The organism is Lentibacillus juripiscarius, assembly GCF_042685205.1.
Classification (GTDB): Bacteria; Bacillota; Bacilli; order Bacillales; family Amphibacillaceae; genus Lentibacillus; species Lentibacillus juripiscarius.
The window spans coordinates 82,860-198,202 of the sequence record NZ_JBHUNA010000003.1 but is presented as its reverse complement, the minus strand read 5'-3'; the positions used below and the strand labels follow the sequence as shown (position 1 = coordinate 198,202).

The window sequence follows — 115,343 nt, the reverse complement described above, 5'->3', positions numbered from 1 at the left end:
TTATTTCTGGTATAAAAACCATATTGAAGCAGTTTATTGCATTGAAGGCGAAGGCACGATCGAAAAAGTCGAAACCGGCGATGTGTATGACATTAAACCGGGCACGATGTATCTTTTGGATGAACATGATAAACATGTCCTTCGTGCAAAATCGCAAATGCGTATGGTATGTGTTTTCAATCCGCCCCTTGTCGGAACCGAAACACATAATGAAGAAGGCTATTACCCGCTGTTGACAGAATAGAAGCAGCGCCCCCCGAATGATGACTTAGTCGTCATTCGGGTTTTTTGTGAGTTAAACAGCGGCAATGTCAAACTGCCCTGGCTCCATACCCGCGGCCAGTCCGATTTGCTTGCCGCAAGCGAATATGTCAAGATGAAATTAGAAATGCGTGTTCAAAAAGGAGGACTTGTTGAACAACCTCCAGAAATAAACTCCAGATAGGGGGACGAGAAAATGAAAGGCGTTATTGTAAAAGAACCAGGCGGACCGGACCAGTTGAAAATGACCGAACTGCCCAAACCGGAAGCAGGAAAGGACGATTTGCTGATCAAGGTGAACATGGCCGCCGTTAATCGTACAGATATCGTCAGCCGCGAAGGAAAGGCAGGCTATGCATCCAATCCCATTCTGGGGGTCGAGGTAGCTGGCACAGTTGTTGAAGCAAACGGCGCTCATTCTTTTCAAGTAGGTGATCGTGTGATGGGGCTTGTGAATGGAGGCGGTTATGCCGAATACGCCGTCATGCCCGCAAGCCGTGCGATGAAAATCCCTGAATCCCTGTCATTTTCGGAAGGAGCAGCCATCCCGGAAGTGTTCCTGACTGCCTATCAGACATTATTTTGGATTGGCAACCTAAAGGAAGACGATACTGTCCTGATTCATGCCGGTGCCAGTGGTGTAGGAACTGCTGCTATCCAGCTGGCCAAACAAACAACCGGAGCAAAAGTAATTGCTACCGCGGGAACAGAACGAAAGCTTCGATTTTGCGCTGAGCTTGGAGCTGACGTTACCATTAATTATAAAGAACAGCCGTTTGACAAAGCGGTACTGGAAGCAACGGACAACCAAGGAGCTGATCTGATTCTTGATTTCATCGGTGCTTCTTATTGGGACAAGAACCTTACAAGCATCAATACGGATGGCCGCTGGGTCCTGATTGGTATATTGGGTGGGAGCGAACTGGAATCCATTGACTTAATGACAATCATGTCCAAGCGCATCCAGCTGACAGGAACCCTGCTCACACCAAGGAGCGACGCTTATAAGGCTGAATTGAGCAAGGAATTTATCGAAAAAGTGACACCTTATTTCGAACAGGGCAGCGTACGCCCGGTACTGGACAGTACATTTCCGGCTGAACAAGCGGATGAAGCCCATATCCACATGGAAGAAAACCGGAACATCGGAAAAATTATTTTGAACATGGATTCAGATGACAGTTAAATCGGAAGAAAAAAATCGTGCCACCTTAAAATTTGGGGTGGCGCAGTTTTTTATTTGAATCACGAACAAACGTTTGACATCCTGTTCGGTTGTGGTATAATGCAAACAAACGTTCCGCTGGAGGGCTGGCTGTCATGGATAAATTGCTTTTTAAGGCATTGCAGACAAGAAAGAAACTTGAAATGATTTACCTTAAGGCCGATAATAGAACAAGCTACCGTGTTATTCGTGTGCTTGGCATTCATGAAGATCGGGTGAGGGCATACTGTTTCACACGGCAGGAGGTAAGAACGTTCAAAAAAGACAACATATTATCAATCGGACCAGTCCGGACAGGAAGAATGGGGGCATAAGGAATGCTTGCAAATAACCAGACAGCAGTAAATTGGACCAAGGAAATGCAGCAGGAACACGTTGAAAAACTAAAAGAAACTTTGTATGAATACGAGGAAAGAACAAAGTCATCGCAAAAATAATGGATGTGTGCCTGGACTGGCTGCCCAAATGGCTCTTCCAGGCCGATACATAGAAACACTTACGGTAAGACAGACTATCCGTGTGGAGGTGTTTCTAATGGGCAAAAGAAGAAAAAATGATACTGGCATTAGTGATGAACAAGCAGTTAGAAAAGACTTGTCCAGAGAATTTGATCATGAATTTGCAAACGAACCACTAACTGAAAACGAACGGCAAAACAATAAAAAAACGAAAAAACGGCAATAACAGCCATAAAGGGCTGGGACATAACGAAAATCTTCAGCATGAAAGCCGAATGATGACTGGAGTATTTTCCTATGATGTTGGGGTGAGTTTTAACCACCGCTGCAGAAAAATACTTCGCTTTCCGGGGGCGGCTGATGAGCCTCCTCGTGCTGGCGCACTGCGGGGTCTCATCTAGGCCTCTGCTCCCCCAGGAGTCTCCGTATTTTTCCTTCGCTAGTTTAGGTGGTGGAGTGGAAACCCATTATTTTAAAAAAGAAAAACCCGATATAGTTTGATCATCTACGGGAAAAATGTTGAATCATCGTTCGGATATTTCGTTGCTTAAATACTTTTGTCCCAGCCTCCTGAAAATATCATAAGGGTGATCACTTGATGAATGTCCGAATGGAAATAACGTATCAGACACCCAAAGGGACGGAAACAGCTTTTACCTCTGACGAAATGCGTGCTCCAAAAGCGTTATTAATAGCCGAGGATTTGCAAAAAACAGGCCGGGTCAGCGATATCCAATTTGTGGACAATCATGATAACAGCTGGAACATGAAAGAATTGTCCAGACAAATGGAGGAAATCCAGACAGAGCCACATAATATCACCGTCTACTTTGACGGCGGGTATGATCTGAAAACACGGACTTCCGGGTTGGGGTGTGCTATTTATTATGAACAGAATGAAAAAGCCTACCGTCTCCGGAAAAATGCACGTGTGGAGGAACTTGAATCCAATAATGAGGCCGAGTACGCTGCCTGTCATCTGGCATTGCAAGAGCTGGAGTATTTAGATGTCCATCATTTGCCGGTTACCATTACAGGTGATTCCCTCGTCGTCATCATGCAGTTGAAAGGGGAATGGCCATGCTATGAGCCTCAATTATCAAGGTGGGCTGATCGGATTGATAACCTGATTAGCCGTATGGGTATCGACCCGGAATTCAATCTCGTGTCCCGGAAAAAGAATAAAGAAGCAGATCACCTGGCTTCCCAGGCGCTGCAAGACATTGAGATTACAAGCACAACGGAACAATCCAACTAAAAGCCGGGGATACGGATATGAATGCACACCGCATTCCCGGCTGTCTCATATAAAGTCGTCTTGTGAATCAACAAAAGCGATCCGGTTATGCATGACGCGGCGAGCTTCTAACCACGCCGCTTTGGCTGTGCCATACAATATCCATGGAGAGGGAAGGTCAAATGGATGATTGGATGGCAGCGAGTCTGCTTCCTCTTTGGTTAAGTCCATCCAAATGTAGGTATCCCCATCAGTCTGCCGCGAGAATTCCCGGTAATCGTCTTCCACTGTTTCCCATAAACCATTTTGTTCTGTGATATCACTCCATGGATAAATGGCGTGCAAATAATGATGCTTTTTTTGGTCCGGCTTTGTGATCAGAAAACGGTTTTTTGCCTCATTTTCATAAAATGACCACTCTTTCAGATCCTGTTCCTGAAACAACGCCTCCGAAGCCGGAAAAGGGTAATAGCATTCATACGGAAATATCGCCCCCGGCTGTACATAATGCTTATGGACGAACTCCTTTTTGCGGCTCAGTTCTGTCACTCGTTTCCATGGGCGGGCCCCCGATTGGAGCATGGATGCATCCTTCGTAACAGCTGTATGCAGTGCCGTGTAAGGAGTCAGTCCGATTTTTTTCAGGATGCGTCGGGCCGGCAAATTGTGTTCCTCCGTGTTCGCACCTACCCACTCGATACCGTTTAGCTGAAAAGCTTCATGCATGATATATTCCAGCAATGCCGTCGAAAATCCATTACCATTGTAACGACGGTCACTTCTTAAGCGTCCAAGCATCGCATAACGCTCTTTATAAATGGAAAAACCGGCCATACTCACCATGCGGCCATTGTAAAATAAACCATACAGCCGGTTGTCTCCCGTCACAAGCCTGTCAAATACTCGTTTAACGTAATCCTCTTCCAAGCCAGTGTGCATCGCTTCCAAGAGAGGGTAGTCATATTTGTCAAGAATGCGAATGGTTTCTGTCATGTATATCGGACCCTTCCTTAAAAATTGTGCTTTTCAAGTTTTCTTAGTGTCTTCGTCTTCATTATAATGTTGCAATCTTACGAAGGGCAATCAAATGCACAGGTGTGGTACGCGAAAGTGCCCGTTATCGTTTGGTATCAACCTGTTTGAGCCAGAAATCAACCGGTATGCGGGAATATCAACCGATTGCTGGTAGAAATCAACCGTTGACTGGGAACAATCGACCGGAATGTGCCAGAATCAACCGTCGTCGGGCAAGTATCAACCGGAAAGAGCCGAATATCAACCGGAATGCGGGGAATATCAACCGATTGCTGGTAGAAATCAACCGTTGACCGGGAACAATCGACCGGAATGTGCCAGAATCAACCGTCGTCGGGCAAGTATCAACCGGAAAGAGCCGAATATCAACCGGAATGCACCGTATATCAACCAGATGCCGCCAAATATCAACCGGTAATAGCCAAATATCAACCGGTGCTTCAGATATCAACCGGTAAACGCCAAGTATCGACCGGAATGCAGCGAATATCAACCAGACACCAGCAACTATCAACCGGTCGAAGCCAAATATCAACCCGCCACCAAAAACATTATCCCGTTGCCCCCCTGACTCATCTGCCCGAACCTGAATAGCTTCAACCGATAGAGCACACTTTTTTGCAACTATATGCGATTATAGATATAAACCTAGCTACCTGTATAATCGATCGCTTCCAAATGAAAAGTGTTACACCACAGAAAATTTATGTAAAAATACCCGCTCTCAGCATGCACCAGTGAATCCCCCAACCGCTGGCACGCCTGGTATCCAGCGGTTGGCCACACAAGAATCAGGACGGATGCATAATAGATCGAACGACTTTTTATCTATTAATTTAGTCCACGCTAGCACGCAAAATATATTATAATAGAAATAGAAGGTAGTAACGGAAACTGGAAAGGAGAATTTTCCTATGAAACTATTTCATACGGCGGACTGGCATTTGGGTAAGCTCGTGCAGGGTGTGTACATGACAGAGGATCAGCGATATGTGCTGGAGCAGTTCATACGCGCTGTGGAAGAAGAGAAGCCGGATGCGGTAATCATTGCCGGGGATCTGTATGACCGGGCAGTGCCGCCGACGGAAGCGGTGCATTTGCTTGATGAGGTGCTGGACAGGATTGTGCTTGGTCTGAATACGCCTGTTCTGGCGGTGGCGGGGAACCATGACAGTCCGGGCCGCCTGAATTTTGGCAGCAGTATTATGAAGGAGAACGGCTTTCATATTGTTGGTAATTTACGCAAAGAGATGGAGCCTGTCGTACTTCACGACGAACACGGGCCGGTTCAGTTTCATCTTGTCCCGTACTGTGATCCGAGTGTCGTCCGCAATGAACTGGAAGATGAGACGATTCGGACGCACAATGATGCTGCGGAAAAAATTGCAGAAACCATTCACCAACAAATGGACCCGGACAGCCGTCATGTTTATGTCGGTCATGCGTTTGTTACGCCATTTGGCGAGGAAAAAGAGAATACGAGTGATTCGGAACGGCCGCTTTCAATTGGAGGAGCGGAGTACGTCGATGCCCAGCATTTTTCCCGGTTTCATTATACAGCACTCGGGCATTTGCACCGGGCGCATTATGTCAGCAATGAAACAGTTCGCTACTCCGGTTCGATTATGAAGTACTCCATATCAGAGGAAAATCATCACAAAGGCTTTCACATCGTGGAACTGGATGCCGATGGTAACGTGTCCATTGAGAAGCGTGGGCTGACACCGGCGCGAGATATCCGAACGGTTGAAGCGACAATGGAGGAATTGCTGATGCATCCGGTAAGCGAGGATTATGTGTTTGTCCGGCTCCTGGACGAGACCCCTGTGTTATCACCAATGGAGCGGATCCGCTCGGTTTATCCGAACGCCATGCATGTGGAACGGAAACATTTTGCCCCGTCCGCACGTGCCGATAGCACCGGATCCAACCAACGGACAGACCGCAGCAGCATGAGTGACCTCGACCTTTTTAAAGCGTTCTACAAAGAAGTGAAGGGAACCGATGCTACAGCAGAAACCGAGGCGATTTTCAAGGACGTGCTTGAAAATCTATTAAAAGGTAAGCCAGAGACACCCGCGGCCAGTAAGGAAAAGACATCCATAACCAACTGACTGTTTGCAGAAAGGGGAGAGTACCAATTGAAACCACGGAAACTGACAATGACTGCATTCGGGCCTTACAAACGGACGGAAACGATCGACTTTGCCGAGCTTGATACAAATAATCTGTTCGTCATTGCTGGCAATACAGGCGCGGGTAAAACGACTATTTTTGACGGGATATGTTTTGCCTTGTACGGGAGTGCCAGTGGGTCTGACCGGGAAGACCATCGGATGCTGCGCAGTGATTTTGCTGATGATGATACCCATACTTCCGTCGAATTGGAGTTTGAGCTGAAAGGGCGGACGTACCGAATTCTTCGCCAATTAGGCCATGTCAAACAAGGAAACAAAACGAAAACCGGCGAGCGGTACGAGTTTTACGAAAAAGTGGGCGGCAAAGAAATCCCATGTGTCGATCGGCAAATGGTTTCAGAGATTAATAAAAAGCTTGAAGCCATTCTTGGCCTCACGCAGGATCAGTTCAAGCAAATTGTCATGCTTCCCCAAGGAGAGTTCCGGAAACTATTAACCTCGGAAACGGAAAATAAAGAAGCAATTTTGCGGCGAATTTTTAAAACCGAGCCGTACAAGCATTTGAATGAACTGCTGAAACAGAAGAAAGACAACGTCCAGCAGCAGTTTATGCAGGAAAAACAAATGCACGATCATTACATTCAGGCAATCTCCAAGACACTTCCGGAGCGTGAAGAATCCCAGCTGTTCAAGGTTCTCTCCGAGGAGTACAATAATACGAACCAGGTAATAGCCGGACTTGATGAGGAGATTCAATTTTATGTCGATCAAATTGTGGTCGATCAGAAAAAATATGAAGAGGCCTATGCCGCGCATGGCAAAAAACAGACAGAGTACCATCAGGCCAAGGTGCTGAACGACCGTTTCCAGGAATTGGAGCAGAAAGAAAAACAGCTGCACGAACTGCAGGAACAAATCCCGGCGTATACGGAGAAAAAACGCCAACTGGAGGCAGCTGAGCGCGCAGCAGGCATCGAAGTCTATGAAAAGCAAGCTGCTGAATGGCGCCAGGAAGAACAGGATAAAGTCCGTGCCTATCATAATGCAGAAGCAGCAAGTAAAAAGAAGGAAACAAGTCTTGAGCATGCTCAGTCTGTCTATCAGCAGGAAGAACAAAACCAGCAAAAGCGGGAAGACACTAGCAGAAAACTTGACCGGCTGCGCGAATATCTCCCGACCGTGAAAGATATCGCAGAACGTGAGCGGCAACTGGAAAAACTAAAAAAGCAGACCACACAAGTGGCCGCCGATCTGGAAAAAAAGAAAAACACGTGGAAAGAAAAAAATAGTGAGGCAGATTCCCTGCAAAAACAGATTAATGATATGGATGAGGCCGTCAGCCAATTGTTCGAGAAGAAGGAAAAGCTGAACGGCATGCGTGAGCAGGTAAAGGTCCTGATGAAATATCTCGACCTCAAAGAAAAGCAGAGCCGCCTCAGCCAGGAGCTCCAGACAAAGGAACAGGCTTTTTACGACATGAAACGCACCTATGATGAAGCCGAACAGAGCTGGATGCAAAATCAGGCTGGTGTTTTGGCAACTCACTTGCATAATGGTGAGCCATGCCCGGTGTGCGGCAGTCAAGAACACCCGGCCAAAGCAGATCATAAAAGCAGTGAGGTAACGAAAGACCGTCTGGAGGCGCTGAAAAAAGAACTGGACGAAAAAGACCGGCATTATCGGGAAGCGGCAACGAATCAAAAATCCAATACATCCCAACTGGAGGAAGTGCAGGAAGAACTGAGGCAACACCAGATTCAAGCTGCGGATGCTGCATCCTTGAAGGAAGATTTATCCAAAAGAGGAAAACAGCTGAGTGATGAAGTGGAAGCACTGAAACAGCAACGGGAAAAACTGACCAAAGCGAAAGAAGCCCATGCGAAAGCAACCGAAGAAGGAAAACAACTGGAAGCGGATAAGGAAAAATTGGAAAAAGCCTATCATGAACAAAATGCAGCCTATGAAAAAGCAAAAGCTGTCTACGATGAACGGCTGCGCAATATCCCGGAAGAAATGCGCGTTCTAACTGAATTAGAGCGGCAAATCAAAGAAACGTCTGACTATAAAGAGAAGCTCGAAAAGGCCTGGGAAAACGCACAGCAAAAGTACCAACAGGCAAAAGACGAACAGACGAAGGCAACTGCCAACCTTGCTAACAGCAAAAAACAATTGGAAGATACACAGCAGAAACGGGAAAATGCAGAGACGTCGTTTAAGGAAGCGCTCGACCAGGCTCAATTTACGTCCGAGAAAACCTATCAGGAAGCCAAAATGGCCCCATCCGAACGGGAAAAACAGAAAGAACACATTCAGCAATTTAATGAAAAACGTGCAGCACTCGAACAAGCCGTCGCTGACCTAAAGAAACAGCTGAAAGACAGCACCAAAGCTGATTTAATCACTATAGAAACGGAGCTTAAGCAGCTGCAGGAAGCTTATGAAGCGGCACTAAAACAATTAAACTTGTCGAAAAACTACTATGAGGAAGCAACCGATTTGCGCATGAATATTCTGGAGGCGAGCGAGAAATTTGCTGCCAAGGAAAAAGAATTGGCGGCAATTGCTGATTTGCATAACGTACTTCGGGGACAGAACAACTCAAAAATTTCATTTGAACGTTATTTGCAGATTGAATATCTCGAGCGGATTATCGAAGCAGCCAACGGACGACTGAAAGAGTTGTCCAATGGTCAGTTTTACCTCATGCGCAGCGACCGACAGGAATCCCACGGCAAACAAAGCGGGCTGGCACTTGATGTCCATGACGCCTATACCGGCCAGACAAGGGATGTCAAAACACTGTCAGGCGGGGAGAAATTCAACGCGTCTCTTTGTCTTGCATTAGGCATGTCCGATGTCATCCAGAGCTTCCAGGGAAATATCGCAATCGAGACGATGTTTATCGATGAAGGATTCGGATCATTGGATGAGGAGTCACTGAACAAGTCGATAGAAACATTGATAGACTTGCAGCAGTCCGGCCGTATGATTGGTGTCATCTCCCACGTCCACGAACTAAAGACAATGTTCCCGGCCCGGCTTGACGTTATGAAGACAAAAGAAGGGTACAGCAGGACGGAATTTGTGGTGACATGACGGACCTATAATTGAGGTAATGAGAACGGAAAAGGAGCATTTTTAAGGGGAGAAATCATTTATGATATCCAACAAGAAGCCTGTCCTATTGTTTATGGTTGTTATTGTACTTATCCTGGGTCTGCTTGATATTAAATATCGCGGATTTTTCTTTCGAATGTTACCATGCTCAACGCAGAAGTATTTAGCGGCTGTTTTTAATCATAAAAAATGCTGCTCGTACGATTACTGCTGTTCAGAAAATTAATCGGGTCTACACTAAGAATGAATAAATTGTAAATAACAATACTAAGTCCAATCCTCACTGGACTCAGTATTGTTATTTTTGTTCTTTCGGGAACTTTTTTGATACAAAAACAAAACTGTGTTCCAGTTACAAACGTTTCAGACTTATACTCTTTCGCATTTTCTGCAACAAAAAAAACCGGTGCCTATTAAAGGAAAGACACCGGTTTTTAAACTTTACTATTTTAATGTTTTGGTCCTTTTCCTTTGCCGTTGTTGCCTTTTCCATTATTGCCTTTGAATTTTCCTTTGGCTTTTCCTTGTGGCCCCATTACAACTTCTTCCGTTTCGTTACCGACGCTGTCTGTTGCTGTGACGGTGACGACCTGGCTTGGGTGAATGCCGGTCAGTTCAAGTTCGTGTTTATCGCTCATGACGATTGGATCCTCTTTGTCAACTTGTACTTCCCACTTGGCAATACCATTTTCATCCGACACCGCAAGAGCTACTTCGCGCTGGCCGCGGTTAATGTCTTCGTCTAGTTCCGGTCCGGTCGTATCCACAGAGATTGGCAGTTTAATAGATTGCTCTTCTGCACCGTCAAAGTTAATGACAGCTCCAGCCTGCAAGAAATATTGGCCGTCAGGAGCTGGTTCACCATCAATCGTGCCATCCCATGTACGCGCTGGGTCAAGGGAGTATTCCGGCACTTGACCGCTGTCATAGTAGTTTTTCCGTACGTAGTTTTCTTCTGTTAATGTTTCCACAACATTTCCTTCCGTATCCAGCACATTAAAGTTTACGTTTTTGGCATTTCGCAGGAACGAAACAACCAAGAGGGCATCATCCAGTTCACCATCACCATTCGGCGAGATAATGGCGTCATCTTCAAAGAATCCGTAGCTTCCCCCGCCAAGGTCTGTCGCGATACCGGTCATGCCATAGTAAGATGACTCATCTGCTGCATCAAAAATAGGGGCATCATCCCATTCACCTTTGAATCCGGCATATGGTACCGTCAGAGTTGGATGAACATCGGCTGGATCGGTTAATGTCACAAATCCTTCCAGCCAGTACCCATTCGTGAAAATGGAGTTTAAATCTGCATCCCAATCACTGACATCAATGGTTACTTCAAATGACGTGCTTCCACTTGCAGGAACTTCTACCATATTATGATCTACGGTTGCGGCACCATCCAGCTCTTGCGCCGGGAATTGGTTTGGTGCTGTGACGAGAACACCTCCGCCATCAGCTGGTGAATCGGTCTGGGCGTTCGCCTCCACTTCATACGTAACAGCTTCGTCCGTAAAGTTTTCAGCCGTTAATTCAAAGCTGGCAGTATTCTCAGTGACTTCTTTCAATGCGACTTTTGCTTCACCGGTTTCAGATTCGGTTACGACAACTGGTGTTGACAATGCCGCATGGAGCTGCAGTATGCCGGCACCCTGACGACGAGGGGAGACAGGTGCGCCCTCAAAGTCGACGGTTTTGCCAGTGTTCATCATCAGCTGTTTGGCTAGATTAACACGATTGGCACCTTCATAGCCGAATTCCTGATCAACACGTTCCAGCACTAACGCACTGCCGCCCGAAATATGCGGTGCTGCCATCGATGTGCCACTTTTAATGCCGTGCTCACCATTGTTCAATGTGGAATAGATTTGACCGCCTGGTGCTGTGATTTCCGGTTTGAAATCAAGATTCGGTGTCAGCCCCCAGGATGTGAAATCACTCATTTTTCCTGACTCCGGATTAACAATGGAGGTTGTTTCCCCATGGAATGCAACAGTCGGGGCTTGTCCATTAGCAAGGCCTTCAGCAAGTAATTCCCCATCTGATTTGGACAAGAATAGCTGTGGAATTACCACTTCCGGTTCCGTTGCCATATTGACCATGCCATCTGTATTGTTATAAACGAATACACCAGATGCTCCGGCCTTTTGTGCATTCAGCGCTTTGGTTACAAAATCCAGTTCGCCGCGCTGTACCAGGGCATATTTACCTTCAATATCTTTTCCATCATAATCTTCTGCGTATCCAAGCCCAACATCCACTAACTCAAACGAACTTCCATCAGCCGGTGGGGCTGTCTCACTGGCTGACAGGAAACCAAACGTCCCGGTTTCGCCATTGATGTTGTACTCAAGCGCATCCACTTTCATTAAGCTGTTTTCAAACGATGCTACTTGCAGGGAGTCTTCGGCAACACCCGGTGATCCGGCAACGCCATAATCCGGATTAGAAGCATATGGATAAAAATACCCGTCACCAAACATAGCAGAGTTCCCCGCAGAAATGGACATGAACACACCATTATCGACAGCTCGTGTGACGGCCTGCTGTTCCGGTGATTCATCGTTTACAAAACCGGCAGGGGAACCCAGACTCATATTCAAGACATCGGCATCCAGTTTGATTGCATCATCAATCGCTTTTATGTAGATATCCCCATAGGTTGACTGGAAATCTGGATCATTACCGAACACTTTTAGGTTCAACAGCTGTGCTTCCGGGGCAATACCCTTGATTCCGTTGTTATCTTCATTACCATTTGCACCAACAGATCCGGCTACATGCGTTCCATGGGAAGATGCACCTGGAAAATCATCGGTATACGCATGGTTTTCATCCATATAGTTGTAGCCGTATGGAACTTTTTCCGTATAATAGCGGCCAGGAAGGTCTTCTTTTTCAATGGTTGCATTGACCTGTTTTTCTGTCAGTGCCACCTCGGTGTCATCTGCAAGCACCATGTCCTGATGCTGGTGGTCAATACCTGTGTCAATCACACCGACGACCATGCCTTCTCCTTTGAAACCATAGTCGCGCCAGGCCTGCTGTGCTTCAACCAGTTCTTTGCTGTTTACCATATCCGGTTCCGCAATCGGCCGTTTGTATTCATTTGCAATGGAAACTTCTTTAACGTTAGGGATTTTCTCAATGGTTTGGAAATCTTTATATTCCACTTCAACACTGAATCCATTCATCACAGCATTAAATTCCTGCAATGATTTCGCTTGAACATTTTTGTTTTTCATCGCGTTTTTGACCGCTTTTTTCTTTTCCTTTGCTTTATTCAAGTATTGTTTTTTCTCAGAAACACTTAAACTGCCAAATTTTTTGCCTTTTTTGGTTGCTTTTTCAATGGGCGCCTCACCATCAATTTCAACAATTGCTCTGACTTCTTCTTCTGGATCAATTGTTGGTTCCAGATCTTCAGCCTTCAGACTCTCCCGCTGTAAATCTTTTTTTGGCGCCAGATTGCCTGATGCAAAAGCCACTTGACTGAATGCCATTAAAAAGATGACAAGTAATACACCAATTCGTTTAAACATGTACTTCCCCCTCACTTGATTTGGTCAAACGCAACGCAGCTCATTCACCTCTTTCTAACAATTCTATTAAGACTCTATTACATCGTTTATGATAGATAATTCCAAAAATTAACACAAGGGTAAAAAGTTTTAGGTAAAAATACTCAATTGTACGAAGTGTTTGAGCTGATAGGGGAGGAACATGTACGTAACAGCTAACCTAATTCTTCTGCGAAAGCCTTTACAAAATACCCTAATTTAGGTATTATAAAAATATACAAAATTTTAAAATAATTATTAGTGTATTTAACATTCAACTGGAGAATAAATCACTTTCTTTTAGGCTCATTTTCACTGGAATAGTGATAGCAATTTTTCCATATGTATGAACAAAGGGGACAAGGGAGCTGGAATAGACAAATCCCGCTTTCAGTCAATAGATTATAAGGGGAATGAGGAGGAAGGCGAATGAGTAAAGATTCACTGGTATTGAGTGAGGAAAAATTAGCGACTTATCCACAACAGCCACATGGCGGAAAGTTAGTAAATCGTGTACTTACGGGAAAAGAACGTGAGGAAGCAATGGAAAAGGCCAAGCAGCTTCCAATGATTATGGTAGATTTGGAAGCTGTCATTACCCTTGAAATGATAGCCACTGGTGTGCTGTCGCCGAATGAAGGTTTCATGGTGGAAGAAGATTACAAGTCTGTACTGACAAATGGACGGCTGACAAACGGCGTTATTTGGCCGGTTCCATTGAGTTTTGCGCCGATAGGGGAGCGGAATGAGCAGGTCATTCAAACTTTATCCGTTGGGGATGAAGTCGCGCTTACGGATGAAACAAAAGAGCCGGTTGCTATTCTGAAATTGGATGATATTTTTCATTATGACCGGGACTTCCGTGCGTCTCATCTGTTTGGTACCACCGACCGAAGCCATCCTGGGGTAGATTCGATTTACCGGCGAATGGGGGATACAGCACTTGGTGGTCCGATTCAATTGCTGCGCCGGGTGCATTGGGGTCCGTTTGAAAACATTCGAATGGAACCGAAAGATACATGGGAACTATTTTATGAGGAAAAGAAGTTTAATTCTGTTGGTGGTTTCATAACAGGTGCGAACCCATTGCATCGCGGTCATGAATATATTCATAGAAACGCGCTGGAAGAGTTGGATGGATTATTTGTTCAGCCATTAGTCGAGATGGCCAAACGTGAATATACAAGACACGAGTTTCGGATGTTATCCTACCGCAGTGTGCTGGAAAATTATTATCCAAAAGAAAGAACATTACTTGCACCATTACGAGTTACATATATTTTTGCAGGCCCACGGGAAGCGGTTCTACATGCGATTATCATGAAAAACTACGGTTGTACCCATGCACTGATTGGCCGGGATCATGCGGGCATTGGTGATTTTTATGATAAATATGCAGCCCACACAATTTTTGATGAGTTTACATCGGACGAATTAGGTATCGATATACGGCTGTTCCATGAGGTATTCTATTGCACACGTTGCGATCACCCGGCAACCGATCAGACGTGTCCGCATGATGAGCGGTATCGGATTAATATTTCCGGAACAGGCATCAGGGAACTCTTGCGCTACGGCGTCCTGCCGCCAAAAGAAATTGTCCGGCCGGAATCTGCTCGGATTGCGATGCAAGGAATACAGCCAAAAGGTGTCGATGAAAATAATCAGGCTGTCGCACCAGTCGGCAAGACCATCAAGAGTATTTTCCCTTATTATTTAACCAGGTCCAGGTTAGGCGGGCCTAGGCGGCATAAACCTCTGGAAAAGGAAAACCTGACGATTGAGGACTTGGAGACAGCGATATTGGATGCCCGTTCCAATGCTGATCGTGTGTATAAGGAGATTTTCGAGGAGTTCAGCCATGTATCGGATACACTTCGGTCAACACAGCCTGATTGGATCGCTGATGCGCGCGACACGTTGCGCAGACAGCAAGAAATGGTCGTGGAGTCTCTAGAGGAAAAGGTGGATAAGGCTCCTGATCAAGCATCGGATGAATTTATGTACCAGGGCAAAGGGGAAGCAGAGAAGGAATTAGAAGTAGCGCAACGAATCTTCGAGGACATCCCATCCGCATTACGGGCGGAAGACCTGCAATACAGAACATGGAACCCGCTTCCGTACCAGCGTTACCGGGGAAGTGATGAAGAGTAATAGATGAAAAGGGGATAGCGAAATGCTATCTCTTTTTATTACTCCGGTTATCGCGGAAAAAATGGCGGGTCAAAAGCTGTTGACTGCCATTACCGGAATACTGGTTATATTTGGTGCCGGCGGGCTTTTGACTGGAAATGCAATTATGATCACCATAGCTGTTATATGTATCGGTGGTGCCTGTGGGTCGGCATTCAGTTTGTCGATGATGTTCTTTAGCTTGCGGTCGAATGACGGACGGGAGGCATCGAAAGTGTCTGGAATGGCCCAGTCGTTGGGCTATTTAATCGCAGCGATCGGACCGGTATTATTGGGTTTCATGCATGATATCACCGCCAATTGGCTCCTCCCGATTACCATGGTGGGAATGACCGGTATTATTTTGATTGTATCAGGAATGAAATCGGGATCAGACAGGAAGATCGCAACTGTTTAATCATTTGGCCGGATAAAAAAACTCCAGCTTAGCTGTCACTCCAACAGGGTGCATGTAAATTTTTCAATAATAAGGGTATTTTATTCCAGTTTTCGTTAAACCTAATGTATGACATCTATCATACGAGGAGTGACAGCTCTATGTTAAAACTGGAAACAGAAATTGAAGGAAAAAGAGCCTATTTCGGTGATGTGTACAAAACATTCCGATCGAATGGCTATACACTATGCGGAAATTGGGAATATGACCGGGCGAAGTTTGATATGGTGTTATGCCGGGAAGAGGGCGAAACGATCTATATCAGAATTCCGTTCAGTGTCGTCGACGGGGAGCTGGACAGTCCCAATGCCTATCTGGAATTCCGCACACCGTATGTCATCAAGCACGTGGTCAATACCGGCCTTGACTGGGATGAAAACTCCCTGCTGACAACTACTGGATTCAACCAATTCCAGGAGCCTGTTGATAAAGATGGAAATATTACTGACAAAAGCAGGTGGGAAGCAGCAGGCGAAGAAGAGGTGCAGGAAGTAGTGAACTCGCTGGAGCTGCAGGTGTCCTGAGAACACAAAGGCGATAGCCCCCACACAGAGAGGGATTATGTTTTCTCAAAAGTGGGGGATGAATCGCTTTTGAAAAGGAATGGCTTTGGCGTTTTCACAATTCCTGAATAATTCTAGCAGGATTTCCGCCTGCAACAACGTTATCCGGAACATCATCTGTCACAACAGCTCCAGAAGCAATAACTGCATTGTTGCCAATCGTAACCCCGGGATTGATGACAGCTCTTCCACCAATCCAAACATTATTGCCAATGGTAACTGGTTTTCCATATTCTAATCCGGAAATCCGGTCGGTGGGATTTAGTGGATGGGTTGCTGTATAAATATGTACACCGGGCCCCAGTAAACAAGCGTGACCAATTCTTACTTCGCAGACATCCAACATAACACAATCATAATTAGCGTAGAAATTCTCTCCAACATGAATGTTGTAACCATAATCACAGCGAAAAGCTGGCTCTACAGTCAGACTTTCTCCAGTTGAACCAAATAGCTCCTTTAACAATTCGATTCTTTTATCTTCATCTGTTTCAAGTGTTTGGTTATATAATCTAGTCAGTCTTTGTGCGGTCATTCTCTCTTGCACTAATTCCGGGTCGGCTGCATCATAAAGTTTGCCATTTACCATTTTCTCTTTTTCGGTTTGCATATCGAAACTCCCTGTCAGCACTGTATTTCAGTTATTATTCCTATACTTTTGGAAGGGTTATATTTATAATATACATCATTTGCTGGAAAGACAAAATAATTAAACGAAGTAGCTGTAGAGCTGAGAAAAGCAATTTATGTGGTTGTTCAAGAAGGACAGCAACAGAAACGTTCACTATAAAAGAACCATCCTAACCGAAACAAATCAAAAAAGGGGACCAGACTTTATGCTGATCCCCTTCATCTTACGCTTCTGTTGCAGTTTGCTGATCTTCGCTTAATTCTGCGTTGTTTCCTTCTGTCGAAAATCGAGGATACCCCGTTGCAATGGCGATTATGCCGGCTATCCCGAGCAGGACCGGGTAGATACAATATGGCATGATGGAAACGGGGGATATGGACGCAACCCCGGCAACCGCCAGCAATTGTGCGCCATATGGCAAAATCCCCTGGAAAGCACTTCCGAAAATATCCAGCACGCTTGCTGTTCGGCGCGGGTCGACACCGAATCGCTTGGAAATTTGTTTAGCTAGTGAGCCAACGCTGATAATTGCAATGGTGTTGTTAGCCGTTGATAGGTCAAAGACACTAACAAGGCCGGCAATGCCAGCTTCGGCGCCTTTTCTTGAGTGAATCCGGTTGCTAATGGCGTGCAGCAGGAAGTCAATCCCGCCATTCACGCGAATCAGTTCAACCAATCCGCCGAGTAAAATCGATAACAGAGCCAACTCCTGCATGCCAGCCATACCGTCGCCAAGCAAATTCAGGAATTCCATGACATCGAAACTGCTGTAAAAAAGCCCGACTCCTCCAGCGAAAATGATTCCGCCGATTAATACGTAAATCACATTAACCCCAGCGATGGCAAAAATGAGTACGGCAAGATAGGGCAATACTTTAACTAGATCGTACGGGTGATCCCCGCTAATCGACCCGCCGGCATTCCATGTCATGACACCAAAAATAACAGCGGTCACGATAGCTGCGGGAAGGGCAACAAAGATATTTACTTTAAACTTGTCGCCCATTTTGACGGCTTGTGTTTTTACGGCAGCGATGGTTGTATCCGAGATGATGGATAAATTATCACCGAACATCGCACCGCTGATGATGGACCCTAAAATCAATGCCGTGCCCATTCCTGTCTGATCGGCAAGACCGACACCAATCGGAGCGAGAGCAACAACTGTGCCGACAGAACTCCCCATGGAAATGGAAATGAAGCAACCGATAATAAACAAGCCGACAATCAGCAGGTTTTCGGGCACGAAAGTCAGGCTAAGGTTGACGGTTGATTCAACTGCACCAACGCCCTCTGCAACTGCGGAGAATGCACCGGCCAGCAGGTAAATAATAACCATGAGCATGATGTTGGGGTGCCCGGCCCCTTTGGTCAAGTGATCAAGTTTATCTTGAAAAGCCATTTTTCTGTTCATAAACAGTGCAACTAATACAGCGATAAAGACGGCAACCAGTATTGGTAGTTTATAAAAATCGCCATTGACCACACCGGAACCGATAAATAGAAATAGAAATATAATAAATGGTATTAATGCCGATGCGCGTCCTTTGTTCATTTCTGATGCATTCATTGCTGTTCCCCCATTCGTTGTTGGATTCTTGCGGGCTCAGGGTTTTGGGATAAAAATTCGGATGATATATTGTGAAAAAATTGTTCACTGGTTGTCCGTTTTATTTAGGCCAAAAAACAAAAAAGCCTCCCGTTTTGGAAGGCGTTTGTCCGGACACCTTATCTTTCAAAACGCTTGAAACTGCGATTTGCTGGAGTTGGCACCTTACAATTATGTTTGCAGGTTGCCGGGCTTCGCAGGGCCAGATCCCTCAGCCGCTCTGGATAAGTTATATGAAATTGAATGATAAATAGTATAATATAATTTTGTAGAAGTGTCAATGAGCGTGACTGGATGAATAGATCAAGGGGATAATTGTCCCTTTCCAAGGCGCGATAGGAGAATAACCACCACCTCCTGAGGGATATATATAGTAGTGCAGCAGGCGGGTTAATTTAATTTCTATGATTGATATTGGAACTGTTAGATTTGCAATTTCTAAAAAAATAGATTATCCTTCTATTAAATAAGTTATCAGGAGTGACGGAGAGAACTGGCTCGGCGATGTCACAGCAACCTGCAGATGTAAGGTGCTCCAACCAGCAAAGCAGACGCTTTGAATGATAAGTCGGTCCAAGACCCCTTTGTGCATTCAAGCATGAAGGGGTTTTTTGATGAAAAGGCTTCAGACTTATCAATTAAAACAGATAAGGAGAGACCGGACAATGAACCAATGTTACATCATTAAAGTACAGGAAGACGAATTGGGGATGAAAAGAGCCTTTAAGGAAGCTGCAAAAGCCAGGACGAGAGGGTATAAGCCATCATTTGATCTGCGACACATTAAAGACAGTAAAACAAAGGTGGAGCTGATGAGGAAAATTAGCAACATAGATTAAACGGGCAAGAATGAAATACAGCACTTGTATTGCTGCATCAGAAATAGCAGGCAGTCAGTTTCGAAAGATAAAGAGAACCGCTTGAACTTTGAAAAAGTCTTGCGGTTGCTTCTTTTTTGTAACGGGGAACCAAATCCACTTCTGAAGTAAGCTCTATCTATGCCCCTTAACTAGCCACAAACTTTTATGTAATTAATTCCCGTGCAGCATTGTGAGCGGCTTTTAAAAAAGGATTGTGCCTCTTTTGCCTTCTGGTTAATGGTGAAATGTCTATATTTATGTTTGGGTATTTGAGCGATGACTGTTCAAAGGTGAGGATTAATTCTTTCTGTACTTTTTTTAGACAAGTATTTTTGAATGTGGAGCTTTGAGTTAAGATATTATCAATGTAATCCAGGTCACTAAAAATCCGCACGCTTGAATAATTCCCTCTTACATTTTGACGGAATTTCTTTAGGGCACTAATGATTGCTATTATTTCAGCGAATACGGGAATGGAGCAATCTCTTGTTTTACTCACCAAATGATATTTCTTCGTTACAGTCCCATTGTAAACGTAGCAGAAACCAGCTGCCATCTTTTTCTGTTCATTCATTGATCCATCGCAGTAAATAGTTAGAACTTCCCGACTAAAATACTGATTATAAATCCAATCCTTATGCTCTTTTTCTATTATTTCTTTCGACTTTCCCCAAAAGTCAGGTAAGGCGGGTACAGGCTTATTAGTACCTTTTTGTTTCATAATCCTATCCCCTAAATAATTAATAGTTGGAATGGAAGGCAAATGGTAAGAAAACGAAAAACGGCGAGATGGAGCAGGGGGGGCGGGCATTATCACCGTTTATTTTTTTCGCCCCTTTTTCTCTTTGACCTGTCCAATCCACTCATCGATTTGGTCTTTGGTCCATCCGGCTTTGTCCCCAATCATTACGGTTGGTTCTGGCAGTAAATCCCTTCCTTTATAGACGGATAAATGCCGTGTGCTGTATTCCATTCCTTGTTCCTTTGCAAACTCAGCAAATTCTTTTAGTCCATAGTAATGCATCGGTTGTTTTGAAGTCATTTGGTCCACCTCGGTAATATCAACTATTTTTGTTTTTCTTCCAGCGTGTTTTGTACAAAAGCACAAATGTCGACAGGGTGATGAGCATGGAGGCAATGGAAATGACAATAGTTGCCGTGAACATTGAATCAACTCCTTGACAATTTGGTATGGCAAGGGTATGATAAGCATACAATAGTGGTGAGGCAAGGGGTTTAACCCCTTGACCTCGGTGGTTTAGAATCCTTCTCCGGTTGGCTCGGAGTCGGATTCTTTTCTTTTCGGCTGTAATGTTCCCGGTACGTTGTTACTAATGAAGTAACAAAACCAACGATTGCCGCAATGAGACCTATAACAGCCGTTAGAAGCCCAATCTCGTCCACTATTATCACCCCCTTTCTAAAAGAGGGCAGGGCAATTATCATACCCTTACTATAAAAATATACCAAGCCGTTGAATAAGTCAACCATTTAGTGTCAGAAAATTATGATTGGTGGAGAAAAGCCAATTTACCGGCCGACATCTAGGGTGATTATTTTCAAGAGCTAACAACAGATTGTCGGGGCAACAAGGTAGGATGCTATTTAAACTGTTCCACGTTATAACGCACTTTTAACGAAATTGTTCACTAACATGCCAAATGTAGCGGGGGAAGGGGGGGACTACATGATAGGAGTCTTTACACCTAAAACAGTGGCTTTGACAATTTCCAAGTCCTGAAATCGCTCTAATTCCTCTGGAGTCCCGCTTATCACCGCTCCATTAATACTAATGCCTTTATTCGGCGATTCCGTATAAGGGTATTTTGCGGAGACGCTAAACCCATAAGCATCTTCCCCGTGTTTTACTTTCCATTTATTATCATCCCATTTTTCTTCTAATCGTTGCAGTTTTTTTTCGGATGCGTTATCAAGCCACAGCCAAGTTATGTATCTTTGGAAAATCTATTATCCAGCTTTAACACGAAAAATCATATTGACTTGTACAAGAAGTTTGTGGAAACTGAATATAGATGACTTAGGGCGGTGGACTTGATGGAAATGGTTTTGACGTATCAATGGGAAATAGTTGTTGCGGTGGAAGTGTTGTCACTCGTGGCTCTGCTGCTGTTTGGTTTTGTCCGTTATTTTTGGAACAGGCGGCGGACGAGTTTATGGTTTCTGTTAGCATTTCTTGTGTTATTGGCATTTGAAGCAGCCCTGGCAATACTGATTTATCTGGAGACCGGTGAAATCTCAACATTTCAGATAGTGATTACGATTTTTGTCGTTTATGCATGTACGTTTGGGATCATTGATTTTATCAAACTGGACCGATGGATGCGCATGAAAATTGGCCGGTGGCGCGGTGTTGAACTGCTAACAGAGAAGGACCGTCGAATTATTGAAAGGAATAAAGATCCTAAGTTCGTAGCTAAAAAATACCGCTGGAGCTCCATGGTTCATTTAACCATATTTGGTGCTGTGCAGGCTGTTTTCCTGGTGTACAGCACAGACGGTTTTAATGAATTGGTAACGTATTTGACTGATTTATCATGGATTGAAGCTGGTTCTGCAGCGGAATCACCATATGCAAACGAGACGATGTATAGTATTTCAATGCTATGGGGGATTGTGTTTATCGCTGACTTTCTTTACTCCTGGTCATACACTGTATTTCCAGCAAAATCAGGAAGAGAATAAGCCTGTCAATTTATATTTTGTTTTTCATTCAGTTATTCTGTCTTTATTAAGCGAAGAAGGTAGGTTAGACGACAAATCATTTTCATGTAGTACGTCGAAATTCGCGAACAATTTAACAGAAGCCATAAGGCATACATGAATAAAAAACAGGCACGCATCAACATAAGATGTGTGCCTGTTTTCATTAGGACTTAGGCTATTTTGCTATTCCATTTTTGCACTTTATAATTATACACTTGACATTATATTCATACAATTTATAATAGAACGAAATGAAAAACCATAAGCCATTCAAGGGAGGCTGCAGTATATGACGGCACTTTTTCCAACTTATAAGCGGTTTGATTTGTCGGTGGAACGTGCATCTGGGACGGTTGTGGAAGACACAGAAGGGAAAACGTACTTAGATTTCGGGGCGGGGATTGGTGTTTGTAATCTCGGTCACCGTCACCCGGATGTGCAGCAGGCACTGGAGTACCAGCTGAATCATTATTGGCATGTATCGAACTTATACCATAATCCAATACAGGAAAAAGTGGCAGAGGCGCTTACACAGCATAGCTCGGGTGATCAAGTTTTTTTCTGCAATAGTGGTACGGAGGCGAATGAAGCGGCGATCAAGCTTGCCCGTAAAGCGACAGGCAAACATAACATCATTTCATTTGAGAAGTCGTTTCACGGACGGACATTCGGCTCTATGGCAGCAACCGGTCAGGAAAAAATCCATACCGGCTTTGGCCCGATGCCGGAGGGGTTCAGCTATGTCCCATTCAATAATATTGATGCGGTGAAACAAGCCATCGACCATGAGACTGCCGCTGTTATGCTGGAAGTGATCCAAGGGGAGGGCGGTCTTCATATAGCGGATCCCGAGTTTGTAAAAGAAGTGGAACGCGTATGCCGCGAGCATGGTGCATTGGTAATTATTGATGAGGTACAGACTGGCATCGGCCGGACGGGAAGGGCATTTGCTTATCAGCATTACGGGATTTCCCCGGATATTATCACGTCAGCAAAAGGGCTTGCCAATGGCGTGCCCGTGGGTGCCATGATCGCGAAACACTCCCTTCAGGATGCGTTCGGTCCTGGCAGCCACGCGGCAACATTTGGCGGAAACCCGCTGGCCATGGCAGCAGCGGAAGCCGTGTTACAGCATGTTTTCCAGGATGATTTTTTACAAGCTGTAATGGAAAAAGGTGCCTATTTGCTGGAGCAGCTGACTGCATGCATCGGAGAGCTTCCGGTTGTTTCATTCATTCGCGGCAAAGGGCTGATGATTGGTATAGAATGTAATCAGGATGTATCCAGTATGGTTGGATTGCTGATGGAAAAAGGTTTGCTCGTTTTAAGTGCCGGTGCGAACGTCATCCGGCTGCTGCCGCCGCTCACGGTAAGTTACAAAGAAATCGATACGGCCGTCCAACTAATGAAGGACGTTCTGTCTGCCGAAACGGTCTATCAATAATAGTGGACAAATGAAAATGGAATTGTGTAAAAGCTCCTGGTCTCATGAAGGCAGGGAGCTTTTTACAATATAAGAGTTGTGCATCGAGTAACACGAAGATGCAAAACTCGAGCGGCAGCACCCAAAACTCGAGCGAGCGCACCCGCAACTCGAGCGAGCGCACCCGCAACTCGAGCGAGCGCACCCCAAACTCGAGCGGCAGCACCCAAAACTCGAGCGGCAGCACCCAAAACTCGAGCGGCAGCACCCCAAACTCGAGCGGCAGCACCCAAAACTCGAGCGACAGCACCCAAAACTCGAGCGGCAGCACCCAAAACTCGAGCGGCAGCACCCCAAACTCGAGCGGCAGCACCCCCAACTCGAGCGGCAGCACCCCAACTCGAGCGGCAGCACCCCAACTCGAGCGGCAGCACCCCAACTCGAGCGGCAGCACCCCAAACTCGAGCGGCAGCACCGCAAACTCGAGCGGCAGCACCCCAAACTCGAGCGGCAGCACCCCAAACTCGAGCGGCAGCACCCCAAACTCGAGCGGCAGCACCCCAAACACGAGCGGCAGCACCCTCAACCCAAAAGGCAGTCCATGAATCCATACATGATTTGTCCACCCTCTGAATAGCCATAAAGAAAGAGCAACTAGCAGGGGGAGAATGTATGCTGCAATTCATTCTAGAGCTGTTCACCAGCGAACAAACAGCGAAAGACATTTTAGCGAACCCAACCACCGAACTGATTTTCATGATTCTGTTCACAATCTTTTTCCTCGCCGTTTTGGTTCATATCGGTTTATTTTCGAAACTAAAAAAATTAAGAAACTACATCACAGCGACGAACCGACTGGATATGGAGCCACTGAGCACCTTTCAAGCAGAATATGACCGGATTCGGCAGGAAGAACCGGTGAAGCCGGAAACGTTTGTCCAAGAGAAATTTTCCAGCTGGCGCGTTTTCAATGTGCCGGTTGTCAATCTGATTAAAATGGTGCAAATGACCGTTTCTGTCTTTATCTTGATTGGCGTGCTGGGGACGTTTATCGGTCTGACCATCTCCTTGGGAAGTATCAATGCGACAGGCAGTCAACTGGTCGAAAATATCGCTGCTGTCCTGTCGGGGATTGACGTGGCGTTTTATACCAGTATTGCCGGGATGGGGTTATCCCTTTTCATGACGGTTCTGGTTAAAGTGCTTAATACGGAATATATGCTGACGGATATCATGTTAAAAGTTGAATCCCATTTAGAAGGAAACGAACAGGACGGGATCAGCCGCCTGATTAACGTGTCGGAAACGATTAACCAATCCATTCAGCACCTGCAGCAAACGAATCAGCAGTCACTGACAGGGATTGAAAATGCCTTCGCCGGATTTCAGGAATATACAACTGGACTGCAGCAATCAGCAAAAGATCTGGCGGCATTTAACGTTGGACTTTCCAGCAACCTGGAGGAATTTCAGGAATTGTTCCACCATATGAAAGAAGTGACCGACGGGTTTGGGGAATCTACTAAAAAGCTGAACAACAACTTTGATTCCCTGTTTTCCTACTTTAAAAAGTTGGACAGTAAACATGAGCGGATGGCTAAAGCATTTGAAAACACGTACGAGCGCGTTAAAGAAGTGTCGGAAACGCAGATGGACACCTTGAACCGTTTTGAGGAGTCCGTTGGGGAGCTGAAATCCTTTACATCGTCCATCATGGAAGAACAGGAAGCCATGCACACGGCATTTGAAAAAGTGACACAGAAAAGCAATGACCTGGCAGAAAGAATGGAGGAACATAATCAGGAATTTAAGCACATATTCGGAAGTGACCTCAGCTCGAAACTGACCGGCATTATTACAAATCTCGGTGAGTTATCCAAAGACTTCGAAAAAATGGGAGGTTCCATCAGCCAATTGCCGCAAGCTCTTGAGGTGATCAATCAGACACAAGCGGAGTATAAGTATCTCTTGTCCGATCGGTTTGACGAGCTGAAGGAGTTTAACCGAACGTTCGGTAACCATCTGAAAGCCCACTCAGAGCAATCGAAGGCATCTGAACGGCAAATGCAGGAAACTGGCCAAACGTATGAGAAACTTAGCATGCAGAATAACCAGCTAATTAATGAAATAAACAATACCATATCCCAGATGAACCAATCATTCCAGCAGCGCGAAAACCAAGTCGAAGCAAGTGTCGACGTCTTGAAAAATACCCTATCCAACTATGTGGCCAATCTGGAAGGGTTACTGGGCGATAAGCTTGACAAGGTCGCTCGGAATATCAATGATTCGGTAGAAATGACGAATGATGGCATCAAGAAGGAATTCCAGGAAATACGGCGTCTGACAGAAGACATTCAGCAAAACAATTCCCGGTCAATCCAGCAACTGCTCCAGGACCTGAGCCATGAAATCCAAGGACTCAACCGGCAGCTTAATCGTGTGGGGCAGCAAGCAGAACCTAACGAGGGTAGGCTGAAAAAAGATGAATACTAAATATCAGCGGCTTTTCAAAAAGGAGCAGGACGACGGGCATTTCTGGCCATCTTTTACGGACCTTTTGACCATTATTCTATTATGTTTCATCTTAATTTTCATAGCGATGATGATCATTAAATCCCTCCAGATTGAAGAGATGAAAAAGACCATCGATCAGCTTATGGGAGTCCGATCCAAGCTTGTAAACGAGCTGCAGGCGGAATTCAGCGATTCAGCCATGGGTATTGAAGTCGATGAAGAGACAGGTGCGATTATCTTTAATACAGAAATTCTTTTTCCGTATAATGAGTCCGAATTAAAGCCGGAATCGTTTCAGTTCCTGGATGAATTCGTGCCTAAATATCTGGACATTTTGCTGAAGAGCGGCTACGAAGAATATATTGCCGAAATCATTATCGAAGGCCATACCGACCGCGACGGGAGCTATATGTATAACATGAAGCTCTCACAGGAACGGGCCTACAGTGTCGCCGAATACATTCTAAGCGACGACTTTCCATATAAAAATATCCAGCAGCACTTGAAGGATAAATTAACTGTCAACGGTAAGTCTTATACCGACTTCCGAACGGATGACGCCGGCAATTACAGTGCAGAAGATTCCAGAAGGGTGGAATTTAAATTTCGGCTGAAGGACGAGGAAATACTGGAGAAAACGAGGGAGATTTTAAAGGAGTAAGTATTCGGTAAGATGGATTATATTCGAGGATCAGGAATAATGGAATTACTTATCTGAGTTGGCATTTTAAGCTGGAAAGGGGGAGGATTAGCTATGGCAGACTGGCTTACAAGTTTGAAAACAAAAACACCCCAAGAGGGCTTCGAACTGGCCATCACACTTGCTAGGAAAGGAGTTGGATATACACAGCCATCCGAGAATATCAGAAAGAAATTAAGACCGAAATACGCAAGGAATCCGGATAGCTTAACAATGGCATCCCAAGTTATTGCAACTCACTTCCAGACAGTTGCAGCAGCTAATAATTATTGGAGGTAAGACAAGGAGACAAAAGGCTTGGCGAAGATTGCCAAGCCTTTCGCCACACAGTATTCTCAAGAGGCCTTTAAAAAACAGTGCGGTATCACTATCCCAGGACCAGAAACACTTGAGAACCGACCGTTCCTAAACTTCTAAACCTGCAATTCCAAAGCCCCCAGGTCCTGCATGAGTAGAAATCATAGCCCCTGCCTGCATCCATTTTACATGTTTGAATCCTTTTTCTTTTGCAATTTCATCCATCCGCTTCTTGATACTTTCATCAAGTCCGATCGAGTATTGAAAATAGAGTTGTTCTCGATCAATATCATATTGATTTAAATAATCCTGTAAAAGTTTTTCCGCAACTGCACTCATTTTCCCACGATATTTTTTTGTGGAAACAAGTTTTCCTTCAACTAATTCAATGCGTGGCTTTAATTTTAATAAAGCACCTCCGAGATAAGCCATATTGCTGACGCGTCCGCCTGCTTTTAGAAATTCTAAGCTGCCAGGAACAAATGCAAGCCTTGATTTAGGAACGATTGCTTCCATTTCTTCAATTAAACTACCAGGTTCAATCGAAGGATTTTTCTCTAACAAGTTGACAGCATACATAACAATAGCAGCTAATCCACCTGTGACGTTCAAAGCATCAATGAGATAAAGATCCTCAAAGTCCTCTGAGGCGAGTATCGCATTTTGGAAGGAGGAGGATGCCTTTGACGTATAGCCAATGTGAATAATAATACAATCGGGAAAATCCGCTCTTATCTTCGTGAAAAAATCGTGATACTCGTGGGCATTTGTCGATGTTGTAGAGGGGATTTTTTTGGTGCGATCATAATAGTCATAAATATCCTCTACGGGTAACGTCCCATCAAAATAATCCTGCCCATCCATAATGACATGCATTGGGACCACTTGAATGGCATGTTTTCGAGTCAAATCCCTTGGTAAATCCGCTCCACTCTCTGTCGATAAAATAATTCTTCTCATCATACATCCCCTTTGAAAAAGTGTTACCGTTCGTCTGAATTGTTCGTTCTATTTTAACCATACATTAAAGGAAAAAGCCATTCATACAGGGTGTACCACATCAGATATCCTGATTATTTTTCAAAAATCTACTGAAAACCCTTTGCATATTCCTTGCATCCGGGTATAATAAAGTCGTTTGGGACCTGTATCCAAACCGTGGTTCGAAACCATCCCACGATAAAAAACTAGGGAGGAATACGATTGAATATCAAAACACTTGCCGCCAATGCACTTGTGGCTGCAGCTTATGTCACTGTGTCATTGGTCGCCGCGCCGATTGCGTTCTCGAACATTCAGTTTCGAATTCCGGAAATTTTTAACCATCTCGTTGTCTTCAACAAGAAATATTTTTTCGGTATTGTACTGGGCGTCCTCTTGACCAATTTATTCTCCCCAACCGGGGTTTTTGACTTGACATTTGGGGTAGCCCACTCAGCACTATCGCTCGGAATCGTTATACTTCTAGCAAAATTTATTAAACATAAATTGACTCTGCTCATCATCAACACAATTGTATTTACGTTTAATATGTTTATTATAGCATTCGAGCTTTATCTGGCCGCCGACTTGCCATTTCTGCTCACATGGCTGACGACAGCTGCGGGTGAATTCGGCATCATGGCTCTCGGAATCCCAGTTATGTATGTACTGAACAAGAAACTGAATTTCAATCATATTATGGAAAAGAATGAATTAAGTTAATCCGCGTTAGGAGGGTGTTCCGAACCATATGGTTCGGAACACTTTTTATTGGCTGTTTTCTTCATGAGTGCTACCTTATATAAACATCAGTGTGAGTGGAAACTAGTCGTCGTCAATTGATATATTAGGATACTCCTCTTATATAATCCTCAGATATAGCACGATCTTGTTTAAGTATAGATGGCGCATCAAAAAATTTTTGCATTGGGAAAAACAAAAATAGCAGAAAATATAACACAGTTGGCTTTTTTTCATACACTATTTTTGGGGTGAAAAAATGCCATTCATTAAATACACAAGTAAAGACGTTGACCTAATGGCTAGGATGATGAGAGCGGAAGCCGTTGGTGAAGGAAGAATAGGAATGCTGTCTGTCGGAAATGTAATTGTTAATCGTGCGAAAGCGGATTGTTTAGATTTTACAGATGTAAGAACAGCACGGGAAGTTATTTATCAAGTGCAAGGAGGAAATTATTCGTTTGAAGCTGTTCAAAAAGGCAGTATGTTTTATCGACCGGCACGGGAAACTGAGCGTAGATTAGCAAGAAAGAATTTGAAATATTGGAGACGACATCCATCGAAATATTCGCTTTGGTATTTCAATCCATATGGTCCATGTCCTTCCACATGGTACGGTCAACCTTTTACCGGTCAATATAAAAATCATTGTTTTTATGAACCAGCAGCCGGAACATGTGCCAGTGTTTATTAAGTGAAGGATGCGGCTGCGGGGATTTTGGTCATACAAGCAACTATGATTGTTACATTAACCAAAAAATACCAATAAGGCGACTATTCGGAGCCTACACCAACTCCGGAAGTTTGAAACTAGAAAGCGAGCTCTTCCCAGTATAGGGAAGGCTCGCTTTTTCAACCCTTCTTGAACCATTATAACCAAACGAGTATACAGCTGTTCGTTTTCCAACCTTAAGCCAATTCATAAAGTGGTGCATGTTGTTCATGTTGACAGCAGATCTAACAGGGATAGGCCGACAGCAACTTATTTCAATTCTTTTGCTTCTTCATCATACAACGCAGTGCGTTTAATATTCACACCCACAAATGACTCAAGGATTGCCTGACCGCCGGCAATTGCCAGGACAAGGATTATATACTGGGCGATATCGGGAATCCACAAATATATCATACCGAGAAATATCGCGCTCCAGATTCCTGCACACCAATAACAGGTCAGAAGGTAGCCGATTTTGGATTTGGGTACCATCTTTGTTTCTTTTTGTGAGATCTTCTTTTTTGTTAAAAAGGGTTTGCGGATAAATTCGGTTATTTTATCGAAAACGATTAAGTGTGTCAGCCGGTAGCTGGCAAGTATAAGCATGATAAAAGCCATCCAGGTTAATTCCAATTCCATATGTAAGACAGATCCTTCCGATTTTTCACCTTAGCCTTACCGTAATAGAGAATCTTAATCAGGGACTCGATACGTTATAGGGAAGTCAGATCTCGACTAGGCCTCAGATGTGCGTGACTTTTAAGTTATAAAGTCGTAATAGGCAGAATGAATTTGACTCAATTTGGATAGTTCATGATTTCCTGCGTTTCACTATAGATTATTTTGGTGGGGGCGTTTATAATGAGAGTAACAACTTAAACGGTTCATTGAAACATATGAAGGGGAGGATGTTACGGTGACAAATGAACAATATGATCAAATTATGCAAGCTATAAAGGAATTGCATAATCAGATGCAGGACGGGTTTGCAAAAATTGACAAACGATTTGAAGAAGTAGATAAGCGATTTGACGCAATGGATGAAAAAGTAAACAAATTGCAGGACAGTATGGATCTGCTTGCTTAGAAAAACTTTGAAAACGAGAGTGAATTTCATAATTCAATATCTACCTTTAAAATACGAAAAATTAGGTTATTGCGTTTGATTTCCACTTCAGGCGGACGCTTTCCGCGGGCGGCTGATGAGCCTCCTCATGCTCGTCGTGTTGCAAGTGTGGTCGTGGATGCAGCACTCCTCGCAGGTCGAAGCTTACTCATGGAAGCTTTACTTTGGGCTAACGCCTTGCGGGGTCTCATGTAGGCCTCTTATCCCGCAGGAGTCGTCCGCCTTCCGTTCCAATCTTCTAAGGTAGAGTACGAATGATTAAGTGTATTTTCAGTTATAAGTTCGTATATTAAGCAAAAAAGTATTTACAGAATCAAAAAGGCAATCGGTCAGTATTGAACAATCTACCACTGCTTACTTGAGGGATTGTATCTGTAATAATTTTGGGTAACAGGCACTTTTTTATCCTCCTCCTGTCATACTATCGGAAGAAAAGTGGGACATCAATTTTAATAATACGTTAGGCAAGAAAAAGCTTATCACACTTAAGTGATAAGCTTTTTCCTATTAAAAAATCTGTTCTTTTTCTTGCTCCTCAATGCCTTTCATGTATTTAATCCGATTTTGCTTGGACGCAGCGCTCACTTGCTCATCGGCATGATAGGATGATCTTACCAGTGGACCGGATTCGCAATGGCTAAAGCCTTTCTCCAGCGCAATTTGCTTTAGTACTTCAAATTCATCCGGGTGGTAGTACCGTTCAATATTCAAGTGTTTTTTCGTCGGCTGCAGGTACTGGCCGATCGTCATGATATCCACATTGTGGGCACGCAAATCATCCATCGCTTCCATGATTTCATCTTTTGTTTCGCCCAATCCAACCATGATACTTGATTTTGTCGGTGTATTAGGAGCGATTTCTTTGACGCGTTCCAGCAGTTTCAGGGAACGATCGTATGTAGCAATCGCACGCACCCGTTTCGTCAGTCTGCGAACGGTTTCAATGTTATGATTAAATATATCCGGTTCACTGTTCATTAACGTATACAGGCTTTCATAGTCACCTTTCATATCGGATGGAAGAATCTCAATCGTGCATCCTGGATTTTTGCGGCGGATAGCCCGGACAGTTTCAGCAAAAACGGCTGCACCGCCATCATTCAAATCATCACGTGCAACAGCGGTTACGACCACATGTTTCAGACCCATAATTTCGACCGATTCAGCTACTCGTTCCGGCTCTCCCCAATCCAGTTCACTAGGCCGACCGGTTGCCACCGCACAAAATCGGCAGCCGCGTGTGCACACGTTGCCTAAAATCATAAATGTTGCTGTCTGACGCTCGCTCCAACACTCATGAATATTGGGGCAGCGGGCTTCCTCGCAAACCGTATTCAAACGTTTTTCCCGCATTAATTTTTTTAGGCCGGTATACGATTTATTCGTTTTCAGATCTGTTTTTAACCACTCAGGTTTACGGATATGCTGATAGTTTTTAGCCATGTTTCACGGACTCCTTTCGTAATCGATTATAGTTCCACTCATCGGAACGATATTTTGTTTCTGCTAAATGATAAACTTCTTCCCACTGTTGTCGTGACAGTTCGAAGGGGCGTAACGTTACCCCCAAACCCGATTCGAACCCTGCATAAAACGCATGCTTCATCATGTCGTACGTGTGCGTTTTGTTCGTTAATTGATCAATGGTGACGGCTTTTTCCTGAAAAGCTTCACGTTTCCTTTGCTTGATCGCCTCAGAAGGAAAGCGGAACAAATCATAAAGCATCCCGGTATCCATGTCCATGGGAATCGATCCATGCTGCAGCAGGACACCTTTATTTCTGGTCTGCGCATTTCCGGATAGCTTTTTACCGTCAGCCATCATTTCGTAAAAAGCTGCTTTTTCAAAACAGACAGCGGTGCGATCTCTTGCTGTATCTTTATCCGGCATCGCATAATCAACCGTAATACCTAAGTTCTTAAACCCTTCCACAAGTCCCTTTGACAAAACATAATAGGCCTCACGTACAGACGCAGGAATACCCGGTTGATCCTCGGAAACGACAATGCTGTATGTCAGTTCATTATCATGCAGTACTGCACTGCCGCCCGTTAAGCGGCGGACAAAATGGCAATTATATGATCGTACTGCATCAAAATCGATTGCTTTATCGCTCTTTTGGAATTGCCCAATAGAAAGCGTCGGTCTGGACCAGCCGTAAAAGCGCAATGTCGGCGGGATTTTCCCTTCACTATGCCAGTTTAATAGCGCTTCATCCAATGCCATGTTCACCGCTGCATCCTGATATCCACTATCCAGAAAATACCACTCCTTATGCAAATCCAGCACCTCCTCCCAGTCGCTAAACACTACATTGTGCCCATTTTTAGTGCCCATTTAAAAAAAAAGCTGCACTTGCATGAAGTGCAGCCCGCTGTAAGGTATACGGGTATCCCATATGCCTTACGTACAAGAGTCACTTACCCACGCTAGTATTACCTATCTCGGGCACAAAGGGTTTAAACGACCATCGTTATTCTCAGCCAAAAAGGCTCCCCTAGTGAAAAATAAATTTTACCAATTTAGTTTAACAGTTCTGAAGATTACTGTAAAGGAAAATTATTCCTTTACGGTATGCCATAAAAACCTATATTAGATACATGTTGGCTAAAAAATTTAAAAGGGTTTGCTCTGGCGGAAGTGCTACCGGCCTATGTCAGCGGGGATATAACCGTATTGAATGCTTGTGGCGATGGGGAAAAGGGGGGGTGAGTAATTTGCGTATGGTTATACAGATATTAGAAGAGTACTGAAAATAAATAAGCTATTTGAAACAGCCGCATTTTTCAATAGAAGAATTCGGCTGTTTTCTTGGAGAAGTCTGAATTGATTTATTTGAAGGGTTGCTGAACTTTTTCTAATCTGCTCAAATAGAAATCGGAAATAGCAATGGAAGCAGCACCAAGGGTACTTGAATATTTCTCCAGTACAGAAAATTTAATATCAGTATTTTCATAATGGTATTGAGACAATCTTTCACGAAATACATGATTAATCGGATTTGAAATCCAATTGCTAAATTGTGATATTCTGTTTCCTATAATAACCATTTCAGGATTAAACGTATTGATAACGTTTGTCAACCCAATTCCTATATATTCTCCTAATGTGTGCAGGATTTGTAAAACCTTTTGATTCCCCATTTTTGCTTCTGTTATGAGTTCTTCCAAAGTAATATTCTCATTGCCTTTTAAAACACTTTGTTTATTTGCATACTGTAAAAGAGCATTTTCCGATGCATATAGTTCCCAGCACCCCTGGTTGCCACAGGGACATTTTCGTCCGTTAGCTTCTATAGTAAAGTGTCCCATCTCTCCTGATATGCCGGACGTACCAGTGTAAAGATTGTTTTGGATAATAATTCCCGCCCCTATTCCAATACCTATACTGATGTATATTAAGTTTGAACTGTTTTTTCCGGCACCGTATAGGTGTTCACCATGTGCACCACAATTTGCTTCATTTTGAATCTTTACTGGAATGTGGAAATCATTTTGAATGTCTGCTTTTAAATCAATTTGCTTCCACTCAAGATTTGGAGCAAATAAGATCTTTTCATTATGATCTACATTACCAGGAACTCCTATACCTATGCCTATAACTCCATATGGACTATCCGGTGCCTTAGTAATTAATGAACCGATAATGAAAATTAAAGTATTTTTTACGTCAGTATATTTATTACTTGTTAATGATCTACTGACCTCCTCCATTATAGTTCCGTTTAAATCCGTTAATACACCTAAAACATAATTAACCCCCAAATCTATTCCTATTGAGTACCCCGCATGGTTATTAAAATAAAGCATAACAGGTCTTCTTCCACCACTGGATTGGCCTGATTCTATTTCATTTGCAAATGATTCTTCAATTAATTCTGAAACCATAGTAGAAACGGTTGCTTTATTCAATCCGGTGATTTTAGAGATCTGTGTGCGGGATAATGGACCTTTATCTTTAATGGAATTAAAAACAATTGATTTATTCATTCGTTTAACAAAACTTTGATCGCCAGTTTGTAGTTTTTTCATATACTCTCTTTTCTCCTCAACAAATTAAGTCTCTTAATTCTATCATAAAACTTGAGGAGAATTCACAGATAACCAAGATGACTTTGTTTAAGTACTAAATGAATTAATGGTTTTACTCTATTTATATAATTGGCGTTAAAAGATTTTACGGTGATTTTGAGTGAAAATATTAGAAAGAAGTTATAGGATTAGAAAAACTATTGACAACGTTTTCAATATAGGAGTAAACTTAGTTTAAAAGATAAACAAAGTTACTTTTAGTTAAATAAAACTGAGAGGAGAAAGAATATTGAGCTACTTTCCAAACATAAACAAAATAAATTTTGAAGGACCAACTTCAACTAATCCTTATGCATTCAAGTTTTACAACCCGGATGAGGTTGTTGGTGGAAAAAGAATGGAAGATTATTTGCGTTTTGCAGTAGCATATTGGCACACATTTACAGAAGACTTATCAGATCCTTTTGGTTCCGGGACCGCTGTACGTCCATGGGACAAATTTACGGGTATGGATCAAGCTAAAGCACGAGTAGAGGCTGCGTTTGAATTCTTTGAAAAACTTGGGGTTCCATATTTCTGTTTTCATGATGTTGATATTGCACCAGAAGGAAATACCTTAAGGGAAACAAATAAAAACTTAGATACGATAGTTTCCATGATTAAGGATTATATGAAGGACAGTAAAACAAAATTGCTTTGGAATACTGCTAACAATTTTACGCATCCGCGTTTTATTCACGGGGCTGCATCTTCTAACAATGCGGACGTATTCGCATATGCTGCTGCCAAAGTGAAAAAAGGACTTGAAATTGGTAAAGAATTAGGTGGAGAAAATTATGTGTTTTGGGGAGGACGTGAAGGTTACGAGACACTCCTTAACACAGACATGAAATTAGAATTGGATAATTTAGGGCGTTTCTTCCATATGGCAGTAGATTATGCAAAAGAAATTGGCTTCGATGGTCAATTTCTTATTGAGCCGAAGCCGAAAGAACCAACTACCCATCAGTATGATTTTGATGTTGCAAGCGGGTATGCATTTTTACAACATTATGATCTTCAAGATCATTTTAAATTCAATATTGAAGCGAATCACGCAACACTTGCAGGCCATACGTTTGAACATGAACTTCACTATGCACGTGCGAACAACGTGTTAGGTTCAGTTGATGCCAATCAGGGTCATCCCCACTTAGGCTGGGATACGGATGAATTTCCAACAGACTTATATTCTACAACTTTAGGTATGTATGAAATTATAAAAAATGGAGGACTTGGACGTGGCGGATTAAACTTTGATGCAAAAGTGAGAAGAGGTTCATTTGAGCCTGAAGATCTATTCCACGCCCACATAGCTGGTATGGATAGCTTTGCAGTAGGCTTAAAAGTCGCGCAGAAGTTACTGGATAATCAAGTACTAGAAAGCGTAATAGAAGATCGTTATCAAAGTTACACAGATGGAATTGGTTTAGATATTGTAGAAGGAAAAGCAGATTTTCACAAACTGGAAGATCATGTGCTTGACTTAACAGAAATAAACCATCAATCCGGCAAATTGGAAAGGCTGAAAGCGACGATTAATCAGTATATGTTAAATGCTTACGCTAATAATTAAGGAATTCACTTGCTGAGGGGGGTTAATGATGAAATATGTCATTGGGGTTGATTTAGGAACGAGTGCAGTGAAGGTTTTATTAGTGAATCAGCAGGGACAAGTAACTCAAGAAGTTTCTAAAGACTATCCCTTAATACAAGAAAAAACAGGGTATAGCGAGCAGGCTCCTCAAGATTGGGTTGACCAAACTGTCGCAGGTCTTTCTGAACTTATTCAACAATTCGAGGGGGATCCTGATGATATTGAAGGAATTAGTTTTTCCGGACAAATGCATGGACTTGTATTGTTAAATGAGAATCAGGAAGTACTTCGGAATGCCATTCTGTGGAATGACACACGTACAACAGCTGAGTGTCAACAAATTTACGATACAGTTGGAAAAGAAAGGTTGCTTCGCATCACGAAGAATCTTGCATTAGAAGGATTTACCTTACCAAAAATATTGTGGGTAAAGAATCATGAGCCTGAGATTTATAATAAAGCAAAGACATTTTTATTACCCAAGGATTATGTACGTTTGAAGCTTACTGGAAAATCAAACATGGAGTATTCAGACGCTGCAGGGACTCTATTGCTGGATGTAATGAAAAAAGAATGGAGTCAAAAAATTTGTGATTTATTAGATATAGATGATAGTTTATGTCCGCCGTTAGTAGCATCCCATGAAGCAGTAGGAACATTAACCCCGGAAATGGCAGAAAAAACAGGCTTATCCAGTTCCACACGCATGTTTGCGGGTGGAGCGGATAATGCTTGCGGTGCAATTGGATCAGGAATTTTAAAAGAAGGAGAAACATTAGTTAGTACTGGAACGTCTGGGGTAGTTCTAGCTTATGAAAATCGTGGTGATAAAAACTTTCAAGGTAAAGTACATTATTTTAACCATGGAGCACCAGATGCCTATTATACAATGGGGGTCACACTAGCTGCCGGCCATAGCCTTACATGGCTTAAAGACGTCTTTACGAAAGATAAGACGTTTGACCAATTGTTGGAAGATGTTGATACGGTTCCACCTGGCGCAAATGGTTTGTTATATACGCCATATATTGTTGGAGAACGAACACCACATTTCGATTCATCCATTCGAGGAAGTTTTATTGGAATGGATAGTTCTCATGAGATGAAACATTTTGTACGCGCAGTAATGGAAGGGATTACATTTTCTTTAAACGAGTCCGTACAGATATTTCGAGATCAAGGAAAGAGGATTGATACCGTCATTTCTATTGGTGGCGGATCCAAAAATGAAACATGGTTACAAATGCAAGCTGATATTTTTAACGCTAAAATCGTTAAATTGTCAAATGAACAAGGTCCAGGCATGGGTGCTGCGATGTTAGCTGCATATGGATGCGGCTGGTTTGAAACCCTTCGGGAATGTACGGAAGAATTTTTGCAAGAAGAAAAAACTTATGAACCGATTGAAGAAAATGTTAGACGGTATCAAACATTATTCGGATTATATAAAAGAATATACGACATGACTGCCTCGTTGTCTGCGGACTTAATGCATTTTAGGGAATAACTTTTTATACTTAATGAACAGGTTTTGCTTTCATTGCCTGTTCATTTATCCAACTGTTAATAATTTTTTATGAGATAAGAAAGCGCTTCAGTATAATCGACTCAAAATAAAAATTGAGGGGAGGACAGGATGAGGGCATAACAATGTTGTTTTAGCCCTTACACATCACATGAAAAAGAAAAATAATAATTCGTATGTGCTTTCAATTGCTTTAATTGCAGCTTTAGGTGGGTTGCTATTTGGTTATGATACAGCCGTAATATCCGGTGCAGAGCAATCAGTGGAAAATTATTTGATTGATAGTTTAGGATTAAGTTCACTAATACACGGATTGACGGTTTCAAGTGCATTAATTGGCTGTATTATTGGCGGGTTAATATCAGGGTATTTTTCCAATAATTTAGGAAGAAGAAATTCCTTATTGTTAGCTGCTACCTTATTTTTAGTTTCTGCTCTAGGATCGGCATATCCGGAGTTCCTGTTTTTTGAGTTTAATGAACCAACAATAGGATTATTGATTATGTTCAATTTTTATAGAATTATAGGGGGTATAGGAGTTGGTATCGCTTCTGCAACCTCTCCAACATATATCGGGGAGATTGCTCCTCAAGGAATTCGAGGCACATTAGTCTCATGGTATCAATTCGCTGTTATCTTTGGACAATTAGTCGTTTATTTTGTTAACTGGGGTATTGCAAGTGGACAACCAACAGCCTGGGTCAATGATATTGGTTGGAGATTTATGTTTGCTTCGGAGGCGATACCAGCATTATTATTCTTTGTATTATTATTTTATGTGCCTGAAACTCCAAGGTATCTGGCATCTAAAAACAAAGAAGATCAAGCTTTAAATATTCTATCAAAAATTAATGGTTCCAAAGAAAAGGCAAAAGAGGTTTTATCCGATATTCGAGAATCATTAGATTCAAAAGAATCTACCGGGAAATTATTTTCTTTTGGGAAAACCGTCATTATTGTAGGGATTCTGCTTTCAGTTTTCCAACAATTTGTTGGTATTAATGTTGCCTTATATTATGCACCACGTATTTTTGAAAGCATGGGTGCAGGGGAAAATGCCTCAATGCTTCAAACAGTTATAATGGGAGTCGTCAATGTAGGATTTACAATTGTAGCTATTCGAACAGTAGATAAATGGGGGCGAAAACCACTCTTAATGATCGGTTCTATCGGAATGGCTATTGGAATGTTTGGTGTCGCAGTACTAGCTCAAAATGAAGTCTTTGGATTATGGACATTGATTTTTATCATATTATATACGGCTTCCTTCATGATGTCATGGGGACCAATATGTTGGGTATTACTATCTGAAATATTCCCTAACAAGATCCGGGGACAAGCAATGGCCTTTGCAGTTGCAGCTCAATGGGCAGCAAACTTCTTTATCTCATCAACCTATCCTGCGATGATTGATGTTAGTGGAGGGTTAACGTATGGATTCTATGGTTTAATGAGTGTTATTTCTGCTATTTTCGTATGGAAGATGGTTCCGGAAACTAAGGGTAAATCATTAGAGCAATTAGAGAGTTTATGGGGGAAAGGAAAAAATAAACAAATGGAGCCGGTAAAGGTAAACAATGAATAAAAGGTAAAGCCTAATCATCAATAAATAGGAGGGAGGACCAGGGAAACCGTGTCCTTTCTCTTTTCTTTTAAAAACAAAATGGAGCTGACGATATGAATATCAAAGAAGAAAATTTAAATGATACTTGGACGGTTTATGTTCTAAAAAGTGACCAGGGGATGGAAGTGCATGTATTAAATTATGGTGGAGTCATAACAAAAATAATGACACCAGATCGGAATGGAAAGATTGAAAACGTTGTGTTAGGTTACCGAAATACTGATGATTATGTATCAAATCCTCATTTTTTAGGTGCTACGATTGGACGGGTGGCTGGACGAATAAAAAATGCTAGTTTGTCCATTGATGGAAAGTTGTACAAACTTGAAGCGAATGATGGACGAAATCACTTGCACAGTGGAACAAACGGGTTTCATCATGTCATTTGGGACGCAGAACCATTTGAATTAGATGATAGTGTTGGAGTGAAGCTTCGTTATTTTAGTCAAGATGGGGAAAACGGTTATCCAGGGAATGTGAAGGTAGCCGTTACCTACACTTTAACAAATGACAATGAACTAGTACTGGACTACTGGGCGTACACGGATCAAACAACTCCTCTTGCGTTAACGAATCATTCGTATTTCAATTTGTCAGGGAATTTACGTGACACGGTTCATGGGCATCAGGTTACGGTTGATAGTCAACAATTTGTAGAGCTCGATGCAGAATTGATTGCAACTGGAAAACGAGTAAATGTGGAGGAGACCTCATTTGATTTCAGGCAAGGCCGTAAACTGGAGGATGGCATTATAGCTGGTAATAAGCAAAACAAAATCGTGGGCAATGGTTATGATCATTATTTTATATTTAATGATCATAATAAAGAGGAAAGCGTAACAGTAAAAGATGAGAGCAGCGGTCGTGTCCTTACTATCGAAACGGATCAGCCTGGAATGGTAATGTATACAGCCAACAATTTAGAAGCTGGACTTGCTTTATTAGAAGGGGCATCAAAAAAGTATTTAGGGGTTTGTTTTGAAACCCAGGCATCACCCGCCTCCCTGCATGAGAAAGACTTTCCGGGTGTGATGTTGGAAGGGGGAGAAGAGTATCAGAAACAAACCGTGTTCCGTTTCGGGGCAGAGTAGTAAAGGATTGTTTTTGGTGCTTTAAGACTATTTAAGTATGCTAATATATTTAATGTTATTATACACTATTACTACCAATAACTCAAACATTTGTTCGATTTCATTTAGATCTTTTTGGTTGGAAAAAGAGGGCTACACGAATTGTCTACAATATTATAGGATGAACGTATTACTTAAATGGTCGGACAATTTAGATGGCAAAAGTCATCCCTTGTCCGAAGGCGATTCATCCCCCATTTATTTCTGGGCTAAAGCCCTTCACAAATGTGGGGGTCTTATCGCCTGCAGATGATAAACATGCCGAAATCTATCGATGACTAATATAGAAGACGTTTTAAAAAGATTTTCGATATGTCCATCAATATGCAGGATGTTACTAAGTAGGGAAAAGAATATTTACTGATTTTTCCGGACTATAAACACCCATCCATTCGATTGTAATCGACACCTCCCAACAAAAATCGCTTTATACCCGTTGACAAAAAAGTCTCCCAACTATATAATTATTTCAACATTAACGTAACCTTATAATTTTATAATTTATGCTTATCAAGAGTGACCGAGGGACAGGCCCGTTGACGTCCGGCAACCTCCTTATTAGAAGGAAAGGTGCCAATTCCTGCAGGATAGTTTTTTTATTCTGGGAGATAAGGCGAATAGATTTTTAGCCTCTTTCCCATTGAAAGAGGCTATTTTTGTATCTATCTATAAATTTATGAGATTAGCTAATCAACAAGGAGGAAATCAATGACAGCATAAGAATTAAAGCAAAACTTCAAACCCTATAGATATACCAGCAATACTTACAACAAGAGGTGAATGTACATGAAGGATGAAAAGAAAAGTAAAAAATTATTGGATCGCATTCCACATCCATTGGCATTATTATTTTATATTGTTGTTGCTGCAGCTATTTTGACGTATATTATTCCGGCCGGATCGTATGAAAGGGAAACCGTTGATGGCGAAACCCGAACCATTCCGGGATCGTTTGAATATGTAGAGAACAGTCCTGTTGGTATTATGGACTTATTTACTTCCATTCCTGAAGGATTCCAGGAAATGGCGGACATCGTCTTTATCACATTTGCCGCGGCAATGATGTTTGGACTTCTGGAAAAAACAGGAATGCTTGAAAATACAATTGGGACATTCGTTCGTAAAATTGGAATTCAAAGGCGATTCCTTATTGTTGTTATTATGACTTTTGTTTACGGCCTTTTCGGAATATTCATCGGACTTGAAAATAATATTGCCCTTATTCCAATTGCTGTTTTATTAAGTGTCGCCATTGGTGGAGATGCAATGCTCGGAGCGGGTATTGGAATAGGCGGCGTGCTTGTAGGATTTGGTCTTTCTCCGTTCAATCCTTATACGGTAGGTGTAGGGCATAAGCTAGCGGAAATGCAACTTTTTTCAGGGTGGCTTTTTAGAAGTATTTTAGTGGTTCTCACTTTATCTGTATTAGCTTATTATAATGTCCGATATTTTAAAAAGATATTAAAGGACCGGGAGAAAGGTCTTGCTAATGACGTCGATGTCCGGGACATGCAGCTTAGTAAACCCCTTGACTCGTATAAGATGAGCAAACAGGATATTGCGATGTTACTTGTGCTTATTACAGGGATTACGATTATGCTTTTTGGCGTTTTTGCAAAAGGCTGGTATATTAATGAAGTTGCTGCGATATTTCTCATGATAGGCATTGTCAGTGGGATTATTGCGAGAATGAATTCCAGTCAAATCGCTAATGTGTTTTCAGAAGCGCTTAAACCTAGTGCATTAGCAGCTATTCTGATTGGTGTTGCAATGGCGACACAAGTGGTGTTGAACAAGGGAAATATCAGTGATACCGTTGCTCATGGTCTATTCTCCGTACTGGAGTATTTACCAACCACGTTGGCTGCTGTATTCATGACCATATCCCAGTCGATTATTAATATTTTCATTCCAAGTGGCAGTGGCCAGGCATTAGTTACGTTGCCAATTATGATACCCGTTGGTGATATGTTAGACATTACACGGCAATCGACAATCTTGGCATTCCAAATTGGTGACGGTCTTACTAACATATTTTCCCCTACATTAGGTGGGTTAATGGCAATGCTTGGATTATGTAAGGTTCCTTATGGAAGGTGGCTTCGGTACATTTTTCCATTTGTCATTATAGCACTCTGTATATCTTGGATTGCTTTAGTCATTAGTGTCTTGATTAATTGGGGAGGAACAATATAAGAAAGCGTTTATAAGGAAACATGATGAAAATGGGTGGTGGCTCACTCCTTTTTTAGTGAAAGGGGGTGATGTGTACGACAGTACGAGCTTCTCACGACCAAAAGGAGCGGTTCGAACAGCCGAAAAGGTTTCGAGAAGGCTTCCCACGACCAAAAGGAGCGGTTCGAACGGTCGAAAAGGTTTCGAGAAGGCTTCTCACGACCAAAAGGAGCGGTTCGAACGGCCGAAAAGGTTTCGAGAAGGCTTCTCACGACCAAAAGGGGCGGTTGGAACGGCTGAAAAGGTTTCGAGAAGGCTTCTCACGACCAAAAGGAGCAGTTGGAACGGCTGAAAAGGTTTCGAGAAGGCTTCTCACGACCAAAAGAAGCGGTTGGAACGGCCGAAAAGGTCTTGAGCACGCTTTGAACAGGGTGGTTGTTCCAAGTATGAAAATAGGACTTGCGCCAATTTTGCTTGGAATAGTAAAACAAAAAAGAGCCCTAAACACACTGTTTAAGGCTCCTTCAATCTGTTATTCCTTTAGTTCAATATTTCCTTCATCGTCTTCTGTAAGCCATCCTTTATCAACGTTTAGATCAATAGCTTCCTGGACGTACTTCTCTGTATTATTGCTGGTGCGGCTGAATCCGAGCTGTTTGGATATTTCGCGTACCAAATCGGCTTTTGGCAGGCGAAGTGCCGCTTTCATTATGTTGTGTACGCCATTAGCATATTCGATCTTACTGATATCCTGCAATGCTCTGCGCTCGTGTTTCGTCACTCGAAAGTCACGGTAGGTTTTGAATTGCTCTTCATCTACCCAAATAAATTTCCCTTTTTCTTCCGTTGTTTCGTAAGATCCCGAATTGGTTAGGGTGTTTTGGATGACTCTTTCCAGCTTGGTACCACTTCTTGAGAATCCCCAGGCATTGATAATTAATTTGGTTAATCTGGAAAAGCTGACCGGTGCTTCTTGATTGATAACTTGCTTGATTTGTTCCCGGATGATTGGTGTGCCTTCGTACGAGTAGAAGTCATCAGTTGGCAAATCAACCTCTTCCAGCACAGCCGGTTCATAAAGGGTTTCTTCCTGTTTCGCTTCTTCAGGTATGGCGAGCTCATCAATTTTAGCACGAATGGATTCCTCTTCTTTTTCGGGCGGCGCTTCCGGCTTGCTATCTGCCACCATTTGCTTTTCGATTGCTTCAAGCCGGGCTAACAATTCCTCCATTTGTTTTTCCTCGTTGTGCCACCATTCCACTGACCAGACTTTAATAATATGCCAGCCTAATCTGCTAAGCATGACGTCACCCAATTTATTGCGGTCACGCGTTGTGGTGCGGCTCGCATATCGGTGGCCATCCAGCTGAATGGCGGCTAAATATTGTCCATTGTTATTTTTATCAACGACTGCCAGATCAACTTTGAAGGCACTGTTACCGACGTTTGTTTCCACCTGATAACCGTGATTCTGCAGTGCTTTCTGTATTTTGGGAATGATGACGTTGGAATTTGCCTTTTTGCTATTTATTCGGCTTTCCATGTTTAATGATAGATTTCCTTTTTTGGCAAATTCCATGAATGCTTTCAGACTATGCACGCCGTCCGCTTTGGTTCGTGATAGGTTAATTTGATCCGGTTCCATGGATGCAACAATCATCATTTCTTTTTTGGCACGGGAAACGGCCACATTTAGACGGCGCCAGCCTTCATCACGATTCAACGGTCCGAAATTCAGGTACATGTTTCCGGTTTGATCAGGGCCGTATCCAACAGAAAAGAGAATAATATCCCGTTCATCACCCTGAACATTTTCCAGGTTTTTAACAAAGACAGGCTCCTGAACTTCATCGGTAAAATATTTCTCCAGAGAGGCGTCCTGTTTAAGTCGTTCATCAATCATATCTTCAATTAGTGTTTGCTGCGGCTGACTGAATGTCACAACACCAATACTTTCATGCTGTTTTTCCGGGCCCGCCAGTCTTGTGAAAATTTCATCGACGATAGCTTCTGCTTCCATTTTGTTTTGTTTCGTTTTCCCACGGTCATAGACACCACCCACATTTCGGAAAGATACCCGTGAGTGAATATCATCAATCGATGGGAAGGTGACGAGTTTGTTTTCATAAAATTGATTATTGGAAAAAGAAATGAGACTTTCATGTTCACTCCGGTAATGCCACCTTAAGTGTTTTTGCGGCAGCCGTATCGCAAGACTATCGTCCAGAACACTTTCCAGGTCCTGCAGGTCAAAATTATCCTCTTCCTGTTTGGTGCCAAAGAAATCCGTTGGCGGCAATTGTTTAGGATCACCAACAACAATGACGTTTTTCCCTCGTCCCATAGCTCCGATTGCTTCACTGGTTGGAAGTTGTGATGCTTCATCAAATATAACTAGATCAAATTTTGGAAATGATGGATCAAGATATTGGGCAACGGACAATGGACTCATCAGCATACAAGGTTTGATTTTCGGCAGCAGATTTTTAATCCTGTCAAATAACTGACGAATGGCAATGCCTCTACCTTTACTTTTAATAGCCTTCGCCAGAATGCCGGGTTCTGAACTTTCAATGGCATTATTCAGCAAATCAGGAATACGATCCATTAATTTCACATATACCTCAATTTTTGTCAGTTCACTGATTTCATCATCAAGGTTGTAAAAGTTGTCGAGCTTATTCTCAAAGCTTGCTTTCGAAAACTGTGATAAACGTTCATTATTTGAGATTTCTTCATCGATCCGGATACGGTAAAATCCGTACAAATAGGCGAGAAGAAGTTCATGATAGCCAAGTTCTCCTGCCAAATATGGTTTCGTCACATGGTGTAATCCAAATGATTCCGCCTCCTGGATAACGCTAGCCAGCTTACAGTTATCCTTCAGCTGTGGCAATGCTTCCAACAAGTAGGCAGCCTTATCTTTGACGTAGTTTGCCCAATCCGGCTGTTCAGGCTCATGTAAATCCGCTGCAACTAATTCCTTCTCAACCGTTTCCCAGTGTTTCATGATGTCTTCATATCCCGTTGTATAAGCGTTCATTTGCTGTTTCATTTGAGAAGTCGACAGCTGCTGCTTATGTTCCTGCAGATTTTGTGCCATAGCTGCCAGTGTATCACGGGACGGCTGCAATTCGTTGATGGTTGATCGGACGTCTGCCATCCATTGTACGGCTTCTTCCATTTCGTCCCACATTCCGGCTCCATCATTCCATAAAACAGGGAAATAGTTATTCATGCGATCATCGTGTTGCTGCAGAAATTCTTGTTTCTCCTGTATATCCCGAATGCCGGTAATAATGGATTCCAATTCATCCGTTTCGATTTTATCCTTTGTTTTCAGGTATTTTTTCAGTTCTTTTTTAATTTTCCCTTTACCAAGTTTTTCTTTCATAAACCAGCTGTTTTCGGCTAGTCTTAAATCCTGTAACAGGGTTTCAGCATTGATTTTAAAAATAGCCTTGTCAAAGCGTTCTTCCATCTTGCCCACTTGTTCATCATGCTGTCTGCCAACTCTAATCACTTCGGCTATTTCCGATTGAAGCTGGTCGAAATGTTCTTTGCCGATAAGGTTTAAATCGGCGTCTGGCATGTTATCCAGATAAGGGATTAGCTTATAAATAAATGTGTACCACTGGTGGTTTTGGCTGTCATGTGATAATCCAAGCTCAAGAAAATCATCTTCCATTTGATGAAGCTTTTCTGCGGCTGGTGCAATGCCTTCTAATTCCGCTTTAATGGTGTCCTGCAGCCCCAGGGAATAATTTGTTTGCTTGATGCCAATCCATGGATTATCAGTTACATTGCCACAGGTTTCTCCAACAACGGCAATGTTTTCAATTAGCTGCTTGATGCGTTTTAGTTTCACTTCATCGACTTCCATGACCTTATCTCGCTCAAATTCGATCATGGTCTGTGGCTCCGTCAAGTCTGAATAGGTTTCAATCATGTCAAAAATACTCTGGCCAAGCGTTGTAGCCTGATGCAGTTCATGGACATATTGATTTAACTCTTTCTTCAGTGCCTTGATTTCCTCAAACTTTTCATCCCAGTTTGTCCCTTTCACTTTACGCTGTGCTTCAAAGGATGTCTCCAATTGTTTGAGGATATCTTTTTTCTGACCTTTATTCGAGTAAACCTCCAGACAAAAATCAGCCAGGCCAATCGATTCAAGCCGATTTTGTACGACACTTAAGGCAGCCATTTTTTCGGCAACAAACAGAACGCTTTTTCCTGTGGCCAATGCATGTGAAATCATGTTTGTAATGGTTTGTGACTTACCTGAACCAGGGGGACCGTGCAATACAAAACTTTGATCTTCACCGGTTGCCAGGACCGCCTCTGTTTGGGTGCTGTCTGAGTTTAATGGCGCATAAATCTTTGCTTCTTCATCCTCTTCCGTAGTCAGCGAATCGGTGAATGAAGCCTGACTTTCCCCAGTATACGTTCCTTCCATTAAGCTTTTCACGACTTTATTTTCTTTTAATTCCTCTGAATGATTCACAAGGTCATTCCACATGACAAACTTGGAAAAGGAGAATACACCAATACTGGCATTTTCGTAAACGTCCCAATTCTTCATTTGCATAATAATCCTGCACATTGTGGTCAGAACTTTCCTTACATCAGCACCATAGTCGTCTTTTGGAATGTTGTATAATCGCGATGCATCAATCCCGAATGTTTGCTTCAGGTATTCAATAAGAGAGATATTGATTTGAATTTCTTCATCCCGTGCCCTGATATAATAGCCTTTTTTCGCTGACATCCTTACCAGATCGACAGGAAGAAGCAGGATTGGTGCAAAGCGTTCTTGGGAATAGGACTTCGGATCATACCATTTCAAAAATCCAAGCGCGATAAATAGCGAATTGGCACCGGTCTCTTCCAGTGTATTTTTGGCTTTCCGATAAAGTTTAACGAGTTCCTTTTCCAATTTTGTCTCTGTCAGGATGGAACGCAATCGGTTATGCTTCATATCATCTGCCAATATGTTGCTGGTCAGAAGTTCCTTTTGATCCCGGAAATCCCGGACCTTATGCCGCCACTCGTTTGGCAGAGGCTGTATAAACACTTTTTGACCCATGGACAGAATATCCTCAATCTGATCCAAACCGGACGTGACAACCGGAATTCCCTGGGTATGAATACGATAGTTTAACAGATTATTACGCAGGCTCATATCAATCAACTTATTTTGCCAATAATTGATTTTACTCTCCTGCTGATTTAATTCACCCGGTGATTCCTCGTTTTCAGGGATAACTTCCACTTTCTCAAAATCAAAGTTGTCATTGATTCTGACAGGTTCTTCCGGTTGAACAGCAGCCTGAATCTTAGTCCCGGCATCTGTCTTCAGTGATAGTGGTTTAATTTGACCAATCCGGCTTCTGCGGACATCAATGAAAAATTGGAAGTAATTCGGTTTGTTCAACGTGTTTTCCGCGGAATGCACCGCACTGTTAAAACTGGCTGTTTCATTGGTTAGTAAAGTGGATTCCACAACAACAATCTCATTAATGCCACCCGCCATATTTTTGGTGAGCAGACTTTTATCATCTTGAAAACTTTCGGCTGATGCAAAATCGTTCAGCCAGAAAGCAGGATACGCATGATCCCGGAAAAATACGACAATAGGGTGGATACCGATTGCTTCTGCACATGCAGCATATAATAGGGATAAATCAAGACAGGTTCCCAATTGCTGTTCTTTTATCATGTCAGGGAAGCGGATTTTCTGTCCGTTTGCTTCAAAGCTCGCGGGTGGATTGGCATATGCGATTTTCTGTGACTGGATAGCCGAAAAAATAGCAGACAGCTGCGCGATAACACGATTGGGATCGCCGCTCTGATAGCCATCCATTGCATTTGAATCCGTGTTTTTCTGCATGATGTTGGACGCTTGTTTGATAATCTCCATCACAAACGGTCGATTAGGTGTAATAAAACTGGAGATGATCTCCGGAAGTACGGTAGATCCTGGCCAGGAATCAAAGGATAGAATGTCGACTGGTAAATTTATATGGTACAGTTCATCCTCACCAGATTTAACTCTTATTCCAAAATGCCCAGTCATGCTTTCTTCCAAATTACTGAGAAAATCTGCTGATAGCTGTATGTCAGGATGGAATTTAATAACTTCTCCGGGGTCAAGTTCTTCAAGATGTAACGTTTTGGGTTCAAAGAAAGAAGGATTAGAAGTTATTTCAATTTCAAGGTTTACGTGTTTATCAGAACTTATGTTTTCAATGGACAAATACTTAATAAATGGAACATGATTCTGCTGCAAGGCAAAACTTACCTTGTCGTCATATTCGTAATCACAAGTTACGGATGGTTCCATAAGTATACCCCCTTTTAAACCACTTTTATCTTATTAGGTACTATTGACTATTATAACAACGAATGAACGTTATTTGTGTAGAAATTTGTTGGAAAGTGGTAGGGTGGGCAAAAAGGTGTATAGCCGTTATATATCTGTCCTCATGACACGTTTTCCTTGTCACATTCGATTATAATGATGAATCCCTTCATATATACAATCGAATAGCGGCGATAAAAGGTGTTACCAGGCAGTGTATTAGCATTAATGCGCATTAATCAGGATGAGTGGACATTACATACGACAGCAGGTGACAAGCAACGGTTAAGAATCCGCTGCTGTAGGCAAGGGGGTATGTGTTTCATATTTATGATTATCTAAAGAAGGATTCGAAACTTATTCATCATAAGGCAAGTACAAGTTTCGTTTGAAATTCCCCTGTGTCTATGTATGGGACGGTATTTACACTTATGTATAATCACAAGGTACTAATGGTTCCACGATTGTATCCCCTTTTGTATCACTTTTTTCTTTCAGAAAGGAAGGAAAAGCCAGACAGAACTTTTGACTGGCTTTTCCGGTTGATAAAATCCTAATTCCGGTTGTGGTTAACTATTCACGGATTCTTCAATACTCGATAATTTGAGAGCTGAACATATTTTTGTACATGTTTTGATGTAAAATAATATAAGGAGTTGTCTTTGAGGACGGTTTCTATTAGTTCTGTTTTAACAATATCTATGGTTGATTGGAAGCAATTGTAGCCTTAAAATCTTCTAAAGTTAATGGTAAAATAGTACTAAATAATAGCCGGTGTAGTTTTGGGGTGTATGGTGCGGCATGCCATTCTTGTTCGTACGTTTCAGAGACCTACTGTGAGTGGGGAAATCAATTATTAGACCATCGCCTACTGTTGAACATTAACCCAGGAGACACGTTGGATTTTTTTGTTTAAAGTGAGTTGGGAATCAGAGGCGGTTAGAACCGTCTCTGATTTGTAGTATGTATTCAATTGTAATATTATTAAGGTAGCATTGTATTTTTTAAAAATAGAGGAAAAGAATAACCAAAAATTTAATTTTTAAGTGATGAATTGATCAGAAAATGAAGTATAGCAAAAATGAGAAGGATGTTGCTATTGAATGCACATAGTCTAAAAAATGAAGTTCAACAAATGGGAAAATGGTGGCACAAATTAATTTTTTTATGTAATAGAAACAACCAATTTAATTCAAATATACCAATCACCGATAGTTTTGAGAAGATAAACGTGAATCTTGTGTTAAGTCAGGAATTGATTCATATATCGCAAAAAAATTATCCATTACATGTGGAAGACATACTTCAGAATGTGATTGTTAACACAAATGAAACATACTTACTCCAGCATATTGACATCCTTTTTGATCCCGTACTACAGGTACATCCCATTCGTTTATTAGAAAATATCAGTAAGAATTATAAGCTTGTTGTGGAGTGGCCAGGAAAATATGAAGATAGTCGGTTGGTTTATGCAGAATATGGTCATCCTGAGTACTTTACTTGTCATGAATTGGAAGGGAAAGTGTTTCTAAAATAAAAGAAATGGGGGAAGAGACATGTTACGTTACGATGAATTAATCTCGTTTGATCCCGTTGAGTCCGTTGTTAAGTTACGGGAAGCAGATGATAAAGAGCGCGCAATTTCACTATTAAACACGTATGTGATTTCAGACAATATGGCAGAGAAATTGATAAATGATATAATGGAAAATCTTCAATTTGATCGCATGGTCGATAACAAAGGACTGCTTATTGTCGGAAATTATGGCTCTGGTAAATCACATTTAATGAGTGTGGTTTCTACAATCGCCGAACAGCCTGGTGCTAGTGAACATTTGCGTCACGAGCAGGTCGCTGAAAAAGCAAAAGAAATAGAAGGTAAATTCAAAGTGATTCGTGCGGAATTCGGTGCCGTGACTATGCCATTACGTGAAATAATTTGTCGTCAACTGGAACAAGGGTTGGCGGATATGGGCATTGAATACACTTTTCCGCCAGCTGATCAAGTCACAAATAATAAAGACATGCTGTTTGAAATGATGGAATTATTTCATGGGCAATATCCGGACAAAGGTCTATTGCTTGTTATAGATGAGCTTCTTGACTATTTACGTGGAAGAAATGAACAGGAGTTAACGCTTGATTTGGGCTTTTTACGTGAAATTGGGGAAGTATGTAATACCACCCGTTTTCGCTTTGTTTCTGGTGTACAGGAAATGTTGTTTGAAAATCAAAGGTTTAATTTCGTAGCCGATTCTTTACGCCGTGTAAAAGAGCGTTTTAAAGAGACACGCATTGTTCACGAAGATATTGCTTTTGTTGTTTCTGAACGTCTATTAAAGAAAAACGAGGAACAAAAGGCACTAATCCGTGAGCATTTAAGTAAATTTAAGAAGCTATACAGTGGACTATCGGAGGACATGGAGACATATGTGAATCTGTTTCCGATTCATCCCGCTTATTTAGAAATATTTGAAAGAGTACACATTGGTGAAAAACGAGTCGCACTCTCGACAATTACAGGTGAAATTAATAAGTTGCTCTCTGAAGAAGTACCAGAGGATGCAACGGGATTGATCTCATTTGATCGATATTGGACATACATTGAAGAGGATTCTTCTCTACGTTCAGATGATCGGGTAAAAGTGATAATGGATAAAGTGGATACCTTAAAAGGGACGATTCAATCCAGTGTGAAGCGTCAGTATAAATCAATTGCCACACAAATGGTGAATGCTTTGGCAGTGTTTCGTTTAACAACCGAGGATTTAAAGACTCCAATTGGATTAAATTCTGACACACTTCGAGACAAACTTTTCTTGAGTCTACCAACATTGCTTGATTTTGAAGACGATGCAGCAGAATTTTTACAAACAACAATCGAAGCGGCAATGAAAGACTTACGAAATGCAGCAAGCTTTCAATTTATTTCTTTAAATAATGATAATGGCCAATATTACATCAATATAGATGAATCCATTCCTGTCGATGAATTAATCCAGAAACGTGGAGAAGGTTTATCGGACCATCAATTAGATAGCTATTACTTCGAAGTATTGAAACAAGCAACAGAAGTTTCTGAAACATCTGCTTATGTGTTTGGATACAAAATTTGGCTTCATGAAATTCCATGGATGGATCGGCGTGTAAAACGTGAAGGATATCTTTTCTTTGGCGCGCCGAATGAGCGGTCAACTGCGCAGCCAGAAAGAGATTTCTATATTTATATGCTTCAACCATTTGTAGAGCCAAAGTTTAAAGATGAACAAAAAGAAGATGAAGTATTTTTCCGTCTCGAGAAAAAGAATGATTATTTCATTCAATTGTTGCGTTTATATGGTGGAGCAGGAGAGATGTATGGTGACACAACCACTAATAAACAGCTATATAAACCTAAAATGGAGGAATATAAAAAGAAACTTGTCAAATGGATTAAAGAAAATTTCGTTGATGCGTATGAAATTGTATATAAAGGAAAAAAAGCGGGTGTCTTGGAGCACGGAATGTTTTTACCAAGCAACCCTGATACATTAGTTGAGCTGGTAGATTCCGTCGCCCAGGATTTACTATCACAATGGTTTGAAGTGAAATATGACGAATATCCTTCTTTCCGCAAGCTAGATAGCTCCTTTTTAACCAGAAAGAATATAGATACGTATGTAAAAGACGCGCTGAATTATTTGAATGGTAAGATGACGAATCAAGGAAAAGCGGTTCTTGATGGGTTACTTCTAGTTGATCAACAAGGGAATCCAACAACTAAAAATTCGGGATACGCGAAATGGGTTACTGGTTTGCTTGATAGCAAGGAAAACGGCCAAGTATTGAATCAGAATGAATTAATTGAAGTGATTAACACTTCTCAAGGGACACCAGATCAACGACGAACGCAAAAGTTTGCCATGGAGCCTGAATTACTTGTTGTCATTCTTGGTGCGCTTATTCAGGATGGTAAAATTGTTGTCACGATTGATGGCACGCAGTATGAGGCAATGAATTTTAATGAATTTGTTCGACTACCTATTCAGGATATAACGTATTTTAGTCATATCAAAAAGCCAACTGGATTGCCTGTAAAAGAAGTACAAGCTTTAATGGATTTGTTTGATTCCATAAAAATTGACTTTTCAAATCAAGAAAAGGTTGATTTTGCCATTAAACAAATTGTTGCTGGTGCCAAGAAAGCAACAAATCGTACTGTTGAGATGATGGCTAATTTAAGAACGAAATTCCAAGTGTGGGATGGTCCACTGTTCACAGCAGAACAAATTAAAGAAAAAGAAGAAAAACTTTCTAGCTTGAATGATTTCTTACAAGGACTGCAAGTATATAATACGCGTGCAAAAATGATGAATTTGAAATTTGATATCGATCGTATTCATCAAGAAAGGGAAAATTTACAGCTTTTAGACACCTTAGAAAATCTGCAAAAGAAAATTAATGAATTTACAAAAGTAGCCGACTATCTTGTCAAAGCAAAATTTGTCGTTTCCCCAAGCAAAGACTGGGTTGATGGAGTAAGTGTCGCATTGGATAATCTAAGTCTCGCTTTAAAGAATGACGAAGGTTGTATAAGTGAGATCCAAGAGTTAGAACGACTGAAAAAGGTCTATATCGATTATTACTTGTCCTTACATCAACAAATGCGCTTAAATGCAACGGAAAGTAAAAAGAAATCCCAATTATTACAAGATGAACGTTTTGATGCCTTAAACTTATTAGCTTCAAGAATTGACTTATTACCCCATGAAGTTTATAAGGATTGGCAAGATAAAATGGGGACGTTACGCGTTTGTTACCATCTAACGACTGATAAATTGCAGCATTCACCAGAATGCCAGGAGTGCCACTTTAACCCAAGAGAAGAACAATTAAAGCAAAAGCCATCATTATCTGAACTGGAAGAGGAATTACAAGGGCTATTAGACACGTGGACAGAAACATTATTAACGAACTTTAATGATCCTGTTGTCAAAGAAAGTATTGATTTGCTGGAAGAAAAAGAGAAACAATTAATTAATGACTTTGTGGATAAGCAAGCGTTCACTTTACCAATACCAATCAATCTTATTAACGCTATTAACAAAGTGCTTAAAGGTATACACCAAGAACAAGTAGAGCTAGAACAGGTGAAGAAAATGTTCGGTGATGGAAATCCAATTACCGTAAAAGAAGCACGAGAAAATGTAGACAAGTTACTACGAGCACTGGTAGGTAACAATGACCAAGATCGTGTACGGGTAACCGTTAAAAAATAGGAGGAACATACTATGACAAATGAAAATGAACAATTTTCATTTGAAGAAGAAATATCTAATGCAGACAACCAACCCGTTGTCTGCTTAGGTATGACTTTTGAAAATGATGATGAGCGACGAGAATATTTTCGGGATGAATTAAAAAAGAAATTGCCGGAATTGAAGGAGATAGAAGGATTTCCTATTGGTGAAGATGAAGATATTATTGCTTTGTCGGATCCGCCATATTATACGGCTTGCCCTAATCCTTGGATTAATGATTTTATTGGGGAATGGGAAAGAGAAAAAACTAGGATAAACACTAGTTCCTCAAATGAACAATACCATCGTGAACCATTTACAACAGATATAAGCGAGGGAAAAGGAGATCCTATCTATAGTGCTCACACTTATCATACTAAAGTGCCTCCAAAAGCAATCGTTAAGTATTTACTTCATTATACCAAACCTGGAGACGTGGTGTTGGATGGATTTTCGGGTACAGGAATGACGGGAGTCGCAGGTAACATATGTGGGGATGAAAAAAAGGTTAAGGAATTAGAATATAGTATTAATTCAGAAGGAGATATAAAAGACAAAAATGGTAACACATTTTCTAAACTTGGATTTCGTAAAACAATTCTATCCGATTTATCTCCCATTGCAACATTTATAGCTAAAAATTATAATACTCCGATTTTAGTTAACAGTTTCTATCAAGAAGCAAACGAAATAATAAATGATGTAGAAAAAAAGTGTGGATGGATGTATGAAACAAAACATAGTAATGGTGATCTAGGAAAGATTAATTACATGGTTTGGAGCCAAGTATATAATTGTCCAAATTGTACCGAAGAGTTAGTTTTTTTTGATATTGCTGTTGATTATGAAAAAGGAAAAGTACATAAAGAATTTAATTGTGTACATTGTGGAGTTAAGTTGAATAAGAAAAGTTTAGAAAAATCATGGGAAGTAAACTATGATAAAAAGTTAGATTGGAATGTAGAACAAGTTAAAGAAGTTCCTGTTCTTATCAATTATACTTATAGCAAGAAGGAATATTTTAAAAAATTAGATTCCGAAGATTATAAAGTTCTAAATAAGGTAGATAATTTTGATATTCCCTATAAATTTCCTATTGATAGAATGCCAAAAGGGGATGAAGCAAGAAGAAATGACCGAACAGGGATTACTCATGTCCATCATTTCTACACTAAAAGAAATTTGTACACACTATCTTATTTGAAGTATAGAATTGATCAGAGTAAGCATCGTGATGCTCTACTACTGCTATTTACAAGTCATCTCATAAATCTTTCAAAATTAAATCGCTTTAGACCAGGAGTTTCTTTTCCTTATAATCCATTAAGTGGTACTTTGTACATAGGTTCTCAAAATTCTGAACCCAATGTACTGGACGCGTATAAAAATAAATTAAAGAGGTTTGAAAAAGCTTTTTTTGTTGGTCAGAAAAATGTCGTAGTGGGGACTAGTTCTCAAACCAACATATTACTTGATGATGATTCAATTGATTATGTTTTTACAGATCCACCATTCGGTGCAAACATTATGTATTCTGAATTAAGTTTTCTTTGGGAATCTTGGTTAAATGTTAAAACAAATAATGGTTCAGAAGCGATTATTAATAAAAGTCAAAATAAAAATTTAGGCTCTTATCAAGATTTGATGGAGAAAAGTTTTAAGGAATATTATAGAGTTCTTAAACCAGGGAGATGGATAACAGTTGAGTTTAGTAATTCTAAAGCTAGTGTTTGGAATGCTATTCAGGAAGCAATACAAAAATCTGGTTTTGTGATTGCTAATGTTTCTGCGTTAGATAAACAATTAGGTAGCTTTAAGGCTGTAACAACTACCACCGCGGTTAAACAGGACTTAGTAATCTCTGCCTATAAACCGAAAAAAGAAGATATATTTAAAATAAAGGAACAAAGAAATACAGAAGATTCGGCGTGGACATTTGTAGTTCAACATTTAGAACAATTACCAATATTTATAGGAAAACATGGTGAAGCTGAATTTATTTCTGAACGCACTCCAAGAATTCTTTTTGATAGAATGATAGCATACCATGTCCAAAATGGCTTACCGGTACCTTTATCTTCATCAGAGTTTCAAGAGGGTATTTCACAGCGTTTTCCAATGCGTGATGGCATGGCCTTCTTAGAAAATCAAGTTGCTGAATATGATAAAAAGCGCACATTGGTAAAGGAATTTTCCCAACTAAGTCTATTTGTTTCTGATGAAAGTAGTGCCATTGAATGGATTCGTCAACAATTAATGAAAAAGCCACAAACGCGTCAAGATATTCATCCGAACTTCATGAAGGAAATTCAACATATTGCGAAACATGAATTGTTACCTGAATTAGATGATCTGTTGTATCAGAATTTCTTGCTTTATGAGGGAGATGGCTCTGTACCAGACCAAATTATGGCTTATTTTCGGAGAAATTATAAGGATTTAAGAGATTTAGAGTCAAATGATCCAAAGGTGGTTGAAAAAGCCAAAAATCGTTGGTATGTGCCTGATGCAACCAAGCAAGCCGATTTAGAAAAATTACGTGAAAAATCACTATTACGCGAGTTTGAAAGTTACCTTGAACAACTAGAAGGAAATAAAAAGAAATTGAAACAATTCCGTACAGAAGCTGTCCGTGCTGGATTCAAAAAGGCATACAGTGATAAGGATTTTGAAAAGATTGTGAAAATAGGAGAACGTCTGCCTGAGAAAATCATTCAAGAGGACGATAAGTTGCTCATGTATCTTGATAATGCTTGTATACGTCTAGGATTGTAGAAGGTGATGACATGCTCGGATGGCGGGATGCGATTATTGGGAAAATTCAATATCAACAAACCAAATTGATTTTGGTCCATGATCTCGATTATTTACTAACTGATGAGTTTATATTGCGGGAACTTGGAAATCGTGGTTTTGATATCATTCGGTTTGAAGATAGTGTGACGTTTCGCTACTTGTATGAGCAACAATATCGTTTGGGTTCCTCTTCACCGCAGCTTGTTATCTATACGAATGAGGATATTGTATTTCCTTATGAATTTCAAAAACAAGCATTAGAGATAGAAATGGATTTACAGTATATTTTTCCAAAGTTTTCCGCACAAATTATTCGACAAATAAATCGGGATGATTTTGATGCCCTGTATACTGTTCATAAACAGTATACAGGCTCATCTTCAGACCAAGAAACATTGGAATATATCATTAAACACCTATATAAAATCCCATATGATGTGATGGACTCAGAGGTGGATTTATACAAGTCTTTGTTATCAATTCATTATAATAACATTGATTTACCAAAGGTAGTACAAGACCTCCTTGTTCATGAATGGGAGCAGATTTCTGCTTTTCAAAAGATTCCATTGGAAGAAATCATTTCATCCCAAACTCATTTTTATCACTTTATGGAACAAAAATGGGCTGAGTTCGTTGAAGAATTCATACAAGTTCAACAGACACAAATTAATGATCCAACAGAAGTTTATCAAAGCCACCCGTTATTGAACGGGGATGTAAGGCGATTGATGAATGATTTATTTATGGAAGGTTTTCTCGCCAAGGTAGAAGCATCATCAGTGGAATTTATTCCTACTTGGATGCGCTTCGGAATTGAAGAGAATGTAAATGAAGAAGACAAAGAGATTAAATTGACCCATTTAAGGGAGAAAATTGTTGAATCGTTGCAAAATGCTACTCTTTATAAAGATTGGTTAGAAATAATCGGCTTAATTGGGGAATTTAAGTTAACTGCCATTTTGAATGACAACCATAAAATGGATACTGACAACCTGATGAAAGCTGTCAATGAAAAGTTTATGAAATGGATGACCACACAGTTTCATACATTAACAAGTTTGCCACCGTATCCAAAACCAAAGCTTGTGCATCATATACCACATGTAATTGATAAAGAGAGAAAGAATAATGAAAAAGTAGCACTATTAGTTCTTGATGGCATGAATTTTTCGCAATGGAAAATGGTACAAAAGTACTTAAGAGAATATCAATTTTTGTTTGACGAACAACAAGTATTTGCATGGATTCCAACATTAACTTCTGTATCAAGACAAGCCATATTTTCTGGGAATATCCCATTAACATTTAGTCAAACCATTCATACAACCACATCAGAAGAAAAACTATGGAAGTCCTTCTGGGAAAATCAAGGTGTTTTAAAACAGTATGTTGCCTACCAGAAAAGTTTAGGAAAAGAGAAATATGACCGGCAAAATATAAAGGCTTTAGCTAGAAGGTCGACAAAGGTATATGGGGCAGTCATTGATGTGATTGATCAATTTACTCACCATGCTGTGTTAGGGGAGAAAAGTATTACCTCTGATCTTAAGTTATGGTTAAAAACAAACTATCTCGTGAATCTCCTTAACGATTTAATGGCCAATGGTTATACCGTCTATCTGACCTCAGACCATGGGAATACAAATGCAATTGGGATCGGGCGCATTTCAGAAGGCGTACTTGTTGATCAAAAAGGAGAACGGGTACGGGTTTATAGCGATACCACACTCTATGAGGATGCAGCATCTAAGTTTTCTGGAGTTAAATGGCCAAGTGTTGGATTACCAGAGAATTATAATGCATTACTTGCAGAATATGGTCAAGCCTTTGTTCCTAAAAATCATTCAATTGTTACACATGGTGGTATTAGTATCGAAGAAGTGATTGTTCCTTTTGTTAAAGTACAAAAAAATAAAGGAAGTGGATTGGGTGAGTAAACCAGTCGGATTTGATCAAAAAGTGTTGTTAAAGCATTTAGATTTCACAGCAAATCAAACCCAAAAGTACACACGTAAAGAAATGTATACAATCTTGGATGGCTATTTACGAGACGATATAGCTGGTGCTAAATCCCGAAAGAATGCCATTACGATGTTAATGAAAATTTGGTATTTAGTTGATAATGACTTGTTACCAGTCCGTGATCAAATTCTTGACCAGTATAGCCAATTAACAAAAGAAGAGCGAACATGTGTTCATTGGGGGCTAACCATGGTTGCCTATCCATTTTTTAAGGATGTTGCCAATGAATTTGGTCGTCTTTTTCAATTACAAGATGAAGTTACGAGTACAGCGATTGGGAAACGAATGAAAGAGTCGTATGGAGATCGTCGTCGTGTAGAAGTAGCAACGAGTGCAGTCTTAACGAGTATGAAGTCCTGGGAAATGATTCAAGCAATTGGAAAACGTACCTATAAGGCAAATGAAAAGCTATCTATCACGCATCCTTTTATACATGCATTCATTGCTCAGGTTTTATTAAAATTATTGGATAGCAACTCACTCCAAGTTGAATTTATTCATCATCACCCTTTATTTTTTCCGTTCAATTATGAATTGGATGTATTAGGGTTACAGGATTATGAAGCACTTTCTTTCCATCGTCAAGGTGTTAAGGATTTAGTAATTGAGAAAAATACAATCTAAAAGCCTTATTCAACCCTGAATAAGGCCTTTTACGATGGAGGTGACAGGTATGTTAGCTAACGGGGATATTGTTTCGGGTACATATTTTCCAGAAGCTGTTGAAATAAAAAAGTGTGAATCAGTAGCAGAAGACTTCTACATTATTGAAGCGATTGGTCAAGAATCAAGTAAATTTTATGAAGTGATGGTGGAAAGTAAAGAAATAAATGAATTCCAACAGATCAATAATAAAAAGGAATCCGGTATCCGGGCTGAGGATGTACAGAAATATGTTCAATACTTATTACTAAAAAATGAAGCGAAATTTTCTCATACAAAAGCATTGGGAAATCAAAATGTAATACCTTTGCCACACCAAATCGAAGCAGTATATGGAAGAATGCTCCAAGTACCACAAACAAGATTTTTACTGGCAGATGATCCTGGTGCCGGTAAAACAATCATGGCTGGGATGCTTATGAAAGAGCTGCAGGCACGTCTAATGGCCAATCGAATTCTGATACTTGTTCCACCACTGGTACTTAAACAGTGGCAAGAAGAATTAGATCAAAAGTTCGGTTTGCATTTTCATATCATAAATCGGAATGTGGTTAAGGAATATGGTGGCAAAAGTCCATTTACAGCAAATGCCTATTGTCTTGCTTCAATGTACTGGGCTATACGAGATGATGTCAAAGCATTAATACAAGAATCTGATTTTGACCTAGTTATCATTGATGAAGCACATAAGATGGCTGCATACACACAAGGAACGGCTAAGAAAGTATTTCGTACCAAGCTTTATCAGTTAGGTGAATCAATCTTAAGGAAGGCTGAACATTGCTTATTACTAACAGCAACTCCACATAAAGGGGATACGGAAAACTTCCGCCATTTGATGAAGTTAATTGATGAAGACGTTTTCTCAAATACGGCAATAAATGAAAGTATTTATGAAAAAGCAAACCCTTTTATTATTCGGCGCCTAAAAGAAAATCTTAGCAATTTTGATGGTACGCCAATTTTCCCTAAACGTACATCAAAGACCATCCAATTCCAGCTCACAGATGAGGAATTAGAATTGTACGACGCTGTTACAGAGTACGTACGTCATTACTTTAATCGAGCGATTAACAATGGTAGTCAAAGTACAGCATTTGCGATGATGTTGTTACAAAGAAGACTAAGCTCTTCGATTGAAGCGATTTATTTATCTCTGCGCAGAAGGTATAAACGTTTAGTTAAATTATATAAACAAACAGAGAAAGAACGAAAAAAATATGTTAATAAAGTGAAGAAGTTAGATACGGATGATTATTTAGAAGAGAGCAATGAACAACAAGAAAAATTGGATGCTCAGTTAGTGCAGTCTACTGATGTTATTGATATGAATGAATTGAAAAAAGAAATTCTAGCGATTAAGGGGCTTATTAAACAAATAGAGCACATTAAACTTTATACAATCGAGAAAAAATATGAAGAATTAGAAGAAACACTATTTGGTGAAGACGGATTACTATTACAACAAGATGAAAAGATTATTATTTTTACTGAATCAGTAGACACTCTAAATTATTTAGAAGAACAATTATTAAAACGAGTTCCAAAAGTGGCCAAAATCATCGGTGGATTCCCAATGAATAAGCGTCGTCAGCAAGTGGAGATGTTTCGAAGTGAGTGTCAGATTATGTTGGCTACAGATGCTGGTGGTGAATCAATAAACTTACAATTCTGTAATCAAATGATTAACTATGATATACCATGGAACCCAAATAGGCTTGAGCAGCGAATGGGTAGAATCCACCGAATAGGCCAAAAAAATGAAGTATTCATCTTTAATTTAGTAGCCAAAAACACACGCGAAGGTAGTGTAATGGTTCGTTTGCTGGAGAAGATGGAGAAAATGAGAACAGATTTAGGATCTGACTTAGTGTATGATTTTATTGGTGAGGTGCTAGAAGATCAATATGATAGTTTGGCTAATTTAATGCAAGAGGCTGTTGTAAATCGTGAAAAACTTGAAGAAGTTATCGCTAACATGGATAAGACGTTATCAGATGAGAACGAAAGGTTACTAAACTTAGTTGAGGAAGAGCGTCTGACAGAAGAAGAGATTGATTTGCCACAGTTAAAACGACAAACAAATGAATGGTTTGTAGAACGTATCCCAAAACGCTTTTATGCCGATTTCACCTCCTATGTGCTAGGAAAGAAACGTGTACGAATACAAAAGTCTAAAGATGAAAAAATCATGCGAATTGAGCGATTGCCTAAGTTTATTCGTGACAATATGCCTGATTCACGCGACGAACAAATACAAAGCTATCGTTTTACCAACTCAGTAAACACTGAATCAGAGGATGTACCATTAATAACAGATATACACCCGTTATTCCATGTTGGACTTCAGTTAATGAAAAAAGAAGTAGAAGGTAGATCCTGGCAGCATTATATTGTCTCAGCTAATGTACCGGAAAAACTACATGTGGAAATTTATGAAATTACGATTACGGATGGAACAGGTAAGGAGCTAGAAAGACGCTTTGTACATTTGGCCAAGCGTGAATCCGGAGACATTTTAACATTAAACCCGAATTGGATTTTCCTATATGAATTTGCACAAGAAGATTTAAAGGTTGAAAATACCATTGCTAATCAAAGTGGCAGTGAAATCATGAAACAGTCGATATCAGTAAGACAAGAGGTATTATCAAGTAGGCAAAAGCAATTAAATAAAATGCATACATTTCTAGAAAAGTCATTTAATCAGCAATATAGGGATACATTAGATAAGCTTGAGACTTACCAACAAGAAAATACTGACAATAAAAACAGTGCTCTTATTAATCAGATGAACGCTAAATTAATTGACCTCGATCAAAAGAAAGAGGAACGTTTAAATTTAATTAACCGTCAAAAAAACGTATCAATGAAGCCACCAAAGAAAGTGATCTCATTAGAAGTGGACTCCCTTGGACATAGTCATCGGGTGCTTGCGTCAGATTATTATGAGACAATCATTCAATATGAAAAAGCAAATGGTCGGTTAAATGTAAAACAATATGACAATTTAGGATTGATAGACTTTTCTAGTGAAAGGTTTAATGGGGAAGAAAGGTATATATTACTTACTTCAGATCCTGATTATATGTTGAGTGATCAGGAATTGGAAGACTTACACGATGTGGTGGATATGTTGTACGTTTATGTGGTGAAAGATGGTATGGTGGTAGAAGAACGTTCAGTGATAGAGGAAATGTAACTGAATGAAAAGAAAGATGGGGATTTTGGCTTCCCAATATCCAGAGATCATTTGTAATAGAAAGAAGAACAAGTAGAAAGATTATTTGACTCAATTTTATGTGAATATCCAATCAGCATGTTATTATTTTTGGAAAACGAAAAGAAATATTACAAACAGTAGGTAAAGCTGAAGATGTTCTTAAGCGGTTAAATTATCGTTTGAAAGAAGTGGATTATATTGTCGGTATCCATTTCATTTAAAAGACTTCATAGATTAAGCAAATGGTGTTTTTCTCTAATTGGGATAGATGTTAGTTATTTTCAAAGAAATAATCTGATTGGCGGAGAATAATTTTGATGGAATCAAGCTTCAAATTAAAAGTGAATAATTCAGAGGATATAAGACATCAGGTATATATTGTTGATGTACCATTGTCATCGTTAAAAAAGAAAAGAAATAGATATCGTTTGAAGATCAAGAAAAAATACACATATCAAAAAGCGGTTGTTAAAGCTATGTTAGATAGTTCTATAATTCAAAATAAGCAAAATATTATCGGAGATTATTTTGATATCAGATTCGATGATAATAAAATCAATATATTCTTAGAAAAGCAAGTTAAAGATAAAAACCTCATTAAAAAAATGGGCAGATACCGGATAACCTATATGCCGGTTGATACTGATAGGTTATCGATAAAAGTGAAGAGCCACTTTAGGCAAGTGTTTTATAAAAACGTAATACTTCCGCGTATAAAGAAGATGAGAAGCAAGGAAGAACATATAAAAAAACAGAAACAGAATAAAGGAACCTACACCCTTGAGGATTTACGCAGGAGTGATTTTCAATATGCGGATAAGTTTCCTTACCACCACTCTCCAAATAGTGACGGTAACAGATCAAGAAAGGAAGTATTTGGAGGAGCGTTTTCAGGCGTATCAAAATCAGGCGGAAAACGGAAACGAAAGTAGCAGAGATCATATTTTCTTGCTCGTTTTAAGCATGGGGACGAAGGTGTTGGAATCCTTCCTTCGACAAGCAAAATTAAAGGAATCATGATAATGGGGACAGGCCCCGGACATAGAGGAAATTTATCAGGAGATGGCGGACTAGTGGAAGGGAGAAAGGAACAGGCTATCCTGGGATGGGAGGCTTGTTTTCCTCTATAAAATACGTGGTGTTATCTCTTAATGATGTCATTTTTTCTTTTTTTGAAGGAATTCAGGTAATTATTGTCGTATATTTAAATAATAGTAACTATGGAAGAAAAAATACATTAAGGGGGATGTGAGCGCATGTATTTACAAGATATTTTGCCTAAAATGTCCAAATTGTATCTCGGGCGAATTGTGGATAGTTTTCTTAAAGATGTGCGGATGGAAACAGAAGAAGAAATGCGAGAGATTATTATCCGGAATGTGGATGAATTCCAGAATAATGAACGTGTCCAAAGAAATTTGAACTTCAATATAGAATCAAGGGACATAGCAGTCTTAAATGAAATGATTTTATTGTCTTTAATGGAGCAGCAAAATTATATCTTAAGTGAAAACGATTTACTTAAGGAAGTTAATAAGCTGGAAACTGAAATTGTAAAGCAGAGTGCTGATGATGCCTATATTAAAACTGCCATTCCTCAGGATGCAGAAAGGATTTATAGTGCCGTGTTGGCAGAAGCATGGAAAAAAGATGATTCATTAAACGCTCATGAAACGAATATATTAAATGTTTTGCGTGCGGAGTTAGAACTTTCTAAAAGAGATCATTATTTATTGGAAAGTCGTATTGGTCGCTTTCCACAAAAGGGTAATAAACTCCATTCAAGTAAGCAAATTGATCGTTCTCTAAAAAATCTGCAGTCAAGGGGCCTTATTCTACGCTTTAAGGAAGATACCTCGTATTATATAATACCAAAAGAAATTGCTCGCATTGTCCGTTATAAAATGGGTGGGGAGCTAAGAAATGAAGTTTATGAAACGCTACTTAGTGATTTGAATGTCAATCAATTAAAGGCCATTCTGACTGATTTGAACATAGGCACCAGTGGCAAGAAAGACAATCTTGTTGAACGGATCATTAAGCACAATATCCTTCCATCAACTGCACTAAAGGCTTTTGGAACGAAGGAATTATCCGATATATTAAAAGGGCTGGAAGGCGCCAAGGTAAGTGGTACGAAGGATGAAAAAGTACAAAATATAATTGACTACTATGAAAATTTATCGACACCCAACTCTACCGATCCCACTGATGAAAGGTCCCGTCTATACGATTTTTATGAAGAGCTGGCTTCGAGAGACTACAAAGCCTTGCGTGTTAATAAAGTCATTGATAAGGATCTTGATGTCGAAAAATATTTTGAAGAAGCGACATGTTATTTGTTTGAAAAGAAATTGGGAGTAGAATTAGTGGATATGAAGGGCTCTAAACATGCTGATGGTAAACTAAAGTATAACGCTAAGGAAGTTATATTATGGGATAATAAAAGCACCGAAAAACCTTATACTTTCCCTGAAGATCATTTCAACCAATTTTTAGGCTACATTCGCTCAGATGATATGCGGGTAACAACTTTTTTAATTATCGTGCATGATTATACAAAGGATGCTGTTGCACAAGCGCAGAAACTAAAAGCATTCTCCGAACAAGACACGGATGTAGCTTTGATAAAAGCATCGGATTTAAAGTATGTTGCGGAAGAGTGGAGAAGTTTTTCTGATCAGAAATCTCCAGAATTTAATCTCCAAGTCTTTGATCTTACAGGCGAATTAAATCGTAATTTATTATTGAGTAGAATGTCATGGGTGTTGTAATCTGTTACTAGAATCCACGCAAGTGAGCGACATAGCTCCGAGTTACTTAAATGTTTGTCAATCTAATCCTGGATTCGTGCTGATGCGTATTGGGTGGGTATGAATTGACTAATCTAAATTATAGTGTACATTGTAACTAACAGTACCCACCACGCCTCTTTTTAAGCGTACCACGGTGGGTCATTTTATTATATATAGGCGAATGAATTTCATAAATACTTTTTTTCTTAATATACGAACTTATAACTGAAAATACACTTAATCATTCGTACTCTACCTTAGAAGATTGGAACGGAAGGCGGACGACTCCTGCGGGATAAGAGGCCTACATGAGACCCCGCAAGGCGTTAGCCCAAAGTAAAGCTTCCATGAGTAAGCTTCGACCTGCGAGGAGTGCTGCATCCACGACCACACTTGCAACACGACGAGCATGAGGAGGCTCATCAGCCGCCCGCGGAAAGCGTCCGCCTGAAGTGGAAATCAAACGCAATAACCTAATTGTTCGTATTTTAAAGGTAGATATTGAATTATGAAATTCACTCAGGCGAATAATAATAAAATGATTCATTATCCACTTTTTAGAAATAACTGTGATCATTATGGGAGAACTTTTTTCACGTAGCTTGTTCCTGACTGCCTGCTCCATTTCCTCACCCTTCCTTTTCGTGTTCGATGTACGTGCTGCTGGTATAGAAAAAGATATGTTCGGCTTGTGCGGTTGTTTGTTTTGTTCCACATTATCCCCCCATTCACCATCACCATACAAACGCCATTTTTTATTTTCTACAGTACAAGTTACAGGCTGAACGATTTTTACCAATATTCCAATACCCATTGATTTTTATTGGAAAGTCATAACACGAAACGTATAATAGATACATCTAACCAAAGGAGCATCAACCTATGTCTACGGAAAAATTATTTTACCAGGATTCGTATATGCGCGCTTTTACTGCCAGGGTGTTAAAGGCTGAAAGGGATGAGCAGGGGCATTTCTATGTAGTGCTGGACCGGACAGCTTTTTACCCTACAGGTGGTGGGCAGCCGCATGATACCGGTACATTGAATAGTGTGCATGTTTATGATGTGGAAGAAATCGGTGGGGAAGTGCGTCATTACATAGAAGACCCTGTTGACGTACATCATGAGATTGCAGGTGAAATCGACTGGGAGCGGCGGTTTGACCATATGCAGCAACACGCTGGTCAACATATTCTGTCGGCGGCATTTGCGGAAATGGTTGGCTATCAAACGGTCAGCTTTCACTTGGGACAGCAGATTTGTTCAATCGATCTTGATGCGGTGGACTTGACGGATGAGGAGATTATGCAGGTCGAGAATAAGGCAAATGATATTATTTTGGAAAATCGTCCGGTGGAGACGAGGTGGGTGTCAGCGGAAGAACTTTCGCAGTATCCGCTCCGAAAAGAAGTATCCGTTTCCGACAATATTCGGCTCGTCATTATTCCGGATTTCGATTATAACGGCTGCGGCGGGACTCATCCTAATTCAACGGGGCAGGTGAGTGCGCTTAAAATGTTGCATTGGGAAAAACAGAAGAAAAAGGTACGGGTCTATTTTGTTTGTGGTGGCAGGGTATTGAATGAGCTGGGCGCAAAACATAAAGTGATTTACGGTTTAACCGATACATTGAATGTGCCACAGGAAGAGTTGAATGAAACAGCAATACGAGCGTTACGGCTGAATAAGGATCAGGAGAAAACGATAAATGAACTGAAAAGCAAACTAATTGATTATGAGGCTGAGGCCTATATTGAACAGGCGGAAGAGAGCCACGGTGGAAGGATCGTCAAAGCAGTCTTCGCGGACAGGTCTATTCCGGAACTGCAGCAGCTGGCAAAAGTGATTACAGCGAATGCTGATGATATGATTGCTGTACTGGTTAATGAAAATCATAATAAACTGCAGCTGGTCTGTGCAGGGGGAGAAGCTGTTCACGTTAACATGAACGATCTGCTGAAGCAGGTTCTTCCACTGATCAATGGAAAAGGGGGAGGAACTGCTAAAATTGTACAGGGTGGAGGCGAGCGCATCCTGCCACCTGAAGAGTTAATGGAGGCGTTTGTATAGGCACTTTAAACAAATCATGTAATCCTGTTGGAGCAGCTTTTTTTAGGATAATGGACCATACCAAAGCAGAAAGAGCACAGGTGGAGAGAGAATTCTCAGGATGCTTATGAAATTCTGAATTCGTATGAAGAGATGGGATTGGATAATGAAGAAATTGAAGTCTTGAAGTAAGAATTGTAAGCAGGAAAGTGTACAAGGAGTGTAGGTATAAAATTGCTAGTAAAGTTAAATAAAAAGGATAATGTATGATGTTTGATTATCTCTCCTATTATCACATAACTCTCCTCTAATGCAACGGCAGGTAATTTCCTGAAAAACCAGGGAATGGTATACTGTTCCATAAGATAACATGGGGATGTTGGGAGGATGCAAAATGAAGCTACAGAAAGAATATATCGATGACTTTTTTGTTAGAATGTCTCACCATTCCTGTGCAATTGAAAATAACATGATTAGTTTAGCTGAAACAGTGTCGATTATTCTTCATCGTATCGTACCAAACAAAGTCTCTTTACGAGAATTGTATGAAATTGATAATCATCGATACGCTATGGAATATTTATTTGATCCTGACACATCAGAGAAAGAATGTACGATGGACATTTTGCTTGAAACTCATTCCGTATTAATGAATCGTCTGCATCACGAAAGAGGAAAGTTTAAAACAGAAGTGAACTATATCAAAGGAACGGAATTCGAAACAACGAAACCAAGTGAAACACCGTTAGCGATGAAACAATGGGTGGATAATATTAATTATCGAATGGATTTGGTGAATAAAGAAGAAGAAATTATCCAACTGGCATGTGAAAGTCATGTTGAATTTGAGCGAATCCATCCATTTGCAGATGGGAATGGCCGAACTGGCAGATTAATGATGAATCACATCCTTTTAAAAAACGATATAGCCCCTTTCATTATCGAAAAAGAAGAAAAAGAAAAGTATATATTTTTCTTGTCAACTCTAGATGTGAAAGGATTTAGTGCGTTTGCAGAAAAGAAAATAGAGAAAGAAAGGAACAGAATTTATTCTTTCCAAGTAAATGAGCAAAAATTTGAAAATGACGTTGAACCGTAGCAACAAGCAACTCGAGAAGGGTTGCTTTTTAATTTTATTTGTGGATAACTAAAAAAGGATAATCGAAGATGTAATTACGGAAATGGCGAAAAAAACAACTTAGACAAAATTCGCAAGACTTCAAAAGGACTAGTCGGAACGGGCTTTCAAATGATGTACGTAAAATTAAATAAATAGAACGTCGGAAAGCCGTATATAGGGGGCCTCACGCATGGATCGATGAGGGGTGCAGGTAAATTAAATACCATCTTTTCTAGCCAGCAAGGTGGGCTCCCTTAAACCCGGGGGCAAGAAGGTAGTATCCGATTCCTGCTCCCTAATTTACGATTTATTGTTGAGCTTGAATTCCTTGTTTAATTGCTTGGCAAAATTGTACATTTAAATGAGATAGTTTTTCATGTTTTCTTTTTACAAAGCCGATATCTATTTGACCAATTTTATCTTTAAGTTTTATCCATTTAACATCTTTGAATTTAGCAACTTTTGCAAGTTCCGTTGGTAATATTGTTACATTGTTAGTAACTGCAATATTTTCTAAGAGGACCTCCCAGTTCTCGTTTTTAAAAACAACACTTGGTTCAAATCCAATTTCTTTACACCTATGATAAAGGATATTCCCCAATATAAAATCACCTGATAGAATACTGAACTTTTCTGATTTCAAATCTTCTAACTTTAGGTTACTTCTTGTAGAAAGCGGATTTTCATTGCTGACAACTACAGATACATCATATGATGGAAACTGTTTAGCACAAGGTTCCACCTCAAGATTGTCGTAATATATTGGAAAAGAAACTAACCCCAAATCTAGTTCTCCGGTTGAAACCATTTCTTGTATTCGTTTCGAACCTTTTTGAATTAGTGTAATTTCAAAATTGGAATGGGAGGATATAAATTCAGAAATTGTTTTCATATAACGTATTGAGAAAAGAACGGTTAAGCCAATTTTTAGAGATCCTTCCATATTATGTTCATGTTCCCGGATTAGTCTCGTTAAATCATCGATATCTTTTACAATACTTTTTCCATGCTCGTAAAGAAACTTTCCATTCTCTGTTAGCTCGATACCATAATCTACATTATAAAACAACTTTGTATTCAAGTCACTTTCTAATTTTTGTATTGTCCAGCTTAAAGCGGGTTGTGTTACAAACAGGCTCTTAGCTGCTATTGAATAACTCTTAGCATTTGCAATTGCGATGAAATAACGCAGTTGTCTAATATCCATTCTCAATTCCCCTTGTATAGTATGTTTAGGCTTTTTAAGCCTAGTAAACTAGTACTAACTTGTTTTTATACCTGATATTAATTAGATATACACATAAAGGTACTGGTTAACGGTCATTTTGGATATTCCTTAAACCGGTGGGTTGAACCATATTTGAAAGGCTGTTTCCCCGATAAGTTTAGAACTACACAAAACAGTTACCCATACTTCTAACGTTCGAACTCACAGTAATGTAGATAAGGACTTTCCTGCCTTAAAAATAAAGCATAACTTCAAGTTAAGACTAAAACTCAAGATTCAGGTTGAATACTTTGTCAAATAAAATTATTTGATAACTGAATAAATTTATTCTATTTTACTACATTTCAGAAAAGCTTTAACATTTAGGTGAAAGCGTTTTACTATCGTTTGCTACAAAGGTTTTATTAAGGAGCTGCTGCAACGATTATAAGTTAGGTTATTTAAAATTCTTGTAGCCAGGTATTTTTAATGGCCAAAGGTATGAATATATTTTATTTTCAATAATAGCATTTTTGGGATGCGTATTAAAGCGCTTTTATTTTTAGCTGAATTATTAAGAAGAAAGGTTGTGTATGAAATTACTAAGAAAAAAGCTGGAGCATTTGATTTTGATTCGCAAATCAATAAGGTTGAAAATAACTTTCCTATGTATCAAGTTTTAGATGAAGATGGGAAAGTAGTTGACTCTAATTTAATGCCCGATTTAACTGACAATCAATTAGTTGAGTTAATGGAAAGACTCGTATGGGGAAGAACCTATGACGAAAGAGTAACTATTTTAAATCGCCAAGGGCAATTAGGAAACTATGCTCCTTCTGGGGGACAAGAAGCAAGTCAGTTAGCTAGTCAATATGCATTAGGAGAAGGGGACTACTTACTACCAACTTATCGTGATTTCCCACCACTTGTGCAACATGGGATGCCGTTAAAACAGGCATTTTTATGGTACAAAGGCTATATGTCAGGAAACGTGTTTCCACATGATTTTGCTGCAATGCCCGCACAAGTTATTATTGGTGCTCAATATACACAGGCAGCAGGAGTTGCATTAGGTTTTAAAAAACGTAACAGGAATAATGTTGTTATGACATATATAGGTGATGGTGGTACTTCACAAGGTGATTTCTATGAAGGAATTAACTTTGCGGGAGCTTACAATGCACCAGCACTCTTCATTGTTCAAAATAATGGTTACGGAATTTCTACTCCAAGATCAAAACAAACAAAATCAAAAACATTAGCACAAAAAGCTGTTTCAGCTGGAATACCGGGGATTCAAGTTGATGGTATGGATCCTTTAGCAATCTATTGTGCAGTAAAAGAAGCGCGTGAATATGCACTTGCCGGTAATGGCCCTGTGTTAATTGAAACAATTACCTTTAGATATGGTCCACATACAATGTCAGATGATCCAAAGCGTTATCGGGAAAATAAAGTTTTAGAAAGATGGAAAAAACGTGACTGTTTAATCCGCATGCGGAATTTTTTAACAGCAAAGGGTTTGTGGTCGGAAGAAAAAGAAAATGAAATTATTGAAGATACAAAAGCGCAAATAAAAGACGCAATTAAGGAAATGTGGAAAGAAGAACCTCAAAAAATCTCGATGTTCCTCAAAAAGATGTATGAAGAGGCTCCTCAAAATATACAAGAACAAATCAAAATATATGAAGGAAAGGAGAGATTATAATGGCCCAAAAAACAATGGTAAAGGCGATAACGGATGCGCTTAGTTTAGAACTTGAAAGGGATGAAAATATTTTAATTTTCGGTGAAGATATCGGAATGAATGGTGGAGTATTTCGAGTCACAGAAGGCCTTCAAGAAAAGTTTGGTGAAGAAAGGGTCTTCGATACGCCACTAGCAGAATCAGCTATTGTTGGAGCATCTGTAGGTTTAGGGTTAGCAGGCTTCCGTCCTGTTCCGGAAATTCAATTTTTCGGTTTTGCATTTGAGGCGATGGATGCAATAATGGGTCAATTATCACGGGTTCGCTATAGAATGGGTGGTGAACGTTTTGCCCCCGTAACGATTCGTTCCCCATATGGTGGAGGTGTTCATACACCAGAGCTACATTCAGATAGTCTTGAAGGAATAGTAGCACAATCACCTGGATTGCGTGTGGTCATTCCAAGTAATCCTTATGATGCCAAAGGGCTATTAATCTCTTCTATCCGTAGCAATGATCCAATTATATTTTTAGAGCATCTAAAACTATATCGTTCATTTCGTGCAGAAGTTCCAGATGGATTATATACCGTGCCACTAGATAAAGCAACTATAACGAGGGAAGGGTTGGATGTAACTATTATCGCATATGGAGCAATGGTTCAGGAGTCAGTAAAAGCAGCAGAAAAGTTAGAAAAACAAAATATATCGGTCGAAATAATCGATCTAAGAACAGTTGCTCCAATTGATATGGAGACAATTCTCGAATCTGTTAAAAAGACTGGGCGTGTTGTTGCAGTACAAGAGGCGCAACGTCAAGCAGGTGTTATGGGCAGTGTTATGTCTGAAATTGCAGAACGTATCTTCTTATATCTAGAAGCACCTGTAAGTCGAGTTACGGCACCAGATACTGTTTATCCATTTGGTCAAGCGGAAGAGGTTTGGCTTCCAGATGCAGCAGATATTGAAGAAAGGGTTAAAGAAGTTATAGACTTCTAGAATAATCATGGGAAGGGGAGCACACTTGCATGAGTTTTCAGTTTAGATTGCCTGATATAGGCGAAGGAATTGCCGAAAGTGAAATTGTCAAATGGTTTGTGACAGTTGGAGGTACCATTGAAGAAGATGATTCATTATTAGAAATACAGAATGATAAAACTGTTATGGAGTTACCTTCACCAGTATCGGGAACGGTTAGCAAGATCTTTTTTGAAGTGGGAGAAGTAGCTAAAGTTGGTGAGGTTATCATTGAAATTGAGACAGAAGGAACAGGAAGTATTGAACAATTAGAAACTAGTGAAGCGGATGCTCTGAATGATTCTGTACAAGAAAAAACGAAGGTTGAAGAACAAGAAGCAATAAATACCGCAGCAAACAAAAAACAAGGGGGCATGGATACAGATATCAGATTAATGGCTATTCCTTCTGTACGTCGCTATGCACGTGAAAAAGGCGTCGATATTCGCACAATTAATCCAACAGGAAAAAATAACCGTGTCACAAAAGAAGATATCGATATGTTCATTTCAGGTGAATCAACCACAACGACAAATGATTCCGTCCAAAACGATACATTCACGGTGGTACAAACAAAAAAAACGGAAATAAAACAGGATTTAACAGAATCTACTTCCCCGCCACAAGTAACCGAAAATAGTGTAAAAATGTCGTCAACACGTAAAGCGATTGCTAAGGCAATGGTAAAAAGTAAGACGACGGCACCACATGTTACTGTCTTTGATGCCGTTGATGTTTCTAAGCTAATAGAGCATCGTAAGAAGTCCAAAGAAAGAGCTATAGAACAAGGTGTTAAACTTACGTTTATGCCCTATATTGTGAAGGCTTTAGTAGCTGTATTGCGTAAGCACCCGGCACTTAATGCGTATGTTAACGAGCAAGCAGATGAGATTGTTTACAGAAATTGTTTCAATATTGGGGTTGCGACTAATACAGATCAAGGACTATTCGTACCTAATATTAAAGAAGCGAATATGAAAACAATTTTACAAATTGCTCAAGAGATTATGAAGTACACTGACAAGGCCAAAAAGGGAGAATTAGGAGCTCAAGATATGCGAAATGGTTCCACAACCATTACAAATGTTGGTGCTGCTGCAACAAACGGGGTTTGGTCAACACCGATTATTAATTACCCTGAAGTATCAATCTTAGGAATTGGTCGAATCGAACATGAGGCCGTTGTAAACGAAGATAAGGAAATAGTTGCTGCGCCTATAATGAAGCTTTCCTTCTCATTTGACCATCGTGTAATTGATGGTGTAACAGCACAAGAAGCTATTAATGATTTAAAAGAATTAATAGCTGATCCAGAAATTCTTTTGGTGGAGGGATGATCAACAAATGGTGGTAGGAGATTTTGCTATTGAGCTTGATACAGTAGTTATTGGTGCTGGTCCGGGTGGCTATGTAGCAGCCATTAGGGCAGCGCAAATGGGACAAAAGGTTTCGCTTATTGAAAAAGAGTATATTGGAGGTGTTTGTCTAAACGCAGGTTGTATACCTTCTAAAGCTTTAATTAGCGCAGGTCATCGTTATCGGGATGCCATGCACTCAGATACGTTCGGTATTAAGGCAAAAGATGTAACATTAGATTTTTCTAAAACGCAAGAATGGAAAGACGAAAAGGTTGTTGGCACGCTAACAAAAGGTATAGAAATGCTTCTTATGAAAAATAAAGTAGAAATATTACGTGGTGAAGCATTTTTTGTTGACGATCATCAGCTAAGAGTAATGCAAGAGGACAATGCACAAACATATTCCTTTAATCACGCAATAATTGCAACAGGAAGTCATCCAATTGAAATAAATGGGTTTAAATTCGGTAAAAGAGTGATTGACTCATCAGGTGCTCTAAGTCTTTCCGAAGTACCAAAGAAATTAGTTGTAATAGGTGGTGGATATATCGGATGTGAATTAGCCAGTACTTACGCTAATTTTGGTTCTGAAGTTACGATTTTAGAAGGAAGTCCGTCCATCTTATCTAGTTTTGATAAGGACATGGTCGAATATGCCATTCATAGTTTTCGGAAGAAAAATATCACTATTGAAACGAATGCTATGGCGAAAGAGGCATGTGAGACTGAAAATGGTGTCAGTGTGAGATATGAAGTTAAAGGAGAAGAAAAATCTGTAGATGCCGATTATGTATTAGTTTCTGTAGGACGTCGACCAAATACGAATGAGCTTGGACTAGAAATGGCAGGGGTTACAGTTGGGAAACAAGATCTTATCCCTGTTGATGACCAAGGTCGTACGAATAAGAAGAATATCTTTGCTATCGGCGATATAGTTCCTGGTGTTGCGTTGGCACATAAGGCAAGTTATGAAGCGAAGGTAGCTGCTGAAGTAATAGCGGGTGAAAATGTAGGTGTGGATTATGGGGCTATTCCTTCTGTATGTTTTATAGATCCAGAAATGGCTTCGGTAGGCCTTACACTGGAAGAAGCGAAAGCAGAAGGATATGAAGTTAACGTATTTAAGTTTCCGCTAAATGGAAATGGCCGTGCGCTATCACTTGATGCAACTGAAGGATTTGTTCGTTTAATTACAACGAAAAAAGATAAAGTTCTGATTGGGGCACAAATTGTTGGAATTGGTGCAAGTGATATCATTGCAGAACTCACATTAGCTATCGAACAAATTGTTAGTGTGGAAGACATTGCACTTACGATTCATAGCCATCCTTCATTGGGAGAGGCAGTTCTGGATACTGCTGAATTAGCACTAGGAATGCCAATTCACATATAACTATTTAAATTTAAATAGATTATTTCAACGAATAATAAATTTTTGAAGAAGTAAAAATTTATACGCCTATTACGGGAGGATACTAAATGGATGAGTATAAGGAATTTTGATGATTAATCGAATTTATTTGATAAAGATAAACTCCTAAGAGAGTTGCGATTGCCGATGCTATGTGGAGCCAATTCTAATTGGGAATTTAGAGATGAAGAGATGGTTTTCAAAAAAGCATAACCTACTCTTTAGCTGAATTTAAAAATTATCGTAGCATCAATTACCAGTATTCGCACGGTAGCAATACAAGTTGCAAAAGAAATGTATGATTCCTATTACAATAAGAATTTGATTGTAGCGTATTTAGGTGGAGGATCCACAATAAGTGTCCATCAAAAAGGACCAATGAATGATTTGATTTCTGTTGACGAAGCACCGTTTTAACTTAAACGGCAGGAGGACAGAGGACTACCAATTAAGGATGTCATCAACCCATGCTATAGGAACCGTAAAGAGGAAATGTATGCGCTTTATTGCAAATGGGTGGCCTTATTTCGATCTTGGCACAAATAATGTGATTGAAATCGAGAAAAGAATTGGTAGTGGTTCTAAAAGGAAATATTGACCGTGTCATCATTGAAGGCCCAAAACTAAGGAGGCAGTTTATATGTCAACAATGAAAAAAAACGCAAATGTAAAGGAAAATATGAATAACGGGAGCAGGCACAATATGTTTGAAAAAATAGCAGGACATGAACAGGTAGTGTTTTGTAATGACCCCAAAACTGGATTACAAGCAATTATCGCTATCCATGATACAACATTAGGACCAGCACTTGGTGGAACGCGGATGCGTCAATATGATTCAGCAGATGATGCAATAGAAGATGCATTAAGATTATCAGAAGGTATGACTCAAAAGTGTGCTGCTGCTGGTGTAGACTTTGGTGGCGGAAAGGCAGTTATAATCGGTGATCCAATAAAGGATAAAACACCTGCACTACTTAAAGCATTTGGTCAATTTGTAGATTCATTAAATGGTCGTTTCTACACCGGAACCGATATGGGTACGAACATGGATGACTTTGTTAATGTAATGAAGGAAACAAATTTTGTTTGTGGAATTCCTGAAGCTTACGGTGGTGGTGGCGATTCATCAACTCCAACGGCACAAGGTGTAATCTATGGACTAAAAGCTACAAGTAAATATCTATTTGATACGGATGATCTTGGCGATAAGACATACGCAATTCAAGGGTTGGGTAAAGTAGGATTTAAAGTTGCCGATTATTTGTTAGAGGCTGGTGCCAACCTTTATGTAACAGATATAAATGAAAAGACGCTTGAATTAGTCAAACAAAAAGGTGAAGCAGCAAAAGGTGTTGTTAAAGTAGTGGAAAGTGACTCTATTTACGGTACAGATGCTGATATCTTTATTCCATGTGCAATGGGTGGAATTATTAATGATCAGATAATTAATCAGCTACGTGTAAAAGCAATTTGCGGATCAGCTAATAATCAATTGCTTAGGGAAGAACGTTATGGGGAAGAGCTTAAAGAAAAAGGTATTTTAATTGCACCAGACTATATTGTAAATGCTGGCGGTCTTATCCAAGTTGCGGATGAGCTTTATGGAGCAAACCATGAACGTGTGTTAATAAAAACAAAAGAAATTTACAATGTTTTATTAGATATCTATAAACAATCCCATCTAGATTCTATTACACCATTAGAAGCTGCAAACCGTAAATGCGAAAAGCGCATTCAAGAGGAAAGTGGTCTAAATAACTTCTTCTCACGAGCACGTAGACCGAAATGGAATGTCAAAGAATAATAACTATTAGACCAAACTTAAATATTTTTCTTCCTAAAATGGAGACTGTATATGAAGGTTGTACCTGTCGCTAAAAAACCACTTTTATTTTAGTAGTTTCTTAATAGGCCTTGGTAAATACAGTATTGAAATTCAATTATATAGGAAGAAACAGTGCAGGTGAAAACTTAGGCAGCATATTGCTGTCTAACGATGATCCTGCTTTCATTCAGGTTCGAACTGAGTAACCTTTAAAGCTAGATAAAAATCAGAGATAAAGGGGCTGCATTCATAATATCTCAGGCTTAATAAAACAAAACTAGTTCTTTATTGCTATTAAGGTTATGAAGGGCAGATAGTACCTAATAAGAATAATTGTTTGATCGTCAGCTCCCAAAAATGAGGAGGAGTAAAATGAAGAATGAGAATCAATGGTCTTCTAAACTAGGATTTATCCTTGCTGCATCAGGATCAGCTATCGGACTCGGAGCAATATGGAAATTTCCTTATGTGGCAGGAATGAATGGTGGGGGTGCTTTCCTAGTTATCTTTATTGTTTTCACATTTTTAATTGGGCTACCATTGCTTATATCAGAATTTCTAATTGGTCGTGGTTCAGGTAAAGAGGCTGTTAGTGCGTATGACATGTTAGCACCCAAAAGTAACTGGCGAGTAGTTGGACGAATAGGTGTGGTCAGTAGTTTCTTGTTACTATCTTTCTATGCCGTTGTTGGTGGCTGGGTTCTTATTTATGCTGTAATGTCAGTGTTTGGTTTTGTTATTAAAGGTGGGGCAGATTATGAAGCTGCTTTCAGTTCTATCACAGGTTCACCATGGATAGCGTTGTTTGGTACTGCCGTATTTATTTTAATTAACGTTATTGTTTTAACACTAGGGATTAAAAATGGGATAGAACGGGCATCTAAGTATCTGCTGCCACTCCTATTTGTATTTTTCATTATCCTTATTATACGAGCCTTAACACTGGACGGGGCTATGGAAGGATTATGGTTCTTTCTTAAACCGGATATAACACAACTTACAACTGATGGATTACTATTTGCACTAGGACAGTCATTTTTCGCCCTATCTGTTGGTGTTTCTGTCATGGTAACCTATAGTTCATATTTAGGTAAAAATGAAAGTTTACCTACTTCTGCAGGCGTGGTTACAATTATGAATATTGCTGTGTCTATTTTAGCCGGATTATTCATTTTCCCAGTTGTATTTGCTTTTGGAATGGAGCCTGCACAAGGACCAAGCTTATTGTTTGTTGTACTACCTGCCGTGTTCAGTCAAATGGCCTTTGGTGAGCTTTTCCTAACACTTTTCTTACTATTGTTTCTGTTTGCGACACTTACTTCGTCATTTTCCATGTTAGAGATTCTGGTGGCAGCGTTTACAACTGACGGGAAACGCTCACGAAAAAAAGTTACTTGGACTGCAGGGTCAATTATCTTTTTAGCAGGTATTCCTGCAGGACTCTCATCAGGTGTCCTTAGTGGAGTGACATTATTTGATAAGAATATTTTTGATCTTACTGATTATGTCGTAAGTAATGTCATGTTTCCAATTGGATGCCTGCTTATTGCCTTGTTTATTGGCTTTAAGATGGAAAGGCCAATAATGAAACAAGAGTTTTTCAGGGGTAATAAACTAGCTTTGGCATGGTATTCTATTTGGTGGGCACTTATGCGTTATATAGTTCCGGTTACAATTGTTATAGTATTTCTTTATACTTTGGGAATTATTAACCTGAATTAACTTCTTCGCTGTTTAAATTAAATAACGTTTAAACTTTTCTCTACTTGTTGCCAAAAGTAAATTCAAACAACGGTTTTTTCGGAAGCGGTACGCCAGTGAAAGGTGTACTTCAGAATCGACATAACATTGGGGTAAAAAAAACACAGCCAAACCACTTCCACTGATTGACTTTAATCTATTTGATATACACTGGCCACAGTTAAAAAAATTGATTCCATCCGTATTTCTAGTATAAACGGGCTTGACTCCCAAGCAAATTCTCCTTGGATGTCAAGCCCCATTATTTCCAACAATTGTGATCGATGTGTCGCTGCTAATCCATAAATCGATAATGGGTATGATCATTATGAGTGGGAAACTTTATATACTCCGGCCAGCCAGACGCCAAAAAAGTCTCCGGCAACAGACAACTTCGATAGAGGGTCATAAATCGGAACGTGCATTCTATGGAGTATAATTCTGCAGGGGGTTAAATGAAAGCAAAAACTATCCTTATTATATCCGATTTTGATGAACAGACTAGGTCTGGAGCTGGCCCTGAAGCATAGAAAGGGAGTGAGTTGGAAAAATCGATATTCCGCATCACTCCCCACCGAGCATTTAGTTGTTTTTTTTCTGATTGGTTACGTAGTGTGCCTTACCCGGCTCCAGTGGACAACGGCTAGCACGACTTCAATGCCTGCATACGATAAGCTCAACATTGCAACGCTCATCATGTCTCCTTTAACTCCTGTGGTTTAGTCTAGTCGATATGTTTCTGAGCGGGAGATTGAGCACTTGTTTCGCGCTATTCAAAAAAGGATCTATTAATATCGATATACTCCGATTCTTCATCTGGAACTTCCTCTTCCATATAAATCGCCTGCACCGGACAAGCTGCTTCACACGCACCACACTCAATACAGACATCGGGATCAATGTGGAACATATCTTCCCCTTCCTCGATGCAATCTACCGGACAGACTTCCACGCACTCGGCAGATTTTTCATTTATGCAAGGCGAAGTAATCACAAAAGGCATGTAGAATTCTCCCTTCTTGTAAGATGTAAAAAATCCGGTATTGTCTTGTCTTCAGTTTCGTTCAACAATCATTGAAATCCCTTGACCGACACCGATACACATGGTAGCGAGTCCGCATTTACTGTCCCGTTTCTTCATTTCATGAAGCAAGGTCGTTAAAATTTTTGCGCCACTGGCTCCCAATGGATGCCCATATGCTATGGCGCCCCCATTTACATTCACTTTGTCCTGGTCCAGCTTCAGTTCGCGGATGCATGCTAGCGACTGGGCGGCAAAGGCTTCATTCAATTCGATTAAGTCCAAGTCGTCGACGGTCATGTTAGCCCGTTTAAGCGCCTTTTGGGTCGCCTTAATTGGGCCAATGCCCATAATTCTCGGTTCCACCCCCGCAGTGGCTGATGTAACATAGGAAGCAAGCGGTTCAAATCCGAGTGATTCAGCTTTTTTTCTGCTCATCAATATTACCGCTGAAGCGCCATCGTTAATACCGGAAGCATTGCCTGCTGTTATACTCCCATCTGTAAACAGGGATGATAGATTACTAAGTTTTTCGATCGAGGTGTTTGGTCTTGGGTGCTCATCCTCTGTTACTTCATGAGTTTCACCTTTGTGGCCATGAATAGTGACCGGTGAAATTTCCTCGTTCAATCGTCCGCTCGTCATCGCTTCTTTTGCTCGCATTTGACTTTGATAGGCAAATACATCCTGATCAGAGCGGGAAATTTGGTATAAATCGGCAACATTTTGCGCAGTTTCCGGCATGGAATCCGTTCCATACATTTCTTCCATCAGAGGATTTGTAAAGCGCCAGCCAATAGTTGTATCCTGAAGCTGCTGAGCACCGCGCTTAAAACTTTTATCCGGTTTTCCCATCACGTATGGGGCACGGGTCATGCTTTCAGTTCCTCCCGCAATCATGATATCCCCTTGGCCTGCCATAATGGCACGAGCAGCATACGTGACGGCATCTAGTCCGGAACCGCACAACCGGTTAAGGGTTGTCGCAGCGGTTTCAACTGGATACCCACCCAAAAGGGTCGACATTCTGGCAACATTTCGGTTGTCTTCACCTGCGCCATTGGCATTTCCGAAAATCACTTCTTCCACCTCGTCAAGGGGGAGCGAGGGATTGCGCTCTTTCAATGAACGCAGTACATGTGCACCTAAATCATCTGGACGGACATCTTTCAAAACACCATTATACCGTCCAATTGGAGTTCTTACCGCATCGATAACTACAACTTCTTCCAATCTTAAACCCTCCCTTGCTATTCATACTGATAGACACCGTATCCACTTTTTTTCCCTAATCGTCCTGCTTTGACAAGCTGTTCAAGCAGGGGAGCAGGGCGATATTTTTCACCAAGTTTCTCATGCAAATATCGTAAATTATTAAGACGGGCATCCAAACCTACCAGATCCGCAAGTTCAAGCGGTCCCATCGGATAATTTAGCCCGAGCCTTACAGCCTTATCAATATCGTTAGCAGATGCAACACCTTCCTGCAGCATATGAAATGCCTCATTGCCAACTAACGCACTGATGCGACTTGTAACAAATCCCGGGAACTCAGTGACCTCAACCGATTCTTTTCCCATGTGTGTTGCAGCCTCTTGAATTAGGTCTACTGTTTCTGGAACTGTTTCCAGTCCTTTTACAATCTCGACAAGCGGCATTCGATGAACCGGATTGAAAAAATGCATGACTGCCACCTGGAAAGCTCTGTTTGTATAGGAAGCCAATTCCGTTGGGCTGATGGTGGATGTATTGGAAGCCAAAACGGCATGAGAAGGAGCATGTGCATCCGCAGTCTCCATGATCGTTTTCTTGAGTTCACGCTTTTCCGGTACGGCTTCAATCAGTAAATCACATGATTCCACAGCTAATTCCAGCGTTGTTGTTGTAGTAAGGTTGTTTAATAGATTGTCAGCCTCGTCCTCGGTAATTTTCTCTTTTTTGACTCCTTTTTCAGCCGTTTTCCGGACATGATACAGTGCGTTTTGCAACTGTTCTTCAGAAATGTCCACTAAAACTGTTCGGAAACCGGCAAGGGCCGAGACATATGCGATGCCTCGCCCCATTACGCCAGCCCCGGCAACGGTAACGTTCTCTATGGTCATCTGTTTCCGCCTTCCTTTCTGTTTATACGCCGAATGGATTCAACGGTTTTGGTCCGTAATAAGAAAGAACACTTTTATCTTCCATATAAAGATCTAATGTTTCGACCGTCAATTCCCGGCCAAATCCGGATTGTTTATATCCGCCAAACGGGGTTCCCGGGAACGCAGAGAACGGGTTGTTCACCATCACGATACCGGCTTTAATCTGGTGCGAAACTCTTGTTGCCCGTCCTTGGTCTTTCGTCCAGATAGCGGAACCCAAACCGTAGTCAGTATCATTAGCACGCTGGATAACTTCCTTTTCATCGGTGAACTTTTCTACGACCACAACAGGGCCGAAGATTTCTTCTTTGACCGCTTTCATATCAGGGGTCACATCCGTAATTACAGTCGGTTCATACCAATATCCATTTTCAAATCCATCAATTTTCATGACGTTTCCACCTGTCGCAATGGTTGCACCATCTTCTCGTGCGGACTGTACATACCCATCAATGATATCCAGTTGATTTTGACTGATGATCGATCCGAGATGGGTGCCCTTATCGAATGGATTGCCTGATTGAAGCTTTTTCGTTTTGGCAATAAACTGCTCCATAAAGTCATCATAGATTGATTCATGGACAAACATTCGCGAGCGGGCTTCACAGGATTGTCCGGTGTTAAAGAAGATGCCAAATAGTGAGCCAGGTACGGCTGCATCCAGATCAGCGTCTTCAAAAACGATGTTTGGTGACTTGCCACCAAGTTCCAAGGTAACACGCTTCAATGTATCGGATGACTTTTGCATAATGTCTTTTCCGGTTGGGGTAGACCCTGTAAAGGCCACTTTGTTAATGTTCTTATGCTCGACAAGATAGTCTCCAACAACTCTTCCAGAACCAGGAACCGTATTGACGACACCTTCCGGGACTCCTGCTTCATGGCAAATTTCGTTCAGGATCAGTGCGGTAATTGGAGTCAGACTTGCCGGTTTGATAACGACGGTACATCCAGCTGCAATGGCCGGCGCGATTTTCCAGGAAGCCATCATCATTGGGTAGTTCCATGGAATAATTTGTGCACAAACACCGACCGGCTCTTTATGCGTATAATTGAAAAATCCGTTTGGCATGTTGTTGACGCTGCCACGGTGACCGACAATCGCCCCCGCATAAAATTCAAATACCTCAATCGACTGGTTGACCTGGACCTGTGCTGCACTCATCGATTTACCGCTGTTGAGCACTTCCATTTCGATTAGTTCGTTAAAACGCTCGCGCATAATGGCAGCGATTTTATTAAGGATCCGTGCCCGCTTCCCAACTGGATACTTGTTGCTCCATTTTCCTTTTTCAAAAGCATTTCTTGCAGCTTTGACAGCTTTTTCGGCATCTTCTTGATTTCCTTTCACGACGGTCGCCAGCACTTCGCCTTTGGCCGGGTCAAATGTTTCAAATGTTTCAGATGAATTGCTCTCCACGCGTTCGCCATTAATGATCATCGAATAATGATCCCTTTTCATCGCTCCAACTTCCGTTACTGCTTCCGCTGTTACTGTACTTACCATTCGTAATACACTCCTTTATTAATTTCCTGTAAATTGGGGTTTCCGTTTTTCCTTAAAAGCGTACAATCCTTCTTTATGATCATTTGAATTACCTGCGATACGCTGGGCTTGTGCTTCCTTTTCAAGCATTTCGTCAAATGTCATGTTCATGCCGTTCGCCATATAGCGTTTGACGAGTGAAATTGATTTGGTCGGCATTGCTGCTAATCTTTCGGCAAACGCACTTACTTTCTCGTCCCACTCCTCTTGGTCAATTAGCTCGGTGGCAAGCCCTAGATGAACCGCTTCCTCACCCGAAATCGGCTTACCGAGAACGACTACTTCAAGTGCCTTTGCGTAACCGATGAGACGGGGAAGATAGTAGAGAAAAGCAGAATCTGGTATTAAGCCGATGTTCATAAATGCACTGATGAATTTGGCGTCCGGCTTTACCAGTCGAAAATCTGCAGCCAAAGCCAAACTCATGCCAGCCCCCGCAGCGGTTCCATTTACCGCAGCAATAATTGGTTTCGGTGTCTGCTTAATTGTCCGCATCATTGGGTGGTAGCGGTTGCGGAGAAATTCGGCATGATTTGTGTGTTCATCGACACCAGCCAAATCTTCCCCGGCACAGAATGCTTTTCCTTCGCCCGTAATGACGATGCTCCTGACTTCTTTGTCTTTGCCGGCTATTTTTAAAGCGTGGATAATCTCCTTGTTCATCTTTTCGGTAAAAGAATTGAAAGAGGATGGCCGGTTAAGAACGATTTTCACTACTGCATTTTCACTTTTTTCGTATACGATGGTCTGAAAATCATGGGTCATGCCTTTACTCCCCTTTAAAAGAAGGTTTGCGTTTCTCGGTAAAAGCCTGCATTCCTTCTTTCTGATCTTCCGTAGCAAATGTTAGGTAAAAGTTTTTTCGCTCCAGCTTTGATCCTTCTATTAGTGGAGTATCGACCGCCTCATTGACCGCCTCTTTGATCAAGCGGACGGCGACAGGGGCCTGGTCTGCAACCTGATGGGCAAGCCGCATCGTTTCTTCCTCGACTAACTCCGGCGCAACAACGCGGTTGATGGCACCGTGTTCAAGTGCTTCCTGTGCACTCCTAGGCTTGCCAAGCCAAATCCATTCGAGCGTTTTTGCTTTGCCGATGGCTTTAGTTAACAGCTGGGTACCGCCGGCGCCGGGCATAACACCGAGTGTAATTTCCGGAAATCCGAATTTTGCGTCTTCTGAGGCAACAATAAGGTCACAATGAAGCGCCAGTTCAAATCCTCCGCCTAACGCAAAACCACTCACTGCTGCAATAATCGGTTTATTGATAAGGGTGATTCGGTCCCAGACTGCAAATGGGTCTGCAAGCTCTAATGATAGGGGAGAGTCATCCATCATCTCATCTATATCCGCCCCTGCAGCAAACGCCTTTTTGTTACCTTTGATGATAATTGCACGGACAGAGTCTTTCTGATCAAACGCTTCAAGCTGTTCGACGATCTCACCAACCACCTGACGGCTTAACGCATTAGCTGCTTCCGGTCGGTCGAGCTGGATAATCCCTACATTGTCCTCGGTAGAAACTTTAATGTTACTCATTCAATTCTTCCCCAATCATCAGGGTGACGAGATCACCGGCAAAACCCATCAGGTCCTTTCCGGATGCTTTTCCTTCATCTGATTTCATTCCAGCTTTCAATGCATCAAGGTCATCGTAATACATCTCGCATAATAGATAATACTCGCTTTCACCTGTCGGGGAGCCGACAATTTTAGTAACTTTCATGTCTCTGAGGCCGGGAATTTCTTTCGTAATCGGTGTATGGGTATTAAAGTAATGCTCATCAAATGCTTCCTTATCCTCCGGGTATTTATATAATGCTATTAGTTTTGCCATGTTAAAACACCTTCCTTTTAATGATTGATAGAATACTTGATAACTGGTTTCATTGCTTCAAACGGGTTACTGCAGGCGGTGCAATATAGAATGCTCCTGCATGCAGTTGGTCCGAATACATTTTCCATGGACGTATACGACGATCCGCAAAACGGGCAGTCCACAGTCCATTCCTCCCCGGGAATATAGTTCTCCGGAGGTGGAGCAACCCCGTGCTTTTTTAACTGATATTTCCCTTCCTCGGTAATCGAATCAGTTGACCATTGATGCTGGAATGAAAAATGGACGGTACATTCATCGACCCAGTCAACATCCTCAACTGCCTTTTTAACTTTCAGTTCAATGAAATCAAGCGCCGGGCATCCGGCAAATGTTGGTACCATGGAAACGGAGACATGATTTTCATGGACATTAACCTCCCGAACCATTCCAAGGTCAACAACACTAACGGATGGAAGTTCCGGATCATCAACCGTTTTAATGACGGTGTACAGTTCCTCCTGCTTTTGTCTTTCTATCATTTTATCCATCTCGGCACTCCTTTCAAAAACCTACCAAACGGCACTCTTGTCGCTCTCGTACACTTCCGAAAGTGTCTCCAAGGCCTGATTTAAATCTCTTGTATGCTCTCCTAATCGTCCACTTCCGGACTGTTTATCTAGCATTGATTCCGGCAATGGTTTGATTGCTTTGGCTACTTCCTGAAGCCATTGCTTTTTGAGGAAACTTTCACCGGAGATAAGTCCGAATTGTTCCATGTTTTCCGCTTCTGCTCCCAATGACAAGACATCCTCACACTCTTGCCAGGCTTCTTCAACCCGTGTTTGAATACGTGTTTTGGCTTCTTTGGTTGAATCCTGGAGCTGCTCTATCCACAATTTCCAATGGGCGAGATGATAGGTTTGCTCTGTCAGGACTTTCTCGGCGGTTGCTGCCAGGGGCTTAAAGGAACTACTGGTAATCGCTTTCAACTTCACTTGTTTAAATGTTTCATAGATGAATTGGCGGACAACGGTCAGCGCCCAGTCGTAATACGGTTCTTCCTTATACGAACCATCACCGTTTTTCTTTTCGAAATAGGCAGCATTCCGCCGTTCATATGGCGGTCTGTCGTGTGCCAGTACGTCCGCCGCTCCTTCCCCTAGCTCCTCAAGCAATTGATAGTAGAGGAAGGCATGCCCCATGGTGTTCTGGGTTATAGAAGAATAAGCAACGTCCTCTTCAATGTGCGGGGCCAATCCCAGCCATTCTGACCCACGATACGAGATAATAAAGTCATCATCTGCCAATTGATAAAGCAGTTCAGTTAATGCTTTTAAATAGGAAGAATCCTGTTTTGCCTGCTTGGTTGTTTCGATGACGTTCATTGTTTTTTCACCTCTTTCCAGGACATGATTTCCTTTTCATCAAGCATGCCTTGCTCTTTTTCACGCCACTTCTTGGCTAAATACCCGTATCCTTTCGTGGTGCGATAATCTTTATTATTTAGTCTGTTCGTCCATTCCTGCCGCTCTTCACTCGTCATGGACCGGATATTGTTCCGCTCGACGACCCAGATATCAAGCACGTTTTCCCGCCGCATGAAGTTTTCCTGTGCCATCATGAGTGCCATTTCTTCGTTTGGAGCGAGCAGACTGAATTGACGCTGGAGCGGTGATTTTGCATTTTTCTTGCTGAATACTTCAAATTCCTTGTAGAAGCTGGTTTCATCGATTTTCTCCATCTCTATCTCTCCTTTCTATCCTTTACGAAATAGCAGCATTGGATGCTAGGGCCTGCCTTACCCAGCTGTTGTTTTCATAGGCAATCTCTCTTAGACGCAGCCGCTCTTTGGAACGCGGGCCGTTATTTCCGATGATCTGTTTAAATTCATTCCAGTCAGGCTGCTGGTACACCCATTGTTGTTTCTCCTCGTTGTAATGAACTGTCTCATCGGGAACCGTCAACCCAAGTGAGAACACACGTGGGAGGTATTTATCCAAAAATGCCTGGCGCAGTTCTTCGTTTGAATTCTTCCGGATGCGGTACTTCGTGGTCGCTTCTTGTTTGGATGAACCGGTTGTTGACGCATTTGCCGGACCGAAGAACATTAAGAGTGATGGCCACCAGCGATTGAGTGAATCTTGTAAAATGGCCCGCTGATGCTCAGTCCCCTCGGCCAGTGCCATAATGATTGATTCGCCATGCTGGGCGTGGAATACTTCCTCTTTGCAGATCCGCTGCAATGCTCGCTGGTATGGTCCATAGGAAGCATCCAGCATATTCGTCTGTGAAATGATTGCTGCTCCATCAACAAGCCAGCCAACCATGCCGGCGTCTGCCCACGTTTTTGTCGGCATGTGGAAAACGTTATGGAATTTTAAATCACCATTTAATAGATCCAGCATTAGGCTTTCCCGGTTTTTTCCGTAAGGTTTTAACAAGTCTTCTGCCACGCGCAGAAGAAGCTGGCCATGACCCATTTCATCTTGTACTTTGGCCATAATACCGAGCTTCCGTTTTAATGTAGGAGCCTTTGGTACCCATTCCTTTTCCGGAAGGGCTCCCATAATTTCACTAATGCCATGCATCGAAATCAGTTTAATGAGTGTTTCGCGGTATTCGTTTGGCATCCAGTCATCCGCTTCGATTTTTTCTCCTGCTTCAATTCGTTCCATGAAGCGAGCGTATTTTTCTTCATCTTCTTCAATATAATCGTCGGCTAACGCGCCTCCATAGTGATACATTCCAACCACTCCCTATAACGAATGTTTAACGCTATTATAGTCTAACGTCATATTAAAATCAATACGGAATACAGAATTTTTTATTAATAAATCAACATACGCCGTCAGTCCGCCATTTACAAGGGTTTAAATTACGGTTGAATTTTCTTAATTGATTGACAATCCATTGACAGCGGTTTCACTAATGTATATATTATTCATAACGGTTTTTATTCAATCGTAATAAATTTATTATGAAGGGAGATCACTGCATGGCAATTTTTTCGGAAGTTGAAACGCTGGATGGACAGGAAATGGAAAGTTTGCAGTGGAAACGTCTAAATGACACCGTGGCACACGTCTACCATAACGTACCTTTTTATCAAAAGGCATTTGAGGAAAACGAATTTACACCTGAAGACCTGTGTTCATGGAACGACTTTCAAAAACTACCGTTTACAAAAAAGCACCATCTGCGTGAAAATTATCCTTTTGGTTTACTCGCCACCCCTCAGGAAGATGTAGTAAGAATCCACGCTTCGTCGGGGACAAGCGGAAAGCCCACGGTAGTAGCATATACGGAAAAGGATATCCAAAATTGGGGAGAAATGGTCGCCCGGGCGATTTACATGGCCGGAGGGAGAAAAGGGGATATCCTCCACAATGCCTATGGATACGGGTTGTTCACTGGGGGGTTAGGCCTACATAATGGGGCTGAACGGTTGGGCTGTGCAACCGTTCCCATTTCGGGAGGGAACACGAAGAACCAAATAACACTCATTCAGGACTTCAAGCCTCGTATTGTCTGTTCGACACCTTCCTATTTATTAAATATTGGGGAAACAATGAAAACATTAGGGATTGACCCTGCTGACACTTCCCTTGATTATGCTGTACTCGGAGCGGAACCGTGGTCGGAAGAAATGAGAGACAGCATTGAGGACATGTTCGATATTAAAGCATCGGATATTTATGGACTCAGTGAGGTTATGGGACCGGGTGTCGCAATGGAATGTGCGGACTGCCAGGATGGGCTGCATATAGCGGAGGATCATTTTCTGGTGGAAGTTATTGACCCTGAAACCCTTGAGCAAGTTTCGGATGGGGAAGACGGCGAGTTGGTATTTACCAGTCTTACAAAAGAGGCCTTGCCGATTATACGATATCGTACTGGTGACATAGCCTCAATCACTAGAGGAACTTGTCCATGCGGAAGAAAGACGGCCAAAATGAGCCGTGTAAAAGGACGCGTTGATGATATGTTAATCATCCGTGGAGTAAATGTTTTTCCCACTGAGCTAGAACGGTACATTGGGAATGTGAAGGGGGTTACGCCGCATTACCAGGTTCATCTGAAGAAAAGGGGAGCATTGGATCATGCGGAGCTGCATGTTGAAGTATCTGAGGACTTTTATGGAACGCTGCCCAATTATGATTTAAATCATCCAACTGCCCAGGAACTTATTAAAAATCTGCAGAAAGTCTTGAAAATGGAAGCGCTTGTATCCATCGATGTCACGCTGAAGGAACCGCACACTATACCGCGGTCGGAGGGAAAAGCAAAACGCGTTGTCGATTCCCGAAAAGCGATGTCAAAATCCATCTGAATTCGAACATATCAATTCTGAGCGAAGGGCTGCTGCCTTCGCTTTTCTTTTCAATTTCGTTTGTATGCACTATAATGAATGTATTGAGTTTACATTAAAATGGCTGTCTTCGCGCTGTTTCTTACCTTTTGTTTGAAATCGTTGCAGGCGGACACTTTCTGCGGGCAAGACTTTGGTTTCCTCACGAGAACTTGATGTTCGTTGTGAATTCTTTAGTTGCTACTTTCCCGCTTGAATCGCTGTCTATTGTTTCTTCGATAGTTTTAATTAATAAATGACAGCCTTCGCTTTTTAAATAGATCATGTAGAAAAGGAAATCAAATATGCAAAAAACGTTTAATACACGTTCGATGATATTTACGTTATACGGGGATTATATCAGTCAATACGGCGATGCCATATGGATTGGCAGCTTGATTCGATTGCTTGAGGAATTCGGACATAATGAACAATCTGTACGTGCAGCTGCTTCCCGCATGAGCAAGCAAGGATGGATTGAGTCACTAAAACAGGGGAATAAAAGCTATTATTATTTAACGGAACGCGGAAAATCACGTATGAACGAAGCAGCCAACCGCATCTATCAAGTCGAATCACCATCATGGGATGGAAACTGGCGAATACTCGTATATTCAATCCCGGAGAAAAAACGGCATTTACGGGATGAATTACGGCGTGAGCTCACATGGAGCGGGTTTGGTCTTTTATCAAACAGTTGCTGGATTACTCCTAATCCACTCGAAAACGAAATTAATAACCTCATTGAGAAATATCAGATTTCCCCGTATGTGAACTACTTTACTGCCACCCATATGGGGACCAGCGACAATCGGGAATTGGTTCGTAAATGCTGGGATTTACAGGACATCAATAATCAGTACTCACAATTTATTGAAAAATACAGCCAACAATATATTATCGATCGCAATGAGGTGGAAAATGGCAATATGAGCGATGGCAGTTGCTTTGTCGAGAGGACCCTATTGGTTCACGAATTCCGGAAGTTTTTATTCATTGACCCCGGCCTGCCAAAGGAACTACTGCCTGAAAAATGGCTGGGGGAATCGGCCTCTTCCTTGTTTAGGGATTATTATCGGTTACTTGAAAAACCCGCAACACGGTTTTTTGAGTCGGTGTTTGAAGCTCCCAAAAAAAATTATAATCTGTGAAACGAGAAAAACCGGTTAGGAGGCAGCCTCCTAACCGGTTTTATATAAAGGGTAAAAGAGTATATAATTTTGAAAGATAGTGAAATACCGAAATTATAAGATTTGTCGAATTCCATCAACATAACCTCTAACCTCTGAGACTAGGTGTCAGTTGGAATTGTTTTGGTGCGTGAGAATTTTTTCAAATACTTCGTTTCTTTTAAACTGCTGTCCCTTTTCAACATATGTTGTGATGGTTTCTTCAATCATTTCCAAGTCCTGATTGGTCATTGTTCGGACGACTTTTCCAGGTGAACCAAGAACGACCGATCTAGGTGGGATAACCTTACCGGGAGGGACTAGGCTGTTCGCCCCAACAAGCGAATACTCTCCTATGATCGCGCCATCCAGAACTGTTGCCCCCATGCCGATTAGTGATCCCTTTTTCAATGTGCAACCGTGCACGATGGCATTGTGGCCAATCGATACTTCATCTTCGAGGATTAGCGGATAATCCTCATACAAGTGGCACATGGTATTGTCCTGAATATTGCACCGTTCGCCAATTTTAATTTTCCCTTCATCTCCACGCAGCACAGCATTAAACCAAACACTTGATTCTACCCCAATTTCAACATCGCCAATCACTTTTGCCCCGTCTGCAATAAAAGCAGTTTCATGGATTTTCGGAACACTTTGTTTGTATCGGTAAATCATGTACACCCTCCTAATAAATTATGTTATAATTCTTAATATAACATAATTTATACGGAGGTGTTAATTCATGAATGATTTAACAAAACTATTACGTATTAAATACCCGATTATCCAAGGTGGAATGGGGAATATCAGCCATGCCGAACTCACCTCAGCTGTATCAAATGCCGGCGGGTTAGGCACAATTGGCGTCGGTACAATGGATCCGGATACGGTGGAACGAATATTAACAAGTATTCACTCCCAGACAAGTAAGCCGTTTGCGGTCAATCTTCCAATAGCGGTTCAGCCATACATAGAAGATATGATTGGTCTGGTCAAGAAATACGGGATACCTGCTGTTACGCTATCAGCCGGAAATCCTTCACCATATATTCAGCAATTTAAAGAGGACAACATCGTGGTCATGTGTGTTGTTGCTAATGACAAGCAGGCAAAAAAGGTAGAGGATAATGGGGCAGATGTGATTATCGCAGAAGGCTATGAAGCTGCTGGCATTAATTCCTCTGAGGAACTGACGACTTTTACCTTGACCCCAACTGTTTCTTCCAGGGTAAATGTTCCGGTTATCGCAGCCGGTGGTGTTGGAAATGGGCAGGGCATTGCTGCAGCGATGAGCTTGGGGGCACAAGGTGTGCAATTAGGAACGCGGCTGATTGCAACCAAAGAGGCTCAGGTACATGCGGATTATAAAGAGGGAATCCGGAACGCAGGGGCTGACGGAACAATCATTGTCGGTAGGCCGTATCAGAGAATTAGACGGGTTTTGAAAACACCATATAGCGAGCATCTCCTTCAGTCTGAAAAAGAAAATCAGCCGGCTGATGTGTATTTAGAAAAGACGGATGAAAAACACCATCTCGTCGGTGCCATTGAGGGGAAACTTTCAGAAGGGCATGTGAATGCCGGGCAAATTGCCAGTCTGATTGAAGACATCCCGTCAGTCGAGGATCTGTTAAAGAGTATGATGACAGAAGCACGTGAATCATTCGAAACAAATTTTTCCATGTTCAATTAAAAAATGGAGCGGATATCCCTACACATCCGCTCCATTTTTTTGAATTTTTATACTTTAATATTGACATTATTGTAATAATTAGTTACTCTTTGTATAACGAAAATATAAAATGCGTTTAAAAAACGTTATGCTTATATGTATGAAATTAATGTTGGCGAAGGAGATGAGATAATGCCTGAAAAACAAACGGTTGACATTACCATAATAGGGGCAGGTCCGGTAGGTCTTTTTACAGCTTTTTATGCTGGCATGCGAAGCGCATCCGTTAAAGTAATTGATAGTTTGCCCGAAGTAGGAGGGCAGTTATCGGCATTATATCCAGAAAAGTATATTTATGACGTTGGTGGCTTCCCAGGTGTGAAAGCGAAAGATTTAGTCGACCAACTCCATATGCAGGCACAAAAATTTTCCCCAAAGATCCATCTGAATGAAACAGTTGAAAGCGTGATTCAGCAGCCTGATGGATCATTCAAACTCGTAACATCATCTGCCGTCCATTATTCCCGCAGCATTATTATTGCAGCTGGAGCAGGTGCATTTGAACCCCGCAAATTAAAAGTGGAACGGGCGGACACTTACGAAGAAAACTGCCTTCATTATGCGGTGAAGGATATGGAATATTTCAAAGACCGCCGTGTTCTGGTTTGTGGTGGGGGAGATTCTGCAGTTGATTGGTCACTGGCGCTGGAGCCGATTGCGAAAGAGGTAACGCTCATTCATCGCCGGTCCTCATTCAGGTCTCACGAACATAGTCTTTCACTGTTGAAGCAGTCAAGTGTGGATATTAAAACACCTTTTGAGGTCAATCAATTAATTGGAGAGGACGATAAGATTGACCAGGTTTTGATCAAGGAAGTGAAAGGGGAAAATACATTTTTGCTGGACGTGGATGACCTGATTGTAAACTTTGGTTTTGTGACTTCACTTGGACCGTTGAAAACCTGGGGGTTAAAAACTGAAAAGAAAGCCGTTCAAGTCAATTCCCATATGGAAACGAACATCCCGGGTATTTTTGCAGTTGGCGATATCTCCACTTATGAGGGGAAACCGAAATTAATTGCAACTGGCTTTGGCGAAGCTCCAATTGCTGTGAATCATGCGAAAACATTTGTTGATCCAAATGCAAGACGACAAGCAGGACACAGCACAAACATTGCCGCGTTTGCTACGTAAATACAAAATAAAACAAAGATGGAGGATCGACTAATGGGAAGAATCAGAAAGTCCGTTGACGGGACGCTCGCTACCATTACATTAAACCGTCCGGATGTCTTAAATGTGTTTGATTATGAAATGCTGGAACAGCTGCAGGAAGTAGTTGAGGAAATCCGGTTGGATCATGGTATCAGGGCAATCATTTTTGTTGGTGCCGGTGAGAAGGCTTTCAGCGCTGGGGCAGATTTAAAAGAGAGGAAACACTTAACCGAAAGGGAAGTACGGCGCAATGTCAATAAAATTCGGCAAGTATTTAACTTGATTGAGGAATTGCCACAGCCAACGATTGCTGCCATTAACGGATATGCTCTGGGGGGCGGCTTTGAGCTGGCATTAGCATGTGATTTGCGACTGGCCGCTGATCATGCACAGATGGGGTTGACGGAAGTTAAGTGGGCAATCATTCCCGGAGGCGGCGGCACACAGCGCCTGACCAATCTGATTGGATCTGCCTATGCAAAAGAACTAATCTTAACGGCACGCAAAATAGGAGCGGATCATGCAAAAGAACTTGGAATCCTTAATGGTGTTACCAGGAAAGACGAGTTAATGGAACAGGCGATTTCTCTTGCAAACGAAATAATGGTAAACGGGCCATTAGCGGTCACACAAGCCAAATATGCAATCAACCATGGAAGTGATGTTGATATCCATACCGGTTTGGCAATCGAATCGAAGGCGTATGAAGTGATTATCCCGACGAAAGATCGGGTTGAGGCGGTAACTGCTTTTAACGAAAAACGGCCTGCAAACTTTCAGGGTAAATAAATGATAAGAGGGTGGTCAGCAAATGAAACCGGGACTCCAGATTGGGGATCAAGCTTGCATTACAGTCAAGGTAACAGAAGATATGTTTGCGCAGTTTAATGGGGAAGTTGTGCACCGCGCCTATTCCACAGTATCCATGTTGTATCACATGGAATGGGCTTCCAGGAAGTTAATCCTTCCGTACTTAGAACAAGATGAAGAGGGTATGGGAGCCGCCGTACAATTGAAACATATTGCTCCTTCAGGAGAAAAAGCGCAACTGGAGATTATCGCAACAATTGAGGACATGCGAAGGAATTATATTATGAGCCAGGTTGTTGTTAACAATGAGAAAGGGAAAATTGGTGAAGGGAAAATTAAACAAGTTATTTTGCCAAAGGAACACATTGGAAGGCAGCTGTCTTAACCTATGAACATCGGGGGGAGGTACCTTGAAACATGTAATTGATGAAAGTGAAATGCACGAGCGGTACAAATCGGAAATCTTTGATGTGATGGAAAATGAACCATATGCTCGTTTTTTAGGAATTAAATTAGTCAAAATTAGCGAGGGGAAGGCAGTTGCAAAACTGAATGTGAAAGACTATATGCTAAATTCACATGGTACAGTGCATGGAGCAATTATATTTGCCATTGCTGATTATGTTTTTGCTTCTGCCTGCAACTCTTATGGTAAAACAGCTGTAGGCCTATCAACTACTATTAACTATATGAAAGCTGGGAAGAAAGGAAGTTGCCTCCAAGCAACAGCAATAGAAGAGAAGAAGAACCATAAATTAGGGTGGTATAAAGTAGAAATAGAAAGCGATGAAGGGTTAATTGCTACGATGGAAGCGGTGGCCTATCGCAAAAGTCAATATTTTGTTCCAACAGAAGATTAACTCCCCGCACGTTTTTTCGTATACTACAGACCGGGCACAATAGTCGTCTTTGCTTCTTTTGCTGTTTGGCTTCTCTTTTCACCTATTGAGAGAGGATAAATGTCATTTTGTTTATGGTTGTTTAAGAAATGTTTTACTAGTATTTACTATAAACTGCAGGAAAAATAGTTCGCTTCTATGATAGAATAAAAGAAATGTGTACGAAAAACACACCTGATTATCAACATAGGAGTGGAACAATTTTGGACAAAAATGACATAGCAAATATCCGGAAACAATTCAAAGTAGATAATGATTTGTTGGAAATACATGACATTTTTAATGTGTACATCATGAAAGAATCGAGTGATATTTACCATCACCAGAGTGTACCATTTGAAATGCTGGAACAGGAACAGAAAGAATTGTTTATGGATAACTTTAAAAAAGTATTATCCGGTCAATTAGATGAAAAGTTATTTGAATTAAAGTTTCAGCGCGATGCGGAAAACAACAGTCAGCTCATTCTCCATCAAGCCCTATTAAGTAATGATACAGAAGAATGGAAAGGGCAAATGCTTAAGCTCGTCGAAAAAATGCTGAAGGATAAGCAATATGAAATGGATATTGTTGTAACCTTTATTCGCGGAGAGTATATGAAACCGATGAAGCGTCAGAGTGAAGAGGCCGAAGAAAGTGAGCGGGATACCGTTTATTCTAATCCCTTTATTCTATGTAGTATGAATAAAACGCAGGATCCGAAAAAAGAGTTACTGTTTGATTATGTGGAAAAGGAGTTTAAGTATAATATTGTCGTCGATCCAATTATTAATCTGAAAGCTCCTATATCAGGATTTCTATTTCCTTCTATCACAGATAGTGCTGCCGATGTTAACCACGTTCTTTATTCGGCAGGGAAGAAGAATGAACCGAGTTATCATTTTATCGAAGAAGTGTTAAATGCGGAAGAAATTATGACTGCCGCACAGGATAAGTTGGTTTTTGAGGAAATTGTAAAAAACGTAGCTGGTGATCAAGCAATCAACACATCCACACTATCGAATGTTTATGATGAAATTCATCGGGTCGTGGAAGAAAATGAAGAGGAAGATGTACCGAAATTAGACTACAAAGATGTAGAAAACGTTTTAACAAGCAGCGGAATAGAAGATGTCAATACGGAGAAAGTAGAGTCCGCTTTTAAAACGGTGCTTGATGATGAACGTTATGAGTTTAAAGCAACCAACGTTGTTCCGAAATATGATTCCAAATCAATCAAAATTGAGACAAAAATAGCGAATATCTCCATAAGTCCACAAGATTTAAGATATGTACGTCAAGTCCATTTCAGCGGGAAGCGCTACTTAATGATGGAAGTTGACGAGAATGCGGTGATTGAAGGCTTCGAAATGATCCCGGAAGCTTTGTTTCAAAAAGCGCCAGAGGATGAAGAATGATACGCTGAAGTCGATACTAAGGGAACAAAGACGTTGTAAGCCAAAGAAGGACAGGAACTTTGAATGAAGGTGGGAACAGGGATGCAAAATCAAACGAACGTCATCTTAGACTGCGATCCGGGCCATGATGATGCCATATCGATTATTTTAGCGGCTTCAAAGATAAGCCCTCTCAAAATAGAAGCAATTACGACCGTTGCTGGGAATGTTGATGTTGGAAAAAACACATTGAATGCGCTCAGGGTATGTGACATCGCAGGATTAACCGAAGTGCCTGTCGCACAGGGATCGTCGAAACCGTTGCTCAACAAGATGGAAATTGCTGAAGAAATACATGGGGAAACGGGGTTGGAAGGCCCGGCACTTCCGAATGAACCCAGCAAACAAGCCGTTGATCAGCATGCGGTTGATCTGATTATTAGTAAAGTGATGGCATCAGATGGAGATATAACGCTAGTTCCAACCGGCCCATTAACGAATATTGCCCTGGCAATGATTAGGGAACCGAATATTATCCCGAAAATCAAAGAAATCGTCTTAATGGGAGGCGGTACATTCGGTAATTGGACTCCGGCTGCTGAATTTAATATTTACGTAGATGCCGAGGCTGCAAAAGTAGTCTTTGAAAGTGGTGTGCCCATTACGATGTTTGGTCTGGACGTGACACATCAGGCCTTGGCGACACAGGAAACGGTTGACGAACTATCTGAAATAGATAATCCAGTTGCTCATTTTGTTGTGGATTTATTGAAATTTTTTATCAAGACAAATCAAGATGTTTTTGGAATGGATGGCGGTCCCATTCATGATGCGTGTACAGTGGCATACTTGATCGATCCTTCTATTTTTGATTTTAACCATGTACGGGTGGATATTGAAACCAGAGGGGAATTCACATATGGCATGACGTGTGTTGATACGCTTGGTGTAACCAATAGAGAACCAAATGTGAAATTCGCCCATCAGTTAAAGCCGAACAAATTCTGGAAGATGTTTGAAGAAGCATTAGAATCCTATTCGGCATAAGCTGCCAGCTCAACAAGGCTGGCAGCTATTTTTAATACGAAGTGTTCCAAATCTCTCCGCAGAAAGTTCTCTTAACTAACCCTGCAAGTACTCCGCCAACAACCGCCCATACTCTTCCTACTTATCAATCATAGTCTTCCAGCGATAGCAATCCACGTAAATGCGGATCCTTCAATTTTTTCTTCACTTCCCGTCCCCAGTTTTTTACTGCGTCAACTGTCGTATTTTCCTGTTCGGCGATTGTTTTGTAGGGCATTTCCTGAATAATTACGTAATAGACCCATTTCCATTGCTTGTCCGTCAATTGGGACTGGAGGTTTCCCCAAAGACTGGAGTCTTTTAGCGGAAGGGGCTGGTCGGCCACGATAGGACGGGAACCTTCTGTACCACGGTGGTAATTACCATCGGTGTATTGAGTTCTTTGTTCGTGAGCGGCCTCCTGGTGGATCTCATTTTGCCGGGTATCGCGGCGGATGCGGTCAATCAGGCGGTTCCGGATCATATAATTGAAGTACGTTGCCATGGGGCCCTTGTCCGGTTGATACGTTTCATAGGCATTCCAGAGCGCGACCAATCCTTCCTGAAAGAATTCTTGATGCGGATCGCGGATGTGCATCTTGTGAATTTGATAATGAATCCGTCGCTCGTTTTGCTTAAAAATCTCTTCAAATGTCAGTTTATTGTCCATGTGATAGCTCCTTTGCAATTTGGATAGAACGCTTCTACCCTTACAATCGAAATGGGGAGGCAAAAGGTGTCATGATTTGGGAAAGTTTTTTATTTTTTCTTGGATACGTGAGAGGCAGGGTATATTATTTGTTATTTTCAGTTTTATTGGTATACTAAATAGAAATCCACCCCACCTCATAAAAACTGCAAAGGAAGTGCACCAATGCCCCTAACAGCACTGACTAATCCCTCAGATTATATGCGTTATGTAACACCCCACAATCCTTTTGTAGCAGCACTTTTAAGTATACACTAAACAAGAAGAAATTTAATTAGGAATGATCTTCAGGACGCTTGTTTCGTCAAACTATTTTATTTATAAAATTTAGTTGCCGGATTAATTTTTGAGGAGTGCTATAAAATGAAAAATATTAATTCTCCGGAAGAGTTATTTGAGGAAATGAAAAAGATAAACAAAAGCAATTCTGTCGCAAAGTTTTTTGTGCCAGGTAAAGGGAATTTTAAATTGGTTTATGAAGAAAATGAAAAAACAATTCAAGAAGAAGTGGAAGAAGATACTGAACTAAAAGAGATGATCCAGGAAAGCAGAAAGGAATACAAGGAAGGTAAGTATAAGACTACTGGTGAAATTATTGACAAAATATCCGGTAATACAAAGTCATCTGAATCGCTGGACGCTCTTTTTGGTGATTTAGACGATGGCCAGGATGGGTATTAAACGAATTGAAAGAAAATGTTGAAGGAAGGGCGGACTCCCTATTGGCTTGATCGCGGGGAGATTGAACAGATGTATGTAGAAGTATAAAATGTGATTAAAAAATGACGCAATTCTATTATGAGATACAAGGAGAAATACCATGCACAATCCACCAGAGCCACTAAATAAATCATTTTATAATCAGCCGACACTCCAACTGGCGCAGTCATTGCTTGGGAAATTGCTGCTGAAGGAAACTGATGCTGGACTTGCTTCCGGATTTATCGTGGAAACAGAAGCATACCTCGGCCCTGACGATCGTGCGGCACATAGCTTCAATAACAAGCGAACAAAACGAACGGAAATCATGTTCGGTGAAGCCGGTCATGCGTATACCCATACAATGCATACACATTGTCTTATTAACGTTGTAACCGGTGGTATCGGTCACCCGGAGGCAGTTTTAATTCGGGGTGTGGAGCCGTATACGGGGCAGGGATTAATGGAAGGACGGCGCCCCAAGGCAAAGAAGAAAAGGCAATGGACGAATGGCCCGGGCAAATTAACAAAAGCACTTGGCATCACGATGGATGATTATGGACATGCATTAGATCAGCGTCCGCTGTGGATTGCCGATGGAAAAATGATAGAGACCTCACAAATCGCGTCAGGTCCAAGAATCGGGATTGATAATTCCGGAGAGGCCAAACATTATCCATGGCGCTTTTGGGTTGCTGGGAATGACTTTGTTTCCAGATGAAACAGTGAACAGTGTCCGGGGACTGTCCGCTAAGTTTAATCAAGTGATATCCTCATAAAAAAACACCTTCATTGCAATAAAGGTGTTTTCGTTATGTGTTACTGCTTATTCATGTTACGGGGACTTTTTTAAAAAGATCCGTATCCGGCCATTCACGCATCAATAGCGTGTGACTAAATATCGGAATGATCTCTTCAATGTGATGCGTCCTGCCAAGCACACGTACGGTTCCTGTTGTTGTTTCAACCACGTTCTTCCTTCATTTTCTGCTGTTTATGCAGCACATGCTTGGTTCCCCATTCATGCATGGCAGCTAGAATCGGTTCCAGACCTTTACCATATTCGGTAATGGAATACTCGACTTTTGGCGGCACTTGTGGGAAGACAACCCGCTCGACAATATCCTCATCTTCCAGTTCGCGCAACTGTTTTGTCAGCATCTTCTGGGTAATACCGGGTACATTCCGTTTCAGTTCACTAAATCGCTGTGTGCCATCATTCAATAAATGCAGCAAGATAATTGGCTTCCATTTTCCAACTAAAATTTCTAAAGCATCCTCCACACGGCACAATTCCGGCTCTATTTCCATCTGGTTCTCCTCCATTAGTATCTTTTTGTATACTATATGACATGAAAGTGCGTACTTACATTTTGCATTATTATACTCTATAATAACATCGTAAAGAATAGATAGAAAGGCGGAATGATACGGGAGCACAGGTTGCTCGTACGGTCATCACGGACTGGGACAAGAAGCCTGTCCCCATGTCTCGAAGAAAGGTTGAGATGAATGGAAAATTATCGTATAGATCCGAGTAAAGGGTTGGAGTTTGGTTTATATACGCTGGGGGATCATCTGCCCGAACCTGCGACGGGAGAGCGAATTTCTGCACAGCAGCGCATTCATGAAATTATTGAATTGGCGAAGCTGGCCGAAGAGGCGGGAATTGATTTCTTCAGTGTTGGTGAAAGTCATCAAGATTATTTTGTGACACAGGCGCATTCGGTAGTTCTATCGGCTATTGCGCAGGCAACGGAAAAAATAAAAATTGCAAGTTCCTCGACGATTATCAGCACGCTGGATCCAGTTCGGGTGTATGAAGACTTTGCAACATTGGATCTGATTTCAAAGGGGCGGGCGGAGATCATTGCCGGTCGTGCATCCCGAATAGGAAACTTTGATTTACTAGGCTATGATCTGCATGATTATGAAGACTTGTATGAAGAAAAATTTGACCTGCTGCAGAAGATAAATGAAGAGGAAGTGATCAACTGGAGCGGCCAGTTCCGGGCACCGCTGAAAAATGCGCGGGTGCTGCCGCGACCGCTAAATGGGTCAATGCCAATCTGGCGTGCGGTCGGCGGAACCCCTGCCAGTGCGATTAAGGCGGGGTATGCTGGTGTTGGGATGTTCATGGCTCATCTGGGCGGCCCGGTGTCGGTCTTTAAGCGTACGGTTGATGCGTATCGGGAGGCTGCACAGCATAGTGGCTTTGATCCATCTGAACTGCCTGTGGCGACGGCGGGCTTTTTCTATGCGGCTGAAACCTCGCAGCAGGCATTGAGGGACATGTATCCGCATATTAATGAAGGTATGAAGCGAACGAATGGACAGGGCTTTCCAAAACAGCATTTCGCACAGGGCGTCGACAAGCATAATGTCATGAATATCGGCAGTCCACAGGAGATCATTGAAAAAATACTTTACCAGCATGAGCAATTTGGTCATCAGCGCTATATCGCACAAATGGACTTCGGTGGTATGCCATTTGATAAACTGAAGAAAAATATCGAACTGATCGGGACAGAAATTCTACCAGCTATCAAAAAATATACGAAAAAGGGAGGGGGACAGTAAACCTGTCTCCGCTTCCCGCTAGGAGGATGAGGTTATGAAGCTTGTTGGGTTGTCGGGGTCGATTGTCGGCTCGAAAACGAGAACGGCTATGAATTATGCTGTTAAAACGATTTCCGAAACGTATCCGGAAGCGGAAGTGACACTGCTTGATTTAGCTGATTATGATATTCCGTTTAGTGACGGACGGAATTATCTGGAGTATGAAGGGGATGCTGGCTATGTAACGCAGACGCTGATGGAAGCAGATGCGATTATTATTGGGACACCTATTTTTCAGGCGTCCATACCAGCGACATTGAAAAACATATTTGATCTGCTTCCAGATAGTGCATTCCGCGATGAAGTGGTCAGTATCCTTGTAACGGCAGGGTCAGCCAAGCATTACTTAATTGCGGAACAGCAGTTAAAACCGATTTTAACGTATATGAAAGCACAAATTGTTCAAACGTATGTCTTTATCGAAGAAAGGGATTTCTACCGGAAAGAAATTACGAACGAGGATGTGTTATACCGGATCGAGCGTCTGGTGGAAGATACCGTTGTTCTAACGGAAACGTATAGGCGCATACAGGAAGAAAAAGAAGCGGAATATGATTTTTAGCAAATGCCCCATGGCAAAAAATATCGCCATCTTTCCACAAGAAAGAGATGGTGATATTTTTTTATTTCCGGAATAGACTTGACAATAAAAATAAGTTGTAAATTTAAAATATTGTATTGACATTCAGAATTATGCAAATTATAATTTAGTTACTAAATGTCGACAGTCGACATTAGGGTCGTTTTTTTATCATTAACCAGAAAAGAGGGTGACCCATTTGCAGCACTTGCCATATGGATGGAGGGGAAAATTGGGCCTGGTTTACATTGCTTCTGCTTGGTCTATGGAGGCTGAATTTTATGCTATGGCTCCGTTGGGGGTTTCGGCACATACGACAAGAGTATCTTTAGGTGATGATCCGGAACATTTCACAGTTCATGATTTGGCGAATTTAAAGGACAAAACCATTGAGGCTACTGCATTGTTGGCACAAGCGCCTTTAAACGCAATTGCTTTTGGCTGTACCAGCGGAAGCTTTGCAAATGGAGTGGCTTATGATAACGAACTGATAGGCAAAATGGAAGAAGTTTCTGGAGGTATTCCTTGTACAACGACATCTGCATCAGTTGTGGAAGCATTAAATGCCCTTCATATTAATAAGATTGCCATAGCCACCCCCTATGAAAAATCGGTTTATACATTGGCACGTAAATTTATGGAAGATAGTGGATTTACCGTCACAAATGTTACTGGGTTAGGATTAAGCAATGATTATACTATCTCTTCTTTGGATGCTCAGACCATCTATAAAATGGCGAGAGAAGCTGATACAGAGGATGCGGAGGCACTCTTTATTTCATGTACCGGGCTGTCAGCTGCATACATTATTGATGCGTTAGAAGAAGATCTGAGGAAGCCTGTCATTATTTCTAATCAGGCTACATTCTGGCAAAGTTTAAGGTTAAGTGGAATTTATCGTGTTATTCATGGATTTGGGAAATTGATGCAAACTTGACAATATTCCTTAATGATTGGAAAATAAAGAAAAGTGTATGCGCATACATTAAAAAACTCGAATCTATCTCAAATGATTCAGGAAAAAGGTGGTGATGCAGGAGCATGGGTAAGAAAATTGATAAGGTGTGGTCCGAAATAGAGAAGGGGATTTTAAGTATTACAACCCTGTTAATGACGTTCATGCTGGTAGGGAACGCTGTCAGTCGTTACTTCTTTAGTAAAAGTTGGGGGTTTTCGGAAGAGGCTGGACGGTTGGCTATTGTTGTGATGACCTTTGTTGGGATTAGCTATGCAGCTCGAAAAGGGATGCACATTGAGATGTCCGGGTTTTACGACATGATGCCAGAAAGATATCAGCGAGTGCTTACGATTATCATCAACATAGTTACAACAATTGTCATGCTTATCAGTACCTATTTAAGCTTTCAGTATGTTGTACATTTATACCAAATTGGTGAGGTTTCATCCATTCTTCGTATACCTCTTTATCTCGTAATGAGTTTTATTCCATTAGGGTTTTTCCTGGCGGCAGTCAGGTATTTCATTGATTTTATAAACGTTACATTTAAGCGGGTTTAAGGCTTGATAAAACAGCAACTAACGGGGGTTATTTTGTTTTGTTATGGTGGATAATGCTTTTAATACTGGCCATGCTCTTTCTTAAAGTTCCGATAATGGTGGTGTTGATCAGTGCGGTACTGCTTATGATGGCTACATTGGCTCCGAATCTGGATACCGTTATTTTTGTACAACAGCTTGTAACAGCGATTGATTCCTATGTTCTCTTGGCCATTCCGATGTTCATTTTTACTGCTGACATTATTGTAGAGGGGAAAACGGCTGATCGTCTGTTGGATTTTGTCCGAGATATTTTCGGTCATATTCGAGGGGGGACAGGCATAGTAACGGCAGCCACCAGCACATTATTTGGTTCTGTATCTGGTTCATCACAGGCTACAATAGCAGCCGTTGGGCCACCAATGCGGAGACGGGCTTTGGAATATGGTTATACAGATTCCCATATAATGGGTAACATTGTAAACTCTGCTGGTATTGCCATTCTTATTCCGCCAAGTATTGTGATGATCTATTACGGCATGTTGACTGGTACCTCCATAGGCGAACTTTTTATTGCAGGTCTGATACCTGGGGTTATGATTTTTCTCGGGTTTGCCATTTACGAATACATTATTGCCGTCCGCAGGGATTTACCTGTGCAGCCAAGGGCAACAATTCGCCAAATATGGTCATCATTTCGGAAGGCCTTTTTAACATTTGGGTTCCCGGTTCTTATTCTGGGTGGTATTTATTTAGGGATATTCAGTCCGACAGAAGCGGCGGCTTTTTCTGTATTATACGCGATCATTCTGGAAGTATTTATTTTTCGATCGGTTAAGTTAAGGGATCTGTACTCGATTGCTGTCTCAACGGCGGTTGTTACGAGTGTTGTGTTTATTTTGTTAGCTGCGGGTGGCGCTTTTTCATGGATTATTTCTTATTTGAGAGTGCCACAAATGCTGACAGAAGCAACCTTGGGAAGTGATCCGTCACAGCTCCAGGTTATATTGATTATGTCGCTGTTTTTCCTCGTTTCGTGTATGTTTGTGGACTCATTAGTTGCGATAGCTATTTTAACACCAATCTTTTTCCCACTGGTCACGCAAATGGGGGTTGATCCGGTTGCAGTTGGGATATTGGTAACCATGCAAGCGACACTTGGAACAGTGACACCACCATTTGGGGTGAATATATTTACCGCGTGTGCGATTTTTCAGCAGCCATATGGAAAAGTGGTTAAAGGTATTATTCCTTATATAGTAATCTTTGCGGTGATTAATCTCATTTTAATCTTCTATCCGGATTTTATTACCGCTTATCGATCCATTCTTTAAACGTTTCACATTGTATAGGAGGTGTTTAGGGAATAGTAAGAAGTTAAATTGGGTTGAAAAAATGATAGGGGGAGAAAAATGCTTAACAAAACAAGACTCATTTTTGTACTGTTCGTAGGATTGATGGCCATCGTGAGCATTGGATGCAGTGATAGTGGAGGGGATGGTGATGCAGACGCCAGCGGTGAAGGCAGTATAACGATTAAGTTCGCCCATGAAGAGGGGCAGGGTGATGTTCAAGATTTATATGTGAATAAATTTAAGGATCTGATCGAGGAAGAAACAGACGGACGTATTACAGTAGACGTTTATACTGCTGGAACACTCGGCGGGAATGACGACATGTTCACCCAACTGCAGACAGGGGCCATTGATTTTGCTATTTCATCCCCAGGCTTTACAGGAGATGTTATTCCGGAGACACAAGTCATGGCAATTCCTTTCCTGTTCTCAGATAACTTAGAAGTCAATAAAAAAGTTTTAGATGAAAGTGAAGCTTTATATGGAACATTAGCAGATAAATATAAAGAAAAAGGAATCACGCCATTTAAGTTTTGGCTGGAAGGATTTATGTACTGGACAGCTAACCAACCGATTAAAACACCTGAGGATATGGACGGCTTAAAGATGCGTGGAATGCCTACTCCTCTTATTATGGAGTCCTATAAACAGTTCGGAGCAGACCCACAGGGCATAGATTCGGGTGAAATTTATACGATGCTTCAAACTGGCGGGATTGATGGTCAGGAAAACCCGTTATTTTATATTTACAGCAGCAAGTTTTATGAAGTACAGGATTATTTAATAGATTCAAAGCATCATATTTACACAACGGCAACTCTGGCGAACTCTGACTTTCTGAACTCCCTTGATGAGGCTGATCAGGAACTTATTCGTGACACCATACAGGAAGTAAATGATTGGTCATTCAGCATGCAGAAGGAAGAACAGGAAAAGGCCATGAAGGGAGTGAAGGAATCCGATATCAACATTATTGAATTAACGGAAGAACAAAGAGCTGCCTTTAAAGAGTTATCCATGCCTGTGCGTGAAACGTATATCGAAGAGGGCGGAGAGGATGCTGAAGAAATACTGAAAACAATCGAAAAAGAGATTGAAGAAGCAGAAAAAGAAGTAGGTGAATAGGATGCCTTAGACATTAGGCTTCCGTGTTGTACATGGTAAAAAAAGGGTACCTGCTAAACGCAGTGCAAGTATTCCCATACCTAGTCGCAGTGTTTATTCGTTTATAAAACTTTGAAATACGGGAAAAGGTCCCGTTAGAGAAAAGGAGGTTGCCGACCATGTTATTCAGCCACAATGAATATACGAATCGACTGCAAAGAACCAAGGAGAGAATGGAGGAAGCGGGGGTTGATGTGTTACTTCTAACCAACCCTTCTAACATCAATTATTTGTCAGGGTATGATGGGTGGACGTTCTATGTGGATCAGATGCTGTTAGTCTTCAGTGACGAAAAACAGCCTGTTTGGGTTGGAAGGCTTATGGACGCGAAGGCTGCTAAACTGACTACTTGGTTAGATGACGACAACATTATTCCTTATGGAGACAAATATATTCATTCCAGTGTAAGACATCCAATGGAGTTTGTAGGTGACGTTTTAACACAATTTGGCTATGGAACGAAACGAATTGGACTGGAGATGGAGTCGTACTATTTTTCTGCGTTGTGCTATGAGAAATTGCGCAATAGGCTCCCGGATGCAACGTTCCTGGATGCGAGCTTGCTGGTCAATTGGGTGCGTCTGATAAAGTCGGATCTTGAGATTGAATATATGAAAACGGCTGGAAAAATCGTTGAAAAGGGCATGACGTCGGCAATTGATGCTATTCAATCCGGGGCAAGGCAATGTGATGCTGCGGGAAGTATCTATCAAAGTTTAATTTCTGGGACGAAAGAATTCGGTGGGGACTATCCAGCAATTGTGCCGCTGATTCCTACAGGGGAGGGAACATCTACCCCACACCTGACATGGACAGATAGAAGTTTTAAGCATGGGGAAATGACCATTATTGAAATTGCAGGATGTTATAACCGTTATCATTCGCCGTTAGCACGAACTGTTTCGCTTGGAAAACCAGACCCGCGAATGGAGTATGTATCGAACGTTGTTGTGGAAGGGATTAATGCTGCCCTTGATATTGTGAAACCGGGCATTTACGTTGAAGAAATTGAAGCTGCCTGGAGAAATGTCATTTCCAGACACGGAATCGAAAAAGAGTCCCGGATTGGCTACGCGATGGGACTTAGCTACCCTCCAGATTGGGGAGAGCATACGGTCAGTATCCGGGAAGGTGATAAGACAGTCCTGCAGCCAAACATGACTTTCCACATGATTCCTGGTATTTGGCTGGATGATTCTGGTGTTGAGCTGAGTGAATCCTTCCGCGTTACGAATGAGGGTTGTGAGGTATTGGCTGATTTTCCAAGGGAACTTGTTGTTAAGGAAGATGGATATATTGACCCATGGAATCAATATGCCTGATGTGTCATACACGGAAGTCTAATGTGGAATAAGGTGCCAAAACCCAGCTTATGAGGACCTGTCAGGGGGGAACATATCCCCCTTGGCAGGTTTTTAATTCACAGCCGTAATGAATGCATCTTCAACCCCGGCATTTTTGACTTTCTCCAGCTGTGCCTCGGCGTTATTCCGATTTGAAAAAGCACCGGCCTGCACGCGATACCAGCGTTCGCCGGACATGGTGACCGCTTCAATAAACGATTCGATTCCGTTTGATTGAAGGTGGGACTCCCGTTTTTCTGCGTTTTCTTTCGATTGAAAGGAACCGGCGACGACTTTGTAAAGTGTCCCGTCCTCTTTTTTACGCTTTAGGTTGAATGCTTTTGCCAGACCATTCACATGCCCCTGTGCGACCGTTTGCCGCCAGGAAGGATCCCTCATCAGTTTTGCATCATGGTCATTGTCGATAAACCCATTCTCTGTTAAAAGTGCTGACATCGTTGTTTCCCGCAGTACATGAAAGTTTGCTTTTTTCTGTCCGCGGTTCCGAAGCTGATTTACTTTTGTAATTTCGCTGTGCATGATGTCCTGATAACGAGCAGTGGTAGAGGAGTCAGACAAGCTGCTGTGAATATAATCCTCATACCCTTGAGCTGATCCATTAAAGGAATTACAGTGAATGGATAAATAATAATCCGCACCCCAGGAATTGGCTTCATTTGTCCGCTCGTTTAAACTTTTGGTGCTGTCACCAGTACGGCTCATACGTACGTCCGCATTCGTATAATTGTTTGTTAAAAGATTGCGGATGCGACGTGCAATGTCCAGTGTAATATCCTTTTCTTTCAATCCATTTCCTTGGGCACCTGGGTCTGACCCGCCGTGTCCCGGATCAACATAAATTTTCATCAAAAATCCCCCTTCTGTTTCATAATCTTTTCAGTCATATTCTATTAATAAGAAGCGAATGGCAATTGGACAAAATGGTCAGATTTGACGAAATTGAGCAAAGTGACGTAGACGACGTTCCTACTGTGACAGAATGCGCCGGGTTAAAGAAGGGCGCATTATTTGTGCAGCTGCTGCTTCGGGTGACACTTTTGCTTGTCCGCATGCGATTGTATGGGTACCAGCACTTCTTATAACTACAATCGGGTGGCGGTGGGAAAAAGTGTTGTGTGGGTCAGGGGGTTTGGTATTCTAGGTCGTCGTTTTACCAATAAGATTGTTTAATTTTTCCATGATACCAATATCGGAATATTAACACTACCTGAAAATAAAAAAAGCGCAGCCATTACAGGCTACGCTTATGATTGAGGGGGATTTTTTGTATATCCTATTTTCTTTCCCAGAAACGCTGCTGTGCAATGACAGAGACAAAGTCTTTTCCGAAGTTGGGATTACTTGTGGCAAAAACGACACCAGCTAGGTTATTTTCTTCTGATGCCTGAATATAAGACTGCCCTAAAGAGGCAACACCAATTGGTTTATAGTGTGTATATGCATGATCTACGAAATTCGTTATGTCTTGATTGAATTTTGCTTGATTCAGAGAACTGCCGCCAACGACGTAAAGTGAGTCAAGCAGATAAGGGCTCGTTGTAAGAAATGTTTTATCAACTTTGAGTTTTGTGCCATCAGCTCCTGTAACCGTGCCAAGTTTTTCACTGACAATATCAATAAAAACACCACATTGCTGTAGATAGTTAAGCACATTTGTTACCTCTTTACCGTTGAAACCGTTGCCAATAAGTACACCGACTTTTTGCGTATATGCGTAATATGGTGTATTGAAAATGCTGAGGGAAGGATAACTTGTTGAAACAGGGACATTAGTTCCACTTGGATGTTCAACACCCACATTGTCAGCAACAATACATGCCATCTCCCGATCAACGTTGACGAGCAGATTAACAGCTTGCTGACGAACAAATTCACGTTCCACCCGTCCGATCTGATAACTGAGTGCTTCAATCAAGTGCTGTTTTTCAATCGCCGTCATGCTATTCCAGAATATCCTTGGTTGCGAAAAGTAATCCTTGAACGATTCACTTCGGGCCCGAATTTTGTGCCCTTCGACTTTCTCTGGATAATGTTCATAGCCGCCTTTTTCCGGTGGGGTGGTGTAGGGGGTATTATTTGCCATCGAATTTTCATGATACCATACCTTATCAACGTCGATTGAAAAGTTATTACCACCTCTTCGCTGATTATTATGAAATGGGCAGATTGGTTTATTGATTGGTAATTGCTGATAATTCGGACCAAGCCGATGATAATGTGCAGGCAGATACGCAGCTAACCTTCCTTGCAAGACAGGATCATTGGAAAAATCAATGCCCGGAACAACATTTCCAGGGCTGAATGCCGATTGCTCTGTTTCCGCAAAGTAGTTATCCACATTTTTATTTAATGTCAATTTGCCAATAAGCTGAACCGGCACGACTTCTTCCGGCCAAAACTTTGCAGGATCGAGCGGATCAAAGTCGTATTTGAATTCATCTTCCATTGCAATCAGCTGGACACCTAATTCATATTCCGGATATGCACCACAATCAATTGCCTCCCTTAGATCCCGCCGGTGGAAGTCCGGATCAATTCCACCGATTTTCTGAGCCTCATCCATAAGCAGCGCATGCTCTCCAAGAACAGGTTTCCAAACAAACCTTACAAAGGTTGCTTTCCCTTCTTCATTGACAAACAGGTACGTATTAATCGACCACGATGCCATCATTCGATAGTTTTTTACAACGCCCCGATCTGACATAATCCATAGGGTCTGATGGATCGATTCCGGATTATTGGCGACATAATCCCAAAACGTGTCGTGTGCGCCGGTAGCTGTTGGCATATCATCACGTATATTATTGAAATACGCATGCATTGCATCTGGAAATTTCATCGCGTCTTGATTAATAAGTACAGGATTATTAATCGTCGTCAGATCATAATTTCCTTCTTCTGTATAAAACTTGGCGCCCCAGCAACGCATATCCCTTGCCGTATCCTTGGACCCTCTTCTCCCTTGTACGGTAGAAAACCGGTTAAATACAGGGGTTTTTTTTCCAGCTTCCTGTAAAAATCCAGCTTTGGTCACATGCTTCATGGACTGATAACATTCAAATTCCCCATGTGCTCCGTAACCTCTTGGATGAACCACTCTTTCCGGTATCTCTTCTTTTACAAAATGTGTCATTTTTTCAAAATAATGATGGTCTTCATGTAATGACGGGCCCCGTGCACCGACTTTTAATTGGTTTTGATCTTCTGATATTTTTCTCCCTTGATTGGTCGTCATCGGTTTTCCTGTGTTTACTTTGCGGTATTGATCCAGCTGCTGTTGTTTGAGATTTTCACGATGTCTTTCTTCGTTTTCGTTTCCTGATGACTTATCATCCATGTGATTGCCTCCTTAGTCATAAATATTCACTTTATAAACGTATGTATCTTTTCTGAACTTATTCATTCAATGTTGGAGTGGAATCATCGAATGAATATGTAGTTACATCCTTTTCAAAATGGGAATTTTAATGAATATGTTCGGAAAATAGGCATATGTATGTAATTGGAGTTGAGAATTTAACAACAGGAGGGTGATGACATGAGTAATTCATCCAACAACAATAACAGCAATGATGAGAATAACGAGCGGGGATTTCACAAGGATCCTAAAGATGAGCAGCTGGAACAGTATCGTGAAAGTAATACAGGTCCAGGGGAGAAAATGACTGATGACAACGGTGTAAGGGTTTCGAATGACCAGACTACTTTAAGGGCAGGACGGCGTGGGCCAGGGTTATTAGAAGATTTTCATTTCTATAAAAAACAGACGCATTTTAACCGGGAACGAATACCAGAAAAGGTAGTTCACGCCAGAGGTTTCGGGGTTTATGGAGAGTTTGAAACATATAAATCACTTAAACACCTTACCAGTGCACATTTTCTAGCAGAAGCAGGACGAAAAACTCCCGTATTTGTTCGTTTTTCTAACTTTACCGGAAATCGAGGATCAAAGGATACGGCAATTGATATACGCGGTTTTGCAACCAAATTTTATACCCAAGAAGGCAATTACGATAATCTGGCACTCCAATTTCCTGTTTTCATTCTTGCGGATGCGATGAAATTTATGGATGTAGCCCATGCCGCTAAACCGGAGCCGAATTATCATATTCCGCAAGCCTCTGTTGCTCACGATAATTTTTGGGATTATGTAGCCAATAACCAGGAATCAGCACATATGGTGATGTGGCTAATGTCCATGCGCGGTCGTCCGAGAAGCTGGCGCATGATGGCAGGATGGCCGATCAATACGTTTCGGTTTGTTAATTATGAAACCGGAAAATCAACCTTTGTCCGGTTTAAATGGATACCTAAACTGGGTGTTCATTCGTTGCTATTGGATGAAGCAAATATTATCGGAGGGGTCGATCCGGACTTTCATCACCGGGATATTGTTGAGGCAATCAAAAAGGGAGCGTACCCTGAGTATGAACTTGGTGTGCAGTTGATTGCTGAAGAAGATGAATTTAAATATGACTTTGATATTCTTGATGATACGAAACTTTGGCCAGAGGAAGAAATTCCTGTTGAACGAATTGGTAAGATGACGTTGAACCGGCTCATTGACAACTGGTTTGCAGAGGAAGAGCAGTCAGCATTTGACCCGGCCAGTGTTGTTCCGGGAATTGACTTCACCAACGATCCTGTCCTGCAGGGCAGAGCAATTGCTTACCGGGATACAGAATTATATCGGCATAACTCAGCCAATTTCATGAACCTTCCAGTTAACAAACCAATCGCAGAACAAAACTATAACCTCAGAAGAAACCGTTTGAGACACCGAATTGATGTGGATCATGTAAACTATCATAATAATTCATTAGCTGGAAATACACCGGAAGAAGCCTCTCCAGAAAAAGGTGGATACGTCAATTACCCTGGTAAAGTAGACGGCCACGTGACGAGGGAACTTCCAAGTGAATCGTTTTATGACTTCTTTTCACAAGCAAGACTTTTTTGGAACAGCTTGTCGGCACCAGAAAAGAAGGATCTTGTGGAAAACTTCAGCTATCATCTTGGCAGGGTCGACAGTAAATTCGTCCGGAAACAAAATGTCGATATGTGGGCGAACGTTGATACGGAGATGGCATGTACAATTGCTGACAATATTGGTGTCGAACGCCCAAGTGGGTCCCATGTTCCAGTTGACAAATGCTCGCCAGCCATTAGCCAGACAAACACGCCGCATTCTGCCTACACACAAAAAGTAGGTGTTTTAATCGGAAACGGATTTAATGGGGAAGAAGTAAGAAAGACGCTGGATATCCTGCACCACCATGGCGTTTTTATAGAAATCATCAGTGAGGATCTTGGTATTGTCACAGGGGCAGATGGTACGAAATTGGAAGTAGACAAAACATTCCTCACCACATATCCTGTTTTATATGATTCCCTTTATGTCGTTGGTGGAAGTTCTAAATATGAAGCGAAATTCAGGCAAAATATTACGAACTTCCTTGATGAAGCATACAAACATTATAAACCGATTGGGATCGCAACTACTGCGGATGGCTATATTCAAAGAAGCTCATATAATAATTTGGAAGGAGTCGTTTTTGCCGCGAACAACCGGGACTTTGGTCAGGATTTCGTCTGGGCAATCGCACAGCAGCGTTTCTGGGGAAGGGAGTAAAGAGAACAGCCAAGTCTAAAAAACTTCCATGCCAAGAAATGCATCGGAAATTTTTTGCGGGACGTGGGGCAGGCTCCGTGTCCCCGGGGTGTGCGCTGCACTGGGGACGATCAACCTGTCCCTGTCTCCCGGCATTTATATCACTGGCCTCCTTTGGTTATAGTACCATTAGGAGGTGAAAATTATGGCTAAGAAAAAAGAGCACAATGAGGAAAAAGTCAATACAAAACTGGGCGGTATGGGGCTGTATGGCACAACTTCCAATGAAGAAATAGCCGGTTACAAGACTTCAGGAGACATTGAAAATGCCGGAAAACCAGATAAGGGCTTTCACGAACCGAAAGAAAACGATGATACCGCACCAACATCCTCCATCAAAGAAGGAAATCAGGAGGATTATTAACGGACTTCTTTGTTCCGGAGTTTTATGTTGGGTTCCAGAAGGGCTTTGCCATTTCATTGGTTAGAGCCCTTTTTTTAATTTTATCCTCTTACAACGAAGAAAAAGCGGCGTCATCAATGAACGAAAGCGGGACGAAGGATGTACCTCTGTCCCGCTTACCTGAACTGGGACAAGGAGCCTATCCCCACGTCCCATTATCCAGTTTCTTGTTGTGCGGTTGCTGGTTTTGTTTTTAAATAGGCGATGCTGTAGCCCAAGGTTGCGAAAACGATAGATATAATTGGAACGGCAAAATTAACAATTGCGTATGGTGCATATTGAAAGGCGCTGACACCAAGCGTTCCGAATATAAATACTCCGCATGTATTCCAAGGCACAAAGACAGAAGTCAACGTTCCACCGTCTTCCAGTGCGCGTGATAAGTTCTTCGAGTGCAGGTTCCTTTCTTTGAATACATCACTGTACATCCGGGATGGGACGACGATCGAGATGTATTGTTCCGAACAAGTAAGGTTCGTGAAAAAGCTTGATACAATGGTTGTCGGGATTAATCCTTTGGCTGATTTGGTTAATTTCAAAATCTGGCTCACAATTGCATTCAAAATTCCTGTATGTTCCAGGATTCCGCCATATGTCATGGCAACAATCGTCAATGACACAGTATACATCATTGATTCAAGTCCGCCACGGGTGAACAAGTTATCAACCATTGCATTTCCGGTTTCCATGACATATCCGCCTTGAAGTGCGCTAAACGCATTCGCAAATGTGTCCCCTTGAACAAGAACCTGACAGATGACCCCTAAAACAATGCCGATAATCAATGCCGGAATGGCCGGCACTTTTCTGGCTACAAGCACAATGACGGCAAGTGGTACCAGCAACAGCCACGGGGAAATAAGGAAGTTCTCCTGCATTACTGCCGCCGTTTGGCTGATATCCCCCTGGGAGACCGAACCCCCGCCAAAATTATTTCCTAAAAACCAGTAAACAATTAAAGCGATTA

Annotated in this window: 95 protein-coding genes and 5 riboswitches (2 of these 100 cut by a window edge); of the genes, 62 read left to right on the top strand and 33 right to left on the bottom strand. The window is 41.3% G+C overall.

The window, feature by feature from the left end; translation table 11 throughout:
• The 5 genes from ACFSUO_RS02160 to ACFSUO_RS02140 all read left to right on the top strand — a co-directional run.
• Positions 1–244: the 3' portion of an ectoine synthase gene (locus tag ACFSUO_RS02160; protein WP_382390608.1), read on the top strand. Its footprint begins 143 nt before the window's first position; the window shows 244 of its 387 coding nt (coding positions 144–387); its start codon lies off the left edge, out of view; its stop codon occupies positions 242–244.
• 213 nt (positions 245–457) lie between these two features.
• Positions 458–1,447: an NAD(P)H-quinone oxidoreductase gene (locus ACFSUO_RS02155; RefSeq protein WP_382390606.1), complete on the top strand. Its 990-nt coding sequence runs from the start codon at positions 458–460 to the stop codon at positions 1,445–1,447.
• A 134-nt stretch (positions 1,448–1,581) separates the two neighbouring features.
• Positions 1,582–1,800: a WYL domain-containing protein gene (locus ACFSUO_RS02150; RefSeq protein WP_382390604.1), complete on the top strand. Its 219-nt coding sequence runs from the start codon at positions 1,582–1,584 to the stop codon at positions 1,798–1,800.
• 220 nt (positions 1,801–2,020) lie between these two features.
• The gene (gene sspO / locus ACFSUO_RS02145; protein ID WP_382390602.1) at positions 2,021–2,170 is read left to right on the top strand and encodes a small acid-soluble spore protein O; all 150 of its coding nucleotides are present in this window, start codon (positions 2,021–2,023) and stop codon (positions 2,168–2,170) included.
• 372 nt (positions 2,171–2,542) lie between these two features.
• A complete protein-coding gene (locus ACFSUO_RS02140; RefSeq protein WP_382390600.1) occupies positions 2,543–3,202 on the top strand; it encodes a ribonuclease H family protein in 660 nt (219 codons plus the stop codon).
• Positions 3,203–3,247: 45 nt separating this feature from the next.
• Here the strand turns inward: ACFSUO_RS02140 and ACFSUO_RS02135 are convergent, their stop codons facing one another.
• The gene (locus tag ACFSUO_RS02135) at positions 3,248–4,174 is read right to left on the bottom strand and encodes a GNAT family N-acetyltransferase (RefSeq protein WP_382390598.1); all 927 of its coding nucleotides are present in this window, start codon (positions 4,172–4,174) and stop codon (positions 3,248–3,250) included.
• 146 nt (positions 4,175–4,320) lie between these two features.
• Here ACFSUO_RS02135 and ACFSUO_RS02130 point away from each other — a divergent pair, with 146 nt between their 5' ends.
• From ACFSUO_RS02130 to ACFSUO_RS02115, 4 genes are all read left to right on the top strand, one after another.
• A complete protein-coding gene (locus ACFSUO_RS02130; protein WP_382390596.1) occupies positions 4,321–4,509 on the top strand; it encodes a hypothetical protein in 189 nt (62 codons plus the stop codon).
• 19 nt (positions 4,510–4,528) lie between these two features.
• Complete coding sequence (locus ACFSUO_RS02125) at positions 4,529–4,810, top strand: hypothetical protein (RefSeq protein WP_382390594.1); 282 nt, start codon at positions 4,529–4,531, stop codon at positions 4,808–4,810.
• A gap of 320 nt (positions 4,811–5,130) precedes the next feature.
• Entirely contained in the window at positions 5,131–6,330 is a 1,200-nt protein-coding gene (locus tag ACFSUO_RS02120) for an exonuclease SbcCD subunit D (RefSeq protein ID WP_382390592.1), read from the top strand.
• A gap of 27 nt (positions 6,331–6,357) precedes the next feature.
• Positions 6,358–9,450 (top strand): SbcC/MukB-like Walker B domain-containing protein, encoded by a 3,093-nt coding sequence (locus ACFSUO_RS02115; protein WP_382390590.1) that lies wholly within the window; start codon positions 6,358–6,360, stop codon positions 9,448–9,450.
• A gap of 470 nt (positions 9,451–9,920) precedes the next feature.
• On the opposite strand, the gene ACFSUO_RS02110 is transcribed toward ACFSUO_RS02115, so the two are convergent.
• The gene (locus tag ACFSUO_RS02110) at positions 9,921–13,013 is read right to left on the bottom strand and encodes a S8 family serine peptidase (RefSeq protein WP_382390588.1); all 3,093 of its coding nucleotides are present in this window, start codon (positions 13,011–13,013) and stop codon (positions 9,921–9,923) included.
• Between the two features lie 447 nt (positions 13,014–13,460).
• On the opposite strand from ACFSUO_RS02110, the gene ACFSUO_RS02105 reads away from it, so the two are divergent.
• The 3 genes from ACFSUO_RS02105 (at position 13,461) to ACFSUO_RS02095 (ending at position 16,184) form a co-directional block, all read left to right on the top strand.
• Entirely contained in the window at positions 13,461–15,185 is a 1,725-nt protein-coding gene (locus tag ACFSUO_RS02105; RefSeq protein ID WP_382390586.1) for a sulfate adenylyltransferase, read from the top strand.
• A gap of 22 nt (positions 15,186–15,207) precedes the next feature.
• Positions 15,208–15,621 carry a hypothetical protein gene (locus tag ACFSUO_RS02100; protein WP_382390584.1) on the top strand — a complete coding sequence of 138 codons (414 nt, stop codon included), beginning with the start codon at positions 15,208–15,210 and terminating at the stop codon, positions 15,619–15,621.
• Positions 15,622–15,761: 140 nt separating this feature from the next.
• The gene (locus tag ACFSUO_RS02095; RefSeq protein ID WP_382390582.1) at positions 15,762–16,184 is read left to right on the top strand and encodes a YugN family protein; all 423 of its coding nucleotides are present in this window, start codon (positions 15,762–15,764) and stop codon (positions 16,182–16,184) included.
• A gap of 94 nt (positions 16,185–16,278) precedes the next feature.
• On the opposite strand, the gene ACFSUO_RS02090 is transcribed toward ACFSUO_RS02095, so the two are convergent.
• On the bottom strand, positions 16,279–16,833 hold the full coding sequence (locus ACFSUO_RS02090; protein ID WP_382390580.1) for a sugar O-acetyltransferase: 555 nt from the start codon (positions 16,831–16,833) through the stop codon (positions 16,279–16,281).
• Between the two features lie 244 nt (positions 16,834–17,077).
• Positions 17,078–18,424, bottom strand: a complete 1,347-nt coding sequence (locus tag ACFSUO_RS02085) for a Na+/H+ antiporter NhaC family protein (protein WP_382390578.1) — start codon at positions 18,422–18,424, stop codon at positions 17,078–17,080.
• A gap of 155 nt (positions 18,425–18,579) precedes the next feature.
• Positions 18,580–18,694, bottom strand: a riboswitch (SAM riboswitch).
• A 237-nt stretch (positions 18,695–18,931) separates the two neighbouring features.
• A riboswitch (SAM riboswitch) is annotated at positions 18,932–19,033 on the top strand.
• A 95-nt stretch (positions 19,034–19,128) separates the two neighbouring features.
• Between ACFSUO_RS02085 and ACFSUO_RS02080 the strand changes: the two genes are divergently transcribed.
• Positions 19,129–19,302, top strand: coding sequence for a hypothetical protein (locus ACFSUO_RS02080; protein WP_382390576.1), 174 nt, complete (start codon positions 19,129–19,131; stop codon positions 19,300–19,302).
• Between the two features lie 184 nt (positions 19,303–19,486).
• Here ACFSUO_RS02080 and ACFSUO_RS02075 read toward each other — a convergent pair whose 3' ends face one another.
• The 3 genes from ACFSUO_RS02075 to ACFSUO_RS02065 form a co-directional block, all read right to left on the bottom strand.
• Positions 19,487–20,044 carry an RNase H family protein gene (locus tag ACFSUO_RS02075; RefSeq protein WP_382390574.1) on the bottom strand — a complete coding sequence of 186 codons (558 nt, stop codon included), beginning with the start codon at positions 20,042–20,044 and terminating at the stop codon, positions 19,487–19,489.
• A gap of 99 nt (positions 20,045–20,143) precedes the next feature.
• The gene (locus ACFSUO_RS02070; RefSeq protein ID WP_382390572.1) at positions 20,144–20,365 is read right to left on the bottom strand and encodes a hypothetical protein; all 222 of its coding nucleotides are present in this window, start codon (positions 20,363–20,365) and stop codon (positions 20,144–20,146) included.
• Positions 20,366–20,559: 194 nt separating this feature from the next.
• Positions 20,560–20,727: a hypothetical protein gene (locus ACFSUO_RS02065; RefSeq protein ID WP_382390570.1), complete on the bottom strand. Its 168-nt coding sequence runs from the start codon at positions 20,725–20,727 to the stop codon at positions 20,560–20,562.
• A gap of 651 nt (positions 20,728–21,378) precedes the next feature.
• Here ACFSUO_RS02065 and ACFSUO_RS02060 point away from each other — a divergent pair.
• Entirely contained in the window at positions 21,379–22,026 is a 648-nt protein-coding gene (locus tag ACFSUO_RS02060) for a hypothetical protein (RefSeq protein ID WP_382390568.1), read from the top strand.
• A 310-nt stretch (positions 22,027–22,336) separates the two neighbouring features.
• Positions 22,337–23,491, top strand: a complete 1,155-nt coding sequence (locus ACFSUO_RS02055) for an acetylornithine transaminase (protein ID WP_382390566.1) — start codon at positions 22,337–22,339, stop codon at positions 23,489–23,491.
• Here ACFSUO_RS02055 and ACFSUO_RS02050 read toward each other — a convergent pair.
• Positions 23,412–23,909, bottom strand: coding sequence for a hypothetical protein (locus tag ACFSUO_RS02050; RefSeq protein ID WP_382390564.1), 498 nt, complete (start codon positions 23,907–23,909; stop codon positions 23,412–23,414). The genes ACFSUO_RS02055 and ACFSUO_RS02050 overlap by 80 nt on opposite strands.
• Positions 23,910–24,142: 233 nt before the next feature.
• Here ACFSUO_RS02050 and ACFSUO_RS02045 point away from each other — a divergent pair, with 233 nt between their 5' ends.
• The 3 genes from ACFSUO_RS02045 to ACFSUO_RS02035 all read left to right on the top strand — a co-directional run bounded on the left by ACFSUO_RS02045 (position 24,143) and on the right by ACFSUO_RS02035 (position 26,966).
• A complete protein-coding gene (locus ACFSUO_RS02045) occupies positions 24,143–25,966 on the top strand; it encodes a MotA/TolQ/ExbB proton channel family protein (protein WP_382390562.1) in 1,824 nt (607 codons plus the stop codon).
• The gene (locus tag ACFSUO_RS02040; protein ID WP_382390560.1) at positions 25,956–26,648 is read left to right on the top strand and encodes an OmpA family protein; all 693 of its coding nucleotides are present in this window, start codon (positions 25,956–25,958) and stop codon (positions 26,646–26,648) included. The genes ACFSUO_RS02045 and ACFSUO_RS02040 overlap by 11 nt, the downstream gene beginning before the upstream one ends.
• Before the next feature lie 93 nt (positions 26,649–26,741).
• Positions 26,742–26,966, top strand: a complete 225-nt coding sequence (locus tag ACFSUO_RS02035) for a hexameric tyrosine-coordinated heme protein (protein ID WP_382390558.1) — start codon at positions 26,742–26,744, stop codon at positions 26,964–26,966.
• Positions 26,967–27,092: 126 nt separating this feature from the next.
• Here ACFSUO_RS02035 and ACFSUO_RS02030 read toward each other — a convergent pair whose 3' ends face one another.
• Positions 27,093–27,944, bottom strand: a complete 852-nt coding sequence (locus ACFSUO_RS02030) for a DegV family protein (RefSeq protein WP_382390556.1) — start codon at positions 27,942–27,944, stop codon at positions 27,093–27,095.
• 192 nt (positions 27,945–28,136) lie between these two features.
• Positions 28,137–28,181: riboswitch (PreQ1 riboswitch) on the top strand.
• 6 nt (positions 28,182–28,187) lie between these two features.
• Here ACFSUO_RS02030 and ACFSUO_RS02025 point away from each other — a divergent pair.
• Both ACFSUO_RS02025 and ACFSUO_RS02020 read left to right on the top strand, forming a co-directional pair.
• Positions 28,188–28,688, top strand: coding sequence for a QueT transporter family protein (locus ACFSUO_RS02025; RefSeq protein WP_382390554.1), 501 nt, complete (start codon positions 28,188–28,190; stop codon positions 28,686–28,688).
• Between the two features lie 277 nt (positions 28,689–28,965).
• Positions 28,966–29,400: a cell wall hydrolase gene (locus ACFSUO_RS02020; RefSeq protein WP_382390552.1), complete on the top strand. Its 435-nt coding sequence runs from the start codon at positions 28,966–28,968 to the stop codon at positions 29,398–29,400.
• Between the two features lie 288 nt (positions 29,401–29,688).
• Here ACFSUO_RS02020 and ACFSUO_RS02015 read toward each other — a convergent pair whose 3' ends face one another.
• Positions 29,689–30,060, bottom strand: coding sequence for a DUF1360 domain-containing protein (locus tag ACFSUO_RS02015; RefSeq protein ID WP_382390550.1), 372 nt, complete (start codon positions 30,058–30,060; stop codon positions 29,689–29,691).
• Between the two features lie 277 nt (positions 30,061–30,337).
• On the opposite strand from ACFSUO_RS02015, the gene ACFSUO_RS02010 reads away from it, so the two are divergent.
• Positions 30,338–30,508, top strand: coding sequence for a hypothetical protein (locus ACFSUO_RS02010; RefSeq protein WP_382390548.1), 171 nt, complete (start codon positions 30,338–30,340; stop codon positions 30,506–30,508).
• A 546-nt stretch (positions 30,509–31,054) separates the two neighbouring features.
• Here the strand turns inward: ACFSUO_RS02010 and lipA are convergent.
• From lipA to ACFSUO_RS01995, 3 genes are all read right to left on the bottom strand, one after another.
• Positions 31,055–31,990 (bottom strand): lipoyl synthase, encoded by a 936-nt coding sequence (gene lipA / locus ACFSUO_RS02005; RefSeq protein ID WP_382390546.1) that lies wholly within the window; start codon positions 31,988–31,990, stop codon positions 31,055–31,057.
• Positions 31,983–32,828 carry a lipoate--protein ligase family protein gene (locus tag ACFSUO_RS02000; RefSeq protein ID WP_382390744.1) on the bottom strand — a complete coding sequence of 282 codons (846 nt, stop codon included), beginning with the start codon at positions 32,826–32,828 and terminating at the stop codon, positions 31,983–31,985. Before ACFSUO_RS02000 ends, lipA begins: the two co-directional genes overlap by 8 nt.
• A gap of 124 nt (positions 32,829–32,952) precedes the next feature.
• Positions 32,953–33,057, bottom strand: a riboswitch (TPP riboswitch).
• A gap of 322 nt (positions 33,058–33,379) precedes the next feature.
• A complete protein-coding gene (locus ACFSUO_RS01995) occupies positions 33,380–34,579 on the bottom strand; it encodes an ROK family transcriptional regulator (RefSeq protein ID WP_382390544.1) in 1,200 nt (399 codons plus the stop codon).
• A 289-nt stretch (positions 34,580–34,868) separates the two neighbouring features.
• On the opposite strand from ACFSUO_RS01995, the gene xylA reads away from it, so the two are divergent.
• From xylA to ACFSUO_RS01970, 5 genes are all read left to right on the top strand, one after another.
• The gene (xylA, locus tag ACFSUO_RS01990) at positions 34,869–36,194 is read left to right on the top strand and encodes a xylose isomerase (protein WP_382390542.1); all 1,326 of its coding nucleotides are present in this window, start codon (positions 34,869–34,871) and stop codon (positions 36,192–36,194) included.
• A 28-nt stretch (positions 36,195–36,222) separates the two neighbouring features.
• A complete protein-coding gene (xylB, locus tag ACFSUO_RS01985) occupies positions 36,223–37,722 on the top strand; it encodes a xylulokinase (protein WP_382390540.1) in 1,500 nt (499 codons plus the stop codon).
• Between the two features lie 169 nt (positions 37,723–37,891).
• The gene (gene xylE / locus ACFSUO_RS01980; RefSeq protein ID WP_382390538.1) at positions 37,892–39,325 is read left to right on the top strand and encodes a D-xylose transporter XylE; all 1,434 of its coding nucleotides are present in this window, start codon (positions 37,892–37,894) and stop codon (positions 39,323–39,325) included.
• Between the two features lie 92 nt (positions 39,326–39,417).
• Positions 39,418–40,455, top strand: a complete 1,038-nt coding sequence (locus ACFSUO_RS01975) for an aldose epimerase family protein (protein WP_382390536.1) — start codon at positions 39,418–39,420, stop codon at positions 40,453–40,455.
• Between the two features lie 543 nt (positions 40,456–40,998).
• Positions 40,999–41,109: riboswitch (SAM riboswitch) on the top strand.
• Positions 41,110–41,280: 171 nt separating this feature from the next.
• The gene (locus tag ACFSUO_RS01970; RefSeq protein WP_382390534.1) at positions 41,281–42,690 is read left to right on the top strand and encodes a YfcC family protein; all 1,410 of its coding nucleotides are present in this window, start codon (positions 41,281–41,283) and stop codon (positions 42,688–42,690) included.
• 511 nt (positions 42,691–43,201) lie between these two features.
• Here the strand turns inward: ACFSUO_RS01970 and ACFSUO_RS01965 are convergent.
• A complete protein-coding gene (locus ACFSUO_RS01965) occupies positions 43,202–49,012 on the bottom strand; it encodes a DUF3320 domain-containing protein (RefSeq protein ID WP_382390532.1) in 5,811 nt (1,936 codons plus the stop codon).
• Positions 49,013–50,129: 1,117 nt separating this feature from the next.
• On the opposite strand from ACFSUO_RS01965, the gene brxF reads away from it, so the two are divergent.
• The 8 genes from brxF (at position 50,130) to ACFSUO_RS01925 (ending at position 65,793) form a co-directional block, all read left to right on the top strand.
• The gene (gene brxF / locus ACFSUO_RS01960) at positions 50,130–50,570 is read left to right on the top strand and encodes a BREX-3 system P-loop-containing protein BrxF (protein ID WP_382390530.1); all 441 of its coding nucleotides are present in this window, start codon (positions 50,130–50,132) and stop codon (positions 50,568–50,570) included.
• A 19-nt stretch (positions 50,571–50,589) separates the two neighbouring features.
• Positions 50,590–54,291, top strand: coding sequence for a DUF6079 family protein (locus ACFSUO_RS01955; protein WP_382390528.1), 3,702 nt, complete (start codon positions 50,590–50,592; stop codon positions 54,289–54,291).
• Positions 54,292–54,303: 12 nt separating this feature from the next.
• A complete protein-coding gene (locus ACFSUO_RS01950; protein ID WP_382390526.1) occupies positions 54,304–57,087 on the top strand; it encodes a DNA methyltransferase in 2,784 nt (927 codons plus the stop codon).
• 11 nt (positions 57,088–57,098) lie between these two features.
• Entirely contained in the window at positions 57,099–59,048 is a 1,950-nt protein-coding gene (gene pglZ, locus ACFSUO_RS01945; RefSeq protein WP_382390524.1) for a BREX-3 system phosphatase PglZ, read from the top strand.
• The gene (locus ACFSUO_RS01940; RefSeq protein ID WP_382390522.1) at positions 59,041–59,757 is read left to right on the top strand and encodes a hypothetical protein; all 717 of its coding nucleotides are present in this window, start codon (positions 59,041–59,043) and stop codon (positions 59,755–59,757) included. The genes pglZ and ACFSUO_RS01940 overlap by 8 nt, the downstream gene beginning before the upstream one ends.
• Before the next feature lie 49 nt (positions 59,758–59,806).
• The gene (locus tag ACFSUO_RS01935) at positions 59,807–62,998 is read left to right on the top strand and encodes a DEAD/DEAH box helicase (protein ID WP_382390520.1); all 3,192 of its coding nucleotides are present in this window, start codon (positions 59,807–59,809) and stop codon (positions 62,996–62,998) included.
• A gap of 362 nt (positions 62,999–63,360) precedes the next feature.
• Positions 63,361–63,951: a hypothetical protein gene (locus ACFSUO_RS01930; protein WP_382390518.1), complete on the top strand. Its 591-nt coding sequence runs from the start codon at positions 63,361–63,363 to the stop codon at positions 63,949–63,951.
• A 324-nt stretch (positions 63,952–64,275) separates the two neighbouring features.
• Entirely contained in the window at positions 64,276–65,793 is a 1,518-nt protein-coding gene (locus tag ACFSUO_RS01925; protein ID WP_382390516.1) for an SAP domain-containing protein, read from the top strand.
• Positions 65,794–66,118: 325 nt separating this feature from the next.
• Here the strand turns inward: ACFSUO_RS01925 and ACFSUO_RS01920 are convergent, their stop codons facing one another.
• Positions 66,119–66,628 carry a hypothetical protein gene (locus ACFSUO_RS01920; RefSeq protein ID WP_382390514.1) on the bottom strand — a complete coding sequence of 170 codons (510 nt, stop codon included), beginning with the start codon at positions 66,626–66,628 and terminating at the stop codon, positions 66,119–66,121.
• A gap of 68 nt (positions 66,629–66,696) precedes the next feature.
• Between ACFSUO_RS01920 and ACFSUO_RS01915 the strand changes: the two genes are divergently transcribed.
• Both ACFSUO_RS01915 and ACFSUO_RS01910 read left to right on the top strand, forming a co-directional pair.
• Complete coding sequence (locus ACFSUO_RS01915) at positions 66,697–67,884, top strand: alanyl-tRNA editing protein (protein ID WP_382390512.1); 1,188 nt, start codon at positions 66,697–66,699, stop codon at positions 67,882–67,884.
• Between the two features lie 373 nt (positions 67,885–68,257).
• The gene (locus ACFSUO_RS01910; RefSeq protein ID WP_382390510.1) at positions 68,258–68,962 is read left to right on the top strand and encodes a Fic family protein; all 705 of its coding nucleotides are present in this window, start codon (positions 68,258–68,260) and stop codon (positions 68,960–68,962) included.
• A 328-nt stretch (positions 68,963–69,290) separates the two neighbouring features.
• Here ACFSUO_RS01910 and ACFSUO_RS01905 read toward each other — a convergent pair whose 3' ends face one another.
• Complete coding sequence (locus tag ACFSUO_RS01905) at positions 69,291–70,190, bottom strand: LysR family transcriptional regulator (RefSeq protein WP_382390508.1); 900 nt, start codon at positions 70,188–70,190, stop codon at positions 69,291–69,293.
• Between the two features lie 667 nt (positions 70,191–70,857).
• Here ACFSUO_RS01905 and pdhA point away from each other — a divergent pair.
• From pdhA to ACFSUO_RS01875, 6 genes are all read left to right on the top strand, one after another.
• Positions 70,858–71,898 carry a pyruvate dehydrogenase (acetyl-transferring) E1 component subunit alpha gene (gene pdhA / locus ACFSUO_RS01900; RefSeq protein ID WP_449280318.1) on the top strand — a complete coding sequence of 347 codons (1,041 nt, stop codon included), beginning with the start codon at positions 70,858–70,860 and terminating at the stop codon, positions 71,896–71,898.
• Positions 71,898–72,875 (top strand): alpha-ketoacid dehydrogenase subunit beta, encoded by a 978-nt coding sequence (locus ACFSUO_RS01895; protein ID WP_382390506.1) that lies wholly within the window; start codon positions 71,898–71,900, stop codon positions 72,873–72,875. The genes pdhA and ACFSUO_RS01895 overlap by 1 nt, the downstream gene beginning before the upstream one ends.
• A gap of 29 nt (positions 72,876–72,904) precedes the next feature.
• On the top strand, positions 72,905–74,230 hold the full coding sequence (locus tag ACFSUO_RS01890) for a dihydrolipoamide acetyltransferase family protein (protein WP_382390504.1): 1,326 nt from the start codon (positions 72,905–72,907) through the stop codon (positions 74,228–74,230).
• A gap of 7 nt (positions 74,231–74,237) precedes the next feature.
• Entirely contained in the window at positions 74,238–75,644 is a 1,407-nt protein-coding gene (gene lpdA / locus ACFSUO_RS01885; RefSeq protein WP_382390502.1) for a dihydrolipoyl dehydrogenase, read from the top strand.
• A 658-nt stretch (positions 75,645–76,302) separates the two neighbouring features.
• Complete coding sequence (locus tag ACFSUO_RS01880; RefSeq protein ID WP_382390500.1) at positions 76,303–77,469, top strand: Leu/Phe/Val dehydrogenase; 1,167 nt, start codon at positions 76,303–76,305, stop codon at positions 77,467–77,469.
• A gap of 393 nt (positions 77,470–77,862) precedes the next feature.
• On the top strand, positions 77,863–79,212 hold the full coding sequence (locus tag ACFSUO_RS01875) for a sodium-dependent transporter (RefSeq protein WP_382390498.1): 1,350 nt from the start codon (positions 77,863–77,865) through the stop codon (positions 79,210–79,212).
• Between the two features lie 787 nt (positions 79,213–79,999).
• Here ACFSUO_RS01875 and ACFSUO_RS01870 read toward each other — a convergent pair.
• The 11 genes from ACFSUO_RS01870 to paaA are packed head-to-tail and all read right to left on the bottom strand — an operon-like array spanning position 80,000 to position 88,502.
• On the bottom strand, positions 80,000–80,233 hold the full coding sequence (locus tag ACFSUO_RS01870) for a DUF362 domain-containing protein (RefSeq protein WP_382390496.1): 234 nt from the start codon (positions 80,231–80,233) through the stop codon (positions 80,000–80,002).
• A 51-nt stretch (positions 80,234–80,284) separates the two neighbouring features.
• Complete coding sequence (locus tag ACFSUO_RS01865) at positions 80,285–81,484, bottom strand: acetyl-CoA C-acyltransferase (RefSeq protein WP_382390494.1); 1,200 nt, start codon at positions 81,482–81,484, stop codon at positions 80,285–80,287.
• 17 nt (positions 81,485–81,501) lie between these two features.
• Positions 81,502–82,353: a 3-hydroxyacyl-CoA dehydrogenase gene (locus tag ACFSUO_RS01860; RefSeq protein ID WP_382390492.1), complete on the bottom strand. Its 852-nt coding sequence runs from the start codon at positions 82,351–82,353 to the stop codon at positions 81,502–81,504.
• 22 nt (positions 82,354–82,375) lie between these two features.
• On the bottom strand, positions 82,376–83,902 hold the full coding sequence (locus ACFSUO_RS01855) for an aldehyde dehydrogenase family protein (protein ID WP_382390490.1): 1,527 nt from the start codon (positions 83,900–83,902) through the stop codon (positions 82,376–82,378).
• Between the two features lie 18 nt (positions 83,903–83,920).
• Entirely contained in the window at positions 83,921–84,706 is a 786-nt protein-coding gene (locus ACFSUO_RS01850) for an enoyl-CoA hydratase/isomerase family protein (protein WP_382390488.1), read from the bottom strand.
• A 4-nt stretch (positions 84,707–84,710) separates the two neighbouring features.
• Positions 84,711–85,478 (bottom strand): enoyl-CoA hydratase-related protein, encoded by a 768-nt coding sequence (locus tag ACFSUO_RS01845; RefSeq protein WP_382390486.1) that lies wholly within the window; start codon positions 85,476–85,478, stop codon positions 84,711–84,713.
• Complete coding sequence (locus ACFSUO_RS01840; RefSeq protein WP_382390484.1) at positions 85,471–85,776, bottom strand: EthD family reductase; 306 nt, start codon at positions 85,774–85,776, stop codon at positions 85,471–85,473. The genes ACFSUO_RS01845 and ACFSUO_RS01840 overlap by 8 nt, the downstream gene beginning before the upstream one ends.
• A gap of 17 nt (positions 85,777–85,793) precedes the next feature.
• The gene (paaD, locus tag ACFSUO_RS01835) at positions 85,794–86,306 is read right to left on the bottom strand and encodes a 1,2-phenylacetyl-CoA epoxidase subunit PaaD (RefSeq protein WP_382390482.1); all 513 of its coding nucleotides are present in this window, start codon (positions 86,304–86,306) and stop codon (positions 85,794–85,796) included.
• 21 nt (positions 86,307–86,327) lie between these two features.
• Complete coding sequence (gene paaC, locus ACFSUO_RS01830) at positions 86,328–87,143, bottom strand: 1,2-phenylacetyl-CoA epoxidase subunit PaaC (protein WP_382390480.1); 816 nt, start codon at positions 87,141–87,143, stop codon at positions 86,328–86,330.
• Positions 87,140–87,499, bottom strand: coding sequence for a 1,2-phenylacetyl-CoA epoxidase subunit PaaB (gene paaB, locus ACFSUO_RS01825; RefSeq protein ID WP_382390478.1), 360 nt, complete (start codon positions 87,497–87,499; stop codon positions 87,140–87,142). Before paaB ends, paaC begins: the two co-directional genes overlap by 4 nt.
• A gap of 22 nt (positions 87,500–87,521) precedes the next feature.
• Positions 87,522–88,502, bottom strand: coding sequence for a 1,2-phenylacetyl-CoA epoxidase subunit PaaA (gene paaA, locus ACFSUO_RS01820; RefSeq protein ID WP_382390476.1), 981 nt, complete (start codon positions 88,500–88,502; stop codon positions 87,522–87,524).
• 251 nt (positions 88,503–88,753) lie between these two features.
• On the opposite strand from paaA, the gene ACFSUO_RS01815 reads away from it, so the two are divergent.
• Together ACFSUO_RS01815 and paaX are read left to right on the top strand one after the other, a co-directional pair.
• Positions 88,754–90,088: a phenylacetate--CoA ligase family protein gene (locus ACFSUO_RS01815; protein WP_382390474.1), complete on the top strand. Its 1,335-nt coding sequence runs from the start codon at positions 88,754–88,756 to the stop codon at positions 90,086–90,088.
• Positions 90,089–90,411: 323 nt separating this feature from the next.
• Complete coding sequence (paaX, locus tag ACFSUO_RS01810) at positions 90,412–91,257, top strand: phenylacetic acid degradation operon negative regulatory protein PaaX (RefSeq protein WP_382390472.1); 846 nt, start codon at positions 90,412–90,414, stop codon at positions 91,255–91,257.
• Between the two features lie 147 nt (positions 91,258–91,404).
• Here paaX and ACFSUO_RS01805 read toward each other — a convergent pair whose 3' ends face one another.
• Positions 91,405–91,953 carry a gamma carbonic anhydrase family protein gene (locus ACFSUO_RS01805; RefSeq protein ID WP_382390470.1) on the bottom strand — a complete coding sequence of 183 codons (549 nt, stop codon included), beginning with the start codon at positions 91,951–91,953 and terminating at the stop codon, positions 91,405–91,407.
• Between the two features lie 67 nt (positions 91,954–92,020).
• On the opposite strand from ACFSUO_RS01805, the gene ACFSUO_RS01800 reads away from it, so the two are divergent.
• The 7 genes from ACFSUO_RS01800 (at position 92,021) to ACFSUO_RS01770 (ending at position 98,297) form a co-directional block, all read left to right on the top strand.
• On the top strand, positions 92,021–92,971 hold the full coding sequence (locus ACFSUO_RS01800; RefSeq protein WP_382390468.1) for an NAD(P)H-dependent flavin oxidoreductase: 951 nt from the start codon (positions 92,021–92,023) through the stop codon (positions 92,969–92,971).
• 171 nt (positions 92,972–93,142) lie between these two features.
• Positions 93,143–94,144, top strand: a complete 1,002-nt coding sequence (locus ACFSUO_RS01795) for an NAD(P)/FAD-dependent oxidoreductase (RefSeq protein WP_382390466.1) — start codon at positions 93,143–93,145, stop codon at positions 94,142–94,144.
• 33 nt (positions 94,145–94,177) lie between these two features.
• Positions 94,178–94,954 carry an enoyl-CoA hydratase-related protein gene (locus tag ACFSUO_RS01790; protein WP_382390464.1) on the top strand — a complete coding sequence of 259 codons (777 nt, stop codon included), beginning with the start codon at positions 94,178–94,180 and terminating at the stop codon, positions 94,952–94,954.
• Between the two features lie 22 nt (positions 94,955–94,976).
• Positions 94,977–95,360 (top strand): thioesterase family protein, encoded by a 384-nt coding sequence (locus ACFSUO_RS01785; RefSeq protein WP_382390462.1) that lies wholly within the window; start codon positions 94,977–94,979, stop codon positions 95,358–95,360.
• A gap of 25 nt (positions 95,361–95,385) precedes the next feature.
• A complete protein-coding gene (locus ACFSUO_RS01780; RefSeq protein ID WP_382390460.1) occupies positions 95,386–95,835 on the top strand; it encodes a PaaI family thioesterase in 450 nt (149 codons plus the stop codon).
• A 242-nt stretch (positions 95,836–96,077) separates the two neighbouring features.
• Positions 96,078–97,271: a DUF4317 domain-containing protein gene (locus ACFSUO_RS01775; protein WP_382390458.1), complete on the top strand. Its 1,194-nt coding sequence runs from the start codon at positions 96,078–96,080 to the stop codon at positions 97,269–97,271.
• 81 nt (positions 97,272–97,352) lie between these two features.
• The gene (locus tag ACFSUO_RS01770; protein WP_382390456.1) at positions 97,353–98,297 is read left to right on the top strand and encodes a nucleoside hydrolase; all 945 of its coding nucleotides are present in this window, start codon (positions 97,353–97,355) and stop codon (positions 98,295–98,297) included.
• Positions 98,298–98,421: 124 nt separating this feature from the next.
• Here ACFSUO_RS01770 and ACFSUO_RS01765 read toward each other — a convergent pair whose 3' ends face one another.
• Positions 98,422–98,985, bottom strand: coding sequence for a sigma-70 family RNA polymerase sigma factor (locus ACFSUO_RS01765; protein ID WP_382390454.1), 564 nt, complete (start codon positions 98,983–98,985; stop codon positions 98,422–98,424).
• Between the two features lie 402 nt (positions 98,986–99,387).
• Here ACFSUO_RS01765 and ACFSUO_RS01760 point away from each other — a divergent pair, with 402 nt between their 5' ends.
• Both ACFSUO_RS01760 and ACFSUO_RS01755 read left to right on the top strand, forming a co-directional pair.
• On the top strand, positions 99,388–99,705 hold the full coding sequence (locus ACFSUO_RS01760; RefSeq protein ID WP_382390452.1) for a hypothetical protein: 318 nt from the start codon (positions 99,388–99,390) through the stop codon (positions 99,703–99,705).
• Between the two features lie 139 nt (positions 99,706–99,844).
• Positions 99,845–100,444 carry a DNA-3-methyladenine glycosylase gene (locus ACFSUO_RS01755; RefSeq protein WP_382390450.1) on the top strand — a complete coding sequence of 200 codons (600 nt, stop codon included), beginning with the start codon at positions 99,845–99,847 and terminating at the stop codon, positions 100,442–100,444.
• 242 nt (positions 100,445–100,686) lie between these two features.
• Here the strand turns inward: ACFSUO_RS01755 and ACFSUO_RS01750 are convergent, their stop codons facing one another.
• On the bottom strand, positions 100,687–101,034 hold the full coding sequence (locus ACFSUO_RS01750; protein ID WP_382390448.1) for a winged helix-turn-helix transcriptional regulator: 348 nt from the start codon (positions 101,032–101,034) through the stop codon (positions 100,687–100,689).
• Between the two features lie 201 nt (positions 101,035–101,235).
• On the opposite strand from ACFSUO_RS01750, the gene ACFSUO_RS01745 reads away from it, so the two are divergent.
• The 7 genes from ACFSUO_RS01745 (at position 101,236) to ACFSUO_RS01715 (ending at position 108,260) form a co-directional block, all read left to right on the top strand.
• Entirely contained in the window at positions 101,236–102,303 is a 1,068-nt protein-coding gene (locus tag ACFSUO_RS01745) for an LLM class flavin-dependent oxidoreductase (RefSeq protein ID WP_382390446.1), read from the top strand.
• 34 nt (positions 102,304–102,337) lie between these two features.
• Positions 102,338–102,904: an NADPH-dependent FMN reductase gene (locus ACFSUO_RS01740; protein WP_382390444.1), complete on the top strand. Its 567-nt coding sequence runs from the start codon at positions 102,338–102,340 to the stop codon at positions 102,902–102,904.
• Between the two features lie 250 nt (positions 102,905–103,154).
• Positions 103,155–103,859 carry a maleate cis-trans isomerase family protein gene (locus ACFSUO_RS01735; RefSeq protein ID WP_382390442.1) on the top strand — a complete coding sequence of 235 codons (705 nt, stop codon included), beginning with the start codon at positions 103,155–103,157 and terminating at the stop codon, positions 103,857–103,859.
• Positions 103,860–103,963: 104 nt separating this feature from the next.
• Positions 103,964–104,440, top strand: coding sequence for a TRAP transporter small permease (locus ACFSUO_RS01730; RefSeq protein WP_382390440.1), 477 nt, complete (start codon positions 103,964–103,966; stop codon positions 104,438–104,440).
• A 38-nt stretch (positions 104,441–104,478) separates the two neighbouring features.
• On the top strand, positions 104,479–105,753 hold the full coding sequence (locus ACFSUO_RS01725) for a TRAP transporter large permease (protein WP_382390438.1): 1,275 nt from the start codon (positions 104,479–104,481) through the stop codon (positions 105,751–105,753).
• 78 nt (positions 105,754–105,831) lie between these two features.
• Positions 105,832–106,899: a TRAP transporter substrate-binding protein gene (locus tag ACFSUO_RS01720; RefSeq protein ID WP_382390436.1), complete on the top strand. Its 1,068-nt coding sequence runs from the start codon at positions 105,832–105,834 to the stop codon at positions 106,897–106,899.
• Between the two features lie 158 nt (positions 106,900–107,057).
• Positions 107,058–108,260 (top strand): M24 family metallopeptidase, encoded by a 1,203-nt coding sequence (locus ACFSUO_RS01715; protein ID WP_382390434.1) that lies wholly within the window; start codon positions 107,058–107,060, stop codon positions 108,258–108,260.
• A gap of 93 nt (positions 108,261–108,353) precedes the next feature.
• Here the strand turns inward: ACFSUO_RS01715 and ACFSUO_RS01710 are convergent, their stop codons facing one another.
• Together ACFSUO_RS01710 and ACFSUO_RS01705 are read right to left on the bottom strand one after the other, a co-directional pair.
• Complete coding sequence (locus ACFSUO_RS01710) at positions 108,354–109,151, bottom strand: N-acetylmuramoyl-L-alanine amidase (RefSeq protein WP_382390432.1); 798 nt, start codon at positions 109,149–109,151, stop codon at positions 108,354–108,356.
• Between the two features lie 424 nt (positions 109,152–109,575).
• On the bottom strand, positions 109,576–111,639 hold the full coding sequence (locus ACFSUO_RS01705; protein WP_382390430.1) for a catalase: 2,064 nt from the start codon (positions 111,637–111,639) through the stop codon (positions 109,576–109,578).
• Between the two features lie 201 nt (positions 111,640–111,840).
• On the opposite strand from ACFSUO_RS01705, the gene ACFSUO_RS01700 reads away from it, so the two are divergent.
• Both ACFSUO_RS01700 and ACFSUO_RS01695 read left to right on the top strand, forming a co-directional pair.
• Positions 111,841–113,934 (top strand): catalase, encoded by a 2,094-nt coding sequence (locus ACFSUO_RS01700; RefSeq protein ID WP_382390428.1) that lies wholly within the window; start codon positions 111,841–111,843, stop codon positions 113,932–113,934.
• A gap of 184 nt (positions 113,935–114,118) precedes the next feature.
• Positions 114,119–114,337: a hypothetical protein gene (locus ACFSUO_RS01695; RefSeq protein WP_382390426.1), complete on the top strand. Its 219-nt coding sequence runs from the start codon at positions 114,119–114,121 to the stop codon at positions 114,335–114,337.
• 194 nt (positions 114,338–114,531) lie between these two features.
• Here ACFSUO_RS01695 and nhaC read toward each other — a convergent pair whose 3' ends face one another.
• Positions 114,532–115,343 carry the 3' portion of a Na+/H+ antiporter NhaC gene (gene nhaC / locus ACFSUO_RS01690; RefSeq protein ID WP_382390424.1) on the bottom strand. Its footprint extends 598 nt past the window's final position, so the window shows 812 of its 1,410 coding nt (coding positions 599–1,410); its start codon lies beyond the right edge, outside the window; its stop codon occupies positions 114,532–114,534.

Excerpts from the sequence above, each read along its gene's own strand:
- ACFSUO_RS02155 (WP_382390606.1), top strand. The coding sequence starts at position 458 with ATGAAAGGCGTTATTGTAAAAGAACCAGGCGGACCGGACCAGTTGAAA.
- ACFSUO_RS02150 (WP_382390604.1), top strand. The coding sequence starts at position 1,582 with ATGGATAAATTGCTTTTTAAGGCATTGCAGACAAGAAAGAAACTTGAA.
- sspO (WP_382390602.1), top strand. The coding sequence starts at position 2,021 with ATGGGCAAAAGAAGAAAAAATGATACTGGCATTAGTGATGAACAAGCA.
- ACFSUO_RS02140 (WP_382390600.1), top strand. The coding sequence starts at position 2,543 with ATGAATGTCCGAATGGAAATAACGTATCAGACACCCAAAGGGACGGAA.
- ACFSUO_RS02135 (WP_382390598.1), bottom strand. The coding sequence starts at position 4,174 with ATGACAGAAACCATTCGCATTCTTGACAAATATGACTACCCTCTCTTG.
- ACFSUO_RS02125 (WP_382390594.1), top strand. The coding sequence starts at position 4,529 with ATGTGCCAGAATCAACCGTCGTCGGGCAAGTATCAACCGGAAAGAGCC.
- ACFSUO_RS02120 (WP_382390592.1), top strand. The coding sequence starts at position 5,131 with ATGAAACTATTTCATACGGCGGACTGGCATTTGGGTAAGCTCGTGCAG.
- ACFSUO_RS02110 (WP_382390588.1), bottom strand. The coding sequence starts at position 13,013 with ATGTTTAAACGAATTGGTGTATTACTTGTCATCTTTTTAATGGCATTC.
- ACFSUO_RS02105 (WP_382390586.1), top strand. The coding sequence starts at position 13,461 with ATGAGTAAAGATTCACTGGTATTGAGTGAGGAAAAATTAGCGACTTAT.
- ACFSUO_RS02100 (WP_382390584.1), top strand. The coding sequence starts at position 15,208 with ATGCTATCTCTTTTTATTACTCCGGTTATCGCGGAAAAAATGGCGGGT.
- ACFSUO_RS02095 (WP_382390582.1), top strand. The coding sequence starts at position 15,762 with ATGTTAAAACTGGAAACAGAAATTGAAGGAAAAAGAGCCTATTTCGGT.
- ACFSUO_RS02090 (WP_382390580.1), bottom strand. The coding sequence starts at position 16,833 with ATGCAAACCGAAAAAGAGAAAATGGTAAATGGCAAACTTTATGATGCA.
- ACFSUO_RS02085 (WP_382390578.1), bottom strand. The coding sequence starts at position 18,424 with ATGAATGCATCAGAAATGAACAAAGGACGCGCATCGGCATTAATACCA.
- ACFSUO_RS02080 (WP_382390576.1), top strand. The coding sequence starts at position 19,129 with ATGAACCAATGTTACATCATTAAAGTACAGGAAGACGAATTGGGGATG.
- ACFSUO_RS02075 (WP_382390574.1), bottom strand. The coding sequence starts at position 20,044 with ATGAAACAAAAAGGTACTAATAAGCCTGTACCCGCCTTACCTGACTTT.
- ACFSUO_RS02070 (WP_382390572.1), bottom strand. The coding sequence starts at position 20,365 with ATGACTTCAAAACAACCGATGCATTACTATGGACTAAAAGAATTTGCT.
- ACFSUO_RS02060 (WP_382390568.1), top strand. The coding sequence starts at position 21,379 with ATGGAAATGGTTTTGACGTATCAATGGGAAATAGTTGTTGCGGTGGAA.
- ACFSUO_RS02055 (WP_382390566.1), top strand. The coding sequence starts at position 22,337 with ATGACGGCACTTTTTCCAACTTATAAGCGGTTTGATTTGTCGGTGGAA.
- ACFSUO_RS02045 (WP_382390562.1), top strand. The coding sequence starts at position 24,143 with ATGCTGCAATTCATTCTAGAGCTGTTCACCAGCGAACAAACAGCGAAA.
- ACFSUO_RS02040 (WP_382390560.1), top strand. The coding sequence starts at position 25,956 with ATGAATACTAAATATCAGCGGCTTTTCAAAAAGGAGCAGGACGACGGG.
- ACFSUO_RS02035 (WP_382390558.1), top strand. The coding sequence starts at position 26,742 with ATGGCAGACTGGCTTACAAGTTTGAAAACAAAAACACCCCAAGAGGGC.
- ACFSUO_RS02030 (WP_382390556.1), bottom strand. The coding sequence starts at position 27,944 with ATGAGAAGAATTATTTTATCGACAGAGAGTGGAGCGGATTTACCAAGG.
- ACFSUO_RS02020 (WP_382390552.1), top strand. The coding sequence starts at position 28,966 with ATGCCATTCATTAAATACACAAGTAAAGACGTTGACCTAATGGCTAGG.
- ACFSUO_RS02015 (WP_382390550.1), bottom strand. The coding sequence starts at position 30,060 with ATGGAATTGGAATTAACCTGGATGGCTTTTATCATGCTTATACTTGCC.
- lipA (WP_382390546.1), bottom strand. The coding sequence starts at position 31,990 with ATGGCTAAAAACTATCAGCATATCCGTAAACCTGAGTGGTTAAAAACA.
- ACFSUO_RS01995 (WP_382390544.1), bottom strand. The coding sequence starts at position 34,579 with ATGAAAAAACTACAAACTGGCGATCAAAGTTTTGTTAAACGAATGAAT.
- xylB (WP_382390540.1), top strand. The coding sequence starts at position 36,223 with ATGAAATATGTCATTGGGGTTGATTTAGGAACGAGTGCAGTGAAGGTT.
- xylE (WP_382390538.1), top strand. The coding sequence starts at position 37,892 with ATGAAAAAGAAAAATAATAATTCGTATGTGCTTTCAATTGCTTTAATT.
- ACFSUO_RS01975 (WP_382390536.1), top strand. The coding sequence starts at position 39,418 with ATGAATATCAAAGAAGAAAATTTAAATGATACTTGGACGGTTTATGTT.
- ACFSUO_RS01970 (WP_382390534.1), top strand. The coding sequence starts at position 41,281 with ATGAAGGATGAAAAGAAAAGTAAAAAATTATTGGATCGCATTCCACAT.
- ACFSUO_RS01965 (WP_382390532.1), bottom strand. The coding sequence starts at position 49,012 with ATGGAACCATCCGTAACTTGTGATTACGAATATGACGACAAGGTAAGT.
- ACFSUO_RS01955 (WP_382390528.1), top strand. The coding sequence starts at position 50,590 with ATGTTACGTTACGATGAATTAATCTCGTTTGATCCCGTTGAGTCCGTT.
- ACFSUO_RS01950 (WP_382390526.1), top strand. The coding sequence starts at position 54,304 with ATGACAAATGAAAATGAACAATTTTCATTTGAAGAAGAAATATCTAAT.
- pglZ (WP_382390524.1), top strand. The coding sequence starts at position 57,099 with ATGCTCGGATGGCGGGATGCGATTATTGGGAAAATTCAATATCAACAA.
- ACFSUO_RS01935 (WP_382390520.1), top strand. The coding sequence starts at position 59,807 with ATGTTAGCTAACGGGGATATTGTTTCGGGTACATATTTTCCAGAAGCT.
- ACFSUO_RS01925 (WP_382390516.1), top strand. The coding sequence starts at position 64,276 with ATGTATTTACAAGATATTTTGCCTAAAATGTCCAAATTGTATCTCGGG.
- ACFSUO_RS01920 (WP_382390514.1), bottom strand. The coding sequence starts at position 66,628 with ATGGGTATTGGAATATTGGTAAAAATCGTTCAGCCTGTAACTTGTACT.
- ACFSUO_RS01915 (WP_382390512.1), top strand. The coding sequence starts at position 66,697 with ATGTCTACGGAAAAATTATTTTACCAGGATTCGTATATGCGCGCTTTT.
- ACFSUO_RS01910 (WP_382390510.1), top strand. The coding sequence starts at position 68,258 with ATGAAGCTACAGAAAGAATATATCGATGACTTTTTTGTTAGAATGTCT.
- ACFSUO_RS01905 (WP_382390508.1), bottom strand. The coding sequence starts at position 70,190 with ATGGATATTAGACAACTGCGTTATTTCATCGCAATTGCAAATGCTAAG.
- pdhA (WP_449280318.1), top strand. The coding sequence starts at position 70,858 with ATGTATCAAGTTTTAGATGAAGATGGGAAAGTAGTTGACTCTAATTTA.
- ACFSUO_RS01895 (WP_382390506.1), top strand. The coding sequence starts at position 71,898 with ATGGCCCAAAAAACAATGGTAAAGGCGATAACGGATGCGCTTAGTTTA.
- ACFSUO_RS01890 (WP_382390504.1), top strand. The coding sequence starts at position 72,905 with ATGAGTTTTCAGTTTAGATTGCCTGATATAGGCGAAGGAATTGCCGAA.
- lpdA (WP_382390502.1), top strand. The coding sequence starts at position 74,238 with ATGGTGGTAGGAGATTTTGCTATTGAGCTTGATACAGTAGTTATTGGT.
- ACFSUO_RS01880 (WP_382390500.1), top strand. The coding sequence starts at position 76,303 with ATGTCAACAATGAAAAAAAACGCAAATGTAAAGGAAAATATGAATAAC.
- ACFSUO_RS01875 (WP_382390498.1), top strand. The coding sequence starts at position 77,863 with ATGAAGAATGAGAATCAATGGTCTTCTAAACTAGGATTTATCCTTGCT.
- ACFSUO_RS01870 (WP_382390496.1), bottom strand. The coding sequence starts at position 80,233 with ATGCCTTTTGTGATTACTTCGCCTTGCATAAATGAAAAATCTGCCGAG.
- ACFSUO_RS01860 (WP_382390492.1), bottom strand. The coding sequence starts at position 82,353 with ATGACCATAGAGAACGTTACCGTTGCCGGGGCTGGCGTAATGGGGCGA.
- ACFSUO_RS01855 (WP_382390490.1), bottom strand. The coding sequence starts at position 83,902 with ATGGTAAGTACAGTAACAGCGGAAGCAGTAACGGAAGTTGGAGCGATG.
- ACFSUO_RS01850 (WP_382390488.1), bottom strand. The coding sequence starts at position 84,706 with ATGACCCATGATTTTCAGACCATCGTATACGAAAAAAGTGAAAATGCA.
- ACFSUO_RS01845 (WP_382390486.1), bottom strand. The coding sequence starts at position 85,478 with ATGAGTAACATTAAAGTTTCTACCGAGGACAATGTAGGGATTATCCAG.
- ACFSUO_RS01840 (WP_382390484.1), bottom strand. The coding sequence starts at position 85,776 with ATGGCAAAACTAATAGCATTATATAAATACCCGGAGGATAAGGAAGCA.
- paaD (WP_382390482.1), bottom strand. The coding sequence starts at position 86,306 with ATGGATAAAATGATAGAAAGACAAAAGCAGGAGGAACTGTACACCGTC.
- paaC (WP_382390480.1), bottom strand. The coding sequence starts at position 87,143 with ATGAACGTCATCGAAACAACCAAGCAGGCAAAACAGGATTCTTCCTAT.
- paaB (WP_382390478.1), bottom strand. The coding sequence starts at position 87,499 with ATGGAGAAAATCGATGAAACCAGCTTCTACAAGGAATTTGAAGTATTC.
- paaA (WP_382390476.1), bottom strand. The coding sequence starts at position 88,502 with ATGTATCACTATGGAGGCGCGTTAGCCGACGATTATATTGAAGAAGAT.
- ACFSUO_RS01815 (WP_382390474.1), top strand. The coding sequence starts at position 88,754 with ATGGCAATTTTTTCGGAAGTTGAAACGCTGGATGGACAGGAAATGGAA.
- paaX (WP_382390472.1), top strand. The coding sequence starts at position 90,412 with ATGCAAAAAACGTTTAATACACGTTCGATGATATTTACGTTATACGGG.
- ACFSUO_RS01805 (WP_382390470.1), bottom strand. The coding sequence starts at position 91,953 with ATGATTTACCGATACAAACAAAGTGTTCCGAAAATCCATGAAACTGCT.
- ACFSUO_RS01800 (WP_382390468.1), top strand. The coding sequence starts at position 92,021 with ATGAATGATTTAACAAAACTATTACGTATTAAATACCCGATTATCCAA.
- ACFSUO_RS01795 (WP_382390466.1), top strand. The coding sequence starts at position 93,143 with ATGCCTGAAAAACAAACGGTTGACATTACCATAATAGGGGCAGGTCCG.
- ACFSUO_RS01790 (WP_382390464.1), top strand. The coding sequence starts at position 94,178 with ATGGGAAGAATCAGAAAGTCCGTTGACGGGACGCTCGCTACCATTACA.
- ACFSUO_RS01785 (WP_382390462.1), top strand. The coding sequence starts at position 94,977 with ATGAAACCGGGACTCCAGATTGGGGATCAAGCTTGCATTACAGTCAAG.
- ACFSUO_RS01770 (WP_382390456.1), top strand. The coding sequence starts at position 97,353 with ATGCAAAATCAAACGAACGTCATCTTAGACTGCGATCCGGGCCATGAT.
- ACFSUO_RS01765 (WP_382390454.1), bottom strand. The coding sequence starts at position 98,985 with ATGGACAATAAACTGACATTTGAAGAGATTTTTAAGCAAAACGAGCGA.
- ACFSUO_RS01760 (WP_382390452.1), top strand. The coding sequence starts at position 99,388 with ATGAAAAATATTAATTCTCCGGAAGAGTTATTTGAGGAAATGAAAAAG.
- ACFSUO_RS01755 (WP_382390450.1), top strand. The coding sequence starts at position 99,845 with ATGCACAATCCACCAGAGCCACTAAATAAATCATTTTATAATCAGCCG.
- ACFSUO_RS01750 (WP_382390448.1), bottom strand. The coding sequence starts at position 101,034 with ATGGAAATAGAGCCGGAATTGTGCCGTGTGGAGGATGCTTTAGAAATT.
- ACFSUO_RS01745 (WP_382390446.1), top strand. The coding sequence starts at position 101,236 with ATGGAAAATTATCGTATAGATCCGAGTAAAGGGTTGGAGTTTGGTTTA.
- ACFSUO_RS01740 (WP_382390444.1), top strand. The coding sequence starts at position 102,338 with ATGAAGCTTGTTGGGTTGTCGGGGTCGATTGTCGGCTCGAAAACGAGA.
- ACFSUO_RS01730 (WP_382390440.1), top strand. The coding sequence starts at position 103,964 with ATGGGTAAGAAAATTGATAAGGTGTGGTCCGAAATAGAGAAGGGGATT.
- ACFSUO_RS01720 (WP_382390436.1), top strand. The coding sequence starts at position 105,832 with ATGCTTAACAAAACAAGACTCATTTTTGTACTGTTCGTAGGATTGATG.
- ACFSUO_RS01715 (WP_382390434.1), top strand. The coding sequence starts at position 107,058 with ATGTTATTCAGCCACAATGAATATACGAATCGACTGCAAAGAACCAAG.
- ACFSUO_RS01705 (WP_382390430.1), bottom strand. The coding sequence starts at position 111,639 with ATGGATGATAAGTCATCAGGAAACGAAAACGAAGAAAGACATCGTGAA.
- ACFSUO_RS01700 (WP_382390428.1), top strand. The coding sequence starts at position 111,841 with ATGAGTAATTCATCCAACAACAATAACAGCAATGATGAGAATAACGAG.
- ACFSUO_RS01695 (WP_382390426.1), top strand. The coding sequence starts at position 114,119 with ATGGCTAAGAAAAAAGAGCACAATGAGGAAAAAGTCAATACAAAACTG.